The following is a 115,343-nucleotide window of genomic DNA, read 5'->3' on the forward strand; positions in this document are numbered from 1 at the left end:
AGCTCCTACACAGGTGAGCGGTGAGCTTCATATGGCGCTATCGGAGAACTTTTCTGGTGAGATCGGACAGTGTCAGCGCCTGGGTCGGTTGTTAGGCTCAACCCCCACAGCACCTCCAATAAGAATTAAAAGCAATGAAGCTGACTTTTCTCCTGTTGCTGCTTTGTGCCACGGCCCCGACGGCGTGGGGCTGGTCGAACCACACGGTCGGCAGCTATCTGGCGTTGCAGGCACTGCCGGCGCTGCGCGATGCGCCGCCGGTTGCCGTCGAGCCGCTGGAGCGTTTTCTCGCCGAGCAATATCCGGCCGTGGTCGCGCTGCTGGAGCAACAGGAAAGCTTCGCCCGTGAACACTTCACCCAATACCCGCCGCGCCCCGACAACCTGAAGTTGCCCGCCGTATCGAGCGACCATCTGCGCCACGACTTTCTCACCGCGTTGCGGCTCAATCCGCGCATTCATCTGGCGATGGTCATTCAGCCTTTGCCGGGTCAAGACCTGCCCGAGCGTGAACACTTGTCGGCCGATCAGGTGATGGTCGAGCAGACGCTGTCACCGTGGAATCGCCAGCGTTTCATTCGCGTGGCAGAGGGCGAGAAAGTCGCGGCGCTGGCGGTATTGGCGAGTGCTGCCGACGAGCCGGATTACGGTCACGACATCAATCTGTTCAGCGACAACCCCGGCGAGGTCGGCGCGCGGTATGGCTTCGGCCCGCAGCCGTTTGGCGATGATCGTTTCCAGTACAGCTCGCAGGCGCCGTTCCACATGGGCTTCTTCCATGAAAGCGCGGTGGTGTATGCCGCAGCCGGATTTCTTCAGCGCAGTTGGCCGGACTGGCGCGCCTATCAGTACCTGGGGCTGGCGCGTCTGGCGTTCGCCACTGGCCATCCGTACTGGGGCTATCGGTTCTTGGGTTGGGGCGTGCACCACGTGCAGGACTTGACCCAGCCGTATCACGCCAAGCCGTTGCCCGGGGTCGAACTGCCGAGTCTGTTGTTGCTGGAGGGCAAAGCGCTGGCCGGTTTTGCCGATGATAAAAAAGCCTCCATCGAACGGGTCGCTACCCGCCATATGGAAGTCGAGAAGTACCAATCGACCTGGTTGCGCCGGGTACTGCGCGCCGGTCAGGCGCATCCGATGCTCGCGGCCTACTCCGATGTGGCTCAAGACCAACAGTATCCGCCGTACTCGGTGGGCTACTTGCGCGACGTGGTCAGCGCCGAGTCGGTCGAGGACTCGGCGGCGTTCGATGAAGCTATCGGCCAATGGCTGGAGACGGCCCCGGTGACCAGTGATTTCAGCAGCGGCAACCAGTTGCAGCGCGAGCGTTTCGAGCATCCGGCACTCAATCAGCAGCTGTTCAAACTGCTCGGCCATTTCGGCGCGCACAGCCGGATTTATGTCCGTGCGGGACTCACACCGTAGCCATCGCGGTCACGCAAAAAAACAATAAGAACAAGGAGGAACCCATGATCAACACTCGATTGCGCCTCACCGGCGTGGCAATTCCCGGCGTCGGTCTGGCGGGGCTGCTGCAACTCTGTGCGGTGGATGCGCTTCAGGCTGCCGAGTTCAGCGTGCTGGACAATCAAGTCACCGGATCGATCGACACGACCCTGTCCTATGGCCGTTTGTGGCGGGTGCAGGGCCGCGACAAGAACAACGACGACGTCAACACCAACGACGGCAATCGCAACTTCGATACCGGGCTGGTTTCCGAGGTGTACAAGATCACTTCCGAGCTGGAGGCCAACTACCAGAACTACGGGATGTTCCTGCGCGGCACGGCGTTCTACGACACCCAGTTGATGGACAAGCGCAACGATTACTACCGTAACAACAACCCGGCGCAGCCAAGCCAGAGCTACCCGCAGGATGATCGCTTTACCAGCCAGACCCGCGACATCGCCGGCAGCCGGATCGAGATGCTCGACGCCTATGTCTACGGCAACTGGGACGTGGCGCAGATGCCGGTGACCGCGCGAGTCGGGCGTCAGGTGTTCAACTGGGGCGAGGGGATTTTCTATCGCGGCGGGATCAACACCACCAACCCGGTGGACGCCGCCAAGTACCGCTTGCCGGGCGCCGAGGTCAAGGAGGTGCTGATGCCGGTGGAGGCCGTGAGCTTCAACATTGGCCTCAGCGATTCGTTGACCATGGAGAGCTTCTACCAGACCAACTGGAAGGAAACCCGCATCGACCCGGTTGGGACTTTCTATTCGCAGACCGACCTGTTCGCCGATGGCGGCAACACCGGTTACAACAACTTCAGCGGCACCGCGCTTGATACCCCGGTGCCGGGGTTCGGCAACGTTATCGGGCTGTACAGCGCACTGGGCAACAACCCATTGCTCGCCCCGGCGCTGAAAAGCACCGGCCTGTACGCCAACGGCGTGACACCGGCCTACGGCAATACGCTGAAAGTGGCGTCGATCGGCAAGGACTACAACGCACGCAACGACGGCCAGTTCGGCTTCGCCTTCCGCTATATCGCCGAGGCGCTCAACAGCACCGAGTTCGGCCTTTACCTGGTCAACTACCACGCCAAGGAACCGACCATCGCCGCAGATCTGGGTGGCTACAAGGGTATCGACATGAATGCCCTGACCAACATGCTCTCCACCGTCGCCGGCAGTCAGGCCGGGGCGCTGGCCAACGGTCTGGCGACGGCCGATGTGATGGGCAACATTCAGGCGCATCGGCGTTATGCCGAAGACATCCGCATGTACGGTTTCAGCTTCAACACCACGTTGGGCCAGGCTTCGGTGTTCGGCGAGATCGCCTATCGACCGAACCTGCCGATCGGGATTGCCGCGACTAACGACTTGATCGGCGACCTGGCCAACGGTGCCGCTGTGGCGGTGACCGGTAAGCCCGTCAACGTCGGCGGGCAGATGGTCACCCTCGACAGCGAGATCAACAACGCCGAGCGCGTGGAAGCGTTCAACACCTCGCTGGGCAGCATCTACAACTTCGGCCCGACGCTGTCGTTCGACTCGATGTTCGGCATCTTCGAACTGGCCTCCGAACACCTGCGCGGCAGCAGCCTGCAATACACCGCCTACGACGGCAGCACGCGCTATTACGCCGGTACCGGCAACACCTCTTATGTGTCCGGCGGCGATCGCGACGATCAGGTCAATCGCAACTCTTACAGCTACACGGTGATGTTCAACGGCACCTGGAACGATGTGTACGCCGGGGTCAACGTCTCGCCGTACGTCGTCTACAAGGACGACTTCAAGGGCAACAGTTATCAGGCCGGCAACACCATCGACGGGCGCAAGGCTTACACATTGGGGATCAAGGCCAACTACCAGAACAAGCTCGAAGCCGAGGTGCAATACACCAACTTCTGGGGCGGCGGACAGAACAACGGGATTCGCGACCGCGACAACGTCGGGTTCAACCTCAAGTATTTCTTGTGAGTTTCAGACGCAGATCCCGGGACAACTCATCCCCCTGTGGGAGCGGGCTTGCCCGCGATGACGGCAGCACATTCGACATCAATGGTGGCTGACCCACCGCTATCGCTGGCAAGCCAGCTCCCACAGGGTATGCATTCTGGAGAAGAACATGTTTCATATTTCAAGATTGACGAAGACAACGCTGGCGCTCGTGCTGGGTCTCGCTGCGAGCAGCACATTGGCCGCCATCACCCCACAACAAGCCGAACAACTGAAAACCACCCTCACGCCCATGGGCGCCGAGCGTGCCGGCAACGCTGCCGGCACGATTCCGGCCTGGACCGGCGGCATCACCCAGGCGCCAGCCGGCTACAAACCGGGCCAACATCACCCGGATCCGTATGCGGCGGACAAGCCGCTGTTCACCATCACCAAGGCCAATCTGGAGCAGTACAAGGCCCACCTCAGCCCCGGTCAGATTGCGTTGTTCAATAGCTATCCCGACACGTTCCAGATGCCGGTCTATCCGTCGCGCCGTTCCGGTTCGGCGCCGCAATGGCTGTATGACAACACGTTGAAGAATGCGACCTCAGCCAAGCTGCTGGAGGGCGGCAGCGGATTCGCCGATGCCTACGGCGGCGTACCGTTCCCGGTGCCCAAGGACGGTATCGAAGTGCTGTGGAACCACATCACCCGTTATCGCGGGATTTACGTGGTGCGTCGTGCGTCCGAAGCCCCGGTGCAGCGCAACGGCAGCTTTGCCCTGGTCACCTCACAGCAAGAAGCACTGTTCAATTTTTATCGTCCGGGCGGGCAGTACGCCGACCTGAAAAACATCCTGTTCTACTACCTCGCTTTTGTGAAAAGCCCGGCGCGGTTGGCCGGTGGCGCGGCGTTGGTCCACGAGATGCTCGATCAACTCAAGGACCCGCGCCAGGCCTGGGTCTACGACGCCGGCCAACGTCGCGTGCGCCGTGCGCCGAACCTGGCGTATGACACGCCGATCGCCTCATCCGATGGCCTGCGCACCGCCGACGATACCGACCTGTTCAACGGCGCGCCGGACCGCTACGACTGGAAGCTCAAGGGCAAGCAGGAGGTCTACATCCCCTACAACAACTACAAGGTCGGCAGCCCCGACGTGAAGTACGCCCAACTGCTGACCCCGGGCCACCTCAACCCGCAATTCACCCGCTATGAGCTGCACCGTGTGTGGGTGGTCGAAGGCAACCTCAAGCCGGGCGCGCGACATGTCTATTCCAAACGCGTGCTGTTCCTCGACGAGGACAGCTGGGGCGCGGCGCTGGTCGATCAATACGATGGGCGCGGGGAGTTGTGGCGGGTGTCGATGGCCTACCTGAAAAACTTCTACGACCTGCCGACCACTTGGAGCGCACTGGACGTGTTTCACGACCTGCAGGCCCGCCGTTACTACGTGCAGAACCTCGACAACGAAGAAGCCTCCACCGTCGACTTCTCGCAACCGGTGCCGGAAGACGCGTATTTCATGCCGTCGGCGTTGCGCCAACGCGGGACTCGCTAAGGGGCACCGGACTGCTGATCGAACGCAATCCCTGTAGGAGCTGCCGCAGGCTGCGATCTTTTGACTTTGATTTTAAAAACAAGATCAAAAGATCGCAGCCTGCGGCAGCTCCTACAAAGGCTCGATCAAATGGCGTTACAACCTGAAAACGAAGATTCGTAAACCGAGTGGTAGTCTCACTGCTTCGATGGCTGTATCGCTGGAGTACATTGTGGCGAGTTTGACTATCAGCAATCTTGACCTTCAGCTCTATGAAGAACTGCAGTTAGCGGCAGATATTAATAATCGTTCGATTGAAGAGCACGCGCGTGTGATGTTGCAGAAAGCGCTCGAGCAGAATCAATCTGCCGCTGGCTTGGGGACTCGAATTCATAGACGATTTAATAATGTCGGTGACGTTGAATTGGATGTGCCGTCACGCTGAGCCAGTATTTTCTCGGCATCGCCAATTTTCAGTGGCAGTAAATCTGACGCCATCGCGGGCAAGCCCGCTCCCACAGGTTTTTCGGTCGTTCACATATTTTGTGTTCGACTCGTTTCCTGTGGGAGCGGGCTTGCCCGCGATTGGATTTACGCTTTGGCGCTGACTGAAGATCAGACGCGGAAGTGGCTGACCATCTGCTGCAACTGACCGCCCAGGCGCGCCAGTTCAACGCTCGACGCTGCGGTTTCATCACTGGCCGCGGCGGTCTGTTCCGACACGTCGCGCACGTTGATGATGCTGCGGCTGATTTCTTCGGCCACGGCGCTTTGCTGTTCGGCCGCGGCGGCGATCTGCTGGTTCATCGACTGGATGTTCGACACCGTGCGGGTGATGTTTTCCAGAGAGTCGCCAGCCTTGCGGGTCAGGGCCACGCTGCTGTCGGTCAGGGCGCGACTGTTGTTCATCACGGCGGCCACTTGCTGGGTGCCGTTCTGCAGACCGGCGACCAGGCCTTCGATTTCTTCGGTGGATTTCTGCGTGCGTTGCGCCAGGCCACGGACTTCGTCGGCGACCACGGCAAACCCACGGCCGGCTTCACCGGCACGCGCGGCTTCAATCGCTGCGTTGAGTGCCAGCAGGTTGGTCTGTTCGGCCACGGCCTTGATCACGTCCATGACGCTGCCGATCTTGTCGCTTTCCTGTTGCAGCACGCTCATGGCTTCAGTGGAACGCACCACTTCGCTGGCCAGACGTTCGATCTGGGCGATGGCTTCATTCACTACCTTGTCGCCTTCACGGGCTTCGCCGTCAGCGGCCGCTGCGGCTTGCGAAGCTTCTTCGGCGTTGCGCGCGACTTCCTGCACGGTGGCAGTCATCTCGTGCATGGCGGTGGCCACCTGATCGGTCTCGACCTTCTGGCTGTTCACCCCGGCGCTGGTCTGCTCGGTCACGGCCGAGAGTTCTTCGGCGGCGCTGGCGATCTGAGTGACGCCGTCGCGGATCCCGCTGATCAGGTCGCGCAGGGTCACGCCCATACGCGCGATGCCTTGTTGCAGCACGCCGAGTTCGTCGCGGCGGGTCACGATGACGTTCTGGGTCAGGTCGCCGCTGGCAATGCGCTCGACCACGGCCAGCGTATCTTGCAGCGGACGGGTGATCTGACGGGTGATGATCACCGCAGCAATCACACCGACCAGCAGTGCCAGCAGGGTGCTGATCAGCTGGAGCGTACGGGCCTGGGCGCTTTCGATGTCGCGACGGTCGAGCTGGATCTGGTACAGCTGCTCGCTGGTGGTGACGATGGCCGCACCCTGATCGGTCATCTCCTTACGCGCCTGCACCGCTTCGCTGTTGGCGTTCTTGTAGGCCTGCAACGCGCTGCGGTAGTTGGTCAGGGCGGTTTCCAGCTGACGCAGAGCGTCTTGCTGGGTCGCGGCGAAATGCACGTTCAGTTGCTTGAGGCTGTCGATGGCCACGTTCAGTTGGCCGACGGCTTTCTGCTCGGTTTCGGCGTTGGTGGTGGCGGTGTAGCCGCGCACTTCATAGCGCGCGAGGATGAACGCTTCCTTGGCCTGGGTGATGGCCTGGAACTGCTCGAAGCGCTGCTCGCTCATGTCCATTTGCTGCACGCGCTTGCTGATCGCTTCGATCAGGTTGTAAGCGGTGTCGGCGTTGCTGCCCATCACGTCGCGGGCGCTGTTGCCGGTGCGGTAGGCGTTGCGCATCTTGTTCAGCGAAGTCTGGTATTCGGCGATGGTCGCGGCCTGCTCTTTCAGCAGTTTGACGTTTTCCGGGCTCTTGAACTTGTTGATCAGCGCTTGTTGTTGCGCGGCGAAGCTTTCGAGGGTGGTTTGCACATTCTGCGCGGCGGTTTCGTCGCCGTTGGTCAGCATGTATTGCAGGCGCACCACGCGCAGCTTGGTCAGGCCGGCGTTGAGCTGGGTGATGTCGCTCATCCAGTTGCTGCGGTCGATCAGACCGCCGAGGCTGGTCCAGCCAGTCAGGGCGAGGACGCAGGTCAGGGCCAGGACCAGGCCGAAGCCCAGACCCAATTTCATGTTCACGCTGATGTTGCCGAACCAGCTATTCATCACAATTCCTCCAGGAACGTTGAGCTACTTGATCGTCGGTCAGGCTGGAAGATTGTTGTTTTTTTGAGCCAGCAAGGGGGTTAGCAGGTCTGTATCGGCCGCAAACACGAGAGCTGAAAGGATTTTGTCCGACGGAATTTGTAACAAGGGCGTTTCAAGACTTTTTTCACATGCGTTTCACTCGCCACTTACGCCCGCTTCTCTACCCTCGCCGCATCGTATTGACTGTGATGGATGCCGACGAGGCGGCCCGATGTGGAATTGAGACTGAGTCTGTTCGGCGTCAAACGCTCGATTTCCCTGAGTAAGCTGGCCCGCTATCGCAACACGTGGGTGGTGCTCGGTGCGTCGCTGCTGGTGATCCCGCTGACCCTGTGGCTGCTCGCCCCGGCGGCGGTGCCTGACCTGGCCCACGGCAATGTGTCCGGTGCCAAGGCGCTGGCGGCCGGTTGGGCCAAGGGCGAGATGATTGTGCTGGTGCGTCACGTCGAGCGCTGCGATCACTCGCCGGCGCCGTGCCTGAGTGGTGACGACGGCATCACCGACCGCTCGCGCAGTGTCGCGGTCGGTGTCGGCGCACAGTTCGAGCATTTGGGCCTGAATAACGCCGATATCTACAACAGCCCGATGCTGCGCACTGTGCAGACCGCCGGTTACATGTTCAATCGCGCGGCTACCGGCGAAGACTGGCTGATCAGCTGCAAGGGCCACATCCTGCAGGAAGCGCTGGCGCACAAGCTTGCGGGGCGCAATCTGATTCTGGTGACCCACAGCGAATGCATGGCGGAGCTGGAAAAGGATCTGAATTCGCCGGTTTCGGACCCGGGCTATGGCTCCTCGCTGTTTGTTTCCGCTGCGAACAAAGCGGCCCCGCGCGTGCTTGGCTTCATCGAAGCCTCCGACTGGCAGTCAGTGAGCACTCGATGAACTGAGGTGGGCAAAGCGTCGGCCCAAACAAAACCCGCCAGTGACGGCGGGTTTTTTATTGGCTGGCGCGAAGGGCGTCAGTAGCCGACGAAGTAGTACGCCTGGCGCCCGACCATCATGGTCTTCAGCACTTTGAGTGGTGCGGCGGGTTCGCTGTCCGCGGAGATCACCGCGACGTTCGAGGGCGAGGCACTGAGGAAGTCATGCAGTTGCGCGTCGGTGTCCAGTCCCTTGAGCACACGTTGGGTGTAGAACACGCTGGCGCCGCCGACCCGCTCATTGGCCTGGAACAGCGCGACCTGCTGACCGTTGGCTTGCAGGCTCTGAATATGGTCAGTCAGCGGCAGGAACGACAGTTCTTTATCAGCGTTGGGCAAGGCCCACTGGGCCGCGCCGAGGTAGCTGGCGATCACCACCGTGAGCAAACCGGCAGCAATTGCCTGACGATGACGGGCGACTTTTCCGATAAAGCGGTCTGCGTTTTCACGCGCCTGCAAGCGCTCGAACAACACGCGCGCATACTCGGCGGCGATCACCGCCGCAGCCGGGGTCATCGACATCAGGTACACCGTGCGTTTGCTGGAAGCAAGGGTCAGCATGATGAACTGCGCGACGATCCACAGGCTGAAAAACAGCAAGTAACGGTTGGCCTTCAGCTCCTTGCGGAAATGCCACAGGCCCAGATACACCAGAATGTTCCACGGCAGGAACGCTTCCGGCAGTTTGGCCAGATAGTAATAGAACGGCTCGTAATGCCCGGCCTCGACGAACGAGCCGCTGAAGCGCCCGACGCTGTTGGTCAGCAGCACTTCAGCGACGGCGTGCGAGCCACCGCGCTGGTAAAGCACGATGAGCCAGATCAGCAACGGAATCAGGCCCACCGCCGTGAGCAGGCCGGGTCGCAGCCACGCGCCGATCTTCAGGCGTCTGTCGATCAGGTTATCCGCCAGCAGGTAGGCGAAAATCACCACGCCGGGCATCGCCAGTCCAAGTACGCCCTTGCTCAACGTGGCGATAGCGATGCCGACGATAAACAGCAGCGAGTTAGCCGCGTTCGGTGTGCGTTGCGCCTGAAAGAACGCCAGCAACGCCGTGGTTACGCCGAGCGCCAGCAGCGCATCCTCGCCGACGCCGCGCACGTTGCTCCAGTAACTGGCCATGGTCGCCAGCAATATCCCCGCCGTCCAGGCGAGCGCTTTCGGCCGACCGAAGCGGCGCAACATGCCGTACAGCACCATCACACTGAGCAACCCGGCCACCGCCGACGCCAGCCGCACCGCCCACGGCGAAACGCCGAACACGCGCATGGCGCCGGCGTCCAGCCACAGGCTCAGCGGTGGTTTTTCCAGAAACGGTTCGCCGAACAGGCGCGGCGTCACCCAGTCATCGTCCAGGTGCATCTCCATGGCGATCCCGGCGACCCGGGCCTCGGTGGAGCCTTGCAGCTGGTGGTTACCCAAAGCGAAAAAAAACAGCAGGGCGGCGAGTAGAAACAGCGAAGTGGCGGCACGCGGCATGGATTTCAGGCAACCGGAAAGGGCAGGAGCCTTGAGCATACTTCGCCAATGCTTAACAAATTGTGAAACTCACGCCAGTTGTCGTGACCAACGCTTTTCCGGCGCCTCGAACACCGGATTGACCAGCGCCGTCAGCACATGGTCCTGCCAACGCCCGGCGATGTTCAGGTAGGCCTTGGCGTAGCCCTCGCGTTCGAAACCCAGACGCTCCAGCAACCGCGCACTGCGCTCGTTGCCGGGTATGTAGTTGGCCATGATCCGGTGCAGGTTCTGCGTGTCGAACATGTAACCGATGCCGGCCTCCAGGCCTTCCTGCATCAAACCCTGACCCTGATGCGCATGGTCAATGTGATAACCCAGATAACAGGCCTGAAACGCACCGCGAATGATCCCGCTGAAATTGCACGCGCCGATCATCTGCTGGCCGTCCGGCGTCAGCAGGGCGAAATGCATCGCCAGCCCGGCCTCGTAGGCACTGGCCTGAACTTCAAGGCGTCGGCGAATCTGTTCGCTGGAGAAGTATTCGGTGGTGCGGATGGGCGACCAAGGGGCGAGGTGGCGCTGGTTGCGTGCATAGAACGCACTTTCCAGTTCGGCCTGTTCCGGGGCGAGGATGGCGAGCGTCAGGCGTTGGCAGGGCAAGGTCAGCAGCGGCATCGTGCGCTCCGGTGGGCAGGGTCGAGGGACAGGATTGATCATGGGGCGGGAAAAAACAAACCGCGCGGATCGTTACCGCAGCAAACGCCAGGCAAAAAAAAGCCCGCGGGAGAGCGCGGGCGAACCGTAGTTTCTTGAATGAGCGAGCGGACTGTACCGTGTTGATCGAAGTAGGGCAGTGAAGAAAAATTCATCTCGACAGCGAGCGCTCTGCAGCGTGTCAAGGCAAGTGATCCGCTGCAAAATCCGCTTCCGAACGTGCCCGCAGCCGGCCCTTGCGGCAAGCCTGCTGAAAACGTTCGAAGTCGCGTTCGTTCTGCGCGGTGTAACTGCGGGCGTATTTGAACAGGGCGTCGGCCAAGGCATCGCCCTTGCCGATATAGCCGCTGATGACCGCCGCATTGCCCGAGGCTTTGGCGTGGGCGCGGGCCAGTGCGCGACCGCAGACCCGGGCATAGGCGGCGAAGGTTTCGGCGTCGAAGTTTTCCAGCTCGGCGGAGATCTTCATGTCGCGTAATTGCCGCACATAGAAATGCCGACCGTGGGGGCCGGTGGTCCAACCGAGAAACAGATCGCTGGCCGACTGCATCAAGCGCTGCCCCTCGACCACCCGTTGGCCTTCATGACGCGTGCGGGACTTGGCCTTCACATAGTCGGCGAGCACCGAGCGGCGCGCCTCCTTGAACTGCAGAAACAACGGAAATTCCTGATCGTCTGTCAGCAGCGCCACCAGACATCGGGTGCCCACACTGCCGACACCCACCACTTTGAACGCCAGATCCTGTACGTGAAACCGCGAGAGCAATTCTCGCCGGTCAGCCTGCAGCGTGGTGCGATAGTCACGCATGAACGTATCGAACAACGGCCGCCAGTCCGCCAGCCGCAACCAGTCATCGTCGGCGTCGAGCAGCGTGGTGTTCTTGTGCAGGTGGAAAATTTCCGGCAGGTCGTCACGAATGACCAGTCGCCCGTTGGCGTCGCGCTCACTGATTTTCGGCAGCAACTCGGCATGGGTGCGCCGTTCGGCTTTATCGACGGCACGCTGCACATGCTCCAGCGCACTCTTGCGTGCCTGATCGAGCAAGTCTTCGTACTTGATCGATTCGTACCAGGTTTCCAGCGCACTCTGTTCGGCGCACTCCAGCATCGTCGCCTGATAGGCACCGACCATCTGCCGACAGACCTCGTCCTCAACCGACTCGCCATGGCGCAAATCCCGCGCCGCCACCACAAAACTCGCCGCCAGCCGCTTTACGTCCCATTCCCAGGGCCCGGGATGCGCCTCGTCGAAATCATTGACGCTAAACAACAGATTGCGCTCCGGCGTGGCGAACCCGCCGAAGTTCATCAAGTGTGCATCCCCGCAGATCGGCCCGACCAGCCCCATGTTCTGGGTGCTCGACAGATCATGCGCCTGCAGCAGCGCGTTGCCACGGAAGAATGTGAAGGGCGACACCAGCATTCGTCCGTAACGCAACTCCACCAGCGAAGCGACACGGCCCTGACTCGACGCTTTGATCAGCGGAATCGGATCGCGGCTCATTTTTCCAGTGGTGGCGTGGGCGCTGCGCGAGCATTTTTTGCGGGCGTCCTTGCCTTGCTTCATGCGGTCTTGGAGGGTGGTCATGGGGGCTCGTCGTGGCAGTGGGGGCGGTGTGAGTGTAGAAGTGGTTCAGGGGTTTATCCGCCGGCCGTAACGATCCCGGTCATTTCAGAATTCCGTGACCTTGTCCTCGCGTAAAATCCACCCGGCTTCACCCGCCACCAACGTGTACTGAACCTGACGCATCTTCCCCGTACGACCCGCACCCGCGTCGGCGCTGTCATACACCGGGAAGCGTTGCACCAGCCTGTTTTCCACCACGGCAAACGAGTCCTCGCCCTGATAACCCTCGGCGGTTTTCGGGTTGTCACTGACCGGAGGCAAGTAGATTTCGCTCAGGGATTTCTTGTTGTTGGCCGAATAGGCGATCAGTTCGCCCGGCATGCCGCGTCCGGGCGAGCGGGTGAACACATAGAGTTCAGGGGAGCCGTCGTTGTTGAGATCGGCGACTTCGGCGCGTACCACCTCACCGCTGAGGGCCTGAATGATGACTGTATTGTCGATCTCCAGCCCCTTGGGAGCGATGTGCAAAGTGGGTTTGCCATCGACCTGTTCAGTGCTGACGTGAAAGGCAATGCCCTGCAATTCCAGCGTCTGATCGAATGGTGGCTGACGGCTGATGGCATCGCCATTGACCAGCCTCAGCGCCAGCTCGTAGTTGGCCACTTCATTACGTCGTGCGGCGTTGCGCATGAGGTAGACCTGAATCGTGTACTCGCCATCGCTGGGCAATGTGCCGAGGAAGTGATTGCCCATGATCGAGCCATTGAACAGCGCGTAATCGGCCTCCTTGGCAGCGATGTTGAAGTAAGCGGAGGTGTTGGAGGGCGTGAAGTCGACGGTCAGCATCTGGCCGGCCTTGGCGTTGAACCGGTACTCCGCCGTCTGGTCACCCGTGATCGACTGTTTGCGCTGGACGCTGTCGGCACTGGTTGTGAACGCGATCGGTTCGACGCGCACAGTGGGGGCGTCGGCCGCATGGACGGACAAGGAAATCAGCGCGGCCAGCGCTACGGCGATCCAGCTCTTCATCTTCAACTCCATTGCATCTCGATGTTCGCAGCATAGAAGCTGCATCGAGCGACCGCCCAGAGATTGCGCGGATTAAATGTTGCTGGATTTGAGCACGTACCCGAGGCCGTGTTCCCTGACACGAATCAGCTGTTCACATAATTCTCACCTGAGTTTTGCCATGATGCTTGCTGGTATTCCATCGGCCCCAGCGAGTGATCCCGGCATGAATATGAGCGTTCTCTACGCATTGATTGCGGCAGCGCTGTTTGGCGCCAGTACGCCCCTCGCCAAACTGTTGGGGGTACAGATTTCGCCGATTCTGCTCGCCGGGTTGCTCTATCTCGGCAGTGGTCTGGGTTTGACCGTTCTGCGTTTTGCCCGCGATCGTGGCTGGAAACCTTCCGGGCTCGGCACCGGTGAATGGCCATGGCTGCTCGGTGCCATCGGCTTCGGCGGCGTGTTGGCGCCAGTGGCGCTGATGTTCGGTTTGACCCGAACGTCCGGCGCGAGCGCGTCACTGATGCTCAACCTCGAATCCGTGCTCACGGCGCTGCTGGCGTGGGTGGTGTTCAAGGAAAATGCCGACCGCCGAATTGTGATCGGCATGCTCGCCATCGTCGCCGGTGGCGTCGTGCTGTCCTGGCCACAAGAGGCCGTTTCGACGCAGGACTGGACCGGGCCGCTGGCTGTGGCTTTCGCCTGCTTTTGCTGGGCCATCGACAACAACCTGACCCGTAAAGTCTCGGCCTCGGACGCACTGTTCATCGCCGGCAGCAAAGGCCTCGTGGCCGGTCTGGTCAACTGCACACTGGCCCTGTTCATCGGCAGCCAACTACCCGCCGCCGCCTCGCTGTTTCCGATCCTGCTCGTCGGCTTTCTCGGCTACGGCGTCAGCCTGGTAATGTTCGTCCTCGCCCTGCGCGGCCTCGGCAGCGCACGCACCGGCGCCTACTTTTCCACCGCACCGTTTCTCGGCGCAGGCATCTCGATTCTGCTGCTGGGCGAATCGATATCGCTGATGTTCCTGCTCGCAGCAGCGTTAATGGCCGTGGGGGTATGGATTCATCTGATGGAAAACCATGTTCATGAACATCAGCACGAACGGCTTGAGCATGATCATCGGCATACACACGATGAGCATCATCAACATACGCATGGGTTTGAGTGGGATGGGGTGGAGCCGCATAGCCATCCGCATGTGCATACGCCGATGCGGCACAGTCATGCGCATTTTCCGGATGTGCATCATCGGCATGGGCATTGAGTTGGCGTGGGGGGCGACGTTTGGCGGTGAAGCGGGAGTGAAACGCGAGATACGACAAGGCCCGCACTTGGCGGGCCTTGTCGTTGAGGGTTGGTGGGCCGGTGTAATTTGAAACGATTCACTATCTATTTGTTTTTTCTGATTAATAATTTATTGGTCAACTTGCCTGGAATACCAGTTGGGACGCTGCGAGGTCCGGATTCCGATGGACGGTGCTTTTTGAGATCTGCCCAAAAATCGAATCGGAATCGAGTCTATCAAGCAAATGGTCGCGCTGTTGATTGCTGCCCTTGAGCTCGCAGGCCATGGACTCCTAGGCTCCGTACGAAAAGAGGTGTCGCAAAACCGCATGGAACAAGCGAGCGATACCCTAGCTGCATAGCTTTTCGCGAGCTTGTCCAAGCGTGTCACGATCCGGCTGTTCTTTTTCTCCCAGCCAAACATGCTCTCGATGATGTTGTGCTGTCGATACTTGGGTCAGATCAAAGAGTCTGGCTATGCTGCTATTGCCGCCAGTAGTAGCCCGAACACTCATGCAGAAGTGCGTTAGGAAAGTCCTAATTCCTGACCAATAAAGGGCTCAGAACCTTCCATTGCGCAGTCGAGGGTCGATTATGTGGCTCTGCGGGAGGAAGCGCATAAGGTAGGCGGCGCACCCGTTTTGATTTCTTTGTGTCGCTATTGATGGCAAGGCGCAGTACATTTGCAGCACAAATACTGCTGGACTGAGTCATGAAGCGTCCCAAGGATGAAACCCTGTCCATTCGTACCTCTAGAGACATTAAGCAGCTGCTGCGAATTGCAGCGGAAAGAGAGCGGCGCTCCATAGCCTCGATGATTGAGGTGCTAATCCTGAAATATGCTCGGGAGCAGGGTCTGCAGGCAGAAGCACCGTTAGAGGAAGAGACGAAAAAAGGTAAGGGAAACGATGGAGCTCATTGACAATATTACAAGGTTGCTGGGTGATGACCTCAGGGCGACGTTAAAGCCCGGTTCCCGCCTGAATATCGCAGCGTCTTGTTTTTCGATGTACGCATTCGAAGCTTTGAAAGCAGAGCTGGAAAAGATCGACGAGCTGAACTTCATCTTCACCTCGCCGACGTTCGTTGCCAATGAGGTTGCCGACAAAATCCGTAAAGAGCGAAAGGAATTTCACATCCCGAAGCTGGATCGTGAGCGCAGCCTGTACGGTAGCGAGTTCGAGATTCAGTTGCGCAACAAGCTCACGCAGCGAGCGATTGCTAAAGAATGCGCAGAATGGATGCGGCGCAAGGCGACCTTCAAGTCGAACCGCAGCAAGGCCCCGATGCAGCAGTTTGCCTGCGTGCAATCTGCTGAAGCGGACATCTCTTACATGCCATTACATGGATTTACGGCCGTCGATCTCGGTTACCAGCAAGGCAATGCTGTTTCCAACCTCGTCAACAAAATGGATGAGCCAACTTTCACGGCAACTTACCTAAGCCTATTCAATCAGATCTGGAGCGACCCGGAAAAACTGGAAGACGTCACCATGCAGATCTGCGATCACATTGCGGCTGTCTACCAGGAGAACTCGCCCGAGAGCGTCTATTTCCTGATGCTTTACAACATCTTCAACGAGTTCCTGGACGACATCGATGAGGACGTTTTACCCAACGACCGTACCGGCTACCAGGACACGCTCATCTGGAAGAAGCTCTTCAACTACCAGAAGGATGCGGCCACTGGGATCATCAACAAGCTAGAAACCTATAGCGGCTGCATCCTGGCGGACAGCGTTGGCTTGGGGAAAACCTTCACAGCCCTAGCCGTCGTCAAGTATTACGAACTGCGCAACAAGTCGGTGCTGGTGCTCTGCCCCAAAAAACTGGCGGACAACTGGCTCAACTACAACCGTAATCTCAAGACCAACATCTTTGCCCGTGACCGATTCAGCTATGACGTGCTGTGCCATACCGACCTCACTCGCACGAGTGGCGAATCGTTTGGCACTCCGCTCAACCGCATCAACTGGGGAAACTATGACCTCGTCGTCATCGATGAATCGCACAACTTTCGCAACAACGATGCCTTCAAGGATAAGGAGACCCGATACCAGAAGCTGATGAATAAAGTCATCAAAGACGGTGTGAAAACCAAGGTGCTGATGCTTTCAGCTACCCCAGTGAACAACCGCTTCAATGACCTACGCAACCAACTCGCCCTAGCCTACGAAGGCGACTCCGAAAACCTAAGCAAGAAGCTGCGTACTGGCAAAACTGTCGAGGAAATTTTCCGTGGTGCACAGGCCAGTTTTAACGCTTGGTCAAAACTTCCACCTGAGGAACGCACGGCTCGTGCCATCTTGGACTCGCTCGACTTCGATTTCTTCGAGTTGCTCGACAGCGTCACGATCGCACGCTCGCGCAAACACATTCAGACCTTCTACGACACCACGGATATCGGGCAATTCCCTGAGCGGCGCAAGCCCTTGTCGTTTCGTAGCCCACTGGTTGTGGGTGCTGAGCAACGAACGGATGTAATGAGCTTCAACGAGATTTTCGAGCAGCTGTCTCTGCTCAAGCTCGCTGTATATGCCCCCATCAGCTACATCTTGCCTAGCCGCTTGGAGAAGTATGAAGAGATGTACGACACGCAGGTTGAAGGCGGTCGAGGCAAGCTGCGTCAGGTAGACCGGGAAAAAAGCCTGGTTGCACTGATGACAACGAATTTGCTAAAGCGCCTTGAAAGCTCTGTTTATGCATTCCGCAGCACACTTAATTCTTTGAAAGAAAACCACCAGCGCGTTCTCGGGTTGATTAAGGAGTTCGAGAGTCGGGGCGGAGTTACAGAAGTCGCCAGTCTTACGGACTCCATGGACTCAGTTGACGCTGAAGAAGACGGCATCCCTTCATTTCATGACTTGGAAATCGGCAACACTATTCGGATAAAGCTGGCAGATATGGATCTGCCTTCTTGGGAGCATGAACTCCAGGTTGACCTGGAAATCATCTCCGCGTTACTGGCCTCGATGAGCAAAATCATGCCAGCCGAAGACGCCAAGCTGCAGCACCTGAAATCGCTAGTACTCGACAAGATTGCCAATCCCATTAATCCCGGCAATAAAAAAGTACTGATTTTCACGGCTTTCGCTGATACGGCCGATTACCTCTATGACAATCTGGCCACTGAGCTGCTCGCCAATCAGTACTTGCATACAGCGAAAGTCACTGGCAGTAGCGCGCCTCAGTCGACGCTAAAAAACACAGCTCAAAAGAAAAGCTACGACTTCCAGGAGCTGCTCACCCTCTTCTCGCCGTGCTCCAAAGAAAAGGCCATTGTCCTGCCCAACGAACCGGCTGAGGTCGACTTGTTGATTGGCACCGACTGCATCTCCGAGGGCCAGAACCTGCAGGACTGTGACTACCTCATCAACTACGACATCCACTGGAACCCCGTGCGCATCATCCAGCGCTTCGGTCGAGTGGATCGCATCGGATCGCCCAACAGCAGCATCCAACTGGTCAATTACTGGCCCGACATCTCGCTCGACGAGTACATCAACCTCAAGGAACGCGTCGAGAGCCGGATGATGATTGCCGACGTCACCGCCACGGGTGACGACAATGTGCTTAGCGCCCAAGCCAACGATGTGTCCTACCGCAAGGAACAGCTGCGCCGCCTGCAAGAAGAAGTCATCGAGCTGGAAGACCTGAAAACGGGCGTTTCGATCACAGATCTGGGGCTCAACGACTTCCGCATGGACTTGCTCAACTACGTCAAAGCCAATGGCGAGTTGAGCAACGTACCGAGCGGCATGCACGCCGCTGTGTCAGCCAAACCTGAGCTTGGCCTGCGTCCAGGCGTGATATTTACACTGCGGAACCGCAACTCGAGCGTCAGAGTTAGCCAGCATAACCGTCTGCACCCGTATTACCTCGTCTACATCAGTCGTGAGGGTGAGGTCATTCACGATCATACCGAAGTCAAACGCCTGCTCGATCTGGTGCGCAGTTGCTGCAAGGGGCAAGCGCAGCCCATTCCGGAAGCCTGCAGCCTGTTTAACAAGGAAACTGTAGACGGACGCAAGATGCAGGTGTATTCCGACCTGCTTGGCAAGACGATTCGCTCGATGATCGAGGTGAAGGAGGAAAAGGATCTGGACAGCCTGTTCAGCGGCGGCAAAACCACTGCGCTGGTCAACACCATTGCCGGTCTGGACGACTTCGAGCTCATCACCTTCTTGGTAATTCAGGAGGCCGGATGAGTCATATCTCGCCATTGGAGTCGAACGCCGCGTTCATCAGCTACCCGAAGCAGGCCGCTTTTGGCCGCAACCTGCCAAAGAACAAGATCTACGAACACAGCGGAGCCAACACACGGCTGAAAGATTTGTTCGTCGAACAAGTGGAACAGATCTTCTGGCAATACAAGCTGGCTCCGGAAACGATCAACCTGCCCGCTAGACCCAGTGTGCCGGAGCTTCAGATCTTCGCCATTCAGCTCAAGACGTCGGAGCTGAATCTGGATGTGTTGCGCTGCATAGATGGTGCGGTGCAGTTCCCCATCATCTTCGAGCTGAGCTTTGACGGCCGAACGCAGGTAGTCGCCGCGTACAAGCGCCCGAACGAATCAGGCGCGAGCCGTTGGGTGTTGAGCGACTACTTTGCGACGGTGTGGTTACCGAGCGATGTGGAGCGCGCCGCCATGCCGTTGGCGCTCGATTTGGGTGGCTTGTACGAACAGGTGCTTCACCGCCTGATTCCCACACCTGCGCGCCAGCAAGAAGGCCTTGGTGACTTGGTCGCTCGTGTCGAACAGCTTGCGGCGAAGCAGCGTGAGGTCGAGAAGGCCGCCAGCAAGCTTGCCAAAGAAAAGCAATTCAACCGCAAGGTGGAGATCAACGCGCTCTTGCGACAGCTAAGAAACGAACTTGAACAGTTGACTGGTAGGGAGAGCCCATGACGCAGAGCCTGAATGACGAATCGAAGAGACACATCGAGCAGGTCGCAGGCGAGGCGTTAGCGCAACTCGAAAGCATCGCCGAAGCCTCCAAGAGCAAGCTTCTTGATGGACGAACACTGGGATCCGATGCCCTGGCAAGCATCAATACGATGACGTCCAGTTCGGCTATCCAAAGACTGGATCAGATCAGCCAGGCGAACCGTGAAAGCTACCGGGTATTGGTGGCAGAGCCCGCCATTGCTCGCGTTGTGGTGATTGATGAAGAGGGCGAAGAGAAAACCTACTACATCTGCCGCACTACGCCGGTATCGGGATTTCCCAATTTGGCCAGCTACCGGGCCCCTGTTGGACGATTGGCCTCATTGGCGATTGGTGCAGAGTTCACGCTTCCCAATGGAACCGTTGTTGAGGTTCTTGAGCGAGCTCAACTCCGTCCAAGTGCACTCGCCGATGGGTGGGACTCTCGCGACACCGTGGTTGAAGCCGAGCATTTCGGGCCTCTCACCATCGAGTCGCTGCGAGCGCTGCTGACTGAGGTTGCCGGGGAAGAGGTCACAGAGGACATCCTGGGCCAATTGCTGGCCGAGGAGACCGTCAAGGCCAACATCATCGACGGCGTTCGCCGCAGCGTCATCACCAAGATGGGGTTGCGGGATCAGCCCGTACTCGATCAATACCAGGACGAGATTTTCCGTCTTCCTCTCGACAAGCGCCTGCTGATCTTGGGTCCACCCGGTACCGGCAAAACGACGACCCTGATCCGGCGCCTCGGCCAAAAGCTCGACACCGCTTTTCTGGAAGAAGGCGAGCAACGCCTGGTTGAGACAGTTGCTGCAGTGCAAGGCGTTGCGCATTCCAACAGCTGGCTGATGTTCACGCCTACCGAACTGCTCAAGCAGTACCTCAAAGAGGCTTTTGCCCGAGAAGGCGTTCCTGCCTCTGATCTGCGCATTAGAACTTGGCAGGACTATCGGCGCGAGTTGGCCAGAAACGCTTTTGGCGTTCTTAGGACTGCTTCTGGCGGCGGCACCTTCGTTCTGAAAGAGAGCTTGCCTAGCCTTAGCGAAGCTGCACTCGACCGGCCTATCCAATGGTTTGACGATTTCGATGCATGGCAACGCAGCGTCTACGTCCAGGAGCTGCATGAAGCAGCGGCTCTACTCCATGATGCCAAGGCCCCTGACGTCAAAAGCTTGGGCGCACGCTTGCAAGACATCTTAGCGCGTGCCGATGATGGCACTCTGGCCACCACATTCGGATCATTGGCCGCAGAACTCCCCAAGGTGCAAGCGCTTGTCACCAGCCTTAAGGACGCCTCCGACGGCAAGATCAAAGCTGCGCTCAATCTGCAGCTCAACCGCAACCGGGCATTTTTAGATGAGTTAGCTCGTGTCATCGACAGTTTGCAGCAGGCGCAGGCAACTGAGGCCGACGAGCAAGACGATTTCGATGCCGACGAAGAAGAAGACACCACAACATCGCGCACGGGCCGCGCGGCTGCTCTCAATACCTACATGCAAGCCGTGCGTGCCCAGGCTCGGTCAGCAGCCTCCAAGCGTATGCTGAGCAAGACTTCTCGCAACGGCAAAATCATTGAGTGGCTGGCCGATCGTGGCCTGGCAGAGACCGACCGTGCAGATGTGGGCGCGAGCCTTCTGGTGCAGACTAATGCCCGGCGCTTCGTGAACCCGGTCAAACGCTACCTCGACGGCATTCCAAAACACTACCGTGCGTTCCGGCGTGAACGCCAACATACCGGGAACTGGTATCGCAGGGAGGGCTTCGAGGCTCGCGACATCCATCCGCTCGAACTCGATATTGTACTGCTGGCCATCTTGCGCGCCGCAGGCGACCTGATCAGCCGGCCCAGCGTCCTGCGCGATATTGACAGCCCCGCTTGGTCATCGCTTCAGCCCATTCTGGAGCACTACCGCAACCAAGTATTGGTGGACGAGGCGACTGATTTTTCGCCCATTCAGCTGGCCTGCATGGCAGCACTGGCTCACCCTCAACTGCGCTCGTTCTTTGCGTGCGGCGACTTCAACCAGCGCCTGACTACTTGGGGCGCGCGTTCCGCTGACGACTTAAAGTGGGTTTTTGCCGACTTCGACATCAAGGAGATCACCGTCTCCTACCGTCAGAGCAAGCAACTGAGCGACTTGGCCCGAGGCATGATCCGCGCCGTCGCTGGTACGGAGCAAAACGTCAGCTTACCCGCGAACATGGATAGCTCGGGTGTGGCCCCTGCCTTGTTGGAGCATGCTTGCGATACGTCGGTCGTTGTCAGCTGGCTCGCAGATCGCATTCGTGAGATTGAGCGCTTTGTAGGCCAATTGCCGTCCACGGCTATCTTTGTGAATACCGAAAACGACGTGGCCCCGGTGGCGGATGCACTGAATGCCGCCCTGTCCGAGCACAACATTCAGGTCATTGCTTGTCGCGAGGGGCAGGCCGTCGGGCAAGAAAGCAATGTGCGTGTGTTCGATATCCAGCACATCAAGGGCCTGGAGTTCGAAGCTGTTTTCTTTATTGGCATTGACCAGCTTGCCGAGCTACATCCTGCGCTCTTCGACAAGTACTTGTACGTGGGCACCACTCGTGCGGCCACTTATCTGGGCGTGACCTGTGAGGGCACCTTGCCATCGGCTATCGAGAGTCTGCGGGTGCACCTTTGCCAGGACTGGCAATAGACGACTGAATTTATCAAAACGAACTTGAACAATTGAGCCGCTGAGCTTCTTTTACGGAAGCACGGCTGCTAGAGGAAAAGAACATGGAAAACCTAAAAATGCACTCGCTCAATATCACACAGGACAACATCTCCCGCATTCGTGATCTGTTCCCGGGGTGCGTCACTGAGGCCAAGGGTGAAGACGGTGGCGTGAAGCTGGCGGTGGACTTTGATCAGCTACGACAAGAGTTGGCTGATTCAATCGTCGAAGGTCCGCAAGAGCGCTATAACCTGAACTGGCCGGGTAAGCGCGAGGCGATGCTGACGGCCAATGCCCCTATTGCCAAAACATTGCGCCCTTGCCAGCACGAAAGTGTGGACTTTGATAACACGAAGAATCTGTTCATTGAGGGAGATAACCTCGACGCGCTAAAGCTACTGCAGGAAACATACCTCGGCAAGGTCAAGATGATCTACATCGACCCTCCGTACAACACAGGCAACGACTTTATTTATGAGGACGATTTCGCGGAGGAGACTGAAGGCTATCTGCAACGTTCAAATCAAAAAGACGATGAGGGGAATAAACTAGTAGCAAACACTGCATCGAACGGGCGCTTCCATTCTGACTGGTGTTCCATGATGTATTCGCGCCTTCGTCTCGCAAGAAATCTTCTTAGTGAAAACGGTGTCATCTTTATTTCGCTTGACGATGGTGAGCTTGCAAATCTTCGCAAGATTTGTGATGAGATCTTCGGTGAAGACAAGCTTATTGCGACGTTTATTTGGAAGAGCAGGCAAAACAAAGATAACCGCTCAAAGAACGGAGCGTCCGTCGATCACGAGTATGTGCTTGCTTATGGTAAGTCAATTCGGGGGTCGGACAGAGATCTGACTGCGTATTCGAATCCAGACGGCGATTCGAGGGGGGACTGGACTAGCGCAAATATGGTTGGCCTTGCTACTGCAGATCGTCGACCGAACCTTCATTACGATTTAATCGACCCGGCAACCGGTATTAACTACGGACGTCCGCCAATGGGGTGGCGTTATGACCGAAACACAATGGCTAAGTTGATTGCAGAGAATAAAATTCTCTGGCCCGCTGCGTCGGATGGAAGACCTAGGAAAAAAGCGTTTGTTCAAGAGTTAGGTTCTGAACAGACTGGATACTCTTCAATAATTGGCAAAGACATTTACACTAGGGAAACTCTGAAAAAGACTTTCTGATTTGGCAAAATACCGCGACCCCACCCACCGAGTTTCCCGATGAAGCAGATGACCTTCGCCGACGCCGAGTACGCTGGCAAGCGCAAGCAAACCCGCAAGGAGTTGTTCCTGATCGAGATGGATCGGGTGGTGCCGTGGAAGGGCTTGATTGCTTTGATCGAGCCACATTATCCGAAAGGTGAAGGTGGCCGTCCGGCCTACCCGTTGATGGCGATGCTGCGTGTGCATCTGCTGCAGAACTGGTTCGGCTACAGCGATCCAGCGATGGAGGAAGCGCTGTACGAAACCACGATCCTGCGCCAGTTTGCCGGGCTGAACCTGGAGCGCATCCCCGACGAAACCACCATTCTCAACTTCCGCCGCTTGCTGGAGAAACACGAGCTGGCGGCCGGCATCCTCGCTGTCATCAATGGCTATCTGGGCGACCGCGGCCTGTCGCTGCGCCAGGGCACCATCGTCGATGCAACGCTGATCAATGCGCCCAGTTCGACCAAGAACAAGGACGGCAAGCGCGACCCGGAAATGCACCAGACCAAGAAGGGAAACCAGTATTATTTTGGCATGAAGGCCCACATCGGCGCCGATGACGAATCGGGTCTGGTGCACAGCGTAGTGGGCACGGCGGCCAATGTGGCGGATGTCACCCAGGTGGACAAATTGCTGCATGGCGACGAAAACGTGGTCTGCGCCGATGCAGGCTACACCGGTGTCGAAAAGCGGCCCGAGCATGAAGGACGTGAAGTTATCTGGCAGGTGGCGGCACGCCGCAGCACCTACAAAAAACTCGATAAGCGCAGCGTGCTGTACAAAGCCAAGCGCAAGATTGAAAAGGCCAAGGCTCAGGTGCGCGCCAAGGTCGAGCATCCGTTCCGGGTAATCAAGCGCCAGTTCGGTTACACCAAGGTGCGCTTTCGCGGCTTGGCCAAAAACACGGCGCAACTGGTGACACTGTTCGCTCTGTCGAACCTGTGGATGGCGCGCCGACATTTACTGACGAATGCAGGAGAGGTGCGCCTGTAATGCGGGAAATGGCCACCGGAGTGGGGTCCGGGTGGCGAAAACGTAAGAAATACTCGTCGAATTGATTGTTTTTTGATCATTTGGCGAGTTTAAAAGTTGCGCTAGGTGGTATGCCGGGGAAATACATGGCTACTTCAGACCATCCCTAGGAACGGTACGTCTGATATTGAGGCGCTTTTTGGAAGTCGCGTGATGGATTTTCCAAAGCCAGTGTCTCTGCTAGAAGAACTGATCAAACAGGCAAATGTAGACTCAGCCGAAATCGTACTGGACTTTTTTTCAGGTTCAGCGACAACCGCGCACGCAGTTTTAAAGCTGAATGCAGCCGATGGAAAAAATCGAAGATTTGTGATGGTTCAGCTCCCTCAACACTGCGATGACACATCTGAAGCCTCCAAAGCTGGATATGGAACCATTGCTGATATGTCGAAAGAGCGAATCCGACGCGCAGGGCAATCAGTTATTGATGCGGTGAAAGTTCACGAAAACTGGAACAAAGATGTGGGTTTCCGCGCCTTTAAGATAGATACATCTAACATGGCCGACGTCTACTACGCACCAGATGCGATGGACAAAGCAAAGTTTGATCTGTTCGTTGACAACATTAAATTGGATCGCACGCCAGCAGACCTGCTGTTTCAGGTGATGCTGGACTGGGGCATCGATCTGGCCCTGCCCATTACTAACCAGCCCATTCAAGGTAAAGACGTGTTTTTTGTCGATGGCAATGTGCTTGCCGCCTGCTTCGACGCCAGCGGCAGCATCGATGAAGCCTTTGTGAAGGAACTGGCCAAGCAGCAGCCCCTTCGTGTGGTGTTCCGCGATGCAGGCTATAGGGACAGCTCGGTCAAGATCAACGTCGAGCAGATTTTTAAGCTCTTGTCGCCCGCCACCGAAGTCAAATGCATTTGAGGGGCGAGCGATGAAACTCAAATTCAAGACACAGTCCTATCAGACGGCAGCGGTACAAGCCGTGGTTGACTGCTTCAAGGGGCAACCACCTGTATCAGTGGAGGCCATTAGCTATCGCATCGACCCGGGCAGGGCCAAGAAAGGAATTGAGGACCTGTTTGCAGAGGGCGGATTCAAGAACGCCGATCTGAAGCTGACTGACCTTGCCGTGTTGGAAAACATCACCCAGGTGCAGCATCAGCAAAACCTGCCGCAGTCCACCGAGTTGGTGAAGACTAAGGTCAGCAAAGTCAATCTCGACATCGAGATGGAAACCGGGACCGGCAAGACCTATTGCTACATCAAGACGATTTTTGAGCTGAACAAGCAGTACGGCTGGAGCAAGTTCATCATCGTGGTGCCCAGCATTGCCATTCGTGAAGGCGTGGCCAAGTCATTGGAGATTACCGCAGAGCATTTCCTGGAGACGTACCACAAGAAGGCGCGCTTCTTCATCTACAACTCCAAGCAGTTGCACCATCTGGAGAGCTTTTCGTCGGATGCGGGGATCAACGTGATGGTAATCAACGTGCAGGCGTTTGCTGCCCGTGGCGCTGACAACCGGCGCATCTATGACGAGCTCGATGATTTTCAGTCGCGCCGCCCGATTGATGTAATCAGCGCCAATCGACCGATTCTGATTCTGGACGAGCCACAAAAAATGGAGGGTGCGGCAACCCTGAAGTCCTTGGAGGAATTCAAGGCGCTTATGGTGTTGCGCTACTCGGCCACTCACAAAACCACGCACAACAAGATCCATCGGCTGGACGCGTTGGACGCTTACAACCAGAAGCTGGTGAAGAAAATCGCAGTACGCGGCATATCAGTGAAGGGGCTGGCGGGCTCCAATGCTTATCTGTACTTGCAGTCCATCGAGATTTCGAGCAAGGCACCTGTGGCCCGGGTTGAGTTCGAGCAGAAGCTGAAAAGCGGCGAGATCAAGCGTGTAGTGCGCAAGCTCTCCAAGGGCGACAATCTCTTTTCTAATGGCTTTTCAAACGAGCTGGATCAGTACCGTGGCTATGTGGTCGCGGACATCAACGCCAACACGGATACCCTGACTTTCACGAACGGCGTTGAGCTCTTTGTTGGTGAGGCCACCGGGGATGTCAACGAAGAAGCGCTGCGCCGCATCCAGATTCGGGAAGCCATCAAGGCACACTTCGATAAAGAGCTAGCTTTATTCCAACAAGGCATCAAGGTGTTGACCTTGTTCTTCATCGATGAAGTAGCCAAGTACCGCGATTACTCGACAGCGGACGAGAAAGGCGACTACGCACGTATCTTTGAAGAGGAGTACCGCCAGTACCTGAACGAGGTGCTGGACCTGGATGAAACGCCGTATATCAAGTACCTGAAGGGTATTGATGCAGGCAGGACGCACGGCGGCTACTTCTCCATCGACAGAAAAACCAAGCGACTGGCCGATCCCGATGTGGAGAAACGCGGAGAAAACGTAGGGCTGTCCAATGATGTGGACGCCTACGACCTGATCCTAAAGGACAAGGAGCGCTTGTTGTCATTCGACGAGCCGGTGCGTTTTATCTTTTCGCACTCCGCTTTGCGTGAAGGCTGGGACAATCCTAACGTGTTCGTTATTTGTGCGCTCAAGCACAGCGACAACACCATCTCGCGGCGGCAGGAGGTAGGTCGTGGTTTACGCTTGTCCGTTAACCAGAGCGGTGACCGAATGGATCACCCCGCTATCGTCCATGACGTAAACGTGCTAACCGTGGTGGCAAGTGAGAGCTATAAGGACTTCGTATCTGCGCTGCAGAAAGACATCAGCGAATCTTTGTCAGCACGTCCTAAGGTCGCTGACGAAGCCTATTTCACTGGTAAGGTACTCAAGACCCCAACTGGCGATATTGAAGTCACGCCGCAATTGGCCAAGCAGATCTACAAATACCTGCTCAAGAACGACTACAGCGACGATGCTGACCGCATTACAGGCGCGTACCACGACGCCAAGAAGGAAGGTACCCTGGCTCCGCTGCCCCCGGAACTGCAGGCTCATGCCGAGCAGGTGTACCAGCTGATCGACAGCGTCTTCAGCGACAGTCAGATGTTTGAGATCAGCGACGACCGTAGGCCAAAGCAGAATCCGCTCAACAGTAACTTCGACAAACAGGAATTCAAGGAGCTGTGGAATCGTATCAATCGCAAGGCCGCCTACAGTGTTGACTTTGATTCGGCGGAATTGGTCAAGAAAGCGGCAGAGGAGCTGGACAAGAGCCTACGAGTGACGCCCTTGCAGTACACGATCCAGAAAGGTGAGCAGATTGATCAGGTAACTGCCGATGCGTTGAAAAGCGGTGATGGTTTCAAGGTTTCTGAAACGACCGTTGAGTACGACAAGCAGTCAATTCATTCAACGGTTAAGTACGACCTCATTGGTAAGGTTACCGAGGGTACGCAACTGACGCGACGCACGACGGCGGATATCCTTAAAGGCATCAGTGTTGCGATATTTACGCAGTTTCGTACCAATCCTGAAAGCTTCATCGCCGAAGCAATTCGACTGATCAATGAGCAGAAGGCGACGATGATCATTGAGCACTTGGCCTACGACCCCGTTGAGGACAAGTTTGATTTGGACATCTTTACCTCTGGTCAGACCAAGCAGGACTTCAGTAAGGCCGGTGACAAGCTCAGCCGTCACATCTACGACTACGTAATCACCGACTCCGGCATCGAACGCGACTTTGTGAAAAAGCTGGACACCTGTACAGACGTGGTCGTGTACGCCAAATTACCGCGCGGCTTCCTGATCCCCACGCCGGTTGGCGATTACAATCCCGACTGGGCAATTTCGTTCAAGGAAGGAGCAATCAAGCATGTGTACTTTGTGGCTGAAACCAAGGGCTCAATGTCATCAATGGATTTACGCCCGATTGAGGCTACAAAAATCGAATGTGCACGGAAGTTCTTCGACGAGATCAATAGGAAGTATGCCCCCGAGAACGTCAAGTACGATGTGGTAAACAGCTTCGGGAAGCTGATGGAGCTGGTGAAGTAAGCAGAGTCAACGCCCAGACAGATCAAACTCAAAAATGATCTGTTGTTTATCTAGGTATTCCTGACAAAAGAAAAAGTCCCGCATTGAGCCGCTAAACGGTTGCTCAGGCGGGACTTTTTTATCCAATGCGTTTTCCGACAATATTCTGCCGTAAGCTGAAGATCCAGCGGGCCAGCAGTACCGGCGGAAAACGCACCATCTGATCACCAATAGCAGTGCCGTCACGCAGCCTGCGAGTATGCTGGCGAACACGAGTAGCGCGGTCAACATTCTAATCAATCAGCGAAGCTAGTCGTCCTCAGGGCTCTTATTGCGGCAGATAGCCCATCGGCTGGTCGTCTCTGTCGTAGCAGAGGATGGTTTCACGCTGACCTCTTAGCTGGTCGGCATTCGACATCGCTGATGTCCGGTAACCATTTACCCGTTCTGCTACTTGCACCTTCTTGTTTTTGACATAGCAGTCGTCATCCATGCGCGGATTGCACCAGGCGGTTTTTGACTTCTGGCCATTCGGACTGGGGAGCGGCGGGGGAATTAGTCGTTGTTTATGCAGGCCCGTTTTTCTCCTAATTTCACGCGGCCCAGTCGCCGACGTAGCGCTTGTCGAAGATCGAACCTAGTTCGTTGTCTGGGACGCCTAGATCCAGATAGAGCTGCGTCAAAGGACTGCTAGCTTCAACGTCCGACGTTTGACAAATAGCGTCGGTGCCGTAGGTGACTGGCTTGCCATCGGTGCTACTGCCTATGCGATACCAGATCGTGGGTCGGAATGGAGTGTTTTCCTTCCAGTGCCCTACCTTCGTGCCTTGGATTTGGCAGTTGCCACGCTGACACATGCCATTGACCTTGTTGGTGATACGGACGTTTTGGTGGCACTGAGCGTCCCAGATATCTATGTAGCACGACAGGCGGCTCTGATCTTGAATTCAGTAAGACCAATAGCTTGAGCGTACATTGGTATTCCATGAGACGTTTTGGTATCCCAAAAATTTGCATCTGAAGCCTTGGAATACCATTTGGAATACTAAATGACATAAATCTTGCTGGACGCTCGCAGACACGAATGGCGCTGCAACCCCCCGCATTTACTGGATTCCAGGCACAAAAAAAGACGTCCGAGGACGTCTTTTTCGTTGAGTTTGGTGGAGCCGGGGTCGTTTGAACCTGGTTCATAACTTTCTGTATTTAAAGCATTTTATTAATTGAGTATTTGGAAAGGATACATGTGGGGATACACGGCGCTTTCTGCTAGGTGGTTTTTGACGGTTTCTTCATCCTTCAGAAGATGCCAAAAATTAACCATAGAGTGAGCCGGCCGCTCCGACGAATGGCATCACATCAGCGGCTCTGCACTTAGTTGCGGCCCCTTACTTCGAAGCGGAGCGGTGCTCAGTCTTGATCGGAGTTTATTTGCTCGATTGATCGACGAGAGGTTGCCCGTCTTTACCCAGGCTTCGTAGCTATCGATGTCGACCAGCACCATCCCATCTGGGCCTTCCGCCAGACGCAATCTTTCCTCCAAGTGCCGTCAGCAATCTTTGATCGGATAGCTGCTTCTGTGTATCCCGACTCGCTGGAAAATTTCCTGAAGTGAAGTAGCGCATTTCTGCACCGTGCTTTCGACAACTTTATCTTCTGGCGAGTTGCTCGGTTCACTGACCTTCTCGGCCTTATTTTTGCTGCAAACCACCACTTTAAGTGATTCTTACCATCACAATCTGAGCACTGGGTATTATCGCTTCGACTCAGGGCGAGGAAAGCTACTCCTTCTCACCCTCATCCTCATCTTCTTCGGCCAAACTCAGCCAATCGCTTGAGTTGTAATGTGTGAAATCCTCCGCGTCTAACATTGTGAAATCTTGTAGCGGAGTTATTAAACATTCATCAATGTCGAGGCCTTCGATCTCACTAGCGTCCAAGTTCGTTGCCTCTTGGAGCTTGGCGTTTAGCTCGTCTAGTTGAGCGGCGTGTTTAGGCTTTATTAGTAGTCTAAAAGCGATGGTGTAGGGTGTGGCGTCGACCAATTCTTCTTTAGGGTAGAATGATATCCATGCGCCTTTTAGTAGATGGGCGTTCTCGCTAAGAAAGCTGTCTATTGCTACTCCTAGTCCGGTATAGATGTTTTCGCCATTCCTAAACTTTAGACGTTCAACAAGCTTGTCTGGTATCGCAATTCTGTTATAGCTGTGTGAGAGCCAGTAGCTTAATGTTTGAATCATTTCGCTATCGAGTTTTTGATCCTCATTCCTCTTTAAACTCTGCAGTACTGATCTTGGTGTCCAAATTCGTCTCTCGATTTTAGCCTCGAAAATCAATCTCTCGTCGAGTTGTAACTGAAGAATTCTAGGGTTGTTGGAATTTAAATAAGCGCCCAGAGGCTTCTTCTTCATTATTTTCAGAGCTATCCACTCGACCATGGGAGCTTGGTCGTATGCTCGAGCGTGAATAGAACATGAATGGGAGATTAGAACCCAGTGGGAAGGCAGCTTACCTCCCAGAACGCCATCCACGGCCGCTTGGGGGATGTGATCCGCGAGGTCAGCTCCATTAACTATATCTCCTTGTAACCAGCCCATTTCCCGGATCGTTGTGACAGCAGCTTCTTTTTCATCCTGAGCATTCGCCGTCATTCTACTAACCTACCTGGGATGGATTGAATTTCTCCAAGCGAGAGATGGTTTTTCTGTCTCGTGACCTAAGTTGTGCTGCTTTTTCTGCCAGTTCCAGAGTTACTCGACGAACATCCTGGGGACCAAGGTTTTTCCAGTTTGATTCGCTCAAAACGTCCTGCATTAATAGGCCATCATTAGTTGGGTAGAATAGCGAGCGCTTCAGGTAGGGCACATCCTCAGCATTAACCTCTGCTAAGACATTCGCTAAAGCTTTGATTCGTTCTGGTGTGTCGGCGACGGTTTTTTTAGTGCGCCAGTTGTAGACCGTCTGACGAGAAACTCCAAAAAGCTCAGAGATTGAGTTGTCAGACAGGCCGAAGTTTTTTCGAAAGCTCTCGATGAGTGCAGGAACTACGTCAACTTCTTCCGCTTCTTCCGATACGGCAATCCACACAGAACGAGTGGGATTTACGAGGTGCTGGGTTGTCGAGCTGATAGGCAAGACTTCTGCTTGTCTCAGCTCTAAAGTGCCGTTTGGGATGATAGTCACTAGAGCGGTCGCAAGATGAGGTAGCCATGTGCTTACACTTGAAGTCGCATTTCTCGAATTGCGCTCAGGCCGCTCCCACAGCCCCATAAATGTGGCGCTCGTTTCCCTCTGCTCTGATGGGTAAAGGCTTAAAGCTCCAATGCTCATTTTTTCATGCTCCATGCCTGAAAAGCATAATCGGTAGCCACGCTTCTGAAGGCAGTATTGGCCATAGAGTGCAGACCTTCAAGTCGCCCAACGATCTCACTCGTCTGCAAGCGCGCTGTGGGCGCAAATGGCAAATATGCGTCTGTGTCCAACAGTGCGCCGACAGCGCTTGTTGGCTGGAAAACCGAGGCTATTGTCTGGCCCATTCTTTGGGATGTGTGCGAATGGCGAGTCTGTCGAGCTATTTCGAAGACCATTGCCAGTTCCATCACGTCTTCAGGTACCCACATACCTTCCTGTCGCCAGCACCTGATATGGAGAAACTCAGGGTCAAAGTGATAGGTAGTGGTGGAGACTCCCGCGGGCTTGGTGACCTTGCCAGCTTTCATGTTCGGGATTTGTGCATTCTCTAAAGGCAAAAGCTCAACGGGTAAATATTCTGATAAGCGTTCTCCCTCTAAGGGCTCAATTTTGTCGACGTAACGCATGCCTATACCGAGAACATCGAGATCTCCGGCGTATCCGACTACGGCGTCTAAACACCGCTTAAAAAGCTCGCGGTGTTGGTCGAAATGCAGGTACGAAATGCTCTGCAGTACCAAATGGTCTTGGCTCAACACGCAAGCGTATTTCAACTCTCGATCAAGAAACGCCCAAGAGTTTGGCTCCATGCTAGGACTGGGTGAAATTGACCGGGCCATCTGGAAGTACTCCGGAAGGCAATCTCTCAGCTTGTGCTGGATTTCTGGAATCAGTTTCGGAAGCAGGAGCAAGGGCGAGAATCTAACAACGCTCAAGGTGTAGATCAGGGGCGCATTAGCTAGCACGCCAGCACGATCAGCCATTGGTCTCTCCTTAGAAGGGTAGGTGAGGACGCGCACTCTATCCCATTTGACAATTCGTTTGACAGGTTCTGTATAGCATAAATTCGGTAAACCGAAGCTTTCTCGACCGTCGGTACGTGAGTATCCTGAAAAATTACATCGGATCTCTCATTTGGGGGGCTAATGGAGAAAAGTGGAGGAGTTCAGGCGCTTGGCGCATGGGAGTTGCTGCATCGCCACAGTGACATTGCTGCCGGTCTGTCTCTAGGATTTCCGTAGATCTTCAGCATCACTGACTCGGGCTCAGATCGAACATCCATTTAGCGATTGCTGACTGGCGCCAAGCCACCGAGTTGGGCCCTATCCTGATCTGTTTGGGGAAGGTACCTTCCCTGATGCGGCGATAAACAGTGTTTTTCCCCAGGCCGGTAATGTGTAGCACTTCGTCGAGGCGTAGGAAGCGATCGATGCCCTCTGTCATCTTCGGATATCTCTCAGCGTTGGCGGTGTCTGCCGTGGTCGACCAACCTTCGGCGCCTTGTTCTCGCCGTCCCTGCAGGCGCGCAGGAACTCCCAAACATCCGCCTTCAGCCAGCAGTGTCTGGCGCCCATCTTGAAGCTCTTTGGCAGCCAGTCCACGCCCCGGCGCATTCCCTCTCTGACCGAAGCCTCAGTTCGGCCAAGCATCTTGCCTAGGCCTGCTACGAACACCACCTCGCAGTCGTCGTCCATATGCGCTCCTGACTCGGGTTCGCTTACTGCGCCCCTTGTGCTTTTAGTCGGGCTAAACCTTGATGGATGTGCCCGGCGTTGTCGCCGATCGTCTCCAGAGTAGTCCGGATATTGTCGCCGGCCGCGGCATGCCCTTGGCTTTCGACTAGCAGGGTCAGCTCCATCAGCGCGGCCTCCAAAGCGAGTTGGTTGCGATACATGCGCTCTAGGACATCAGGGAGAGAGTATTCGGGGGAGGGCATCGCTTCGACTCCATTCGAGAAAAATGAAAGCGTAGCAGCGATGGTTCGATCTAGGCATGAAACAAACTGCTCCTGCTCCTGCTCCTGCTCCTGCTCACTGCTCACTGCTCACTGCTCCTGCTCATTCGCCGACGAGCGTTTCGAGAGGTGGAAGTGCTCGATGCCTGGGGGGTTGTGTATAGCCATTGTTTAAGCGATGCCCTGGGGGTTGTGTATAGCCGGCTTAGGAGGCGTGAGGAGGTGCCGATGGACCGACTTCACGGCGACGCGAAAGTGTGGTCACAGTGCCACACAGTGGCGTTGTCACCACTCTATTTTGAGGGCGCGGGCGGCGCGTGTAGGGATCTACATAGTGTGTTGTTTTCAACACGCAGTAACCTGATAAAACCTGACATTGGAGCGGATGTCGCGGGTCATTCATGGGGTGTTTCCGCAAAGGGGGCATTCGATCTAAATCAGCTCCATCCATAGGTTTATTTTGAAAACCTAAGTTTGGCCATTGAAAAACAAAGCAATACCGTGGAAACCTCAGTGGAAACCAGCGACCGGCAACAGCTTGTATTGGTAATTTTTGCGGTAACCAGCGTGGTAACCACTGGCCGGCTTCGCCTAAAAGGGTGCGAACCAGAAGTGCGAACCTGTTGCCGGCATGCATGGCGAGTGCGTACCAATTGTGCGTACCTGGCTGCGTACTCCGGCCAAAACGGCCATGTATTTAGGCAGAGCTCGAGTGCGTGACAGCACTGCGTGAAGGGTTGCGTGAAAATGGCTTTGCGCACTGGCCAGTGCGCGACGGACGTGCGCGAAAACACGCCGATAGAGACTTGACGTGAGCCTTCCATGGGGTTGGTTTCCCAATTAGGTATTCCAATCCTCAGTGACCGGGAAAGTGGTCAGCGGGAACGGTCATTACCTAGGGTATCCGCGGCGCAACAACCTCAAATCGTGGGAACCAGAATGGATACCGGGCCGACTGGTCAGTGCCAGCGACTGAGCGCGCACCAAGACTTAACAAAACTTAACCTTGTAAAGCACTATGGTAGTAGCCGCTTGAGGTGTCTCGGCCTGGCTGTAGGTTTACAGGCTCAACCTACAGCGGAATTCTGATCCCCGTCAGACGCCATGCAATCACATCTCGCCTAAGGATAAATTGTGACGGGGCGCCGCCATTCTTATCAGGGACTTCAATCACGAATTTGCTAAAGCCGTCGTAGCGCATGTGGGCGTCCTCGAACAGTTTGTTATCCCGAGGCGTAACAGTCCTATTTGTGCCTCCCCCCGATATCAGCTTGCCTGGCTTTTCACCCTTCATGAGTTCAACGAGGCCAGATGGCGTGACAAGAGTAGAAATCATTTTCTCTGCTATGCCACTTGCAAACGCCGTTGCTAGTGATGCGAACGGATTATCCTTAAGCTCTGTTTTGGCTTTGGACATGATTGAAGCATTAACTTGCTCTTTTAGATCCTCCCTTACGCGAGGGAAATCAATGTGCTCCGCCAGAGAATCAGCATCTTGGGCTTGAGCTGCTTGGCGAATTTGATAGACCGCCACATAGGGAGCAGATGCAAAACCTGCTATTGCGACTGCTGCTATGCCTGCCATGATCCATAATATTTTTCTCTGTCTGAGCGAAATGCGTTCAGACGAGGCTGACAGCTGATCGGCGCCACTCTCGTTTCGCTGTTTTGCTGACAGAGCCTTGTTGTAATCCACTCCGCACTCCGAGCATCTCAAGGGATCACCGACATCGGATTTTGGAGCTTCATGGTTACATACGGGGCATTGCATAAGGTTCCTTCCTAAATGGGACACTTGAATAGACTGTAGCACGCAGTTTCAGTTTCTAGATCGCGTCTAATGGTGAATAAATAAATCGTTAGGGGCTGCCGAACTCACCTTGCATGACTCTGCTAGATACACACTGATGATTAAGCAGTTGCGGTCTACTCATACCTACCTTCAAATTTGTCTACGCTCGGCCGATAAGGAGTAGCCGGTGAAACGGAATTCATGATTGATTTGAAGTGAGAGCGATGAAATGGCAAGAGACAATTTTTCCCCTGCAACAAAGAGCGCACTGGCTCGGAATGTCCATTTCCGATGCGTGTACCCGGGATGCCCGGCAGTTACTCATGCCTCCACCCCGCATGGAGATAGCGTTAATTTGGGCCACGCTGCGCATATTTCAGCCGCTGCTCAAGGAGGGCCTCGGTTTGACGACGAATTGACTCCCGAGCAACGCAAAGCCTACGAGAACGGTGCCTGGCTCTGCGCCAGTCACGCAAAGCTGGTAGACGATGATCCGTTAACTTTCCCTTGTGAAACCATAAGGGGATGGCAACGTAAAATGGAAGAGCGCGCGCGAGCCGCGGTTTATGGGACGCCGATGAATGCCAACTTCGACTTCTCTGAAATATGCAGCAAGTTGGAGTTATTCCTTAAGGCTTGTAGGAAAGCAATATTCGCCATTTATTACGAGCCGAAACACATCCAAGTGCCCCGAGAGTGTGTAACCGCGATGCAGGAGCTGATCTGGCAATGCCCAAATGAGCATTGGAGGCCGGTGCATCAGTGGCATTCATTGCATCCAATCACACACGCTATTCAAGTACGAGCCGTGAATGCGGTTCGGCGGATATACCTCGAGGTGACCGATTACAACAAATGGTACAACGATGGCTACACCTACGTGATCTTAGGCGCAGCGAGCATTTGGAGCCTCACTCCTGCTGAGGAAGTCGCACGCGTAAATCAAACAGCTCAGATCGTTCGTGATGCGCTATTAGAGTTCACAGAATGCATTACTCATCTCAACGAGTATGCTGCTGGCAGGCGGCATCCAGGACACATCATGTAGTTTCGGCCGTGAATGCCGACCGCCAAAGCATTGCACTTTGGCGGCATATTTTATCGGCGCTATCATCCCCTCGGGTAGACGGCGCTTGGAGAACCAGGCATTAACAGGCTACGTGACGGATCAAAACCTTGCGTCCCGGTTCGCGGCCTAGCGGCTTCCTTTGCTTGGTGGGTCGTTACTGACTCGGCAATCTTCTTGCCATCCAAGTGGATTGGCTGAGTCAGCTGCACCGTTAGGGATTGCTTGGCAGGAACAGGAGCCACCAGTGGTTGCGTGTTCGTTGCGGTGAGGGTCGGGAGGATTGCCCACGGTGCTGCTGAGGCGGCGATCGCAGGCTGGACAGGCTTCCCTCGAATGTCATCAGCAAACGTCGTCTTCGATATCTGCATTGATGCAGGAAGAACAAGGTTCACCCCGGCAATCAGCGTGTTGAACACTGTCTGCCAGCCGGTCAGGAACGCCAGCGCGAACGACTTGAACGCGCCGATGATGTCGCCCTGAAACAGCTTGATGAACATCGTCTTCATGTCGCCCCAGACGAGCTTCAGCGATGAGCTGATCTCTTTCCAGTTGTTCCAGAGAAAGAACCCGACAGCGGCTATCCCTGCAATCGTAAGGCCGATTGGATTCATCAGCAGCGCTGAACCAAGAATCTGGAAGCCGCGCCCAGCGGCAATGATCATGTTGACCAAACCGCCCCCGATGAGAAAGCCGGAAAGCCCTAAGAGTGCGTACCCGAAGGATTTGACCGACTCTCTGTTCTTATCAACCCATAGAGCCATTGATGAGATCATAGGGTTCAGTTTCTCAAGTGCACGAATTGCCAGTGGCATAACCGAAATACCGAGGTTCACCAGTAAGCCGTTCCATCTCGCGTTCAGGTTGGCGAATTTGCTGTTGGAGTCATCCTTGTAGGCCTGGATGGTCTGGTTGTAGCCCATCGCGTTTTTTGAAAGGGTTGAGTCGCGGAGAATCTGCAACTGCTGGGTCGTCATGATCGAACCTTGGCTCGATGCAGTTCTGTTTGATATCAGGTCGTTCGTTGCCTTTAATACATCAGATTCTTTTGTGATCCCGTGTCTTGCCAGGGCCGGCAGAAATACGCTTCTCATCCATTCTGGAGGGTTAGCCTGCAGTAGCGCCGAGTCTTTGATATTGGTCATGACGAGCGACTTAAGCGGCTTGCCACCGACGGCGCCATGAGTTTCCATTTTCAATTGGCCAAGGCCAAATTCTTGGAGCATTCCCATCGTTTTTTTCGGTGTCCGCCCTGCAACGAGGTTTTGATAAAGGGACATGAAAGAGGTACCTGCTCTGGCACCGCCTTGTTCTTGTAGCAACAGGGACATATTGAATATCCCTTCATCTGAAAGTCCTCTGAAAGCTGTGCCGCCCATTTGCGAGAACTGGTCAAGATCTTTGAATTTGATGAAACCACCAGACCCCGTGACCATCTTCTGAGCTAAATCGAGGTTTCGTAGGAATGTTGACTCATCATGCGTTCCGCCGCGGCGGTCGATGAACTTCATCAGAGCGCGCGTAGAGCCCTCATCAATTTGGCCAACTTTTCCCGCAAAGATTGCGCTGTTCGCAGCGTTGAGACCTGCAATTTGCGGAGCGAGTTTTTTCGCCAGATTGAAGTCACCAAAAAGACCGACAGATTCTGAAAGCGAGCTCATCAGATCCTTTGCCGATACTCCCAACACGTTGGCGCTTCTTGCAAAGCTATCAGCCTCCCGATTGATCGACGCACCGAGATTCATAGTTTTGAATTTAGTGAATGAAAGCTCGTATTGCCTGGCAGCATCCAGTGGTGTCTTGAACATCGCAGCGATGCCAAGGCCGCCGGTCAGCATGATCCCCCCGATAGCGCCCTGCTTGCCGATCGACGCTAGCTTAGAGTTCAGCTTATCGACATCTTGGCCGGCAGTGACCAGGCTTTTGCTGATCATAGCCATCCCAGAGCTCACGTGATTGATGAGCGAGAGCTTTACAGCAACTGAGTACGCTTCAAATGCCATGTTTAGTTACCTCTCTAAAGGCGGGGACGAACCGATTTCGAAACCCCGAACAACTGGGGCGATATAGCGGGGAGCTATTCGCGTTTTGCGGATGCCATTTATTCATGTGTTCACCTTTTGTTTATCGGGCGTGTACCCGGTCGTGTTGCTCAATTTCGCGACGCGATTGATAAAAGCGAAACGTGCCGCGTTATGGTCATTTCTAATTCATAGCCTCGCTCCTAATTGGTAGCCTCCATGGGGGTGGTGTCGTAGCTGGTGCGCAGGCGGGCGCCAGTCGTGCAATGGCGCCCCGTGGGCGCATAGCAGGAACGGCAAACCATGACGTGGTTGAGGTATCGGTCGCGAGCTTGGCGCCACTCCGGTGTGGCAGTGGCGGCGTTTGCGTGCGGGCCGGTCAGGAAGTGAGTAGAGCGCTCGGCGCGGGTGGCCAACACTTGGCTCTGGCGAGGTTCTGGGCGACTCCGCAAAGTTGTGGAGTTGGTACCGGTGATAACTGGCGGCATGTGATCGAGCAGGCTGGAAAGGAGGCTCACGGCTTTACCTCGCCCGATTTGCACCATTGCCCAAATGTGTCTGTGAAAAAAAAACGGGGGAACGGGGGAACAGTGGGAACACCCAATGATTCCGGGGCTTTCAGAGAGGGATTCTGTACCCCACGTTTTTTTGTGGGGAACAGTGATAACCAAACATCAGGAAAGCGCTGTTCGCATATATTCAAAAACATGTTTGTGTTCCCCCTGTTCCCCAAACACCAAATAAGGGGGAACGGCTACGGCCCGCGTCTTTGCTGGCTGTTCCCCCGTTCCCCCTGTTCTCCAAATTTGTAGGTTCCTGTGAAGTCGGACATTCGTCTTTGGTGTTGATGGAGGTCATGCGGCACCGCCTTCGCTGTCCAGAGCTTCCGGGTCGATGACGTACAGCCGAGCAGATCCGCCGGCGGGGATTCGGTACTTTTTGGTCTTGCGGCTATCCCGATCGGTGTCGCGCTTGGCCAAGGCTCCGCCAACCTCCAGTGCCTTGATGACGCGGGTGAGGCCGAACCCGTGGGCGGCTTCGATGAGAGCTGACTTGTGGAACAGGAACAGTCGCTTGCTGGCGACAACCTCCCAGTACCCGGCGCGGTTGAACACCTTGGCGTCCGCCTCGGGAGCGTCCACGTCGGAGAAGCGGCTACTGCCGTGCTTGTCGATAAAGTCGATGATGCCGGCCAAGATCTGGCGATCTTCGGCATTGCCTCCCCCGACACGGGAAAGCCATTCGCTATAGAGCAGGCGGCAGTCGGCGAGAGCGGTACCGGGCTCCCACGGGAGCAGTCCGTAGGCGATGGCCATTTCGCCCGCTAGCGCGATGACGGCGAACCGATCAGCCACACGGCCGGCCTGGGCGTTGTCCTCGACGAACTGAGCGCGGATACCATCGAAGTCACTAAGCAAGCCGGGCTTGTCGTCAGCTGCGACCAGACGCTCGACAAAGGCCGGGCCAAGATGTCCATGGTGGGCGCCTACCGCGACGGTGAGCTGCCGGTGGAAATCCGCGCCCTCAAGCCCGTGCAGTTCGTCAAAGGCTCGATGCGTGCGTGTGCCTGCGTTCACGTCGACCATGCGCAACTCGGCCCCAGCATGGGCTGCGTTGCCGGAGATGGCGGCGTGCTCGGACAGCGAACGCTCGCCGCTGGAGAGCGTCAGCAGACGCCAGCTCAATTTGGCGCGACCTTCACGCTCTCGGGTCATGGTGCCTTTGCCCTGTCCGTTGGCGAGGGAGTAGGCCATTTCCTGAACTCGCTTAGGGTCTGCGCGCTTGATCTCATCCAGTGGCAGGATGGTGTCGTTACGACTCGACGCCTCGATCTCAAGACCGCCCTTGGTCATGTCCCAACTAGCGGCAAATACGCCCGGGTCACCCCACACCGACGATCCGATCAGTTGGGCCAGAGATTTGCCGCTCGAGCTGTCACCCACAAGATGAACCCCGCCACCTAGCACGCCGACCAAACTCAGCAGCGGGCCGGCCAGAGAGCAGCCGATCGCCAGAGTCAGTACCGGATTACCCGCGCACTTGGCTGCTACCTGCGACTGCCATAGCGCTAACTCGCCGCGCTGACTGAACAGCACCTGAGCCTTGTTGCTCGCTTGGTATCGCACGTTTGCGGCACCGATCGTTCGCCCGGGCAGAACGAACGCGCCCGACTCGTGCCAGCCCGGCCGGTTAGTTGTGGCGAATACTTCGGCGGGGTGCTGGTCGAGCAGGTATTCCATGAACGTGCCGCGCTTCTTCAAAGCGATGATGACCCCCATACCGAACAACGCGCGCCGGGCGTCCTCGCCGCTGCCGCCGAAAACTTCCATGGCGATGATCCATTCTTTGATGCCGCCCTCTGTGACTAGGCGGAGCAGTCGGCCCTCGCTGCCGTCGTCACTGTTGGTTGTTCTGGCCACTACCGTGACAGGAGTGGAGATCCACTCATCAGTGATCGGGTGATCGGCGGCGTTCTCCGCATCATCCTGATCTGCCGCGGGGCGCTTGAAGCTGTGCCAGTACACGCCCGGGCGAAGCTTGCGGCCGTTCTCGTTGATCACCCAGTGCTCGTATACCGCCCAACAAGGTCGAGTAGGTGAGATGATCGCGGCCTCTGGCCGAAGGTTGATCACGTTGGTATCAGGCTTGGCCATTGGCGAGCTTCCAGTTTGCGAGGTCGTTGAAGTCGGTAAGGTCATCGGGCGAGCCTTCTGGCCATTCGGGGAAAGCCACTTGAGCGCCTACTGCCGCCGCTGCTGCGTTCGCTGCTGTGCGTCCCGGGTTTCCGTCAGTGAGTCGGTCGTCGTCGCCAGCAATAACAAATGGCTGGTCCGGGTAGCGCGAACGAAGCCCCATCGCCGCCGGGAACAGGTTTCCCGCGTTCATGGCAGCGGCAACGGCATAGCCACCGTGTTGGTGAAGGCTGGCGCCTGTCGCCCATCCTTCGCATATGCAGAGCAAGGAGCCGGGTTCGATGATGCCTAGAGGCGAGTACGTGCCTTTCACGCGCCCACCGGGCAAGAAGCGCTTGGCGCCGTCTGGGGCGATTCGCTGCAGATTGACTAGGCAGCCATCGAGGTACAGCGGTACGAGCAGATCAGCGCCGCGCTGGCGCAGACCGTGGGAGCGAACTCCTTTGGCGGTGAGGTATGGGTGATCAGGCGAAGCGCGCCGAGCATTGCGCCACCAATGATTAGCCTTCTCTGCGGCTTGCTTCTGGCGCCGTTGTTGTTCGGCCTCGCGCTGGCGCCGAGCCTGATCAATTCGCTCGCGGATTTGTGCGGCTTCGCGAGCGTCTACCGGTTCGCGGCTGCACCAAGTGCTGGCAGCTCCGGACTTCCAACTGCCAAAAGCACCAGAGGCGATACCGTCCAGATAGAGGACATACCAACCATTGAGAGTGCCGGGCTTGTCGTCTGGAACGCGGAACCGGTGAATGCTGCCGTCGGGCACAGGTAGCCAATCAAGCTGTCCATAGGTCGCCTGGAGCGCATCACGGAACAAGATCGCTGCGTCATCCATGACTGGCGCTCCCAGCGAATACCCGGCAAACCCGTCCATTGTTCACGGCGTGCCAGTGCGTGATGTCGTCGATTGACTCCACGAGGCAGGCAGTCACTTGAGCATCGGCGCTGCGCATAACTACGCGCCCGCACTCGGCGTCAGACTCCGTCAGGAACGGGCCAAGCAACGCCTTCAGCGCTTTCGGATGGGTCACATAGAACAGCTCTGTGGCTTTTCTCGGGCAAGCCGATCCCGTTGGCGCTGACGCGCCATTTTGAATTTTCATGTTCTTAGGCCTTTATCGAATCAGCAATTCACGGGAGTCAGCGATGCTGTGCGCTGGCGAGAATCGGGCCACGGCCCCTCAGGCAACCGAAGCTGCGTCGCTAAGTGGCGAACTCGTGATTGTCCAAACAGCATCTGGTTAACCTGTGCCGATTTGTCAGACCACCGCTCATGATCCGGGCCGTTACCAATACAATTAGTCAGAACCCAATCCGGTAGCTGCCTACGTGCCCGCATTTCGCTGAGCATGGTCCACCATGTCAGATAGCGGGTGCGCTCCATCTCCATCAGATCAATGAGCCGCTGACATTCGTAGGTGCGTGGCTCTAGGTCGTCTGACGGTTCGATCTTGTCGACGCCAAACAGAGCCTGATTGACGTCGCTTCTCGCGATCAGCGCTTTCTGATAGTCGGTATCGCTACCAATGTCTTTGGCGCGAACCCAATCCGGCAACTCGTTGGAAAGGCGCAACTGATTGAGAGCACCCCACCACTGATATGCGTGTTCTCGTTCGGCGTTGATCGCAGTTGAAAGTAGGCTGCTCATTGGGCACCCCCTTGCGCAGCGATCAAGTCGTCGAGAAGTTCCGCCCAGGCCATAGCAGTGTGCTGAGCGAAAACTGCAGTAACTCGTGCCACGAGTATGTTGATCGAAGGTGAGGCGATCAGGGCAAAGGAAAGCGCGAGCAGCTTCAGAATTTCCTGAACGTCCCGCATGTCCTCAACGCTGATTTCGGCTGAGAGAGCTGGGGTTTTCATTTAGCACCGCCTTGGCGATTGCCGAACTGGATAGGAGCGGTGGAAGAGTCAACCAAGGCCTTGGCTGCGGCCATCAAAAGCCTGATTCCAAATACCTCATCGACACCAAGGCCGCTATCCATGAATTTCGTCAGCATTGCATCGCCCGCCGCGAGGAAGCAGCTCGCTTCGTGCAGCGCATCGGCGACAGGAATGCCGGCTGAGACGGAAAAGAATGATCGCGTGCCTGCGTTGTGAAACTCCGAGGAGTTCGTAAGCAGCGAAGTATCCTCCTGCTCTGTAGGAGTGTTCATTGCACACCCCCTTTGGCTTCTAGGGTGCGGGCGATTGCCATATTGGCGTTGTAGCGGGCGAGTCGATTGGACAGGGAGGAGTTTGCGCGGAGAGCGCTCAGTGCTATGCAGCGATGAGCAAAAGCGCGGATTGCGGACGGAGTGATGGCGTGTTTCATGGGTGTAGCTCCTAACGTTGAGGAGCTGCCACTTTTCGCGGCCAAGCGAAGATGGGTGGCAGCTGTACGCGGGTTGGCCGACCGGGACGTTAGGAACCCGGCACACCCGAAGGTGTCCCACGCACAGCCGCCATAACACGATTGTGCGGACGCAAAAAAAGCGCCAGCAATCGGATGGTGGGCGCTTGTGCGCCTAACGATACTCGACCGGCCAAGGTCGGTCACGGGATTTACCGCGACCCTTGAACCATAGCGCTGACGCCCCATCCGAGCAAGCGAAGTTTGCGACCGACTATCGCTTGGCATGAGCATAGTCATCATACGGAAACCCCAGCAGGCGGATTAGTGCTGAGGTAGTACAGAGCCATGCGGCCGTGACTCCGACCTTGATCGTCGGTCAGGCTCACGCGATGGGTGAGGATCTTGTGGCCGAGCGCGCGCAGCTCGTTGATGCGAGCTCCAGGGCGAACGATGTTCAGCTCGCGAATAGCGGTAAACGTATCGATTGGGCCGGCTTTCAGGCGCTCCAAAAGTCGAGCGCGTTGAGCAGTTCCGCTGGTATTCTCTACGTGAGTGTTTTCGTGGCTGGCCTGTTGGTCGGCCATTTTTTTGTCTGTCATTTATGCGGCCTCCCCGCGCAATGCGATGCGCTGGCGAACCCAGGCCTGTACTTCAGCCAAAACAAAGCCAACCGGCGAGCCGCGCGACTTGCTGTTACTCAGGGGTACTGGGCGCGGGAACGTCGGATCATCTTTGAGGCGTTTGTACACCGTGGGGCGGGCGAGGCCGGTGATCGCTTCCAGGTCCGGCATGCGAATCAGGGTGATCGCCGGGTCGAAGTTCTGCGCGGTGGGGGCAGAGGGGTGGTGCGGTGTATGGATGGTGTGCATTTTGCGTTTCCCGATACTGATGTAGACGGGAAACAGGATGATTGCGCAACGGTGCTCTCGACAGACCAGCATGCCCGGAGACTGTACCGTTAGCGCGTATACCGTACTGTATGCGCGCAGATGGTAGACGTCAGTCAGTTTTTTGAACGCACGTGTGCCGTGATCCACCCATAAAGCGTTCTCTCGGTAACTCCGTATTCTCTGTGTTTATTCCGGGCGAAGGCTGTTCGGCTGCTGAACTTTGACCCGGTGGCATCCCAACACAGCAGAGCTGCTGACCTGCTCTCGCTTGTTTCTTTATGTCGAGCAGTTGCTGCGAGACTTGCTGCGAGAGAAACCCTTTGCCTCACTAGCTCATCAACCTGCTCTGGGATTCTTCTTTCATTGTCATGTAAGAAAAACTCGATTCTCTTACGCATTTCGTGTTCGTCCTGACGCTGCTCCGCTCTACAAATAACCTCCATGATATCTACCGCATTGTTGGCAATCGAGCTAAGGCGCACCATAGGGAGGTCTTCTTTCAGGACGGGTGGCCACCATTCATCGTCCTGAAACGAAAGGATCGCCTCCCCAATGAGCACCAATGCTAAAACGGCAAAGTATTCATAGGGTTTTGCATCTGGGAAATTCTCATCGTCAAGGTCGACCCCTTTTAAACTTTCCTCCAGTGCCTCAAGACGGCTAGTGTTCTCTTCATTCGGAAAATCGAACTCATCGGAAATGATGTCAGGGTTGTGATCGACCAGCTCCCATAGCCCATCTTCTGTCCGTTTTTCGTCGGGGAGATAACGGAGTATCGGCCCATCGTTTTTTATTTGATGAGCAATCCAGGATTCTTTCTCTTTGTAAAAATACTCGCTGGTGAGCCACTCGATAGTTGAGGCGGCCACTCGGATCTCATGTTCTGAGCGGTTCTCAAGCACCAGCTTTGCGCGTGCTTGCATGCCGCGCAGCCGCCATATGGGTTCGAACGGCACCTCGTCTGTAAAGGCATCAAACTCTTTATCCGTTTCCATGATCAACTCTTCTCCCGACATTTTGTAAAGTCGGCCGGCCGGTCGGATGGGGGCCGACTTCTCCCCCCGTATGGCTAGGCGTGCCAACATATTGTGTCTGTCTGATCACCAGCGATTGAACAGCGTTAGATTTAAGTCTATATGCGTCTCTGAGAGCCTTGGAAGGCCGGTTCAGGCCCTTTTCCCGAAGTTGCCTTGCACAACTGCGCCGTCGGCCAGTCCATCAAGGTAGTTCGCATACCATTGCATCATCGTCGTGCGCTGCGGCAGATAGATCGCCTTGTTGTAGACGCCCGCAATTCCGTCCTTCACGTGCGATAGCTGAGCCTCAATGTGGTTTTCATCAAAGCCGTGCTCGTTAAGGATGGTCGAGGCGATATGGCGGAAACCGTGTCCGGTCTGGCGGCCTTCATACCCGAGTCGACGCAATGCCATCAGGAACACCGTATTGGAGCGGGCCTTGGTTGTATCGCTTCGGCCAGGGAACAGCATCGGGTAAGCGCCAGTAAGCACGTGCAAATTGCGCAACAACTCGACCGCTTGGGTTGGCAGTGGCACCAGATGTTCCCGTCGGCGTTTCATGCGCTCGGCTGGAATCGACCATAAAGCTTTGTCTAAGTCGAACTCGGACCAGCGAGCTTCGCGTAGCTCCGAGGGGCGACAGGCGAGCATTGAGAGCAGGTGAAGGCCGATGCGAACGTCGTTGGCGCTCGGATAGGCACGTATCGCCCTTAGCAGAGGTGGCAACTCATCAGGGGGCACATGTGCGTAGTTCTCAGCTGCTTTGGTCTGGAGGAACTTGTGCAGCCCCTCGAGAGGATTGTGTGTTGCGCGGCCGGTGACGCGTGCCAGATCGTAGATCTCACGGCACATACCGCGGACACGACTGGTCTGCTCGATGATCCCTTTCTGCTCCATGCCCCGAAGAAACTCCATCCATTCCATAGGAAGGATTTCGCGGTAGATGCGCTTACCAAAAACCGGGAACACGTGAAGCTCTAGAGCTCCGATAGTCCGTACCGCGGTGCCATCGGTCCAGCTCTTGCGCTTCACCGCATACCACTCCCGCGCTAGCGACTCAAACGTGTGGCCGGCAGCTTCGTTTTCAGCTGCCTTCCTCGCCCGTTTGGTCGCAAGCGGGTTACTACCCTGAGCGGCATCTGCTCGCAACTCGGCGGCCTTCTTACGCGCCATCGCGCCACTGACCGCGGGATAGCTACCTAGTCCCAGCCATGACCATTTGCCGTCAGCTTTCTTGTAACGCAGTTGCCATGATTTGTTTCCATCTGGACGGACGCGCAGATACAGGCTGTCCCCGTCGTGTTCTCTGTATTCCTTTGCCTCCGCCTCAAGGGTGGACAGCACTGTGTCGGCTAGAGGGCGGCGTTTGATTTCGGTGCGCTTCATTCCTTGTACCCCCTAGTTTCAATTTTCACAGAAGATACACGGCAGGATACACGGGAGCTAGATACAGGGGTAGATGGGGAGAGATACCCAGAAACAAGAAAGCCCGCACGAGGCGGGCTTCTTGAGGTGTTTCTTAGACTGTCCGAGACAGGTCTAAACAGCTATTTGGTGGAGCCGGGGGGATTTGAACCCCCGTCCGCCAGTGCTCCGCTGTCGGTACTACATGCGTAGCCGTGTCTATTAAGTTAACCCTCAGCGACCCGACGGGCAGGGTGCTTTGGGCGAGTTGTGTAAGTTTTAGCCGCTTCGTCCACAACGTACTGCACGGCGATTCTGTTCTATATGACAATCATTTCGGGTTTACAGACATCCCCTGATGATTGCTGGGCCCGAAGGCACCAGGAGTGCATGTCAGCTGCAATTAAGCAGCGAGAGCAGCACCGTATTGGTCGTCATTGGCAACTATAAGAAGTTGCAACAGTGGATTTACGACTTCTGTTACCAAGTCGGCATGCACCTAAAGTTTCGTCACCGGCGTCGAATCCTAATCGGCCCCGAACTCATTGCCTCGTACATCAGGTGAGGCAACAAGCCTGTGCAGTGTACGCCAAACGGCCGGCAAGGCCAACCCGAAGGTTGGCCGAGGCCTTGAATCAGTTGTTGGTGCCGGTGGATTTACGCAGTTCTATGATGGTTTGCGAGGTTTCCGCTACGCAGTCATCAATCTTGCCTTGGGCTTTCAGCGCCTGTGCCTTGCTCACACTGGCTTCGGCACGCTGACTGAGTTCCGGGTTCGCTGACAACTGCCCCTTGGCATTGTTGATGGTCTGGATATTGGCATCGCACAGGTCGGCGGGTTTGTCGGCGGCGAACGAGGTGGAGGCCATCATCGAGGCAGTAACGAACAGACCTAACAGTACAGAACGTTTCATGTGTATCTCCTTGAACTGAGGGATCCAGACTGCGCTGGCCGTCAGGACGGGCAACCGATGGGAGGAAAAGCCCCGTTTTCCGGGGCCTGTTCTGTGGACTACGGTCGCACGCAAGGGTTCTATTTTTCTTCAGCAGGCCTTGGTTTGGGTCACCCGATCCACCAGATAGACCAGTCCGTGATAGTCGATGCCGCCGTGTTGCGTCAGGCCGATTTCACAGGTGCGACTGGTGGAAATCCCCTCGCTGCAATGCTGCACCGCGTCCTTGAGGGTGCGCAGTGAATGGCTGTTCAACTCCGGGGTGGTGAAGCCCTTGTCGCCGGCAAACCCGCAACAATGGATGCCTTCAGGAATCACCACGTTTTTGCTGCATTTGCGCGCCAGATCGATCAGCGCCTGGCTCTCGCCCAGATGCTGGGTGCTGCAGGTCACGTGAACCGCAATCGGTGCCTCTTGCGGGGTGAACTCCAGTCGATCGAGAAGGTGCGTACGAATGAAGCGCACCGGGTCGTACAGATCCAGGCGAACATTTCCCACGTCCTGCACCAGGCGCAAGGTGCACGGGCTGGTGTCGCAATAGATCGGATCGAGCCCGCCACGACTGGCATGGAGGAGGGCGCTGATCAGTTCTTGGCGTTTGTGTTCGGCCTGCTCGGCGTAGCCCTTGGAGGCAAACGGCTGACCGCAGCAGAGGTTGTCCTGATTGTCCGGGAACACCACTTGGTAACCGGCCTTTTCCAGCAGGCCACGGGTTTTGTCGTACAGCGACATTTGCTCCTTGTCGCCGGCTGCCGGGCCCATCACCCGCGATACGCACGCCGCCAGATACACCACCCGCGGGCGCTCATCCGACACACTCGGGTTGAAGCGAATGGCTTTTTCCGGTTGCGGCATCGCGTTGGTCCACAGCGGCACCTGGCCCTTGGACAAGCGCGTCAGGGTTGCCGACAGCTTCGCCAGACGCGGTGCACCGAGCAGCATCCGTGCGCCGTTGGCCACATGCAGGGTGAAACGTGCGCCTTGCAGAGTCTTGGCGAAATTTCCTTCGATCCAGTCAGCGGTTTTCTGATGCGTCGCGTGTCGGCCGCGAAGCTTTTTCACCAGTTCGCCGGTATTGATGCCCACAGGGCAACGCTGAGCGCACAAACCGGTCGCGGCGCAGGTCTCGATGCCTTGGTACTCATAGGCCTTTTCCAGCTCGGTGGTGTCAACGCCGGCGCGCTTCTTCGCTTGAATGTCACGCCAGATTACGATGCGCTGGCGGGGGCTGAGGGTCAGGCCTTTCGACGGGCATACCGGTTCGCAGAAGCCGCATTCGATGCATTTATCGACAATCTCGTCAGCCGCCGGCAGCGGTTTCAGGTGCTTGAGGTGGATCTGCGGATCTTCGCTGAGCACCACGTCCGGGTTGAGGATGCCGTTGGGGTCGAGCAGACGTTTAAGCTGCCACATCAACTGATAGGCATCGCTGCCCCATTCCAGCTCAACGAACGGCGCCATGTTGCGCCCGGTACCGTGTTCGGCCTTCAGTGAACCGCCGAACTCCACCGCCACAAGTTGCGCCACGTCGTCCATGAACGCCTGATAGCGTGCGACTTCTTCCGGACTGTTGAAGCCTTGGGTGAAGACGAAGTGCAGATTGCCTTCCAGTGCGTGTCCGAAAAGGATCGCTTCGTCGTAGGCATGTTTGTCGAACAGCGCGATCAGGCGATTGACGCCGATGGCCAGTTGCTCGACCGGGAAGGTCACGTCTTCGATGATCACCGTGGTGCCGGTTTTGCGCACGGCGCCGACGGCGGGGAAGGTGTCCTTGCGGATCGCCCAGAGCTTGGCGTTCTCGACCGGGTCTTCGGTGAAATCGACCTGTTTTTCCACCGGGAAACGGGTCAGCGAAGCCATGATCTGCGCCAGTTGTTCCTGCAGCAAAGAGGAAGAGGCGGCGCGAGATTCGATCAGCAGCGCGCAGGCATTGTTCGACAGGTGTTGTACGAAATCCGGCATGCCGGGTTTGTCCTGCACCGAACGCAGACTGCGTCGGTCCAGCAGTTCCACCGCCGACACTGGTTGGCTTTTCAGCACGGTGACCGCGTTGCAGCAGGTTTCCACATCCGGGAACACAATCAGTGCCGAGGCCTTGTTCGGGTGGTCGATCACCGTGTCGTAGGTCACCGCACTGATGAAGCCGAGCGTGCCTTCGGAGCCGACCAGCAGGTGGCTCAAGATATCCACAGGCTCGTCGAAATCCACCAGGGCGTTGAGCGACAGGCCGGTGGTATTTTTCAGACGGTATTTGTGGCGGATTCTCGCCGCCAGTTCGGCATTGGCGCGGGTCTCGCGGCCCAACGTCGCCAGGCGCTCCAGCAGTTCGCCATGGCTTTCGCGAAACGCGGCGACACTGGCGGCGTCTTCGGTATCGAGACGCGTGCCGTCGGCAAGAACCAGACGAATCCCGGCCAGGGTGTGATAGGTATTTTGCGCGGTGCCGCAGCACATGCCGCTGGCGTTGTTGGCGACGATGCCGCCGATTTTGCAGGCGTTGATCGATGCCGGATCCGGGCCGATCTTGCGCCCGAACGGTGCCAGCCACGCGTTGGCCTGCGCGCCGATCACCCCGGGTTGCAGGCGAATCTGCATGCCTTGGCCGCGAATTTCGCGAGCGTTCCAGTTATCCCCCAGCACAATCAGCACCGAATCGCTGATCGCTTGCCCGGACAAACTGGTGCCGGCGGCGCGGAAGGTCACCGGGACTTGATCGCGCTGGGCCAGTTTCAGCAGCGCTACCACTTCATCTTCGGACTCGACGCGGATCACCAGTTTGGGAATCAGCCGATAAAAACTGGCGTCGGTGCCGAAGGCCAAGGTCGACAGCGGATCGTCGAAACGGCGATCCGCAGGAATCAGTTGCTGCGCATCACGCAGGAAATTCACCGGAAGCGTCATTGGTCCTCCAGGATCAGTACCACCAAGTCTTTCGGGCCGTGAGCACCGTAGGCCAGCACTTGCTCGATGTCGGCGGTTTTCGACGGGCCGGATACCAGCAGCGCGTTGGTCGGCATGCCTTGGGCCCACTCGAACTCCTGTTGCACCTGATAGAAGTTGTCGCGGATTTCGCTGGCCTTGAGCAGGGCGAAATGCACCGGCGGCACCAGGCTCATCAATCGCGGCTCTTCACGAGTGGGCCAGAGAATCAGGCTGCCGGTGGCGGCGATGGCGCCGAGGGTGCCGGTCAGGCTGGCCGGGGTGTCGTTGAACAGCTCGGCTTTCCACTCCTCCATCGGGCGGTTGTAGGACTTCAGCGTCGGCAGGTCAGGGTTGTTCGCCCAGTGTTGTGAGATGCGCTGCCCGTGAGGCGTCGTCGGTGCGATCAGCAGGCTTGGCAGTTGACGGTCACGCAGCAATTGCGCGAGCAGCGCCGGCCAGTCTGCGCCGGTGGTCAGATGGATTTCGGTGTGTACCGCTTCCATCAGTTTGCGCAGTTGCGGGATGCGTTGCTCGGCGCTGTAGGTGTAAGGCTGGGTCACCAGATCGACGTCGAAGTCGTCGGCAATCGGTGTGGCGCCGGTCAGACTTTTCCGTAGCTTGGCGAGGATATTTTGCTTGGCGCTCATCAGCGGTCTCCCTGTTTGGCCAGATGCTCGCGGGCCATGTCGTGCAGTGAGCGGGCGGCGGGTTTCGGTGCGCTGTGGTTTTGCGTCCACGGGCCGACATTGCTCGGGGTCAGGGCGCGCAGGCGCGTGGCGAAGAAACCAAACAACCGATACAGCGTCGGCGAGCTGTTGAGTTTCGCCCAGGCGTTCCAGATGAAACGTTCCTTGCGCGAATACTTGCTGCCCTGGCCGCGCATCACTTGGTGTGGAGCGTCCGGGGCTTTGACGTTTTCTTCGCGCAATCGGCGCAGAATTGCCGGGATCGGAATTTTCACCGGGCACACTTCACCGCAGGCACCGCACAACGACGAAGCGCTCGGGTGATCCGGGACTTTCGCCAGACCGACCATGTGCGGGGTGATGATTTTGCCGATCGGTCCCGGGTACACCTCGCCATAGGTGTGACCACCGACGCGGGTGTAAACCGGGCAATGGTTCATGCACGCGCCACAGCGGATGCAGTTCAGGGTCTGGCGCAGTTCGCTGTCGGCGAAGGCCTGGCTGCGACCGTTGTCGAGCAGCACCAGATGCACTTCCTGCGGGCCGTCGAGTTCAAGTTCCTTGCGCGGGCCGGAGACCATGTTGACGTAAGTGGTGATCGGAATGCCCAGCGCCGAGCGGGTCAGCAGCGATAGCAGCGGCACCACGTCGCGCAGGTTTTCCACAACTTTTTCGATGCCGGTGACGGCGATGTGCACCGGCGGCACGGTGGTGGTCATGCGCCCGTTGCCTTCGTTTTCCACCAGCAGCAGGGTGCCGGTTTCGGCCACGGCGAAGTTGACGCCGGAAACGCCGATGTCCGCTTCGAAGAATTTCTGCCGCAGGACTCTGCGACCGATCTGAATGAGTTGGTCAACGTCCTTGGTGTACTCCACGCCAAGTTTGTCGTGGAACAAGGACGCGACCTGACCGGCATTCTTGTGGATCGCCGGCATAATGATGTGTGAAGGCTTCTCGTGGTCGAGTTGGACGATGTATTCCCCCATGTCGGACTCCAGGCATTCAACACCTTGAGCCTCGAGGAAATGGTTCATCTCCATCTCTTCGCTGACCATCGATTTGCCCTTGATCACTTGCCGCGCCTCGTGAGCGCGGATGATCGAAAGGACGATGCCATTGGCTTCGTCCACCGTTTCCGCCCAGTGCACTGTCACACCGTTGCGGGTCAGGTTCTGTTCCAGTTGCTCGAGCAGGTCGGGCAACTTGGAGAGCGCACGCGCCCTGATCGAGTTGCCCAAGGCGCGCAAGTGTTCTCTTTCATGGGCATCGCTGAACGCCGCGGCCCGTTTGGTCATCAATGAATCCATCGCAGTGCGGAAGTTGTTCCGTAACTGCTGATCACCCAAGGCGTTGTGCGCCCGGGTGCGGAAATCTTCTTCTACGGCAACCGTAGGAATAATCGTCGAGGTGCTCATTGCGCACCTCCGGTTCGTTGCCACAGAAAGCTGGCGAGATGTTGCCCACGCAGCGCTTCTTTTTGTTTCTCCAATGCGCCGTTGATGTTCATCAAACAGCCACAGTCGGCGCTCAACACTTTGTGCGCGCCGGAATCCTTCAACGCTTTGGTCTTGTCGGCCACCATCGCGCCGGAAATGTCTGGCATACGGACGCTGAATGTCCCACCGAAGCCACAGCATTCGCTTTCGTGGTCATGGTTGACCCGTTCCACGTTGCTCAACTGCGCCAACAGCTCGCGGCCGTGCAGGTGGGTATTCATTTCGCGACGTGCCGAACACGAAGTGTGCAGCGCCACTTTGACCGGTTCGCCGCTGTCCTTGAGCTGCACCTTGCAGACGAACAGCAGAAACTCGGCCAGTTCATAGGTGCGGGCCGCGAGGGCCTGTACCTGTTTCAACGTTTGCGGCTCGTCCTTGAACAAGTCCGCGTAATGCTCGCGCAGCATGCCCGCGCAGGAACCCGACGGCACCACCACCGGATAATCCCCGGCAAACAACGCCAGTTGCGCGCGCGCGACTGTCCGCGCCTGCTCGGTGTAACCCGAGGTGTAGGCCGGTTGCCCGCAGCAGCTTTGCCCTTGCGGGTACTCGACACGGATCCCTTCGCGCTCCAGCAAGTGGATCGCGTCCATCCCGGCTTCGGGATAGAACAGGTCGACCACACACGTGCCGAACAGATAGACCCGCGACGGTTTCTCGCTGGGGTATTGCCGAGGTTCGGGCAGTGGCGGTGCGACGCGAGTGGCGTTGGGCACTGCGTTGTAAAAAAGCTCGCTCATCAGGCGTGTCTCCGGGTGGGCCCGGTTATCCGTCTGTGGCGGCTGCTGAATATAAAGCGCCTTGCTTTCAGCAGCCTTACAGACCGGGTGGTGAATTGCTGACGCCGGAATCACCAGCCGGCGTCGGTTATTTCCGTTTTGTTTATAGGTTTAGTGCACCAGCATGCCGGTGAACCAGTAGGCCTGGGCCAGAGTGATCAGGCCGACAATCGTGGCAAAGAATAGGCTGTGCTTGAGGGTGAAGCGGAACAGATCCGATTCCTTGCCCACCAACCCGGTCGCAGCGCAGGCCACGGCGATGGATTGTGGCGAGATCATTTTGCCGGTCACGCCGCCGCTGGTATTGGCGGCGACCAACAGGGTGTCATTGACGCCGATCTGGTGTGCGGTGGTCGCCTGCAGCGAACTGAACAGGGCGTTGGACGAGGTATCCGAGCCGGTGAGGAACACGCCCAGCCAGCCGAGGAACGGCGAGAAGAACGGGAAGGCTGCGCCGGTCGCGGCCAAGACCAGGGCCATGGTCGAAGACATCCCGGAGTAGTTGGTGACGAAGGCGAACGCCAACACCATGCCGATCGACAGAATCGGCCAGCGCAGTTCGTAGAAGGTCTCCTTCAAAGTGGTCAGACCAGTTTTGAAATTGATCTTCAGTACCAGCATCGAGATCAGCGCCGAGAAGAAAATCGCCGTGCCGGTCGCCGAGATCGGGTCGAGTTTGAATACGGCCGGGATGGCGGTCGGGGTAGCGACGATCGGGGCAGTCTTGATCACCAGTTGATCCAGGTGCGGGATGGCAAAGTTGAACACCCAGGCGTACATCGAACCGCCGGCGGCGAACATGGCTTTGAAGGGTTTTAGCGTCCAGATGGTTACCAGCACGGTGAGAATCAGGAACGGCGACCAGGCGATGAAAATTTCCCAGAGGCTGTAAGGCGACGCCACGGTGCTGCGTTTCTGGCCGAAACCGCCGGCGCTGGCGGTTACCACCGAGGCCGACACGGCGCCGGCGATGTGCTGACCGGCGGCGCGTTTTGGCTGCCAGACCTTGAGAAACAGGGTCAGGGAAATCAGGCTGGCCAGAGCCGAGGTGATGTCCGGCAGCTCCGGGCCGATGAAGTTCGAAGTGAAGTACTGGGTCACGGCGAAGCTCAGGCCTGCAACCAGCGCTGCCGGCCAGGTCTCACGCACGCCGCGCAGGCCGTCCATCATGAACACCAGCCAGAACGGCACGAACAGCGACAGCAGCGGTAGCTGGCGACCGGTCATGGCGCCGATCTTGAACGCGTCGATGCCAGTGACCTGGCCGGCCACGATGATCGGAATCCCAAGGGCGCCGAAGGCGACCGGCGCGGTGTTGGCAATCAGGCACAGGCCGGCGGCGTACAGCGGATTGAACCCGAGGCCGACCAGCAGCGCGGCGGTAATGGCCACTGGCGCGCCGAAACCGGCGGCACCTTCCAGAAACGCCCCGAAGCAGAAACCGATCAGCAGCACCTGCAGACGCTGGTCGTCGGTGATCGACAGCACCGAACTGCGAATGACCTCGAACTGACCACTCTTGACCGTCAGTTTGTAGAGGAACACCGCCGCGACGATGATCCAGGCAATCGGCCACAGACCATAGGCAAAGCCGTATCCGGCAGCGGCGAAAGCCATGTCGACCGGCATGTGGAAGGCGAAAATCGCCACGGCAATCGACAGGGCGAGCGTGATGCTGCCGGCCACATGACCCTTGAGGCGGAACACCGCCAGAGCCAGGAAGAAGAAAACGATGGGTATGACGGCCGCGAGTGCGGAGACGCCGAGACTGCCGAGCGGGGTATAGAGCTGTTGCCAGGTTTGCATATGGGGTGGCCCCTAATTGTTGTTGGTCAGGCACTGTCAGCGTTCTTGGTTAATTGGTAATACCAATTTACAATCGCTGTTGGCTAGGGTAAAAGCCTTGATATCGGTGTGTCAATTTGTCGCCCTGAAACTTTTGTCGAATAAGCGGTGCAGAAGGCATCTGATCCGGTCGGGCAAATGTGCTCTGACAGGTGTCGGCGGGGCGCCGATAGGCCAGAATAGAGAGCCCGGCGAGCGGTCGGGATCGTGGAGAAATGAGTTATGGGGTTTGATCAGATTCGTCAGCGCCGTTTGTCTGACGATATTGTCGAGCGCCTCGAGGGGATGATCCTCGAGGGCACGCTGAAGTCCGGCGAGCGGCTTCCGGCTGAGCGCACCTTGGCCGAGCAGTTCGGTGTGTCGCGTCCGTCGTTGCGTGAAGCGATCCAGAAACTGGCGGCCAAGGGTTTGCTGGTCAGTCGCCAGGGCGGCGGCAATTACGTGGTGGAAACTCTCGGATCGACCTTCAGCGACCCCCTGCTATTGCTGCTGGAGAGCAACCCCGAAGCACAGCGCGATTTGCTGGAGTTTCGGCACACACTGGAGGCATCGTGTGCCTATTACGCAGCATTGCGCGCCACGGATGTGGATCGTGAGCGCCTGACCGCAGCGTTCAACGAGCTGCAGGATTGCTACACGCGGCATGACGAAGTGAGCCGGGTGGAAGAGGGCGCGGCGGATGCGAAGTTTCATTTGGCGATTGCCGAAGCCAGCCACAACGCGGTGCTGCTGCACACCATTCGCGGGCTTTTCGATTTGCTCAAGCGCAACGTGGTGACCAACATCGGCGGTATGTACAAACAACGCACGGAAACCCGCGACATGCTGATCTCTCAGCACCGGGAGCTGTATCTGGCGATTATCGAAGGGCGTGCGGAGCAGGCGCGGGAGGTTTCCAGTCGGCACATTCTGTATGTGCAGGAAGTGCTGGAAGAGGTGCGGCAGGAAGTTCAGCGCATGGCTCGGGCGGAGCGGCGCAAGGGAATGTAGCTTTTAGAAGCAAAAAGATCGCAGCCTTCGGCAGCTCCTACACAGGAATGTGTCTTTCGCTGTAGGAGCTGCCGCAGGCTGCGATCTTTTAAAGCAGGAAAATTATTCTTCCTTGCCCTTGTTGCGCACAGCGCGCTGCAGCTCTCGACCGGCGTCGCGTTCGCGCTCGGTGTCACGCTTGTCGTATTCCTTCTTGCCCTTGCCCAGAGCGATCTCGCACTTGACCATGTGCTTGCTCCAGTAGAAGGACAGACACACGCAGGCGTAGCCTTTCTGTTGCACGGCAGCGGCGAGTTTTTCCAGCTCGCGCTTGTTCAGCAGCAGTTTGCGGGTGCGGGTCGGATCGGCGATGACGTGGGTGCTGGCGGTCATCAACGGCGTGATGTGACTGCCGAGAAGCCAGGCTTCGCCGTCCTTGAGCAGCACGTAACTGTCGACCAGTTGCAGCTTGCTTGCCCGCAGACTTTTTACTTCCCAGCCGGCCAGGACCAGACCAGCCTCGAAACGATGTTCGATGAAGTAATCGTGTCGCGCCTTTTTGTTCTGCGCGATGGTCCCTGTTGGGTGTTTCTTCTGTTTAGCCATAGGGGCGGCATTATATGGAGATAAATGATCCTCGGCTACGGTGATGCTGCGTGCTTGAGCAGGTTGAGTGAATCCCGGACAATGCGGCCTCTTTTTCTAACGCTTGGGCGTGATATTCAATGTCGACAGACAAGGTTTCTGTCCACGGCAGTTGGGCTAGCCGCTGGGTTTTCATATTCGCCGCGACCGGTTCGGCCGTGGGACTGGGCAGCATCTGGAAATTCCCCTACATGGTCGGGGTCTACGGCGGCGGCGCCTTCGTGCTGATGTTTCTGGCCTGCATCGCCCTGATCGGGATCCCGGTCATGCTGGCTGAAACCCTGATCGGCCGCCGCGCACGGCAGAGTCCGGCGAACGCCCTGAAGGTGCTGGCGCTGGAAGCCGGGCATTCGGGCAAGTGGTCGTGGGGCGCGTTTGCCGGGATGATCACGGCGCTGCTGATCTTGTCTTTCTATAGTGTGGTCGGCGGCTGGTCGCTGGATTACATCATCGACATGGGGCGCGGCGACTTCCAGGGCGCTACGGCGGAGCAGGTCGGCGCTTATTTCGGCAATGTCATCTCCGATCCCTGGCGCCTGACACTTTGGCACACAGTTTTCATGCTGTTGTCGGCCGTAGTGATCGCCAAAGGCGTGGTTGCCGGGCTGGAGCGCAGCCTGCGGATCATGATGCCGCTGCTGTTCGTCATGGTGTTGGTATTGCTGGGTTACAGCATGACTACCGGGCATTTCATGGAAGGCGTGCATTTCATGTTCGACTTCCATCCGGAAAAAGTCCTCGACGGCTTGCTGCCCGCCATGGGGCACGCATTCTTTTCCCTGAGCGTGGGCGTCGGTTCGATCATGATCTACGGCGCGTACATGACCAAGGAAGCCTCGTTGTCCGGCACCGTGGTCGGTGTGGCACTGCTCGACACCTTCGTGTCGCTGGTGGCCGGTCTGGCATTGTTTCCGATTGTGTTTGCTGGCGGCTTGAACCCTAGCGAAGGCCCGGGCCTGATGTTCGTCAGTCTGCCATTTGCCTTCGGTAACGTGGTTTTCGGCCAGTTGATGGGCGTGGTGTTCTTTGTGCTGGTGGCGATTGCCGCCTGGAGCTCGGCGATTTCCTTGCTTGAACCGATGGTTGCCTATCTGGTTGAACGCACGAAAATCAGCCGTGGCTGGGTGACTTTCTGGCTGGCGTTCATCTGCTGGTTCGTCGGTCTGGGTACGGTTTTCTCTTTCAATATCTGGAAGGAAGCCAAATTTTTCGTGAACGAAGGCGGGCTGTTCCATCTCTACCAATGGGGTGCGGCGGGCGGTCTGGACTTCTTCGGCGTGATCGATTTCTTCACCTCGCGGATCATGTTGCCGCTCGGTGGCCTGTGCTTCGTGCTGTTTGCCGGTTGGGTGATGGGGCGTGATGCGGTGCGGGAGGAGTTGTCGATTCGTAACCCGGCGCTGTTTGCCCTGTCCTTGTTCTTGATGCGCTACGTGGCGCCTATCGGCATTCTTGTAGTGTTTGCCGCTCAGCTCTGGAAGTAACGCTTACATGACGACACATATTCAACGTTCGGCGTTGCTGCCCTACCCGGCGCAATTCCTCTACGACCTGGTCAACGACGTCGCGCGTTACCCGGAATTCTTGCCATGGTGCTCGTCCGCCGAAGTGCTGGAAAGCTCGCCCGAGCACATGCGCGCCAGCGTTGGCGTGGCCAAGGGCGGTCTCAGTCAGCACTTCGTCACGCGCAATACACTGGTGCCGGGGCAATCGATCGAGATGAACCTGGAAGAAGGCCCGTTCAACCAGCTGCATGGTGTCTGGGTCTTCAAGGCATTGAACGAGAAGGCCTGCAAGATCAGTCTTGACCTGTCTTTTGACTACGCCGGCCCGCTGGTGCGCGCGACGCTCGGCCCGCTATTCAATCAGGCGGCGAATACGTTGGTGGATGCGTTCTGTCAGCGTGCCAAGCAGATGCATGGTTGATCCGGTGATCGAGATTGAAGTGGTGTATGCCGCCGTGGATCGTCAGCTTCTGCGCACTTTGCGCGTCCCGGAAGGGACGACAGTGCGAGAGGCGGTGCTCAAGTCAGGTATTGGCGATGAATTCCCGGAACTGGATCTGAGTGATTGTCCGCTGGGGATCTTCGGCAAGGTGGTGGCTGATCCACGGGCTCGCTTGATTCAGGCGGGGGAGCGCATCGAGATCTACCGGCCGTTGCTGGCGGATCCGAAAGAAGTTCGACGCCTGCGGGCGGCCAAGGCTGCCGAGGCGAAAGCGCGAAATCAGTAGTCTGCCCAGATCGCAGGCAATAAAAAACCCGGAAAATCCGGGTTTTTTATTGCCTCGCGCATTACTGCGGGGAGGTGTCCAGCGGCTCAGGCGTCGGAACCGGAACGGTTTCAACACCGTCCACGTCCTTCTGGATCGAATCCAGCAGAGAACCTGGTTTCGCAGGTTGCTCCGGCTTCGGCTTCTCGGCGTTTTCAGCAGGGGCGGTCACGCTAGTGCCACTGTCCTTGCCGAGAATGGCTTCGTCACGGCTTACGCCCGGCATGAAGTCACCGGACAGGCTGACAAGCTGGTCGTTGGAGTTGAAGTTGACACTCACGCGCTCCTGCTGGCGTTCACCGCCACCAGGTTGCAGGCTGTACAGATAATCCCAGCGATCGGCATGGAACGTGTCGGTCAGCAGAGGGTTACCCATGATAAACCGTACTTGCCGACGGGTCATTCCCGGGCGTAACTGGTCTATCATGTCCTGCGTGACGACATTGCCCTGCTGGATGTCGATTTTGTAAACCCCGGGGAATGAACAACCGGCGAGTGCGAGCAGTCCCACAAAGGTGAAACTGGTTAGCAAGAGCTTGGTGTTTTGCATCGGTGGGCGACTTCCACTATCTTGGCTGGGACAACGTAAACGCCGATCATACCCGCATTAAGAGAAGCTGCGAAGCAGCATCGCGAGAAAGCTGACCATGGTTGAAAATAGCGAACTACGCAAAGCCGGCCTCAAAGTGACCCTGCCACGGGTCAAGATCCTGCAAATGCTCGACTCTACCGAGCAGCGTCACATGAGTGCCGAGGACGTCTACAAGGCGTTGATGGAAGCGGGCGAGGACGTCGGTCTGGCCACGGTTTACCGTGTTCTGACCCAGTTCGAAGCTGCTGGCCTCGTGGTCCGTCACAACTTCGACGGTGGCCACGCGGTATTCGAATTGGCCGACGGTGGCCACCACGACCATATGGTCAACGTGGAAACCGGTGAAGTCGTCGAATTCGTCAGTCCGGAAATCGAAAAGCTCCAGAAGGCAATTGCCGAGGAGCACGGTGTTGATCTGGTAGATCACAATCTGGTGCTGTACGTACGCAAGAAAAAGTAAGCATGTCGCGCGAATTTCAGGTTCGCGAAACGAACGAAGGCGACCCAAGGGTCGCCTTCGTGCTTTCTGCCGTTCTTAAACTTTTGCCGTGACCACCATTTTTTTCGCGTGAGCCAAGGACTCTTTGGTCAAGTCGATGCCGCCCAGCATTCGCGCTACTTCCTCTATCCGGTCGTTCTTGCTCAGTTTGGACACGGCGGTGTGGGTAGCCTGTTCACCGCGAACCTTGTGCACAAATAAATGCTGATGACCCTGCGCCGCCACTTGCGGCAAGTGCGTCACGGTCAGTACCTGCCCACGATCGCCAAGACGTCGCAACAATTGGCCGACAATCTCCGCTGTCGGCCCGCCGATCCCCACGTCCACTTCGTCGAATACCAGGGTTGGTACCCGTGAAGTCTGCGCGGTAATCACCTGAATCGCCAGACTGATCCGCGACAGCTCGCCGCCGGAGGCTACTTTGGCCAGCGCTTTGAGCGGCTGGCCGGGGTTGGCGCTGACCAGCAGTTCGACTTGTTCCAGGCCGTTAGGCTGTAGTTCGTCGCTGGTGTTGGCGCGCAGCTCGATGGTGAAGCGTCCGCCCGGCATGCCCAGACGCTGGATCTCTTGCTCCACGGCGCTGGCGAGGCTGCTGGCGGCTTGATGGCGCAAGTCGCTCAGCTCCCGGGCCTTCTCTTGATAATGGCGGGCATAAGAGGCCAGTTCATCACCCAGGCGTTCGATGGATTCGTCGTTGGCATTCAATGTCTCGATTTCATCGAGCAACTTCTGCTGCATCTCGGCGACTTCGGTTGGCTGGATCCGGTGTTTGCGGGCCAGGGTGTAAATCGCGTCGAGGCGCTCTTCCAGATATTGCAGGCGCGCCGGATCGGCATCGAAGTTGTCGAGGAAGCGATTGAGCTCGCCGACGGCTTCTTCGACCTGGATCTGCGCGCTGGTCAGCAAGCTGCTGGCTTCGCCCAGTGCACCAACCGAGTTGTTCACGCTCGACAGGCGGTTGAGGCTGGCGGTCAGTGCATTCAGTACGTTGCCGGAATCGCTTTCGCTGCACTGCTCGACCACCTGTCGGCAGATGCCGAGCAGGGTTTCGGCATTGGTCAGATTCTTGTGTTCCTGCTCCAGCTGTTCCAGCTCGTTGTCGCCGAGGCCGAGGTTTTCCAGTTCTTCAAGCTGGTAGCTGAGCAATTGGTGACGCGCGCGTTGCTCGTCACCCGAGTTGGAGAGGCGCTCCAGTTCCTGGCGGGTCTGGCGCCAGCGCTGCGCGGCGAGTTGCACCTGACGGGCCAGATCGGTAGCGCCGGCATATTCGTCGAGCAGGCGCCGGTGAGTGTCGGTTTTCAGCAGGGACTGGTGTTCGTGCTGGCTGTGGATATCGATCAGCAGTTCGCCGAGGGCCTTGAGATCACCGAGCGGGCAGGGTGTGCCATTGATATAGCCGCGCGAACGGCCTTCGGCGGTGATCACCCGACGCAGGATGCACGGGCCGTCATTTTCCAGGTCGCGTTCGGCCAGCCAGGCATGGGCTTCAGGGATGTCGACCAGATCGAAGGTGGCCAGAATGTCGGCCTTGTCGGCGCCCGGGCGGACCACACCGCTGTCGGCGCGATCGCCCAGGGTCAGGCCCAATGCGTCGAGCATGATCGACTTGCCGGCGCCGGTTTCCCCTGTGATCACGCTCATCCCGCGATCGAGTTCGAGATCGAGATGTTCAACGATGGCGTAGTTATGTACGGACAGGTGCACCAGCATAAAGGCCGCTCCCAGGCTTTAGGTCTGGTTATTTATACAGTGTTTTGTTTCAGGCTGACAATGCCCTCGCTTAGCTCGATTTGCTTGATCCGATCAAATGCTTAGTCCGAGCGGGAATGACAATGCAGCACTTTTTTGTAGGGTTAATCATTGCAGGCCCTTGAAGCCTGATTTTGCGGCCCCATATATCGGGGCAGAAGCGCGAGTACAGCTCGCGGACGTAATTGAAAGGAGAATTCTATGGCTGACGAACAGACAGTAGATACGCAAAATCCAGAAGCCAATCAGGCGCCCGAAACTTCGGGTGACGACCTGGCGACCCGTGTACAAGTGCTCGAAGAGCAGTTGGCCGCCGCGCAGGATCAGTCGCTGCGCGTAGCTGCCGATCTGCAGAACGTCCGCCGTCGTGCCGAGCAGGATGTCGAGAAGGCGCACAAGTTTGCGCTGGAAAAATTCGCCGGTGACTTGCTGCCGATCGTCGACAGCCTGGAGCGCGGCCTCGAGTTGTCGAGCCCGGACGACGAAAGCATCCGTCCGATGCGCGAAGGCATCGAGCTGACCCTGAAAATGTTCCACGACACCCTCAAGCGTTATCAGCTTGAAGCGATCGATCCGCATGGCGAACCGTTCAACGCCGTTCATCACCAGGCGATGGCCATGCAGGAAAGCGCCGACGTCGAACCGAACAGCGTTCTGAAGGTGTTCCAGAAGGGCTACCAGCTCAACGGTCGCCTGTTGCGTCCGGCCATGGTTGTGGTCAGCAAGGCGCCGGCGCCAATTTCGCCTTCGATTGACGAGAAGGCTTGAAATTAGCCGCAAGGCCCCCATTTAGAAGTCAAGCGTTTAAGTATTACCGCAGTTAGCCACCACTGCTGCGGCAACAAAATCCAAAGTTTCGGGAGAGTGAACATGGGCAAAATTATCGGTATCGACCTGGGGACTACCAACTCCTGCGTCTCCGTGCTGGAAAACGGCGTAGCCAAAGTTATCGAAAACGCCGAAGGCGCGCGTACCACGCCGTCGATCATCGCTTACGCCAACGATGGTGAAATCCTCGTTGGTCAGTCGGCCAAGCGTCAGGCAGTGACCAACCCGCACAACACCCTGTACGCGGTGAAACGTCTGATCGGTCGCAAGTTCGACGAAGAAGTCGTACAGAAAGACATCAAGATGGTCCCGTACAAAATCGCCAAGGCTGACAACGGCGACGCCTGGGTTGAAGTGAACGGCCAGAAAATGGCGCCGCCACAAATCTCGGCTGAAATCCTGAAGAAGATGAAGAAGACCGCCGAAGACTACCTCGGCGAGCCTGTGACCGAAGCGGTGATCACCGTTCCGGCCTACTTCAACGACAGCCAGCGTCAGGCGACCAAAGACGCCGGCCGCATCGCCGGTCTGGACGTTAAACGTATCATCAACGAACCAACCGCGGCTGCTCTGGCTTACGGTATGGACAAGGCCAAGGGCGATCACACCGTGATCGTTTATGACCTGGGTGGCGGTACTTTCGACGTTTCCGTGATCGAGATCGCTGAAGTTGACGGCGAGCACCAGTTTGAAGTGTTGGCCACCAACGGTGACACCTTCCTCGGCGGTGAAGACTTCGACATTCGTCTGATCGACTACCTCGTTGACGAATTCAAGAAAGAAAGCGGCATGAACCTCAAAGGTGACCCGCTGGCCATGCAGCGCCTGAAAGAAGCCGCTGAGAAAGCCAAGATCGAGCTGTCGTCCGCGCAGTCGACCGACGTCAACCTGCCGTACATCACTGCAGACGCCACCGGTCCTAAGCACCTGAACGTGAAGATTTCGCGTGCCAAGCTCGAAGCACTGGTTGAAGACCTGGTTCAGCGCACCATCGAACCTTGCCGCATCGCCATGAAAGACGCCGGTATCGACGTTGGCGCGATCAACGACGTGATTCTGGTCGGCGGTCAGACCCGTATGCCGCTGGTACAGAAGCTGGTGACCGATTTCTTCGGTAAAGAAGCACGTAAAGACGTGAACCCGGACGAAGCGGTTGCCATGGGTGCTGCGATTCAGGGCGCCGTTCTGGCCGGTGACGTGAAAGACGTTCTGCTGCTCGACGTCAGCCCGCTGACCCTGGGTATCGAAACCATGGGGGGCGTGATGACCGCGCTGATCGAGAAAAACACCACGATTCCTACCAAGAAATCGCAAGTGTTCTCGACTGCCGACGACAACCAGGGCGCCGTGACCATTCACGTCCTGCAAGGTGAGCGTAAGCAAGCTGCGCAGAACAAGTCGCTGGGCAAATTCGACCTGGCCGACATACCACCAGCTCCACGTGGCGTGCCGCAGATCGAAGTGACCTTCGACATCGACGCAAACGGCATCCTGCACGTTGGCGCGAAAGACAAGGCGACCGGTAAAGAGCAGAAGATCACCATCAAGGCCAACTCCGGTCTGTCGGATGAAGAAATTCAGAAGATGGTTCGCGACGCCGAGCTGAACGCCGAGGAAGACCGCAAGTTCGCTGAACTGGCTGAATCCCGTAACAAGGGTGATGCACTGGTTCACTCGACTCGCAAAATGGTCACCGAAGCGGGCGACAAGGTCAGCGCTGAAGAGAAGACCGCGATCGAAGCTGCCGTGGTTGCACTGGAAGCCGCTGTGAAAGGCGACGACAAGGCTGCCATCGAAGCGAAGATCGAAGAGCTGTCGAAAGTCTCGGCTCCGGTTGCCCAGAAGATGTACGCCGAACAGGCTCAGCCTGCTGAAGGCGCGGCACCGCACGACGAGAAAGCTGAAAAGGCTGACGATGTTGTCGATGCCGAGTTCGAAGAAGTCAAAGACCACAAGTAAGTTGTTGGTCGGCCGGTTGACTGCCTTGCGGCGGTGACTGGTAGGATGTCGCCGCGCGGGAGCTTGCTCCCGCGTTGGCGTATCTGGAATACGTGAATTTTTACAGCATGCGACAAGCCTTGCGTGCTGTTGGTATGGCCGGGAATGCTCCTGCTTTTCGTGCCGCAAGTACCACAAGAAACAAAGACCAGGATCGTTGAATTGACGTGAGTTGGGTCCGGGCCTGTATTGGGGCTCAACGAGTTTGGCCATCCTCAGGAGGGGTTTGCCGAACGTCCTCAAGAGTGCAAAGACTTATGGCAAAGCGTGACTATTACGAAGTATTGGGTGTAGAGCGTGGTTCAAGCGATGCAGACCTGAAAAAGGCCTATCGTCGCCTGGCGATGAAGCACCACCCGGACCGTAATCCCGATGACAAAGCGTCGGAAGAACTGTTCAAAGAGGCCAACGAGGCCTACGAAGTATTGTCCGATTCGAGCAAGCGCGCGGCCTACGACCAGTACGGTCATGCTGGCGTCGATCCAAGCATGGGTGGCGGTGGTGCCGGTTTCGGCGGGCAGAATTTCTCTGACATCTTTGGTGATGTTTTCAGTGACTTCTTCGGTGGCGGTCGCGGCGGTTCCCGTGGCGGCGCCCAGCGCGGTAGCGATTTGCGCTACACCCTGGAGCTGAATCTGGAAGAAGCGGTACGCGGCACTACCGTGAATATCCGCGTTCCGACGCTGGTCAATTGCAAGCCATGCGATGGTTCCGGCGCGAAGAAAGGCTCGTCGCCATCGACCTGTCCGACCTGCGGCGGCATCGGTCAGGTGCGCATGCAGCAGGGCTTCTTCTCGGTGCAGCAGACCTGCCCGCGCTGCCATGGCCAGGGCAAGATCATTTCCGATCCGTGCGATTCCTGCCACGGCGACGGTCGCGTCGAAGAGTACAAAACACTGTCGGTCAAAGTGCCGGCGGGTGTTGATACCGGCGACCGCATTCGTCTGTCCGGCGAAGGCGAGGCAGGCACCCAGGGCGGCCCGACTGGCGACCTGTACGTGGTGATCAACGTGCGCGAGCACGACATCTTCCAGCGCGATGGCAAACACCTGTTCTGCGAAGTGCCGATCAGCTTTGTTGATGCGGCGCTCGGCGGCGAACTGGAAATCCCGACCCTCGACGGTCGCGTCAAACTGAAAATCCCTGAAGGTACACAGACCGGCAAGCAGTTCCGCGTGCGTGGCAAAGGCGTGGCGCCGGTGCGGGGCGGTGGTGCGGGCGACTTGATGTGTCGCGTAGCGGTCGAGACCCCGGTCAATCTGAATCGTCGTCAGCGCGAATTGCTCGAAGAATTCCGCAGCTCGCTGGCGGATGACAACAGTCACTCGCCAAAAACCACCGGTTGGTTCGATGGCGTGAAGCGCTTCTTCGGCGATCTGTAAGGAGTCGGCATGCGACGTATAGCTGTGATGGGCGCCGCCGGGCGCATGGGCAAGATTCTGGTCGAGGCCGTGCAACAGCGCGCGCCGCTGACCGGCCTGACCGCGGCGATCGTTCGTCCCGGCAGTACGCTGATCGGGGTGGATGCCGGTGAGCTGGCTTCGCTGGGTCGCATCGGTGTGCCGTTGTCCGGCAATCTCGAATCGGTGGCTGAAGAGTTCGATGTGCTGATCGACTTCACCCTGCCGGAAGTGATGTTGAAAAACCTCGCGTTCTGTCGCAAGGCCGGAAAGGCCATGGTCATCGGCACCACCGGGCTCGACGCTGCGCAGAAGCAACTGCTGGCCGAGGCGGGCAAGGATATTCCGATCGTGTTTGCGGCCAACTTCAGCGTCGGGGTCAACCTGTCGCTGAAGCTGCTCGAAATGACCGCTCGGGTGTTGGGCGACGATGCCGACATCGAAATCATCGAAGCGCATCACCGGCACAAGATTGACGCGCCTTCGGGCACGGCGCTGCGCATGGGTGAAGTGATTGCCGGTGCGCTGGATCGTGATCTGCAGAAAGTCGCGGTCTATGGTCGTGAAGGTCACACCGGTGCGCGCGAGCGGGAAACCATTGGTTTCGCCACCGTTCGCGGTGGTGATGTGGTCGGCGATCACACCGTGCTGTTTGCCTGCGAAGGCGAGCGCCTGGAGATTACGCACAAGGCTTCCAGTCGCATGACCTTCGCCAAGGGTGCGGTGCGTGCGGCGTTGTGGCTGGATGGCCGCGAGCCGGGTCTGTACGACATGCAGGACGTGCTCGACCTGCATTGATTGACGGTTTTACCCAGCGCAGACGCCCGGTTTGCGCTGGTTTTCTGCATCGCGCGACGCCCTGTCGCATTCTCCGGCCTTTTAGGCTCTTTAGCGGTGGACCAAAAAAGCCTTTTTCTGTAAGCTACAGCTTTAGTGTGTCCACTAAAAGCGCGCAGAATAATTCAGTGAAGAAGCGGGGTGACGTGTCCATACGTCACTCCGCTTTTTTACAACCTGCGATTGCCCTTTCATGCTTTATTTACGGGAGGTCTTCTTGACTAAGCCAGCCATACTCGCCCTTGCTGATGGCAGCATTTTTCGCGGCGAAGCCATTGGAGCCGACGGTCAAACCGTTGGTGAGGTGGTGTTCAACACCGCAATGACCGGCTATCAGGAAATCCTTACCGATCCTTCCTACGCCCAACAGATCGTTACCCTGACTTACCCGCACATCGGCAACACTGGCACCACGCCGGAAGATGCCGAGTCCGACCGCGTATGGTCCGCTGGTCTGGTTATCCGTGACCTGCCGCTGGTAGCGAGCAACTGGCGTAACACGATGTCCCTGTCCGACTACCTGAAAGCCAACAACGTTGTGGCAATCGCCGGTATCGACACCCGCCGCCTGACCCGCATCCTGCGTGAAAAAGGCGCACAGAACGGCTGCATCATGGCCGGCGACAACATCTCCGAAGAAGCTGCAATTGCCGCCGCGCAGGGTTTCCCGGGCCTGAAGGGCATGGATCTGGCGAAAGTCGTCAGCACCAAGGAAAAGTACGAATGGCGCTCCACTGTCTGGGATCTGAAGACCGACAGCCACGCGACCATCGAGGCGTCCGAGCTGCCGTACCACGTGGTTGCCTACGACTATGGCGTCAAACTGAACATCCTGCGCATGCTGGTCGAGCGCGGCTGCCGCGTGACCGTGGTGCCGGCGCAAACCCCGGCAGCCGACGTGCTGGCACTCAAGCCGGACGGCGTGTTCCTGTCCAACGGCCCTGGTGATCCGGAGCCATGCGACTACGCGATCAAGGCGATCAAGGAAGTGCTGGTAACCGAAATTCCGGTCTTCGGTATCTGCCTCGGTCACCAGCTGCTGGCTCTGGCCTCCGGCGCCAAGACCCTGAAAATGGGCCATGGCCACCACGGTGCCAACCACCCGGTACAGGATCTGGACACTGGCGTCGTGATGATCACCAGCCAGAACCACGGTTTCGCGGTTGACGAAGCGACCCTGCCGGCCAACGTGCGTGCGATCCACAAATCGCTGTTCGACGGCACCCTGCAAGGCATCGAGCGCACCGACAAGAGCGCGTTCAGCTTCCAGGGCCACCCTGAAGCGAGCCCGGGCCCGAACGATGTGGCGCCCCTGTTCGACCGCTTCATCAACGAGATGGCCAAGCGACGCTAAGCGTTCGCCTTGAGACTGTAGCGAGAAGCCCTCGAGGGCGGCCCCGACCCCGGTGGCGCCCCTCAGGGCTTCAGAAATCGATCAAGACGGCTTGCCGACTGACCTGCGGATTTGAGTGACAAACCCATGCCAAAACGTACAGACATTAAAAGCATCCTGATTCTCGGCGCTGGCCCGATCGTTATCGGCCAGGCCTGCGAATTCGACTACTCCGGCGCCCAGGCCTGCAAAGCCCTGCGCGAAGAGGGTTACCGCGTCATCCTGGTGAACTCCAACCCGGCCACCATCATGACCGACCCGGACATGGCCGACGCCACGTACATCGAGCCGATCAAGTGGCAGACCGTGGCCAAGATCATCGAAAAAGAGCGCCCGGACGCGGTGCTGCCAACCATGGGCGGCCAGACTGCACTGAACTGCGCCCTGGATCTGGAGCGCGAAGGCGTTCTGGAAAAGTTCGGCGTGGAAATGATCGGTGCCAACGCCGACACCATCGACAAGGCTGAAGACCGTTCGCGTTTCGACAAGGCCATGAAATCCATCGGTCTGGAATGCCCGCGTTCCGGTATCGCCCACAGCATGGAAGAAGCCAACGCCGTCCTCGAGCGTCTGGGCTTCCCGTGCATCATCCGTCCGTCCTTCACCATGGGTGGCACCGGTGGCGGTATCGCCTACAACCGTGAAGAGTTCGAAGAAATCTGCGCCCGCGGTCTGGACCTGTCGCCGACCAAAGAGCTGCTGATCGACGAATCGCTGATCGGCTGGAAAGAATATGAAATGGAAGTTGTCCGCGACAAAAAGGACAACTGCATCATCGTCTGCTCGATCGAGAACTTCGACCCGATGGGCGTGCATACCGGTGACTCGATTACCGTTGCTCCGGCACAGACCCTGACCGACAAGGAATACCAGATCCTGCGTAACGCCTCGCTGGCGGTACTGCGCGAGATCGGCGTCGAGACCGGCGGCTCCAACGTGCAATTCGGTATCTGCCCGGACACTGGCCGCATGGTCGTGATCGAGATGAACCCGCGCGTATCGCGTTCCTCGGCACTGGCTTCGAAAGCCACCGGTTTCCCGATTGCCAAAGTCGCGGCCAAACTGGCTGTGGGCTACACCCTCGACGAACTGTCCAACGACATCACCGGCGGCAAGACCCCGGCGTCCTTCGAACCGTCGATCGACTACGTTGTGACCAAGCTGCCACGTTTCGCCTTCGAGAAATTCGCCAAGGCTGACGCGCGCCTGACCACGCAAATGAAGTCGGTCGGTGAAGTCATGGCCATCGGCCGCACCTTCCAGGAATCCCTGCAGAAAGCCCTGCGCGGTCTGGAAGTCGGTGTTTGCGGGCTGGACGAGAAGCTAGACCTGAGCAACCCGGAAAGCATGAGCATCCTCAAGCGCGAGCTGACCGTGCCGGGCGCCGAGCGTATCTGGTACGTAGCGGACGCATTCCGCGCCGGCATGACCGTCGAAGACATTTTCGGCATGAACATGATCGACCCGTGGTTCCTGGTGCAGATCGAAGATCTGATCAAGGAAGAAGAGAAGGTCAAGACCCTCGGTCTGTCCGCTATCGACCGCGACCTGATGTTCAAGCTCAAGCGCAAAGGCTTCTCCGATCAGCGTCTGGCCAAACTGCTGGGTGTGACCGAGAAGAACCTGCGTACGCACCGTCAAAAACTGGAAGTGTTCCCGGTCTACAAGCGCGTTGACACCTGTGCCGCCGAGTTCGCCACCGACACCGCTTACCTCTACTCGACGTACGAGGAAGAGTGCGAAGCCGCGCCGTCCGGTCGCGACAAGATCATGATTCTGGGTGGTGGTCCGAACCGTATCGGCCAGGGCATCGAGTTCGACTATTGCTGCGTACACGCCGCCCTCGCACTGCGCGAAGACGGCTATGAAACCATCATGGTCAACTGCAACCCGGAAACCGTTTCCACCGACTACGACACGTCCGACCGTCTGTACTTCGAGCCGGTAACCCTGGAAGACGTACTGGAAATCTGCCGCGTCGAGAAGCCGAAAGGCGTGATCGTCCAGTACGGCGGCCAGACGCCACTGAAGCTGGCGCGTGCCCTGGAAGCCGCTGGCGTGCCGATCATCGGTACCAGCCCTGACGCCATCGACCGTGCCGAAGACCGTGAGCGCTTCCAGCAAATGGTTGAGCGCCTGAACCTGCGTCAGCCGCCAAACGCCACCGTGCGCAGCGAAGACGAAGCCGTTCGCGCTGCCGCGAAAATCGGTTATCCGCTGGTGGTGCGCCCGTCCTACGTACTGGGCGGCCGCGCGATGGAAATCGTGTACAAGGAAGACGAGCTCAAGCGTTACCTGCGTGACGCGGTGCAAGTGTCCAACGACAGCCCGGTGCTGCTCGATCACTTCCTCAACTGCGCCATCGAGATGGACGTGGATGCGGTCTGCGACGGCAAAGACGTGGTGATCGGCGCGATCATGCAGCACATCGAACAGGCGGGCGTTCACTCCGGTGACTCCGCGTGCTCGCTGCCGCCTTACTCGCTGCCGGCGCACATTCAGGACGAGATGCGCGAACAGGTCAAGAAAATGGCCCTGGAACTGGGCGTTGTCGGCCTGATGAACGTGCAACTGGCGCTGCAGGGCGAAGACATCTACGTCATCGAAGTCAACCCGCGCGCTTCGCGTACCGTGCCGTTCGTGTCCAAGTGCATCGGTGTCTCCCTGGCAATGATCGCGGCTCGCGTCATGGCCGGTAAGACTCTGAAAGAAATCGGCTTCACCAAGGAAATCATCCCGAACTTCTACAGCGTGAAAGAGGCGGTGTTCCCGTTCGCCAAATTCCCTGGTGTTGACCCGATCCTCGGCCCAGAGATGAAGTCCACCGGTGAAGTGATGGGCGTCGGCGACACCTTCGGTGAAGCATTCGCCAAGGCCCAGATGGGCGCCAGCGAAGTGCTGCCGACCGGCGGTACCGCGTTCATCAGCGTGCGTGACGATGACAAGCCGCTGGTTGCAGGCGTGGCCCGTGATCTGATCAACTTGGGCTTCGAAGTGGTCGCCACTGCCGGTACTGCCAAGCTGATCGAAGCCGCAGGCCTGAAAGTGCGCCGCGTGAACAAGGTGACCGAGGGTCGTCCGCACGTGGTCGACATGATCAAGAATGACGAAGTCACCCTGATCATCAACACCACCGAAGGTCGTCAGTCGATCGCTGATTCCTACTCCATTCGTCGCAATGCCCTGCAGCACAAGATCTACTGCACCACCACCATTGCTGCGGGCGAGGCTATCTGTGAAGCGCTGAAGTTCGGTCCCGAGAAGACCGTACGCCGCTTGCAGGATCTACACGCAGGATTGAAGGCATGATCAAGTACCCAATGACCGTCCAGGGTGCAAAAGCCCTGGAAGAAGAACACGCTCACCTGACCAAGGTCGTTCGTCCGAAGCTCAGCCAGGACATCGGCACGGCTCGCGAGCTGGGTGATCTGAAGGAAAACGCCGAATACCATGCCGCCCGCGAACAGCAGGGCATGGTCGAGGCGCGGATCCGCGATATCGAAGGCCGGATCCAGAATCAGGTCATCATTGATGTCACGACCATTCCGCACACCGGCAAAGTGATCTTCGGTACCACCGTCGAAATCGCCAACGTCGAGACGGATGAAAGCGTCGCTTACCACATCGTGGGTGAGGATGAGGCTGACTTCAAACTCGGTAAGATTTCGGTCGGCTCGCCCTTGGCCCGTGCCTTGATCGGCAAGGAAGAGGGTGACGTGGTTGCCGTGAAAACGCCGAGTGGTGTTATCGAGTACGAGATTGTCGAAGTCCGTCACATCTGAAGGCAGGCGCCCGTTACGTGCGGGCGCCATGCTTTGGCAGCTGACCCAGATGTTGTGGGTCGGCGGCTTTTGGCTGATTCATCTCGGTTTGCGACCGGTGCTGGGCAAGATTGGTCTGGCACCGTTGCTGATCGATGAGATTGCCGATGCGTTCGAAGTGTCGCTGGTGATTTTTGCCGCTGCCTGCGTGATTTTTCAGGCTTTGGTGCTGGTACGGGCCGAGGGCCTTGCCAGTCTGTGGCGGGATTTTCGCGGGCAGGTGCTGCTGATGGCACTGTATGCGTGTGCGATGTTTGTCGCCGTGCATGTCGGCTGGCCGCAAGCGCAGCGCTGGCAGGCATTCAGTTTTCTGCTGTTAGGCTTCTCTGGACTGGTGCTGGTGTTGCAGCCGCTGCCGGGATGGAGTGGCAGGGTGCGCGAAGCACACCCTTGACCCTTGTCATCACTTGAAGCGATGAACGTTCGACAGCTGCTTGTTGACGCTGAAGTTCTTGCGATAAACCAGCGCCATCTTGCCGATGACCTGTACCAGATCAGCCTTGCCGACCTTGCACAACTCTGCAATGTGCGCCAGGCGCGACTCGCGGTCGAGGATGTTGAGCTTGATCTTGATCAACTCGTGATCCGCCAAGGCGCGTTCAAGTTCGGCTAATACACCCTCAGTCAGACCGTTGTCCGCCACCGTCAAAACCGGTTTCAGGTGGTGACCAATGGATTTGTACTGTTTCTTCTGCTCTGGAGTGAGCGGCATAATCTGACCCTTTCGTCTGGATTCTGTAAAATGGCGGCCATTTTACCCGAGGGTTCGTGGATCCGCCCAATTAATCACGACCCTTATTATCGAGGTGCCCAATGGCGCGTTCCAAGACAAGCCTTGGTTGGCTGAAACGACATGTCAACGATCCTTATGTGAAGCAGGCGCAGAAGGATGGCTACCGCTCGCGTGCGAGTTACAAGCTTCTGGAGATCCAGGAGAAATACAAGCTGATCCGCTCCGGCATGAGCGTTGTCGACCTGGGCGCGGCGCCTGGCGGCTGGTCACAGGTCACCAGCCGGCTGATCGGTGGTCAGGGGCGACTGATCGCTTCGGACATCCTGGAAATGGACAGCATTCCGGACGTGACCTTCATTCAAGGTGACTTCACCGAGGACGAAGTGCTCGCGCGAATCCTTGAAGCCGTGGGTAATTCACAGGTGGACCTTGTGATTTCCGATATGGCCCCCAATATGAGTGGTACGCCTGAAGTGGACATGCCCAAAGCCATGTTCCTTTGCGAGCTGGCGCTTGATCTGGCAGAGCGGATACTCAAGCCGGGTGGTAATTTCGTGATCAAGATTTTTCAGGGCGAAGGTTTTGATGTCTACCTGAAGGATGCTCGGAAAAAGTTCGACAAGATCCAGATGATCAAGCCGGACTCTTCCCGTGGCAGCTCCCGCGAGCAATACATGCTGGCTTGGGGCTACCGCGGAGGTAATGAGTAAAACGAGGTTTTTTGGCAGGGTGATAGGTTTTTCGTATTTTGCCCCGCGTGCATAAGCGAATATTGTGTAGAAAGTGTTTCACAAAGGGTTACAGACGGCGCCTGCAAGAGTTGTAGGTAATGTAGTAAGTTAGGCCGGTGAATATCATGCGAAGCGCGCGCCAGTAGCGGAGCTTGCTTCAGAGGGTAGTTAATTGAACGATATGGCAAAGAATCTGATCCTGTGGTTGATCATCGCGGCAGTCCTCGTGACGGTGATGAACAACTTCTCCAGCCCTAACGAGCCGCAGACCCTCAACTATTCCGACTTCATCCAGCAGGTCAAGGATGGCAAGGTCGAGCGCGTAGCCGTTGACGGCTATGTGATTACCGGCAAGCGCAACGATGGCGACAGCTTCAAGACCATTCGTCCGGCGATCCAGGACAATGGCCTGATCGGCGATCTGGTCGACAATCACGTTGTGGTTGAAGGCAAGCAGCCTGAGCAGCAAAGCATCTGGACCCAACTTCTGGTGGCCAGCTTCCCGATCCTGGTGATCATCGCGGTGTTCATGTTCTTCATGCGCCAGATGCAGGGTGGTGCCGGCGGCAAGGGTGGACCGATGAGCTTTGGCAAGAGCAAGGCACGCCTGCTCTCCGAAGATCAGGTGAAGACCACGCTGGCTGACGTTGCTGGTTGCGACGAAGCCAAGGAAGAAGTTGGTGAGCTGGTTGAGTTCCTGCGTGATCCGGGCAAGTTCCAGCGCCTCGGCGGTCGTATTCCTCGCGGCGTGTTGATGGTCGGCCCTCCGGGTACCGGTAAAACCTTGCTGGCCAAGGCGATTGCCGGCGAAGCGAAAGTGCCGTTCTTCACTATCTCCGGTTCCGACTTCGTTGAAATGTTTGTGGGTGTCGGTGCAAGCCGCGTTCGCGACATGTTCGAGCAGGCCAAGAAGCACGCGCCGTGCATCATCTTCATTGACGAAATCGACGCCGTCGGTCGCCACCGTGGCGCCGGCATGGGCGGCGGTCACGACGAGCGTGAGCAGACCCTCAACCAGTTGCTGGTAGAGATGGACGGCTTCGAAATGAATGACGGCATCATTGTGATTGCAGCGACCAACCGTCCCGACGTGCTCGACCCTGCGCTGCTGCGTCCGGGCCGTTTCGACCGTCAGGTCGTTGTCGGTTTGCCGGATATCCGCGGTCGCGAGCAGATCCTCAAGGTTCACATGCGTAAAGTGCCAATGGGTGATGATGTGGCTCCGGCCGTTATCGCGCGCGGTACCCCGGGCTTCTCCGGTGCGGATCTGGCTAACCTGGTCAACGAAGCGTCGCTGTTCGCTGCACGTAGCGGCAAGCGCATCGTCGAAATGAAAGAATTCGAGCTGGCCAAAGACAAGATCATGATGGGCGCCGAGCGCAAATCCATGGTCATGTCCGAGAAAGAGAAACAGAACACCGCTTATCACGAAGCGGGCCATGCGATCGTTGGGCGCGTTGTGCCTGAGCATGATCCTGTCTACAAGGTTTCGATCATTCCACGTGGTCGTGCGCTGGGTGTGACCATGTTCCTGCCGGAAGAGGATCGCTACAGCCTGTCCAAGCGTGCGCTGATCAGCCAGATCTGCTCGCTGTACGGTGGGCGTATCGCCGAAGAAATGACTCTTGGTTTCGACGGTGTGACCACCGGCGCGTCCAACGACATCATGCGTGCCAGTCAGATTGCGCGGAACATGGTGACCAAGTGGGGGCTGTCGGAAAAACTCGGTCCGCTGATGTACGCCGAAGAAGAGGGAGAGGTGTTCCTCGGTCGCGGTGGTGGCGGTCAGAATGCCAGCTTCTCCGGTGAGACAGCCAAACTTATCGACTCTGAAGTGCGCAGCATCATTGATCAGTGCTACGGCACGGCCAAGCAGATCCTCACGGACAACCGTGACAAGCTGGATGCCATGGCTGATGCGCTGATGAAGTACGAAACTATTGATGCCGAGCAGATCGACGACATCATGGCGGGTCGTACGCCACGTGAACCGCGTGACTGGACAGGTGGCACGGGTACGCCTCCGCCTCCGGTGATTCAGGATGAGCGTCCGGAAACACCGATCGGCGGTCCGGCTGCTGACGTTTAAGGTTTGAAATGACTTCTGTACAGTCCCTGACCCGGTTGCCTTGCGGCAACCGGGTTCTTGATTTGGCCCAGACGCATGTCATGGGCATTCTCAATGTCACTCCCGATTCCTTCTCCGATGGCGGCCGGTACAATCAGCTCGACGTGGCCTTGCGTCACGCCGCAGCCATGGTGGCTGCTGGGGCGACGCTGATCGATGTCGGCGGTGAATCGACCCGGCCTGGCGCGCGCGCGGTTTCGCCGCTGGAAGAGCTGGAGCGCGTGGCCCCAATCGTGGAGCTGATCAATCGCGAGCTGGATGTGATCATCTCGGTCGATACTTCGACACCTGCCGTGATGCGTGAAACCGCGCGCCTGGGCGCCGGGTTGATCAATGATGTGCGTTCGCTGCGCCGCGATGGCGCGCTGGATGCAGCAGCGGCGACCGGATTGCCGGTCTGCCTGATGCATATGCTCGGCGAGCCGGGTGACATGCAAGACAATCCGCACTATCAGGACGTCACTCGGGAGGTGGGAGAGTTTCTGGCAGAGCGCATGGCTCAATGTGCGGCGGTGGGCATTCCTGCAGAGCGGATCATTCTTGATCCCGGTTTCGGTTTCGCGAAAACCCTCCAGCACAATCTAAGCTTGTTCAAGCATATGGAAGCCCTGCATGCGCTGGGGCGTCCGCTATTGGTTGGTGTCTCGCGCAAAAGCATGATTGGCCAGGCGCTGAATCGCCCCGTGGGCGAGCGTCTGCATGGCGGTCTGGCCCTCGCGGCACTGGCGTCGGTGAAAGGTGCGCGTATCCTGCGCGTCCATGATGTGGCGGAAACGGTAGACGTGGTGCGCATGCTCGCGGCCGTGGAATCAGCCGAATAAGAATGATGGAGCACTTATGAGCAAGAAATACTTTGGTACTGACGGTATTCGTGGCCGTGTCGGTGAATATCCGATCACTCCGGACTTCATGCTCAAGCTCGGCTGGGCGGCCGGTATGGCCTTTCGCAAGATGGGCGCGTGCAAGGTGCTGGTTGGCAAGGACACGCGAATCTCCGGCTACATGTTCGAATCGGCGCTTGAGGCAGGTCTGACGTCGGCGGGCGCCGATGTGATGCTGCTTGGTCCGATGCCGACGCCCGCAATTGCCTATCTGTCGCGCACGTTTCAAGCCGAAGCCGGGATCGTGATCAGTGCTTCACATAACCCGCATGACGATAACGGCATCAAGTTCTTCTCGGGTAAAGGCACCAAGCTGCCTGACGAGTTGGAGCTGATGATCGAAGAATTGCTCGATACCCCGATGACCGTGGTTGAGTCGAGCAAAATTGGCAAGGTGTCGCGTATCAACGACGCCTCGGGTCGCTACATCGAATTCTGTAAAAGCAGTGTGCCTACCGGTACCAGCTTTTCCGGTTTGAAAATTGTGATCGACTGCGCACACGGAGCGACCTACAAAGTTGCTCCTAGTGTCTTTCGTGAGTTGGGCGCTGAAGTGGTCGTGCTGTCGGCTCAGCCCAATGGCCTGAACATCAATGACAATTGCGGTTCGACCCATATGGGGCCGCTGCAGGCCGCTGTTCTCGCCGAGCACGCTGATCTGGGGATCGCCTTTGATGGTGACGGTGACCGGGTGTTGATGGTCGATCACACGGGCGCCATTGTCGATGGCGACGAGCTGCTGTTCATCATTGCGCGTGATCTGCACGAGCGTGGCAAGTTGCAGGGTGGCGTAGTCGGTACCCTGATGAGCAATCTGGGGCTTGAGCTCGCACTGGCAGATCTTTCGATACCGTTCATTCGAGCCAATGTCGGTGACCGTTATGTGATCGCCGAGTTGCTGGAGCGTAACTGGCTGGTTGGTGGTGAGAACTCGGGACATGTCGTTTGTTTCAATCACACCACTACAGGTGATGCAATCATTGCTGCGTTGCAAGTGCTGATGGCACTGAAAACCCGCAATGAAGGTCTTGCGCAAACGCGTCAGGCTTTGCGCAAGTGCCCTCAGGTACTGATCAATGTGCGCTTCGGTGGTGGCGAAAGTCCGCTTGAACACCCGGCTGTCAAGGAAGCCAGTGCGCGTGTAACCCAGGCAATGGCGGGTCGTGGCCGGGTGCTTCTGCGCAAGTCGGGCACAGAGCCATTGGTACGTGTGATGGTCGAAGGCGAGGATGAAACTCAGGTTCGCAGCTACGCCGAAGAACTGGCAAAACTGGTAACTGAAGTTTCTGCCTGATTCGGCTTGCCAGCCATGATTGTGTTGGGTAACATCTGCGCCCACTTTGACCGACGAGGTACAGCATGCGTCGCCCTATGGTAGCTGGTAACTGGAAGATGCACGGTACCCGCGCCAGCGTCGCTGAGCTGATCAACGGCCTTCGTCATCTGGCCTTGCCAAGCGGTGTTGATGTCGCGGTATTCCCGCCTTGCTTGCATATCAATCAAGTGATTGATGGCTTGAAAGGTAAATCGATTTCGGTCGGTGCGCAGAATTCTGCGGTGGAATCCATGCAAGGTGCGTTGACTGGCGAGATTGCTCCTAGTCAGTTGGTGGATGCAGGTTGTTCCCTGGTGCTTGTCGGGCACTCCGAGCGCCGCCAGATAATGGGCGAGCGAGATGGGATGCTGAATCGCAAGTTCGCAGCGGCACAGGCATGTGGCTTGATTCCGGTGTTGTGTGTAGGGGAGACCCTCGAACAGCGCGAAGCCGGAAAAACTCTTGAGGTTGTCGGGCGTCAGCTGGGCAGCATCATCGAGGAGCTGGGTGTTGGTGCCTTTGCCAAGGCAGTCATTGCTTACGAGCCTGTCTGGGCCATTGGTACCGGACTGACTGCAACGCCGCAACAGGCTCAGGATGTGCATAAGGCCATTCGAGAGCAGTTGGCGGCAGAGAATTCTGAAGTCGCGCGAGGTGTGCGGCTTCTATACGGCGGCAGCGTGAAGGCGGCCAATGCGGTCGAACTGTTCGGCATGCCGGATATCGATGGGGGGCTCATTGGTGGAGCTTCCCTGAATGCAGATGAGTTCGGTGCGATTTGTCGCGCCGCGGGAAACTGAAAAAATGCTGGAAACAGTCGTAGTCGTTTTTCATCTGCTGGGTGCATTGGGCGTAGTTGCTCTGGTTTTGCTGCAGCAGGGTAAAGGTGCGGACGCTGGCGCGTCTTTCGGAGCAGGTGCTTCAAATACTGTGTTCGGAAGCCAAGGTTCCTCTACCTTTCTTAGTAAGTTTACTGCTATACTTGCCGCCGGTTTCTTCATAACCAGCTTGGGGTTAGGTTACTTTGCTAAAGAGAAGGCTCATCAGCTGACTCAAGCAGGTTTGCCAGATCCAGCAGTGTTGGAAGTACCTAAGCAACAACAACCGGCTTCTGATGATGTCCCGGTGCTTCAAGAGCAAAAGTCGGCTACTCCAGCGACTGACGTACCTCCAGCTCAAGAGCAGAAGTAAGAAGAGTTTCAAACGTAGTTTTGCCGAGGTGGTGGAATTGGTAGACACGCAACCTTGAGGTGGTTGTGCCCATAGGGTGTAGGGGTTCGAGTCCCCTTCTCGGTACCAATTAGTCAGGAGAGCCCGCTGTTGCGGGCTTTCTTGCAGGTGGAAGGTTACATTGACCCTATAAGGGATCGGTCGTATACTTCCGCCCCAGCTTTGTCGCGGGGTGGAGCAGTCTGGTAGCTCGTCGGGCTCATAACCCGAAGGTCGTCGGTTCAAATCCGGCCCCCGCAACCAGTTTAAGGAGCCCCTTTTCAGGGGCTTTTTGTTAGCTGGATACTTTCTGCGCCGCTGTTCGACGGCGTTTCAAGGATGGGCGTTTCGCCCATTTTTTTATTTTGCAGCGCATGCATTTACATGCACGAGGGGGTTCAGGTGTCGAGCAAGCTAGAAGAGTTGCAGGCCTTGTTGGCCCCGGTGGTCGTGGCCCTAGGCTATGAATGCTGGGGTATCGAGTTTTCGGCTCAGGGTCGTCACTCGATGTTGCGTGTTTATATCGATAAAGAGGGTGGCGTGCTGGTGGACGATTGCGCCATTGTCAGCCGTCAGATCAGCGGTGTCCTGGATGTTGAAGATCCGATCTCCGTTGAATACACCCTCGAAGTTTCCTCGCCTGGCATGGAACGCCCACTGTTCACTCTTGAGCAGTTTGCAAAATTTGCCGGTGAACAAGTGAAGATCAAGCTGCGCTCGCCTTTTGAAGGTCGACGCAACTTTCAGGGCCTTCTGCGCGGTGTAGAAGAACAGGACGTCGTGGTGCAGGTAGAAGACCATGAGTTCCTGTTGCCGATCGATATGATCGACAAGGCCAACATTATTCCCAGTTTTGACTGAGACGCGGATCCCGCGGATCCAATGGCTTGCGAAAGGCGAGGCGTACGATGAGCAAAGAAGTACTGCTGGTTGTTGAGTCGGTATCCAATGAAAAGGGTGTACCGGCAAGCGTGATTTTTGAAGCGCTGGAGCTGGCTCTGGCCACTGCTACCAAAAAGCGTTTTGAAGACGAAGTTGACCTGCGTGTGGAAATTAACCGCCACACCGGTTCCTACGAGACTTTCCGTCGCTGGACAGTCGTCGAAGAGAATGATCTCGACGATCCTGCGATCGAAACCTGGCCAAGCAAGGTTGCCGAAACGCATCCGGGCGCCAAGGTCGGCGACGTCGTCGAAGAAAAGATCGAATCCATCGAGTTCGGCCGCATTGCAGCACAGACCGCCAAACAGGTCATCGTGCAGAAAGTCCGTGAAGCCGAGCGCGCTCAAGTGGTCGACGCCTATCGCGAGCGCCTGGGAGAAATCATCTCCGGCACCGTGAAGAAAGTCACCCGTGACAACGTGATCGTCGATCTGGGCAACAACGCCGAAGCGTTGCTGGCCCGTGAAGACATCATTTCTCGCGAAACCTTCCGTGTCGGTGTGCGCCTGCGCGCACTGCTCAAGGAAATCCGCACCGAGAACCGCGGCCCGCAGTTGATCCTGTCGCGTACCGCGCCGGAAATGCTGATCGAGTTGTTCCGCATCGAAGTGCCGGAAATCGCCGAAGGCCTGATTGAAGTCATGGCGGCGTCCCGTGATCCGGGTTCGCGTGCCAAGATCGCTGTCCGTTCTAAGGACAAACGCATCGACCCGCAGGGCGCGTGCATCGGTATGCGCGGTTCGCGCGTCCAGGCCGTGTCGGGCGAGTTGGGTGGCGAGCGTGTCGATATCGTCCTGTGGGACGATAACCCGGCGCAGTTCGTGATCAATGCCATGTCGCCGGCAGAAGTGGCGGCCATTATCGTTGACGAGGATGCCCATGCAATGGACATCGCCGTTGGCGCAGACAACCTGGCTCAGGCCATCGGTCGAGGTGGTCAGAACGTGCGTCTGGCGAGCCAGTTGACTGGCTGGACCCTGAACGTGATGACCGAATCGGACATCCAGGCTAAGCAACAAGCAGAAACCGGCGACATCCTGCGCAACTTCATCGACGAGCTGGAAGTCGACGAAGAGCTGGCTCAGGTGCTGGTAGATGAAGGCTTCACCAGCCTGGAAGAGATTGCCTACGTACCGTTGGAAGAAATGCTCAACATCGACGGCTTTGACGAAGACATCGTCAACGAGCTTCGCGCTCGTGCCAAGGATCGTTTGTTGACCAAAGCCATCGCTACTGAGGAAAAGCTGGCAGACGCCCATCCGGCCGAAGACCTGCTCTCGCTTGAGGGTATGGACAAGGATTTGGCGATGGAACTGGCGGTGCGCGGCGTAATTACCCGCGAAGACCTGGCCGAGCAGTCTATTGACGACCTGCTCGACATCGACGGCATTGACGATGATCGTGCCGGCAAGTTGATCATGGCCGCCCGAGCCCACTGGTTCGAGTAATTAGGCGCGGCCTGAGGAGAGAAGTGCATGACGCAAGTCACGGTGAAACAACTGGCCGATGAGGTCAAAACACCGGTAGAGCGCCTGTTGCAGCAGATGCGTGAGGCAGGTCTGCCGCACACCGCCGCCGAAGAACATGTGACTGACAGTGAGAAGCAATCCCTGCTGACTCACTTGAAAAGCAGCCACAAGGCGAAAGTGGAAGAACCACGCAAAATCACGCTGCAGCGTAAAACCACCAGCACCCTGCGTGTGGCTGGTAGCAAGAGCATCAGCGTAGAAGTTCGCAAGAAGAAGGTTTTCGTACAGCGTAGCCCGGAAGAAATCGAAGCCGAGCGCCAGCGTGAACTGGAAGAGCGTCGCGCAGTAGAAAATGCTGCCCGTCAGAAGGCTGAAGAAGAAGCCAAGCAGCGCGCTGAAGAAGAAGCGCGTCGCCAGCCTGCTGCTGCGCCGAGCGCTCCTGCCGAAGCTGTTGCAGCACCTGCGCCAGTCGCTGAACCTGTGCGCGAAGCCGCACCAGTTGTCGCTGCTGCGCCAGCTGCCGACACGCGCAAGCGTGACGAACAGCGCCGTCCGGACAAACCACGTGCCGACGATAACAGTCGTCGTGGCGGCGGCGATGGCGAGCGCAAAAACGCTCCGCATCGCGCATCGGTCAAAGAAAAAGCGCCGGCTCCACGAGTGGCGCCACGCACTACCGACGAAGAAAGCGATGGCTTCCGTCGTGGTGGTCGCGGCAAGGCCAAGCTGAAGAAGCGCAACGCTCACGGTTTCCAGAACCCTACCGGTCCTGTCGTGCGTGAAGTGAAGATCGGCGAGACCATCACTGTTGGCGATCTTGCCCAGCAGATGTCGGTCAAGGCTGCTGAAATCATCAAGTTCATGTTCAAACTGGGCACTCCAGCGACCATCAACCAGGTACTCGATCAGGAAACTGCTCAACTGGTAGCTGAAGAGCTGGGCCACAAAGTGACCCTGGTCAGCGACACCGCCCTGGAAGATTCCCTGGCCGAGTCCCTGAAGTTTGAAGGCGAGGCAGTTTCCCGTGCGCCAGTCGTGACCGTAATGGGCCACGTTGACCACGGTAAGACTTCCCTGCTCGACTACATCCGTCGTGCCAAGGTAGCTGCAGGCGAAGCCGGCGGCATTACCCAGCACATCGGTGCGTACCACGTTGAAACCGACCGCGGCATGGTGACGTTCCTCGACACTCCGGGTCACGCTGCGTTTACCGCCATGCGTGCCCGTGGTGCCAAGGCGACCGACATCGTGATCCTGGTCGTTGCGGCGGACGACGGCGTGATGCCGCAAACCATCGAGGCTGTTCAGCACGCTCAGGCGGCTGGCGTTCCTCTGGTGGTTGCGGTGAACAAGATCGACAAGCCAGGTGCCGACCTCGATCGCATCCGCAGCGAACTGTCGGTTCACGGCGTGACTTCCGAAGACTGGGGCGGCGACACGCCATTCGTACCGGTTTCGGCGAAAATGGGTACCGGCGTTGACGAACTGCTCGAAGCCGTTCTGCTGCAGGCCGAAGTGCTCGAACTGACCGCCACCCCATCGGCTCCTGGCCGTGGTGTTGTCGTCGAATCGCGTCTGGACAAGGGCCGTGGCCCGGTAGCCACTGTTCTGGTTCAGGACGGTACGCTGCGTCAAGGCGACATGGTGCTGGTCGGCTCGAACTATGGCCGCGTGCGCGCCATGCTCGACGAGAACGGCAAGCCAATCAAGGAAGCCGGTCCGGCCATTCCGGTCGAAATCCTGGGTCTTGACGGTACGCCGGACGCTGGCGACGAGATGAGCGTGGTTGCCGACGAGAAGAAAGCCCGTGAAGTGGCTCTGTTCCGTCAAGGCAAGTTCCGCGAAGTCAAACTGGCTCGCGCTCACGCCGGCAAGCTGGAAAACATCTTCGAAAACATGGGCCAGGAAGAGAAGAAGACGCTCAACATCGTCCTCAAATCCGACGTCCGTGGTTCGCTGGAAGCTTTGCAGGGCGCTCTGAACGGCCTGGGCAACGACGAAGTGCAAGTGCGCGTGGTCGGTGGCGGTGTCGGTGGTATCACCGAGTCCGACGCCAACCTGGCACTGGCTTCCAACGCTGTACTGTTCGGCTTCAACGTGCGTGCCGATGCTGGCGCACGGAAGATCGTCGAGCAGGAAGGTCTGGACATGCGTTACTACAACGTGATCTACGACATCATCGAAGACGTCAAGAAAGCCCTGACCGGCATGCTCGGCAGCGATGTTCGCGAGAACATCCTGGGTGTGGCCGAAGTTCGTGACGTGTTCCGTTCGCCGAAGTTTGGCGCGATCGCCGGTTGCATGGTGATCGAAGGTGTTGTGCACCGTAACCGTCCGATCCGTGTACTGCGTGAAGACATCGTTATCTTCGAAGGCGAGCTGGAATCCCTGCGCCGCTTCAAGGATGACGCTTCCGAAGTACGTGCCGGCATGGAATGCGGTATCGGCGTGAAGAGCTACAACGACGTCAAAGTCGGTGACAAGATCGAAGTCTTCGAGAAGGTTCAGGTTGCTCGCAGCCTCTGACTCGCGCACTTCAAGGGCCACGCCGAGCCGCCGCATGCAGATGCGCGCCACGGCGTCAGGACTCTAAACGCAACGCCCGGTCTGGCTTTTGTCAGGCCGGGCGTTTGCCGCTTTCAGACCTTGCGGGTTTCACCGTAGGGCAGTAACAGGTAACAAAATCATGGCAAAAGAATACAGCCGTACCCAACGTATCGGCGATCAGATGCAGCGTGAGCTGGCCCAGCTGATCCGTCGTGAAGTCAAAGACCCGCGCGTCGGCCTGGTCACCATTACTGCTGTGGAAGTCAGCCGTGACGTCGGTCACGCGAAGATCTTCATCACCGTGATGGGGCAGGACAACGCCGAAGACATCGCGCAAAGCATCAAGGTGCTCAACGCTGCCGCAGGTTTCCTGCGCATGCAGCTGGCCCGTGAAATGAAGCTGCGCAGCGTGCCGCAATTGCATTTCCACTACGACGAAAGCGTCGTGCGTGGCGCGCACCTGTCGGCCCTGATCGAGCGCGCCGTGGCTGAGGACAATCAGCACGTGGCTGCTGCACCTGAAGACACCAAGGAGTAATTCGGTGGCTCAGGTCAAACGTATCCGTCGTAACGTCAGCGGTATCATCCTGCTCGACAAGCCGCTGGGGTTCACCTCCAACGCCGCGTTGCAGAAGGTTCGCTGGTTGCTCAACGCCGAGAAGGCCGGTCACACCGGCAGCCTCGACCCGTTGGCCACCGGTGTATTGCCGCTGTGCTTTGGCGAAGCAACCAAGTTCTCGCAATACCTGCTCGATTCCGACAAGGGTTACGAAACCCTCGCGCAACTGGGCAAGACCACCACCACGGCGGACGCTGAGGGTGAGGTTTTGCAGGAGCGCCCGGTGACCGTTGGTCGCGCCGATGTCGAAGCGGTTCTGCCGAAATTTCGCGGGCAAATCAGTCAGATACCGCCGATGTACTCGGCACTCAAGCGTGATGGTCAGCCGCTGTACAAGCTGGCCCGTGCAGGCGAAGTAGTGGAGCGCGAACCGCGTTCTGTTACTATTGCGCGCTTGGAATTGCTGGCCTTCGAAGGCGATACTGCGCGTCTTGCGGTGGATTGCAGCAAGGGCACCTATATTCGCACTTTGGTGGAGGATATCGGTGAGCAACTCGGTTGTGGTGCGTACGTCGCTGAACTGCGTCGTACCCAGGCCGGGCCTTTCACCCTGGCGCAGACCGTGACCCTCGAAGAGCTGGAAGCAGTACATGCCGAAGGCGGCAACGAAGCGGTCGACCGCTTCCTGATGCCATCGGACAGCGGCCTGCAGGATTGGCCGCTGCTGCACTTCTCCGAAGCGAGTGCGTTCTACTGGCTCAACGGCCAGCCAGTACGTGCCCCGGATGCGCCGAAGTTCGGCATGGTACGGGTACAGGATCACAACGGTCGCTTCATCGGTATCGGTGAAGTGAGCGAAGACGGGCGCATCGCGCCACGTCGACTGATTCGGTCAGAATGACCGGAAACCGGTCTGTGTAACAGCAGGCCGGCGAGTGTGGCTGTCAACAGGCACGGTCACTACTCATTTATAGATACAGGGATTTGTCCCTGGCCTGTTGAAACTGTTATTGAAACAGTTTCCTGATAAAAGGATTGCCTCATGGCTCTCGACGTTCAAGAAAAAGCTCAAATCGTTGCCGACTACCAGCAAGCTGTTGGTGATACTGGTTCGCCAGAAGTGCAAGTTGCACTGCTGACCGCCAACATCAACAAACTGCAAGGTCACTTCAAGGCCAACGGTAAAGACCACCACTCCCGTCGTGGTCTGATCCGCATGGTAAACCAGCGTCGCAAGCTGCTGGACTACCTGAAAGGCAAGGATCTGAGCCGTTACAGCGCTCTGATCGGCCGCCTGGGTCTGCGTCGCTAATCAGCGATTGCGCTATGAGGTTGGTTGTCTGTCAGGCATCGGCGGTTTTCCGCTGGTGGCTGGCAGGCTCCCAGCCTCAAGTTTTATCTGCACTACCGTTTTACCCGGACAGTCAGCGGGCCGATTCCCGACATTGCCCAAGAATTTCGCAAGAAACCAGTTCCCCCAAGAGCCACAAAGAAGGTAGGACACCGTGAACCCGGTAATCAAAAAATTCCAGTTCGGTCAGTCGACCGTTACCCTCGAGACTGGCCGTATCGCCCGTCAGGCCTCCGGCGCAGTATTGGTCACCGTTGACGACGACGTCAGCGTATTGGTGACCGTAGTCGGTGCCAAGCAAGCCGATCCAGGCAAGGGTTTCTTCCCTCTGTCCGTTCACTACCAGGAAAAAACTTACGCTGCCGGTAAGATCCCTGGCGGTTTCTTCAAGCGTGAAGGCCGTCCTTCCGAGAAAGAAACCCTGACTTCCCGACTGATCGACCGTCCGATCCGTCCGCTGTTCCCAGAAGGTTTCATGAACGAAGTGCAGGTTGTCTGCACCGTCGTTTCCACTAGCAAGAAGACCGATCCGGACATCGCTGCGATGATCGGTACCTCGGCTGCCCTGGCCATCTCCGGTATTCCGTTCGACGGCCCGATCGGCGCCGCTCGCGTCGCTTTCCACGAAAGCACCGGCTACCTGCTGAACCCGACCTACGAGCAGCAAGCTGCTTCGAGCCTGGACATGGTCGTTGCCGGCACCTCCGACGCCGTACTGATGGTTGAATCGGAAGCCAAAGAGCTGACCGAAGACCAGATGCTGGGCGCGGTACTGTTTGCTCACGACGAGTTCCAGGTGGTGATCAACGCCGTCAAGGAACTGGCCGCTGAAGCTGCCAAGCCAACCTGGACCTGGGCGCCTGCTCCAGAAGCCACCGAACTGCTGGGCGCGATCCGTGCCGAGTTCGGCGAAGCGATCTCCCAGGCTTACACCATCACCGTCAAGGCTGACCGCTACGCACGTCTGGGCGAGCTGAAAGACCAGGTCGTTGCCAAGCTGTCCGGCGAAGAAGGCCAGCCTTCTGCTGCTGACGTCAAAGCCGCTTTCGGCGAAATCGAATACCGCACCGTTCGCGAAAACATCGTTAACGGCAAGCCACGTATCGACGGCCGCGACACCCGCACCGTACGTCCGCTGAACATCGAAGTCGGCGTTCTGCCTAAGACTCACGGTTCGGCGCTGTTCACCCGTGGCGAAACCCAGGCTCTGGTAGTCGCGACGCTGGGTACTGCCCGTGACGCACAGCTGCTGGACACCCTGGAAGGCGAGAAAAAAGACCCGTTCATGCTGCACTACAACTTCCCTCCGTTCTCGGTGGGCGAGTGTGGTCGCATGGGTGGCGCTGGTCGTCGTGAAATCGGTCACGGCCGTCTGGCCCGTCGTTCGGTTTCGGCCATGCTGCCAGCCGCTGACGTGTTCCCGTACACCATCCGTGTGGTTTCGGAAATCACCGAATCCAACGGTTCGAGCTCGATGGCTTCCGTTTGCGGCGCTTCCCTGGCCCTGATGGACGCTGGTGTGCCAATGAAGGCGCCGGTTGCCGGTATCGCCATGGGTCTGGTCAAAGAAGGCGAGAAGTTCGCCGTCCTGACCGACATCCTGGGTGACGAAGACCACCTGGGCGACATGGACTTCAAAGTAGCCGGTACCGCCAAAGGCGTTACTGCGCTGCAGATGGACATCAAGATCAAGGGCATCACCGAAGAGATCATGGAAATCGCTCTGGGCCAGGCCCTGGAAGCGCGCCTGAACATCCTCGGCCAGATGAACCAGATCATCGGTCAGTCGCGTACCGAGCTGTCGGCCAACGCGCCGACCATGATCGCGATGAAGATCGACACAGACAAGATCCGTGACGTTATCGGTAAAGGTGGCGCGACCATCCGTGCGATCTGCGAAGAAACCAAGGCTTCGATCGATATCGAAGACGACGGTTCGATCAAGATCTTCGGCGAAACCAAGGATGCCGCAGAAGCTGCTCGCCAGCGCGTTCTGAGCATCACTGCAGAAGCCGAGATCGGCAAGATCTACGTCGGCAAGGTTGAGCGCATCGTCGACTTCGGCGCATTCGTCAACATCCTGCCGGGCAAGGACGGTCTGGTGCACATCTCGATGCTGAGCGACGCTCGCGTAGAGAAAGTCACCGACATCCTGAAAGAAGGCCAGGAAGTGGAAGTGCTGGTACTGGACGTGGACAACCGCGGCCGTATCAAGCTGTCCATCAAAGACGTGGCAGCGGCCAAGGCTTCGGGTGTTTAATCAGCCCCCAGCTTTAGCGCAATGAAAATGCCCCGCCGTGAAAACGGCGGGGCATTTTTTTGTCTGCCATAAACGCATTTGTGGCGAGGGAGCTTGCTCCCGCCCGGTTGCGCAGCAGTCGTAAAAAACATCAGCCTCAGAAAGGTTGGGGTCGCTGCGCAACCCAGCGGGAGCAAGCTCCCTCGCCACAAGTGATAATCAGCAGAAACACGCTCAAATTTGCCGCAGCCCGAGACCGGTGCTAGGTTTAGCCCACCGCCCGTGTAGCTCAGCCGGTAGAGCAGCGCACTCGTAACGCGAAGGTCGCAGGTTCGATTCCTGTCTCGGGCACCACTTCCCTTATTTCACCTTGCGGCTCAGATCCTCGACGGTTCGTTTGAGTTGTTCCATGGCGCGATCCTGATCGTTGATTTTCTGCTTCAGGCTGGAAATCTCGCTGCTGGCGGAATTCGAGCTCGAGCCGCTGTTGCGCTTGAGGTCTTCGACCTGGCGTCCGAGGGTATCCAGTTGCCGGTCCTGATCCTTGACCTTGCTCTTCAGGTCATCGATTTCCTTGCTGCTGGAGTTCGAACTCGAACCGCTGCTGCGTTTGAGTTCTTCAATCTGGCGTGACTGATCGCGGACGGTATCGCGGATCTTTTGCAGTTCATCAATGCTGATATCGCTTTTGATGACAACATCCTTGCCGTAGTCATTGTGAATCAGCGAAACCTTGTCGCCATAGGATGAGCTGCTGTTGCTCAATTCAAGCGCCATGGCGCTGGCCGGCAACAGCATGGCGGCGAGCAGGGCACTGGCAGACACAACGGAACAAATCTTCGAAAAGCTGCGCATCACTGGTTTTCCTTGTGAACAGCAAGAGTGAGTGCCGAAGTGGCACATCGCTATGACTCAAAATCCGGATTTATGTTCCGCAGGTCAAGTTTTTGTGCAAGAGATGTAAAGAGCCGTGTAATTCGTCATGCAAACGTCCTATATTCGGTGCCTGCATGAGCATCGCTTAGCAGTTTTCAGATGATCCCGAATGGTTCCGAAGGCCGGACAATCCGCGTCAGAGAGATCCTTGATGATCCAGATCCATCCTCCATTCTTACGATCAGCGAGAACGCCATGACCGAATTAACTCAAGAGCAACGTCACGAACAAGCGCTGGAGAAATACAAGCTCGACGCGCCCCAACTGCTGGAAGAGATCAAGGACCTGAGTCCTGATGATCAGAAAGACCAGATCCAGTGGGCATTCGAGGACGAAGCCGAATCTCAGGGCTTGCAGCCGTGGGAGTTGACGCTCAAGTACACCAGCACCCCTGAAGAGTTTGAGGCCAAGCGTCTGGAACTGCACAAGGAGGCGGCCGAAGTGTTGGGCGTCGATTGGGAAGAGTACTGCGAGATGAACAATCTGGTGGTCTGAAACAAAAACGCCAGCCTTAACCGGGCTGGCGTTTTTTATGGCTTGAGGGCCTCAGAGGCTCAGACGCATCGACAGGTCCACTGCCTTCACATCCTTGGTCATCGCACCGATCGAGATGTAATCCACCCCGGTCTCGGCAATCGGCAGCAGCGTGCTTTCGTTGATGCCGCCGCTGGCCTCCAGTTTGGCCTTGCCGCCGTTCAGGCGCACGGCTTCGCGCATGTCATCCAGGCTCAGCTCGTCGAGCATGATGATGTCGGCGCCGGCTGTCAGCGCTTCTTTCAGCTCTTCCAGACTTTCCACTTCGACTTCCACCGGTTTGCCCGGCGCGATCTTGTGCGCGGCGGCGATGGCCTGCGCAATGCCGCCGCTGGCGGCGATGTGGTTTTCCTTGATCAGGAACGCGTCGTAGAGGCCGATGCGGTGGTTGTGGCAGCCGCCGCAGGTCACTGCGTATTTCTGCGCCAGACGCAGGCCTGGCAGGGTCTTGCGGGTATCCAGCAGCTTGACCTGGGTCTGGGCCACGAAGTCCGCCAGGTACTGCGCACGCGTTGCCACGCCGGACAGCAGTTGCAGGAAGTTCAGCGCGCTGCGCTCGCCCGTCAGCAACGAACGCGCCGGGCCTTCCAGGTGAAATAGCGGCTGATTGGGTTTGACCCGTTCGCCATCCCGCACCTGCCAATGCACTGCGACGCGCGGATCGAGCTGGCGAAACACCGTGTCAACCCACGCCGTGCCGCAGATGACGGCGTCGTCACGAGTAATGATGGTGGCTTTGGCCAGACGTTCGGCCGGGATCAGTTGCGCGGTGATGTCGCCGCTGCCGACGTCTTCGAGCAACGCGCGGCGCACGTTGGCTTCGATTTCGGCGGTCAGATCGGCGAGACGTAGATTCGGCATAACGGGCTCCACAAACTAAGTGCGCCGATTATAGGGGCATGGCGAGAGCCAACCCAAGGCGAGAACGCGCGTGGCAGACTGCAACTGGTCGATTTTCTGTGAGCAAAGCAGCGCTTCTCGTGGTCACTGGAAGGTGTTGCAGGCATAGGGGAAACCCTGACGGCTATAGCGCCCGCGACAAGTTTTGCAAGATAATCCGCCTTGCATTTGACGTCATGGCTTTGACGCTGATGTGAGAGCAAGCCCGCTCCCACAGGGAATTGCGCGGTAACTGCCCAGTGGAATCACCGTTTCAGGAGGCTTGGATGCACAACGACGGGAATGTAGTGCCTTTGCACAAGGCCGCTACCGATCAGGCGAATCACTCGCCGCTCGCCCGCCTGCCTGTGATTCTGCTTCAGGTCCGCGACAAGGCGGCCCAGCAACTGCGCCACGGTTTGCAGGAGTTGTTCGATAACGCCGACGACACCCTGTTCGAAATGGCCGACCGAGCGCGCAACGATGTCGAACAGAACATCTTTTTCGAAGCCATGCGCGACCTGCGCCTCAAGCGCAAAAACATCGAGCGCGGGTTTCTCGAACAATTTTTCGAAGCCTTCGTCGCTCTCATCCAGTACGACCCCGTTCAGCACACGTTGCCCGATTCGTTGATGTTCGAAGAGTCGGCACCGCGCACCGACGACATGGAGCGCAACGTGGCGGTCGAGACCATGGTCGGCCGGGTGCTCAAGCGTGACGGCTTTGCCCTCGATCAACTGACCGCGCGGCTCAACGTGTTGCTGGGCAAGAATTTCGACAACCAGCACAACCCGCTCGGCCCGACGATGCTCTGCGAGTTTTTTCTGCAAGCCGGGCGCAACCTGGGGGTGGAGATCAAGGTCAAGCTGATCTTGCTCAAACTGTTCGAACGCTACGTACTGGCCGACACCGAGCCGTTGTACGCCGAAGCCAATCAATTGCTGGTCGCCACTGGCGTGCTGCCCGAGTTGAAACCGGCACCTGCGCGTCGCGCGATCGAGCGTGCGGCAGCGAGCATCAGCAGCGAAGAAAGCGACGAGCCGGCTCCCGCCGACGAAGGCGTACAGGAAGTTTTCGCCGCGTTGCAGGAGTTGCTCCGGCACGTGCGCGGCAGCGTCGCGCCGACCCTGGAGCCGAGCGTCGCGACGCAGCCGATCAGTACCCGCGATCTGCTGCGCCTGCTCTCGCATCTGCAGCAATACGTCCCGGCGCTGGCGGCGCAGGATGACTTCGACCTGCGCAACCAGCTCGAACAATTGCTGACACGGGTCAGCGTCAGGAGCGGCAAATCGCGCATCGTCGACGGTGCGGATGAAGACGTGATCAATCTGATTGCGATGGTCTTCGACTGCATCCTCGAAGACCCTAACCTGCCGGATTCGCTCAAGGCGTTGATCGCCCGTCTGCAGATTCCGATGCTCAAAGTGGCGGTGCTCGACAAAAGCTTCTTCAGTCGCGGCAGCCACCCGGCGCGACGCCTGCTCAATGAGATCGCCGATGCCGCCATGGGCTGGGGCGATTGCAGCGGCGAGGCGCGTGACAGCCTGTATCTGCGCATCGAACAAGTGGTGCAGCGCCTGCTCACCGAGTTCGTTGACGACCCGGCGATCTTCTCCGAATTGCTCGCAGACTTCCTCGCCTTCACCAGCGATGAGCGGCGGCGCAGCGAATTGCTTGAGCAGCGTTTGCGCGACGCCGAGGAAGGGCGAGCGAAAACCGAGTTGGCCCGGCAGCGGGTCGAGCAGGTGTTGAATCTGGCGCTGCTGGGGAAAGTCCTGCCGCCTTCGGTGGTAATGTTCGTGCGTGATGCGTGGAGCAAAGTGCTGCTGCTGACGTGCCTCAAGCATGGCGACCAGTCGGCTGAATGGCAGGCCGATGTCCAGACCATGGAACAATTGATCTGGAGCGTGCAACGTCATGACGAGGCGGACGCCGGTCTGCGATTGCTGGCGCTGGTGCCCGGTTTGCTCAAATCATTGCGTGATGGCCTGAGCAGTTCGGCGTTCGATCCGTTCGCCACCAGCGAATTTTTCAGCGAGCTGGAAGCGTTGCATGTGCGGGTGCTTGAGCCCTCATCCGAGCCGCCGCCGGCCGATGCGCCGGCGCTGGTCGAAGTGTCGCAGCACATTACCCTGCGCAGCGCTGAAGAGGGCGCGATCGGCCTGAATGCCAGCGGCCTGGCGCATGACGACCCCGGCCTGCGTCAGGTGGAGCAATTGCGTCTGGGCAGTTGGGTCGCCTTCCAGGAAGACGACGAGCACAGCCTGCGCTGCAAGCTCGCGGCGGTCATCGAAGCCACCGGCAAATACGTGTTTGTTGATCGTACCGGGATGAAAGTGCTGGAGCGCAGCCGCATTGACCTGGCCCTTGAATTCCGCCGGGGCGCGGTGCGTGCGCTGGATGACACCTTGCTGTTTGATCGGGCGCTGGAGTCGGTGCTCGGCAATCTGCGGCGCCTCAATCGCGGCAAGTGATCGCGCGCCGGGGGCCGATCACGGCATACTGGGCGCCAACACAGTCGGCGTTGAAGGAATCGGTATGCAGTTGGATCCCGCTAGCGGGTGGTGTCACGGGGTGCAGGTCTGCCCATCGCCCAACTTCAATGAACGCCCTGCGGGCGAAATCTCCCTGTTGGTGATCCACAACATCAGCCTGCCGCCGGCGCAGTTCGCCACCGGCAAGGTGCAGGAATTTTTCCAGAATCGTCTGGATGTCACCGAGCATCCCTATTTTGCAGGGATTGCCGACTTGCGCGTCTCGGCGCATTTTCTGATCGAACGTGACGGCCGCGTCACCCAGTTTGTCTCCTGTCTGGAGCGGGCGTGGCATGCGGGCGTGTCGAAGTTCGAAGGCCGGGAAACCTGTAACGATTTTTCCGTGGGCATCGAGCTCGAAGGCACCGATGATCTGCCCTTTACCGATGCGCAGTATCAGGCGCTGATCACGCTGACGCGTCAGCTGCAAACCGCATTTCCGGCCATCACCGACGCCCGTATCTGCGGGCACAGCGACATCGCACCCGGGCGCAAGACCGATCCTGGCCCGGCATTCGACTGGGCGCGTTACCGCGCAGCCCTGGCACAAGAGGAAGGACAATGAGTTTTCTGGTGTTACTGCTGGCGGTCTGGATCGAGAAGTTCTCGGCCTTGCGCCATCGGGTTCAACGCGATGGCGGATGGATCCGCGAGCTGCACAAACTCGAAAGCAGCCCACGATTATCGAATCGACCGTGGCTGGTGCTGACCATTCTGGTGTTGCTGCCGGTGGCGCTGCTCGGCTTGTTGCTGCTGGTACTGGAACCCGTCGCGTACGGCTTGTTGGCCTTGCCGGTGCATTTGGTGGTGGTGATTTACGCCTTGGGCCGCGGTGATCTGCTCGGAGGGCTCGGGCCGTTCCGTGACGCCTGGCGGCGTGAAGACCTGCAAGCGGCCGCGCATGTGGCCAAGCGTGATCTGGATATCTGTGCCGACAGCGGTGAGCAATTGCTGGAACAGGTCCAGAGTCACTTGCTGTGGCAGGCCTATCAGAGCTTCTTCGCGGTGATTTTCTGGTACTTCGTGCTCGGTCCGGTCGCGGCGCTGGCTTATCGCTTACTGGCATTGGCGGAAGAAAACAGCCAGAACCCGGCGCTCGCCGAACGTGCCGGCCAGTTACGTCACGCCTTTGACTGGTTGCCGGTGCGCCTGCTGGCTGCCAGCCTTGCACTGGTCGGCAACTTCGTCGCGGTCAGCCGGGTGATGTTGCACGAGCTGTTGAACTGGAACATCAGCGCCGCGCATCTGATCAACAAGGTCGGCCTGGCAGCAGGCGAGATCCCGCCGCCGGTGGTCGGCCCTGAAGGTATCAATACCCTCGATTGCCTGTGGGAACTGCTGCTGCGCGCGGCGGTGCTGTGGTATGCCGGGTTTGCCTTGTGGACAGTCTTGATTCACTGATACTCGCCGGTGAAATTCATTGTGGTGAGGGGATTTATCCCCGATGGGGCGCGCAGCGGCCCCAATATCTTAATGGGGCTGCTGCGCAGCCCATCGGGGATAAATCCCCTCGCCACAGGTCAGTGACCGGCGCAGCGTAGTCGTTAACCTTAAGTTACAAAACCTCTCTCCGATTTGAGCTATACAGAGACAGCGCCCGATAGTGGCTATCTGCTGTCGCCCTGCGCCTGCCAATAAAAACAAGAAAAGCCAAGGGAGACTTCCAGTGAAGAGCTTGCTCTATCCCGCCGTCTCGCTGATGAACCGTCTGAGCTTCGGCATGAAGTTCAGCCTGATCAGCGTGCTGTTCCTGGTGCCGATGCTGGTGACCAATTTCTATCTGGTGCGCGATTCCTACCGCGAATTCCAGGGCACCCGGGTCGAATTGCAGAGCCTCGATCTGCTGGGCAGCAGCCTGAGCCTGCGCCGGGATCTGGAAACGCTGAACAATCTGGTGCAGATCAACGTTGTCCTCGGGCAGTCCGGCAAGGCCGACAACCTCGAGGCGCAGATCAGCAGCCTGGAGCAAGCCGTGCTGGCGCGCTTGCAAGGTCTGCAGGCGATGACAGACGATCCCGAGCAGGTCAAACTGTTCGACGGCAAACGCGATGAAATGATCAACGCGTTCAAGGCGCAACAGGCGGAAAGCTCCCTGCAAAGCAAAAGCGCGATGATCGGCAAATTGCTTGGTAATGCGCAGATATTCAGCCAGATCATCGCCAGTCAGGCCGGGCTGAGCCGCGACAATCAGAGCGACATCCGTCAGCTCAGCGAATTGCTCACCAACGTTACCCCGGGCGTCACCCAAACCCTCGGCGAAGGCCGGGCCATCGGCTCGTATTCGTTGGGGCAGGGCTTTCTCAACAGCTCGTCGAGTACCCGCTTCGACGAGTTGCTGGCGCAGATCGAAAAGCTCCAGGCCGAATACGCACTGAAATTGCAGGATGCCCTCGATTCCAGCAAAGCCGCGCGCGCCAGCCTCAGCGCGCCGTCCGACAGCAGCAAGACCTCGCTCAAACAGGCCAGTGAACTGTTTGAAGCGAAAGTCGTGGTGGCCGAGACCCTCGATACTCCGTGGCAGGCGTTCTACGACCAAGTCACCGGGCTGATGGCGCAGACCTACCAGCTCAATGACGCGACCTTGAAATTTCTCGATACCCAACTGCAGCAGCGCCTGGCGCAAAACCGCACGCACATGGTGTTGCAGGCGGTGGCGTTGTCGGTGGTGTTCGTGCTGATTTTCTATCTCTACGCGGGTTTCTACGCCTCGACCCGCACCACGCTCAAGCGTTTGGGCGCGATGATGGACAAGGTCGCGGCCGGTGACATGACGGTCAATTTCAAGGCCAGCAGCCGCGATGAACTCGGCGAGCTGGGCGAGGTGTTCAACGGCACCGTAAGGAAGATCCACGACTTGATCGAACGGGTCGGCCATACCGTGGCCGAGGTCGAGCGCCAGGCCGGGCAGGTGGAAAACGTCTCCGCGCAAAGCAATCAGGCGGTGGCCGGGCAGCGCACGCAGATCGAGCAAGTCGCGACCGCGATGAATCAGATGTCGGCGACCTCGCTGGAAGTTGCACGCAGCGCAGCGGCAGCGGTGAGCAGTGCGCACAGCGTCAACGATGAAACCGTCAGTGGCCGCACACTGGTGGAGTCGCAGCAGGGCAGCATTGCCGCGTTGGCCAGCGAGATCGACCAATCGGTGCTGGTGATCAATCAGTTGGCCAGCGACAGCCAGTCGATCAGCCGCGTGCTGGAAGTGATCAAGAGCATTGCCGAGCAGACCAATCTGCTGGCGCTTAACGCGGCCATCGAAGCGGCCCGTGCCGGCGAGCAGGGCCGTGGCTTTGCCGTGGTGGCAGATGAAGTGCGTACGTTGGCCAAACGCACTCAGCAATCGACCGAAGAAATCGAGCAGATGATCGCCAAACTGCATGGCGGCGTCGGTGCGGCGGTGAAAGCCATGGGCGTCAGCCATCAGATGGCCAACGGCACGGTCGGGCAGTCGGAAAAGGTCCAGCAGGCGTTGGAAAACATCCTGGGGGCGGTAGGCATGATCGTCGATCAGAATCAGCAGATCGCCGCTGCCGTGGAGCAGCAGACCGCCGTCGCGCATGACATCGATCAGAACATCGTCGAGATCAACCGCGCCGGTGAACGCACGGCCCAAGGTGCGCATCAGACCGAGGATGCCAGCCGGGCACTGTCGGCGCAGGTGGTGGAACTCAAACAGCTGATCAGCGCGTTCCGCGTCTGAATCCTGCCATTCCACCCCTTGTCAGAAACCTGTGGTGAGGGGATTTATCCCCGATGGGACGCGAAGCGTCCCCAATACCCAGTCAGTGATGAGGGACTGCTGCGCAGTCCATCGGGGATGAATCCCCTCACTACATGCTCGTTCCAACAGGGGGAGCAGGGCAGATGTCAGAACATTTTGTAATGCATTGATACTTACGCGTGTAAGCCAATTCCTGTTTTCTTCCGACGGCTGGCTTTTCGTCATTAATGAGCCAGTATCCGTGTTCCGCTGATTGCGTCGAGGAGGCCGCTCATGTCCGTTGCAACCCTGGGAGTCCAGGGCCGTTGTGCTCATTGCCAGACCACGCAGTTACTCAAGCCATGGCAGCTCAACGCCATCGCAATCAACGAACCGTTCACTTGCGCGCACTGCCAGAAAACGCTGGAGTTGCGTTGCCCGAAACAGATCAAACGCTTCAAGTCCCTCGATTCGCTGGGATTGCTGCGCTTCAGCGCCTCGGTAACCGTGTGTACCGCGCTGCTGGTGGCGCTGGTCATGGAATGGATCGGGCTGCTCAGCGTGACTGAACAGTTGAATGCGTCACTGATCGTGCTTTTCGCGTACTTCGCGCTGCTGCGTTTTTTTCACCACCGTCAGCACATGACCCTGATCCTCGACGCAGCCAGAGCTCATGCGAACCGACTGTAGGAGCTGCCGAGTGAAACGAGGCTGCGATCTTTTGATCTTGTTTTAAGGGCGAGGAGCAAAAGATCGCAGTGCCGCAGCTCCTGCAGAAGGCGTGTTACCAACCGAATACTTCGCAGCTGTTGGCAGTGCTGGCAGCGGCCAGTTGTTCCGGACTGATGTTCATCAACTCGGCGAGCGCCGCACAGATCGCCGGCAAGTGTGCCGGTGTATTGCGTATGCCGGGAAACATCGCCGGGGCCATGTCTGGCGAGTCGGTCTCGAGCACGATCGAATCCAGTGGCAACTCCGCCAGCACCCGATGCATGCGCAGCGCCTGCGGCCAGGTTGGCGCGCCGCCCAAACCCAATTTGAAACCGAGCTTGATGTATTCGCGTGCTTCTTCGCGGCTGCCGGCGAAGGCGTGGATGATCCCGGCGCGTTTGAGCTTGAAGCGCTTGAGCGTGGCGATTACGGCTGCGTGGCTGCGGCGGACGTGGATCAGCGCCGGCAAATCGAAGTCTGCCGCCAGTTGCAGTTGCGCGTCGAACAGCGCTTGCTGGCGTTCGCGGTCGAGGGTTTCGATGAAGTAATCCAGACCGATCTCGCCCACCGCACACAGTTGCCGATGGCCGCGCAGCCGCGTCAGCCAGTCGCCGAGTGCGCGCAGGTCTTCGGGTCGATGCTGATCGAGGTACACCGGATGCAGACCGAACGCTGCATACAAGTCGGCATCGCTCTGCACCAGATCCCACAGCCGTTGCCAATTGCCCTGATAAACCCCCAGCACCACCATCCGCCGCACGCCGAGAGCGCGGCTTTCGGCGAGCAACGCCGCGCGATCGGCGTCGAAGTCGGGGAAGTCGAGGTGGGTGTGGCTGTCGATCAGCTCCACGGCTCAGTCCCGGTGAATACGCTGCTTGAAGGTCCGCGCGATGGCCTGCACGCCAGGCTTGTATTCGGCTTGCTCAACCGCAGCCAACGCCAGCTCCAGCGCCTTGTCGGCGATCAACTGGTGCTGCTGGGCCATGGCGTTGACCGGCAATGGCAGGAAGTCGAGCAACTGCGTGTCACCGAAGGTGCCCAGGCGCAGCGGACGGGATTTGAGCGGGAAGTCATGCAGCGCATCGAACACGCCCTGCAGCAGCACGTAGGAAGTGGTCACCAGCGCATCCGGCAAATGCCCCAGACGTTGCAGGAGTTCTTCCATCAGTTGCTTGCCGCATTCGCGGCTGAAGGACTCGGCGTGCTCGATCAGCACTTCGCCTTTGAAGTCGAGCAGTGCCTGCTTGAAGCCGGCCGCACGTTCCTGACTGATGCTCAGCTCCGGACGTGCGCCGAGCAGCACGATCTGTTTTGGCTGCGGGGTGAGCAGGCTGTGAGTCAGGTGCAGGCTGGCTTCGCGGTCGTCACTGATCACCGAGCAGAAGTGCTCGGGTTCCATGACCCGGTCGATGGCGATGATCGGCAGACCCTTGGCCTGCAACTGGCGATAGCTGTCGTCACCGGCCGGCAGGCAACTGGCGACGATCAGCGCATCGCAGCGGCGCGCCTTGAACAGTTGCAGCAACTGGCGCTCGCTGTCCGGCGCATCGTCGGAGCTGGCGATCAGCAACTGATAACCCCGCGCCCGCGCGCCTTGCTCGAGCAGTTTAGCGATCCGCGCGTAACTGGGGTTTTCCAGATCCGGCAGAATAAAGCCCAACGTGCGCGTGTGCCGACTGCGCAACCCGGCCGCTTGTGGATTGGGGGTGAAGCCGTGCTGTTCGACGACCGCACGCACCCGCTCGACCGTGGCGTTGCTGATGCGTTGCTGTTCGGCCTTGCCGTTGATGACGTAGCTGGCGGTGGTCACGGACACTCCGGCCAACCGCGCGATATCACTGAGTTTCAACCCGGTATTTCCTTGTTTTTTCGAGCTTGCCGCGACATTTTCGCCAATCCTACCCGATTCAGGCAGACGACTATTGTCGCAGCGCATCCGACAAGTTGGACTTCAAGGATGAGACATTATCGAGTAACGTGCCGATCAATCTAGATTAAACGTTTCAGCAAGCGTATTTTCTACGTTTTAGACGCCTTTGGCCGGTTCTGCCGTGAAACCGCCAAAACGGCCGCTGAAAAGCAGGCTGACCAGCGCCTAAGCTGTGACCATTCAAAACAATATCCTGGCGCATCCATGTGCCAAAAAGGAGATCGCATGCTCGAGCTCACTATAGAGCAGATATCCATGGGCCAATCGGCTGTGGATAAACCCGCCGCCCTGCAATTGCTCGCCAATCATCTGGTGGCCGATGGTCTGGTCGCCGACGGTTACCTCGCCGGCTTGCAGGCCCGGGAAGCCCAGGGCTCGACCTTTCTCGGCCAGGGTATTGCCATCCCCCACGGTACGCCCGAGACCCGCGATCAGGTGTTCGCCACCGGCGTGCGGCTGATGCAGTTTCCCGAGGGCGTGGACTGGGGCGACGGCCAGATCGTTTATCTGGCGATCGGCATCGCCGCCAAATCCGACGAACACCTGCGTCTGCTGCAACTGCTGACCCGCGCCCTCGGCGAGACCGATCTGGGTCAGGCCCTGCGTCGCGCCAGCTCGCCGGAAGCGCTGCTGAAACTGCTGCAAGGCGCGCCGCAGGAGTTGGCGCTGGATGCGCAGATGATCGGCCTCGGCGTTTCGGCTGACGATTTCGAAGAACTGGTCTGGCGTGGCGCGCGTCTGTTGCGTCAGGCCGATTGTGTGAGCAATGGTTTTGCCGGCGTGTTGCAGCAAGTCGAAGCGCTACCGCTGGGCGATGGCCTGTGGTGGCTGCACAGCGAGCAAACCGTGAAACGTCCGGGCCTGGCGTTCGTCACCCCGGACAAACCGATGCGTTACCTCGGGCAGCCGCTCAGCGGTCTGTTCTGTCTGGCCAGTCTGGGTGAGGCGCATCAGGCGCTGCTCGAACGTCTGTGTGCGCTGCTCATCGAAGGGCGCGGCCATGAACTGGGCCGCGCCACCAGCAGTCGCAAAGTCCTCGAAGTGCTCGGTGGCGAACTGCCCGCCGACTGGCCCAGCGCGCGTATTGCCCTGGCCAACGCCCACGGTCTGCACGCACGCCCGGCGAAGATTCTGGCGCAACTGGCGAAGAGTTTCGACGGCGAAATCCGCGTGCGCATCGTCGACAGCGCGGACAGCGCCGTGTCGGTAAAAAGCCTGAGTAAACTGCTGAGCCTCGGCGCCCGTCGTGGTCAGGTGCTGGAGTTGATCGCCGAACCGAGCATCGCCGCCGATGCCCTGCCGGCGCTGCTGGCCGCTATCGAAGAAGGCCTCGGCGAAGAAGTCGAACCGCTGCCGGCCGTGAGCCAGCAACGCGAAGCCATCGCCGATATCGCCGAAGTGCTGATCGCCCCGGCGTCCGGCGCGCAGTTGCAGGCGATCCCGGCGGCACCGGGCATCGCCATTGGGCCTGCGCACATTCAGGTGCAGCAGGCTATCGATTACCCGTTGCGCGGCGAGTCCGCCGCCATCGAGCGCGAGCGCCTCAAGCAAGCGCTGAGCGATGTGCGCCGTGACATTCAGGGTCTGATCGAACGCAGCAAGGCCAAGGCGATTCGCGAGATTTTTATCACCCACCAGGAAATGCTCGACGACCCGGAACTGACCGACGAAGTCGACACCCGTCTCAAGCAAGGCGAAAGCGCCGAAGCGGCGTGGATGGCGGTGATTGAAGCAGCGGCCAAACAACAGGAATCGCTGCAGGACGCGTTGCTCGCCGAGCGGGCGGCGGACCTGCGGGACATCGGGCGCCGGGTGCTGGCGCAACTTTGCGGTGTGCAGACGCCGAACGAGCCGGAGCAGCCATACATTCTGGTGATGGACGAAGTCGGCCCATCCGACGTGGCGCGGCTCGATCCGGCCCGAGTTGCAGGGATTCTCACCGCGCGCGGCGGCGCCACCGCGCACAGTGCAATCGTCGCCCGTGCTCTCGGGATTCCTGCGCTGGTCGGAGCTGGCGCTGCGGTGTTGCTGCTGGAACCGGGCACGCCGTTGCTGCTCGACGGCCAGCGCGGTCGCCTGCACGTCGACGCCGATGCCGCGACCCTGCAACGTGCCGCCGAAGAACGCGACACCCGCGAGCAGCGTCTCAAGGCTGCCGCCGAACAACGCCATCAACCGGCGCACACCACTGACGGTCACGCCGTGGAAGTGTTCGCCAACATCGGTGAAAGCGCCGGCGTTACCGCTGCGGTCGAGCAGGGCGCCGAAGGTATTGGCCTGCTGCGCACCGAACTGATTTTCATGGCCCACCCGCAGGCGCCGGACGAAGCCACTCAGGAAGCCGAATACCGGCGCGTCCTCGATGGCCTCGCCGGGCGGCCGCTGGTGGTGCGCACCCTTGATGTTGGCGGCGACAAGCCGCTGCCGTATTGGCCGATCGCCAAGGAAGAAAACCCGTTCCTCGGCGTGCGCGGCATTCGCCTGACCTTGCAGCGTCCACAGGTCATGGAAGCGCAATTGCGCGCCTTGCTGCGTTCGGCGGATAACCGGCCGCTGCGGATCATGTTCCCGATGGTCGGCAGCGTCGAAGAATGGCGTCAGGCCCGCGACATGACCGAGCGCTTGCGCCTGGAAATCCCGGTCGCTGATCTGCAACTGGGGATCATGATCGAAGTACCGTCAGCGGCCTTGCTGGCGCCGGTATTGGCCAAGGAAGTCGACTTCTTCAGCGTCGGTACCAACGACCTCACGCAATACACCCTGGCCATCGACCGTGGTCATCCGACCCTCTCGGCCCAGGCTGACGGCTTGCACCCGGCGGTGCTGCAACTGATCGACATCACCGTGCGCGCTGCGCATGCCCATGGCAAATGGGTCGGTGTCTGCGGCGAACTGGCGGCGGATCCGCTGGCGGTGCCGGTGCTGGTCGGCCTTGGCGTCGATGAGCTGAGCGTGTCCGGGCGCAGCATCGCCGAGGTCAAGGCGCGCATCCGCGAACTCAGCCTGACCCAGGCGCAAACCCTTGCTCAACAAGCCCTCACCGTGGGCAGCGCGAACGAAGTGCGTGCATTAGTGGAGGCCCTGTAATGGCCAAGATTCTCACCCTGACCCTCAACCCGGCGCTGGACCTCACGGTTGAGCTGCCACGCCTGGAGGCCGGTCAGGTCAACCGCAGCGACGAGATGCACACCCACGCCGCCGGCAAAGGCGTGAACGTCGCCCAGGTACTCGCAGACCTCGGGCATCAACTGACGGTCAGCGGCTTTCTCGGCGAAGACAATCTGCAAGCCTTCGAGACTTTGTTCGCCAAGCGCGGCTTTGTCGATGCGTTCATTCGCGTGCCGGGGGAGACGCGCAGCAACATCAAGGTCGCCGAGCACGACGGGCGCATCACCGACATCAACGGCCCGGGGCCGGTGGTCGACGCGACGGCGCAGCAGGCGTTGCTTGAGCGTCTGCTGCAGATCGCTCCGGGGCATGACGCGGTGGTGGTCGCCGGCAGTCTGCCGCGTGGCGTCAGCGCGCAGTGGTTGCGTGAGTTGATCGAACGCCTGAACGGCCTCGGCCTGAACGTCGCCCTCGACAGCAGCGGCGAAGCCTTGCGCGCGGCCATTGAAGCGCGCCCGTGGCTGATCAAACCGAACACCGAAGAACTCGCCGATGCGCTCGATTGCGATGTGGTCTCCCACGCCGCCGAAGCCCAGGCAGCGGCGTGCCTGCATGCCAAAGGCATCGAGCACGTGGTGATCTCCCACGGTGCCGACGGTGTGAACTGGTTCAGTGTCGGCTCGGCACTGCATGCCACGCCGCCGAAGGTTACGGTTGCCAGCACGGTAGGGGCCGGCGATTCGCTGCTGGCCGGCATGCTCCACGGTCTGCTCAGTGCCGACACGCCCGAGCAGACTCTGCGCACCGCCACGGCGATTGCCGCGATGGCGGTGACGCAGATCGGTTTCGGCATCAACGATGCGGCGCAACTGGCGCGGCTCGAACAGGGCGTGCGCGTGCGTCCCCTGACAGAACAATAAGAGGGTTTGTCATGAAATTAGCCATTGTCACGGCCTGCCCGAACGGCATGGTCACCAGTGTGCTGTGCGCCCGTCTGCTGGACGCGGCGGCCCAGCGTCAGGGCTGGAGCACCAGCGTTGAAGTGGTCGATGCGGCGCACCCGGAACGTGAATTGTCGGCCGCCACCATTGAGGCGGCGGAGTGGGTGTTGCTGGTCGCCACCGGTGATGTCGACATGCGCCGTTTCGTCGGCAAGCGCGTGTTCCGCATCGCCCCGGCGCAAGCGCTGCAGGATGTCGAAGCGGTGCTGCGCCGTGGTGCGCAAGAGGCCGAAGTTTACCTCGCCAGCGAAGCCGTCCCGGTTGCCGCTGCGCCACGTGCGCCGCGCATCGTCGCCATCACCGCCTGCCCGACGGGTGTTGCCCACACCTTCATGGCGGCCGAGGCGTTGCAGCAGACGGCCAAGCGTCTGGGCTATGAACTGCACGTCGAAACCCAAGGCTCGGTCGGCGCGAAAACCCCGCTCAGCGCAACGGCGATTGCCGAGGCTGACGTGGTGTTGCTGGCGGCCGACATCGAAGTCGCCACCGAGCGTTTCGCCGGCAAGAAAATCTACCGTTGCGGCACCGGCATTGCCCTCAAGCAATCCGAAGCGACGCTGAAAAAAGCCCTCGCCGAAGCTCAGGTGGAGAGCGCTGCGAGCGACGGCAAGGCGCCGGCCAAGCAAGAGAAAACCGGCGTTTACAAACACCTGCTGACCGGTGTTTCGTTCATGCTGCCGATGGTGGTGGCCGGTGGTCTGATGATCGCCTTGTCGTTCGTCTTCGGCATCACCGCGTTCAAGGAAGAGGGCACGCTGGCGGCGGCGCTGATGCAGATCGGCGGCGAGACCGCGTTCAAGCTGATGGTGCCGCTGCTCGCCGGGTACATCGCTTACTCGATCGCCGACCGTCCGGGCCTGGCGCCGGGGATGATTGGTGGTTTGCTTGCCAGCACATTGGGCGCCGGTTTCATCGGCGGGATCGTCGCCGGTTTCATCGCTGGTTATGCGGCCAAGGCCATCAGTCGTTATGTGGCGTTGCCGCAGAGTCTGGAAGCGCTGAAACCGATTCTGATCATCCCGTTGTTCGCCAGCCTGTTCACCGGTCTGGTGATGATCTACGTGGTCGGTAAACCGGTCGCCGGGATGCTCGCGGCGCTGACGCATTTCCTCGACAGCATGGGCACCACCAACGCGATCCTGCTCGGAGTGTTGCTCGGCGGCATGATGTGCGTCGACCTTGGTGGACCGATCAACAAAGCCGCGTATGCGTTCTCGGTGGGGCTGCTGGCATCGCAGAGTTATGCGCCGATGGCCGCGACCATGGCTGCCGGCATGGTGCCGCCCATCGGGCTGGGCATTGCCACCTTCATCGCCCGCCGCAAGTTCGCCCAGACCGAACGCGAGGCCGGTAAAGCGGCGCTGGTGCTGGGGCTGTGCTTTATTTCCGAAGGCGCAATTCCGTTTGCTGCCAAAGACCCGTTGCGGGTGATTCCGGCGAGCATCGCCGGCGGTGCTTTGACCGGCGCGCTGTCGATGTACTTCGGCTGCAAACTGATGGCGCCGCATGGTGGCTTGTTTGTGCTGGCGATTCCGAATGCGATCAATCATGCGCTGTTGTATCTGCTGGCGATTGTCGCGGGGAGTTTGTTGACGGCTGTTGTCTATGCGACGGTCAAGCGTCCGGAAGCCGTTGAGTTGGCGCTGGAACCCGCGAAGGCTTGACGGGCAACGCAAATTTCCCTGTGGGAGCGAGCCTGCTCGCGAATGCAATCTGCCAGCGACATGTATGTTGACTGGCACACCGCTTTCGCGAGCAGGCTCGCTCCCACAATGGTTAGTGGTGTCATGGCGAGTTCATATAGCCGTGCTTAAGTTTTCCTTTTTTCAGGGAGAACACGCATGAGCGATTTCAACATTGGTCGCCGACGGGTCATGCAGGTTGTCGGTGCCGGGCTGCTGATGCCGGGGCTGGCGCCGGCAGTGATCGCGTCGGTCAAGGATCGGCCGCAACTCACCGACGGCGTGCAGTCCGGCGACCTGCAAGGCGACCGCGCGATGATCTGGAGCCGCAGCGATCGCCCGGCACGGATGGTGGTCGAGTGGGACACCCGCAGCCAGTTTCGCCACCCGCGCCGTGTCGTCTCGACGCTGGCCGATGCGCGCACCGACTTTACTGCCCGTGTCGAACTGACCGGGCTGCCCGCCGATCAGGCGATTTTCTATCGGGTGTATTTCAAGGACGCGCAATCCGGCGTCGCCAGCGAGCCGTGGCTCGGCCATTTGCGCAGCGCACCGAAGGCGCGACGCAACATCCGTTTCGTCTGGAGCGGTGACACCGTCGGCCAGGGTTTTGGCATCAACCCGGACATCGGTGGCATGCGCATCTACGAATCCATGCGCCTGCGCCTGCCGGACTTCTTTATCCACAGCGGCGACACCATCTACGCCGACGGCCCGGTGCCGGCGCAAGTGACCACCGAAGGCGGGCGGATCTGGCGCAACCTCACTACCGAAGCCAAGAGCAAAGTGGCGCAGACCCTCGACGACTATCGCGGCAATTACCGCTACAACCTGATGGATGAAAACATCCGCCGCTTCAACGCCGAAGTACCGCAGATCTGGCAGTGGGACGACCACGAAGTGGTCAACAACTGGTCGCCGGGCAAGCAGCTCGACGAGCGTTATCAAGAGAAAGATATCCACACCCTGGTCGGCCGTGCGCGCAAGGCCTGGCTGGAATATTCGCCGATGCGTTTGCAGGCGGCCGATGGTGGCGGGCGGATTTATCGCAAGCTCAGTTACGGGCCGATGCTCGACGTGTTCGTGCTCGACATGCGCAGCTATCGCGGGGCCAACGACGACAACCTTGGCGCGGCCAAACCGTTCCTCGGGCGCGAACAACTGGACTGGCTCAAGCGTGGCTTGAAGCACTCCAAGGCGCAGTGGAAGGTGATCGCCGCCGACATGCCGATCGGCCTCGGCGTGCCCGACGGCGAGGTCAGCCCGGGCGTCGCACGCTGGGAAGCGGTGGCCAACGGTGATCCCGGCCCGGCGCAAGGGCGTGAACTGGAAGTCGCCGAACTGCTCGGTTTTCTGCGGGCGCAGCACGTGCGCAATTTCGTGTTTCTGACCGCGGACGTGCATTACTGCGCGGCGCATCATTACCACCCGGATCGCGCGGCGTTTCAGGATTTCGAACCGTTCTGGGAGTTTGTCGCCGGGCCGCTGAATGCCGGCAGTTTCGGGCCCAATCCGCTGGACAAGACCTTCGGCCCGGAGGTGGTGTTCCAGAAAGCACCACCGACGCAGAACGCTTCACCGTTTGCCGGGTTTCAGTTTTTTGGCGAGGTGAATATCGAAGGGCAGAGCGGGGAGATGAGTGTGGTGTTGCGGGATCTGAATGGGGTCGCGGTTTTCGAACAAAAACTGCAGCCGGTGTAATGGCTTCTGTAGATACCGTCTTGCCCCTCACCGGGCAAGTGCCAATTTCGGGTCAAATGGTTGGCCCGATTTGAGCACTCCGTAGACGAAGTGCAACAACTTGCGCATGGCTGCACAGATGATCTGTTTGGGGGCTTTGCCATTGGCCTTCAAGCGTTCCTTCATGGCGATGATCGCCTCGTTGTGCCTCAGCGCTACCAGGCCTGGCATGTACAGACCCGCCCGAACGCGAGCCGAGCCGACCCTCGAAATAATTGTTCTGCCTTTGAGTTTTCCTGACTCCTGCAGCTTAGGGTTCAACCCTGCAGCAGCGACCAGTTTGCGAGGGTCGTCGTATTTGCGCAGGTCGCCCAGCTCGGCCAGCAGCCGCTCAAGGGTTTTCTGCCCGATACCGTCGATGGTCACGATCAAGTCGCGCATCTGGCGCATGTCCGGATCATCATCGATGTGTTTCTTGATCGCTTTGTGCGTTTCAGCGATCTCTTTTTCGATGTGGCGCAGAACGGAGTTGATCGAGTCTTTGACCTTTTCGTCGGACACATCCAGACGATTGAGCTCCATCTGCTCCATTTCCTGAAGATCATCCAATCGACGCACCATCGCCTTCAGTTGGCGGTATTTCAGTGGCTCCGGAGCCCAAAGCTGAAGCTTTTCAGCCTTTTCCCGAGCAAAATCAGCGAGCAGTTTGGCGTCGCTTTTATCGGTTTTGATCCGGCGCAATTCGCTATCGGCGTAAGCATGGGTCGTGGCCGGATTGACGACACAGACCCGGTAACCCTTGTTGTAGACGAACTCGGCAAGTTCCAGGTGATAGACGCTGGTAGCTTCCATCACGATCAAGGCTGTGGGCTCGACCTGCTTGTTCAACCAAGCTTCAAACTCTTTGAAACCCTTCGCGTCATTAGGCAGCTTGGCCTTGGTTTTGTGCTTACCGTTTGGCAAGTGCGTGGCGATATCAAAGGTGTTTTTAGCGATATCGACACCGACGAAACTGGACATGAGTGTCTCTCCATTGATCTGTTTTCGATCATCACTGCACTCTGTCCAACCTTGCGAATGCGAGCTCTCGCCAGAGACGGGCCCAAGATACCGTTCGAACTATATGAGTGAGTGTGGAGGGCTGGAGCACGATCTACATCACAGGCAAAAAGCCTAAGGAGCTGCACGGCTTCCAAGTCCCTCCCTCGATGATCAGTCGAGAACTATCGCTCCTGACGGAGCGATAGTCGAGATACAAGGAGCTGCCGCAGGCTGCGATCTTTTGATCTTGCTCTTAAAAACAAAATCAAAAGATCGCAGCCTGCGGCAGCTCCTACAGGAGTCGGTCAGTACACGTCGCGGCGGTAGCGGCCCTGTTCGATAAGACGTTCGACTTCGACGCTGCCGAGGATGTCGTTGAGTGCCTGATCGACGCCAGCGGCCATGCCCTGAAGGCTGCCGCAGATATAGATCACCGCACCGTCGGCCAGCCACTTCTTCAGCTCATCAGCGGATTCGCGCAGGCGATCCTGGACGTAAATCTTCTGCGCCTGATCCCGTGAAAACGCCAGATCGAGTCGCGCCAGATCGCCATTGATCAACCACTCTTCCAGCTCCGCGCGGCAGAGGAAATCGTGCTCGCGATTGCGCTCGCCGAACAGCAGCCAGTGACGCTGCTGACCGTCGGCGATGCGTGCCTTGAGCAGGCTGCGCAGCCCGGCGAGGCCGGTGCCGTTGCCCAGCAGAATCATCGGCACCGGTTCGTTTGGCAGGTGGAAGCCACTGTTGCGACGTACACGCAGGCTGATGCTGCCGCCGACCGGGGCATGCTCGGTCAGCCAACCGGAACCGATGCCCAGGCTGCCATCGCTGTGTTGTTCCTGGCGCACGATCAACTCCAGCACACCGTCAGCGGCAATCGAGGCAATCGAGTACTCGCGCATCGCCAGCGGCACCATTGCGTCCACCAGCGCTTGCGCATGCAGGCCGACCAGATGCGCGCGATGCTCGGGCAGTTGGCGCGAGGCGAGGGCGACTTCCAGCGGCTCTTCCAGGCCGTTGATCGTCACGCGGGTTTCGCCGCGAATGCCGAGGCCGTCGAGGAAATGTTCGACCGCCCACGCGCAATTGCGTGGCAGCACCTCTACCAGATCCCCGGCCAGCCAGCTGCTGGTACTCGGCGCCTTCAGGCCCAACAGGTAAACCGGCGCGCCGCTGCTGTCGGGATTCATCAGTTCGCGGCTGACCAGCGTCCAGTTGTCGTAGCTCGGCGCTTGCCAGGTGTCGACCGGCGCTTGCCCGGTGATCAGGCCGAGCTGCGTCTGCCAGTGACGCAGGGCGTACGGGTCGCCGCTGTCGACTTCGACCGGAGCGAACAGGGTCTTGCCGCCGTGATCGCCGAGCCACTGATGCAGGCGTCGGGCGAAGCCGCAGAAGTGTGGGTACTGGCGATCGCCGAGGCCCAGCACCGCATAGTTCAAGCCGTCGAAGCTGGCAGCGGTGCGCAGCACTTTGCGTTCGAAACCGCGTGCGCTGTCCGGTGCTTCGCCGTCGCCGAACGTGCTGACCACGAACAACGCATTGCTCGATTCACGCAGATCCTCGGCGCTGACGTCCGCCAGCGGCTGCACCTTCACCGGCAACCCGGCGGCCTGTAATTGCCCGGCGGTCTGCCATGCCAGTTGTTCGGCAAAACCACTCTGAGTGGCGAAACCTACCAGCCATGCCGGTGCATCGCCGGCTGTTGCCTGAAGACCTTTGCGTGCGTCCTGAATCTGCTTTTTCTTGCGCCGGCGATCCAGATACAGCAGCCATCCGGTGATGAAAAACAGCGGCATGCACACGGCGGCGAGGGTGACGATGATCCGTCCGACCAGACCGAAATAGCTGCCGACGTGCAGCGCGTAAATGCTGGTCAACAGCTGCGCCTTGAAGCTCTTGTCGGCGTAGCGGTCGACACGTTTGACGATGCCGGTGGCCGGGTCGAGGGTGATCTGGTTCAGCGCGCGATCATGCGGCGAGCTGTCGAGCAGGTAGAACACGGTCGCCGGTTGCCCGGCCACTGGCGGCATGCGGATGTTGTAGGCCGACAGGCCCGGGCCGGCAGCGCTGTAGATGCTGCTCCACATCGCCGCGTAGTCGGCGGTGGGTGCCGGGCCTTCCGGCGTCGGGCCACGACCGCCGCGCATGCGCTCGTTTTGCGGCGCGTCGGAAAGCAGTCTGGTCAGGCCTTTGTTGTACCACTCGTACGACCAGGACAGCCCGGTCAACGCCAGCAGCAGATACACCAGCAGACACCAGGTGCCGGCCACCGAGTGCAGATCCCAGTTGAAGCTGCGGCCCTTTTTCTGCCAGTCGAGGGTCAGCCACACGCGCCAGCTGTTCCACTGGCGCGGCCAGCGCAGGTACAGCCCGGAGAGGCAGAAGAACAGCAGGATCAGGGTGCAGGCGCCGGTGATGTTGCGGCCGGTATCGCCCATGGCGAGGAAGCGGTGCAGTTGCAACATCAGACCGAAGAAGTCCTGACCCACCGCGTCGCCCATGAACTCGCCGGTGTACGGATCGAAGTAGCGCATCTCGCCGCGACGTTCGCCTTTGGGCGGGGTGAAGTAGACACGTGCGGCGTTGCCGCTGTCGGTTTCGACCCAGAGCATGCCGACTTTCTTGCCGGAGCTTGCTTCGATGTGTTCCACCAGCTCGACCGGGGGCAGGACGCCAGCGACCTGTTTTTCCACTTGCAACACCGACGGGTTCAGTGCCCGCAGGATTTCGTCCTGGAACGAGTAGGCGGCACCGGTAATGCCCATCAGGGCCAGCACCAGCCCGGCAGTGATGCCGAAAAACCAGTGCAACTGGAACAGGGTTTTCTTCAACACGTCGCTCGCCTTGTCCGTTCAAAATTGTCATCACGGCGCGCATTATGCCGTGGGTTATCGAGAGCTTCTTTGATTACGCACAAAGGCCCCGTTCAGTCGATGAACGGGGCCAAGCCTTGCGGAGCAGACCTTGTGGGAGCGAGCCTGCTCGCGAAGACGTCGTGTCAGTCAGCCTCTACTTGACTGACCCACCGCTTTCGCGAGCAGGCTCGCTCCCACAGGTTTCCACATCGGTCAGAAGTGGAAGTTGGTGCTCAACAGCGCCGTGCGGCCCGCCGCCTGATTGGCGAAGTGGGTCGAGAAGGCTTTGTCGTAGTAGACCTCGTTGGTCAGGTTCTGCACGTTGAGTTGCAGGTCGACGTTCTTGCTCAGCTTGTAGGCGGCCATCGCGTCGTAACGGACATAGGAATCGACCATCGTGGTGTTGGCCACGCTGCCGTAGACGTCGTCGACGTAGAACGCGCCGCCACCGAGGGTCAGCTTCGGCGTGACCTGATAAGTGGTCCACAGGCTGGCGCTGTTTTTCGGCGTGTTGGGCAACTCGTTACCGTTGTTGGCCTTGTTGGCCGGCAGGTCACCACCGTCCACCTGTTCGCTGTCCATGTAGGCGTAACCGGCGAACACTTGCCACTTGTCGGTGATCTTGCCGCTGGCCGACAGCTCGATACCTTGCACGCGGGTCTTGCCGGCGTTTTCGTACGAGGTGGTATCGACTTGTACACGAGCGTTTTCTTTCTCGGTGCGGAAGATGTCAGCGGTCAGCGACAGGCGATCATTCAGCAGATCCCACTTGGTACCGATTTCGTAGTTCTTGGTGGTTTCCGGCTCCATGTCGCTCTTGAGCAGGTTGCCATTGCGGTCCGGAGTGCCGCCCAGCGGGTTGCCTTCCTGGCCTTCGCCGAGGGTGTTGCCCGGTGGCGTCGCGGAGGTTGCGTAGGAGGCGTAGATGCTGCCGTTCGGTGCCGGTTTGTAGACCACGCCGAACTGACCAGTGACGAATTCGCTGGTGTCATCACCTTTGGCGGTGGTGGTGCCGGCGTTGTTGTAGGTCTTGTAGTCGGTGTCGAAGTGGTCATAACGCAGCCCCATGTTCACCAGCCACTGCTCGGACAGCTCCAGGGTGTCGAACGCATACAGCGCGTAAGTGTTGGCCTTGGTGTCGGTGCCAGCGTAGTTGCGTGAGATCGCGCCGTTCCACGGATCGTTCGGGTTCGGGTTCGACAGCGAGGTGCAGTTGTAGCCGCTCGATGCGCCAATCATCGACGGGGTGCAATTGGTGGTCGCGGCGCTGGTGCGCGGCGTGGTGTCAGTGTTGACGTTGTACGAGGACTTCTGGCCTTCCTCGCGGGTGTATTCGACACCGGTGGAGAAGCTGTTCTTGAAACCGGCGACGTAGAAATTGCCGAACAGATCAGTCTGGTTGGTGGTGGTCTCGGTGTTGCTGACCCGCGTGTTGGCACGGCGCCAGACGCTGCCATTGTTGACGTTGCCCTTGCTGTCGTCCGGCTGAGTCAGGATGTAATCCTGCATGCTGGTGCCGTGGCGCAGGGTGTTCTTGATGGTCAGCGAATCGCTCAGGTCATGCTCGATGGCGAAAGTCGCGGTGTCGGTGCGGCCCTTGCGGAAGTCGCGATCCAGACCGTAGAAGTTGCTGTGATCGCCACCGGCGTACGGCTTGTCCGGGTTGGACTTGGTACGTGCCGCCGAACCACCGGCCGGAATGGTGTAAGGAATGCCCGAGTCCGGGGTGTCGTTGCTTTCCAGATGGTAGTAGTCCAGGTTGACCCGGGTGTCGGTGCCCAGGCCAAACGCCAGGGACGGCGCGATGCCCCAACGGTCGTAGTCGACCTTGTCGCGACCGGCGACATTGCTCTCGTGGCTCATCAGGTTCAGGCGGCCGGCAGCGGTGTCACTGAACTGGTAGTTGCCATCCAGCGTGTAACGCTGGGTCTGGTCGGAACCCCAAGTGAAACCACCGTCGAACGAGTTGCCCAAGTGTGCTTTTTTGCTCACCAGGTTGATGCTGCCACCGGCCGCGCCGCGACCGCCGATGGCCGAATTCGGGCCTTTGCTGACTTCAATGTTTTCCACAGCGAAGATTTCGCGGCTCTGCGAACCGGTGTCGCGCACGCCGTCGAGGTAGGTGTCGCCTTGGGCGTCGAAACCACGAATGAACGGACGATCACCCTGCGGGTTGCCACCTTCACCGGCACCGAAGGTGATGCCCGGCACGGTGCGCAGCGCGTCCTGCATGTTCAGGGCGCCGGTGTCTTTGAGCACTTGTTGCGGGATGACGGTGACCGAACGCGGGGTATCGACCAGCGGCGCGGTGTACTTGGGCGAGGAGGCTTTTTCGACCTGGTAGGACGTCGAGTCCTGCGCTTCGCCGGTGATGGCGGTAGCGTCCAGGGCGATGGCATTGCCGGAGGCTTTGCTGTCGGTCTTTTCTGCGGCGAAGACCATGTGGCCAGCGGAACCGGCGGTGATGGCGACACCAATGGCCGAAGCGAGCAAACGTGGTGAACTGACCGGCAATTGTGCGTGTTGACGTGACATTTTTATTCCCCTCCCCAAGGATTTGAGGTCGCGGAATATAGGGTAAACGGGTATTCGTATCAATTGCGAAACATTGTTATTCGCGACGAATTTACATTCTTTACAATTTAACCCTACGGTTTTTGCCGATTCATCCGTCATGCGGGTTTTACACGGCCAATAAGAATCAATACCATTGGCACCCCTTTACCATCAGGTACGATCGCCATGCTGCTGCACATCCCCGGCCTGTTCGGCAAAGAAGAAGTGCAGCGCATTCGCGAGGCGCTGGAGCAGGCGGATTGGGCCGATGGCAAGATCACCGCCGGCTATCAGTCGGCCAAGGCCAAACACAATCTGCAACTGCCGGAAGGCCATCCGCTGGCCAAGGAAATCGGCACAGCGATGCTCGAGCGGCTGTGGAAAAATCCGCAGTTCATGTCCGCTGCGCTGCCGCACAAAGTATTCCCGCCGTTACTCAACTGCTACACGGCGGGCGGCAGTTTCGACTTTCACATCGACAACGCCGTGCGTCAGCCCAAAGGCAGCATCGAGCGGGTGCGCACCGATCTGTCGGCCACGCTGTTTTTCAGTGAACCCGAGGACTACGACGGCGGCGAACTGGAGATTCAGGACACCTTCGGCACGCAGCGGGTGAAACTGCCCGCCGGCGACATGGTGCTGTACCCCGGCATTAGCCTGCACAAGGTCAACGCCGTCACCCGTGGCGCGCGTTATGCGTCGTTCTTCTGGACGCAGAGTCTGGTGCGCGAAGACAGCCAGCGCGCCTTGCTGTTCGAGTTGGACGGGGCGATCCAGCAGCTCACTCAGGACATGCCTGATCACCCGTCGCTGATTCGCCTGACCGGCGCCTATCACAACCTGCTGCGGCGCTGGGTTGACGTATGAGTTTTCAACTGCGGCGGGAGGAAGTGCTCGACGTTGCGCAGCTCAGCGCGATGCTCGAAGAAAGTCCGGCGCGTGCGGCGCAGGCGATTCTGCTCGCCGCCGGCCAGGGCATTGTTGAAGCACAGGCGTTGCTCGGGCAGATCCTGCTCGATGGCCGTGGCATTGCTCAGGATCAAACGTTGGCACTGCGCTGGTTCGCCATCGCCGCCGGGCAAGGGCACTGGATGGCGCGCAACATGCTGGGCCGTTGTCATGAGCATGGCTGGGGATGCGTCGCGAATGCCGCGATTGCCGCGCAGCATTATCGAATCGCCGCTGACGCGGGGCTGGATTGGGCGATGTACAACCTCGCCAACCTGCTGGCGACCGGGCGCGGTGTCATGGTCGATCAGCGTCAGGCATTGGCGTTGTATCGGCGCGCCGCTGAAGCGGGCCATGCGAAGTCAATGAACCTGCTGGGACGGTATCTGGAGGAAGGGCGAGCAGGCCCGATGGATCGGCCAGCGGCGCACGACTGGTATCGACGCTCCGCGGAGGGTGGGGATTTTCGCGGGCAGTTCAGTCACGCCGCGATCCTGGCGCAAGCGGGGCGAATCGAAGAGGCACTGCAATGGCTGCGCAAGGCTTTGCTGCTCGGCAATGTGAAGTTCTTGCGCGTCAGCGGCGAATCGTTGCTGGCATCCGTGCATCCGCAGATACGCGCCATGGGCGCCGAGTACCGTCAGCGTCTGGCGGCCCTTGACGCCGAGACGCCTGCTCTCCATCAGTAATCGAGGGCAGGCGCCTTCGATCACCCGCGTAACCAGCGTCCCTGCAGCGGGATCAGGTAATTGCGCAGGGACTGGCTGTGTTCCAGCACTCGTTCGCCACGCCGCAGAACGTCTTCATTCGGCGCAGCGGTGACCGCACCGAGAAACGCGGACAACGCAGCCGTCAGTTTGCCGGTCTC

Annotated in this window: 96 protein-coding genes, 3 tRNA genes, 1 other RNA gene and 2 pseudogenes (1 of these 102 running past the window's edge); 56 read left to right on the forward strand and 46 right to left on the reverse strand. The window is 58.4% G+C overall.

From position 1 onward, the window contains the following. Window positions 1–134: 134 nt before the first annotated feature. The 4 genes from ACYZUM_RS00005 (at window position 135) to ACYZUM_RS00020 (ending at window position 5,373) form a co-directional block, all read left to right on the forward strand. The gene (locus ACYZUM_RS00005; RefSeq protein ID WP_108181617.1) at window positions 135–1,424 is read left to right on the forward strand and encodes a phospholipase C/P1 nuclease family protein; all 1,290 of its coding nucleotides are present in this window, start codon (window positions 135–137) and stop codon (window positions 1,422–1,424) included. Between the two features lie 44 nt (window positions 1,425–1,468). Then, the gene (locus ACYZUM_RS00010; RefSeq protein ID WP_108181618.1) at window positions 1,469–3,427 is read left to right on the forward strand and encodes a DUF1302 domain-containing protein; all 1,959 of its coding nucleotides are present in this window, start codon (window positions 1,469–1,471) and stop codon (window positions 3,425–3,427) included. A gap of 148 nt (window positions 3,428–3,575) precedes the next feature. Continuing rightward, a complete protein-coding gene (locus tag ACYZUM_RS00015; protein WP_108181619.1) occupies window positions 3,576–4,949 on the forward strand; it encodes a DUF1329 domain-containing protein in 1,374 nt (457 codons plus the stop codon). 211 nt (window positions 4,950–5,160) lie between these two features. After that, entirely contained in the window at window positions 5,161–5,373 is a 213-nt protein-coding gene (locus tag ACYZUM_RS00020) for a FitA-like ribbon-helix-helix domain-containing protein (RefSeq protein WP_041066888.1), read from the forward strand. Between the two features lie 170 nt (window positions 5,374–5,543). Here the strand turns inward: ACYZUM_RS00020 and ACYZUM_RS00025 are convergent, their stop codons facing one another. Both ACYZUM_RS00025 and ACYZUM_RS00030 read right to left on the reverse strand, forming a co-directional pair. Next, entirely contained in the window at window positions 5,544–6,407 is an 864-nt protein-coding gene (locus ACYZUM_RS00025) for a methyl-accepting chemotaxis protein (RefSeq protein ID WP_371260362.1), read from the reverse strand. A gap of 42 nt (window positions 6,408–6,449) precedes the next feature. Further along, a pseudogene (locus ACYZUM_RS00030) lies at window positions 6,450–7,463 on the reverse strand (methyl-accepting chemotaxis protein); the annotation flags it as partial. A 255-nt stretch (window positions 7,464–7,718) separates the two neighbouring features. Between ACYZUM_RS00030 and pmrG the strand changes: the two are divergent. Further along, window positions 7,719–8,390 (forward strand): lipopolysaccharide core heptose(II)-phosphate phosphatase PmrG, encoded by a 672-nt coding sequence (gene pmrG, locus ACYZUM_RS00035; protein ID WP_108181621.1) that lies wholly within the window; start codon window positions 7,719–7,721, stop codon window positions 8,388–8,390. A gap of 77 nt (window positions 8,391–8,467) precedes the next feature. Here pmrG and ACYZUM_RS00040 read toward each other — a convergent pair whose 3' ends face one another. From ACYZUM_RS00040 to ACYZUM_RS00055, 4 genes are all read right to left on the reverse strand, one after another. Continuing rightward, entirely contained in the window at window positions 8,468–9,946 is a 1,479-nt protein-coding gene (locus tag ACYZUM_RS00040; protein WP_108181622.1) for an ArnT family glycosyltransferase, read from the reverse strand. 30 nt (window positions 9,947–9,976) lie between these two features. Next, the gene (rimJ, locus tag ACYZUM_RS00045; RefSeq protein WP_108181623.1) at window positions 9,977–10,564 is read right to left on the reverse strand and encodes a ribosomal protein S5-alanine N-acetyltransferase; all 588 of its coding nucleotides are present in this window, start codon (window positions 10,562–10,564) and stop codon (window positions 9,977–9,979) included. Window positions 10,565–10,784: 220 nt separating this feature from the next. Next, window positions 10,785–12,191: a DUF2252 domain-containing protein gene (locus tag ACYZUM_RS00050; RefSeq protein ID WP_108181624.1), complete on the reverse strand. Its 1,407-nt coding sequence runs from the start codon at window positions 12,189–12,191 to the stop codon at window positions 10,785–10,787. An 84-nt stretch (window positions 12,192–12,275) separates the two neighbouring features. Further along, window positions 12,276–13,199 carry a PliI family lysozyme inhibitor of I-type lysozyme gene (locus ACYZUM_RS00055; protein WP_108181625.1) on the reverse strand — a complete coding sequence of 308 codons (924 nt, stop codon included), beginning with the start codon at window positions 13,197–13,199 and terminating at the stop codon, window positions 12,276–12,278. 205 nt (window positions 13,200–13,404) lie between these two features. Here ACYZUM_RS00055 and ACYZUM_RS00060 point away from each other — a divergent pair, with 205 nt between their 5' ends. Continuing rightward, window positions 13,405–14,445: a DMT family transporter gene (locus tag ACYZUM_RS00060; protein WP_108181626.1), complete on the forward strand. Its 1,041-nt coding sequence runs from the start codon at window positions 13,405–13,407 to the stop codon at window positions 14,443–14,445. A gap of 313 nt (window positions 14,446–14,758) precedes the next feature. Here ACYZUM_RS00060 and ACYZUM_RS00065 read toward each other — a convergent pair. Further along, window positions 14,759–14,922, reverse strand: a pseudogene (locus tag ACYZUM_RS00065) (IS5/IS1182 family transposase); the annotation flags it as partial. A 255-nt stretch (window positions 14,923–15,177) separates the two neighbouring features. Between ACYZUM_RS00065 and ACYZUM_RS00070 the strand changes: the two are divergent. From ACYZUM_RS00070 to ACYZUM_RS00105, 8 genes are all read left to right on the forward strand, one after another. Beyond that, complete coding sequence (locus ACYZUM_RS00070) at window positions 15,178–15,387, forward strand: hypothetical protein (protein WP_108181627.1); 210 nt, start codon at window positions 15,178–15,180, stop codon at window positions 15,385–15,387. Next, entirely contained in the window at window positions 15,374–18,673 is a 3,300-nt protein-coding gene (locus ACYZUM_RS00075) for a helicase-related protein (protein ID WP_142580043.1), read from the forward strand. The genes ACYZUM_RS00070 and ACYZUM_RS00075 overlap by 14 nt, the downstream gene beginning before the upstream one ends. Continuing rightward, the gene (locus ACYZUM_RS00080; protein WP_108181629.1) at window positions 18,670–19,371 is read left to right on the forward strand and encodes a DUF4391 domain-containing protein; all 702 of its coding nucleotides are present in this window, start codon (window positions 18,670–18,672) and stop codon (window positions 19,369–19,371) included. Before ACYZUM_RS00075 ends, ACYZUM_RS00080 begins: the two co-directional genes overlap by 4 nt. Beyond that, window positions 19,368–22,061 carry an ATP-binding domain-containing protein gene (locus ACYZUM_RS00085; protein ID WP_108181630.1) on the forward strand — a complete coding sequence of 898 codons (2,694 nt, stop codon included), beginning with the start codon at window positions 19,368–19,370 and terminating at the stop codon, window positions 22,059–22,061. The genes ACYZUM_RS00080 and ACYZUM_RS00085 overlap by 4 nt, the downstream gene beginning before the upstream one ends. 83 nt (window positions 22,062–22,144) lie before the next feature. Then, on the forward strand, window positions 22,145–23,272 hold the full coding sequence (locus ACYZUM_RS00090; protein WP_473061220.1) for a site-specific DNA-methyltransferase: 1,128 nt from the start codon (window positions 22,145–22,147) through the stop codon (window positions 23,270–23,272). Window positions 23,273–23,311: 39 nt separating this feature from the next. Then, complete coding sequence (locus tag ACYZUM_RS00095; protein ID WP_010466230.1) at window positions 23,312–24,292, forward strand: IS5-like element IS1384 family transposase; 981 nt, start codon at window positions 23,312–23,314, stop codon at window positions 24,290–24,292. 105 nt (window positions 24,293–24,397) lie between these two features. Further along, the gene (locus ACYZUM_RS00100) at window positions 24,398–25,204 is read left to right on the forward strand and encodes a DNA methyltransferase (RefSeq protein ID WP_473061221.1); all 807 of its coding nucleotides are present in this window, start codon (window positions 24,398–24,400) and stop codon (window positions 25,202–25,204) included. 10 nt (window positions 25,205–25,214) lie between these two features. Further along, window positions 25,215–28,262 carry a type III restriction-modification system endonuclease gene (locus ACYZUM_RS00105; protein WP_108181632.1) on the forward strand — a complete coding sequence of 1,016 codons (3,048 nt, stop codon included), beginning with the start codon at window positions 25,215–25,217 and terminating at the stop codon, window positions 28,260–28,262. A 307-nt stretch (window positions 28,263–28,569) separates the two neighbouring features. On the opposite strand, the gene ACYZUM_RS00110 is transcribed toward ACYZUM_RS00105, so the two are convergent. The 8 genes from ACYZUM_RS00110 to ACYZUM_RS00145 form a co-directional block, all read right to left on the reverse strand. Further along, window positions 28,570–28,734: a hypothetical protein gene (locus ACYZUM_RS00110; protein WP_473061222.1), complete on the reverse strand. Its 165-nt coding sequence runs from the start codon at window positions 28,732–28,734 to the stop codon at window positions 28,570–28,572. A gap of 1,288 nt (window positions 28,735–30,022) precedes the next feature. Then, entirely contained in the window at window positions 30,023–30,892 is an 870-nt protein-coding gene (locus tag ACYZUM_RS00115; RefSeq protein ID WP_142580110.1) for a hypothetical protein, read from the reverse strand. 4 nt (window positions 30,893–30,896) lie between these two features. Beyond that, window positions 30,897–31,571, reverse strand: coding sequence for a helix-turn-helix domain-containing protein (locus ACYZUM_RS00120; RefSeq protein WP_142580111.1), 675 nt, complete (start codon window positions 31,569–31,571; stop codon window positions 30,897–30,899). Then, window positions 31,568–32,416: a TIGR04255 family protein gene (locus ACYZUM_RS00125; RefSeq protein ID WP_142580112.1), complete on the reverse strand. Its 849-nt coding sequence runs from the start codon at window positions 32,414–32,416 to the stop codon at window positions 31,568–31,570. Before ACYZUM_RS00125 ends, ACYZUM_RS00120 begins: the two co-directional genes overlap by 4 nt. A gap of 268 nt (window positions 32,417–32,684) precedes the next feature. Then, entirely contained in the window at window positions 32,685–32,876 is a 192-nt protein-coding gene (locus ACYZUM_RS00130) for a helix-turn-helix transcriptional regulator (RefSeq protein ID WP_142580113.1), read from the reverse strand. Then, entirely contained in the window at window positions 32,873–33,127 is a 255-nt protein-coding gene (locus ACYZUM_RS00135) for a hypothetical protein (RefSeq protein ID WP_142580114.1), read from the reverse strand. Before ACYZUM_RS00135 ends, ACYZUM_RS00130 begins: the two co-directional genes overlap by 4 nt. A gap of 23 nt (window positions 33,128–33,150) precedes the next feature. After that, window positions 33,151–33,369: a hypothetical protein gene (locus ACYZUM_RS00140; protein ID WP_142580116.1), complete on the reverse strand. Its 219-nt coding sequence runs from the start codon at window positions 33,367–33,369 to the stop codon at window positions 33,151–33,153. A gap of 1,090 nt (window positions 33,370–34,459) precedes the next feature. Further along, entirely contained in the window at window positions 34,460–35,083 is a 624-nt protein-coding gene (locus ACYZUM_RS00145; protein WP_473061223.1) for a DUF2939 domain-containing protein, read from the reverse strand. Between the two features lie 451 nt (window positions 35,084–35,534). Here ACYZUM_RS00145 and ACYZUM_RS00150 point away from each other — a divergent pair, with 451 nt between their 5' ends. Next, window positions 35,535–36,227 carry a hypothetical protein gene (locus tag ACYZUM_RS00150; RefSeq protein ID WP_142580056.1) on the forward strand — a complete coding sequence of 231 codons (693 nt, stop codon included), beginning with the start codon at window positions 35,535–35,537 and terminating at the stop codon, window positions 36,225–36,227. Window positions 36,228–36,289: 62 nt separating this feature from the next. Here the strand turns inward: ACYZUM_RS00150 and ACYZUM_RS00155 are convergent, their stop codons facing one another. From ACYZUM_RS00155 to ACYZUM_RS00245, 19 genes are all read right to left on the reverse strand, one after another. After that, entirely contained in the window at window positions 36,290–38,248 is a 1,959-nt protein-coding gene (locus ACYZUM_RS00155; RefSeq protein ID WP_142580055.1) for a hypothetical protein, read from the reverse strand. Between the two features lie 872 nt (window positions 38,249–39,120). Further along, window positions 39,121–40,920: a DUF927 domain-containing protein gene (locus ACYZUM_RS00160; protein ID WP_142580053.1), complete on the reverse strand. Its 1,800-nt coding sequence runs from the start codon at window positions 40,918–40,920 to the stop codon at window positions 39,121–39,123. Next, entirely contained in the window at window positions 40,907–41,788 is an 882-nt protein-coding gene (locus ACYZUM_RS00165; RefSeq protein ID WP_142580052.1) for a toprim domain-containing protein, read from the reverse strand. The genes ACYZUM_RS00160 and ACYZUM_RS00165 overlap by 14 nt, the downstream gene beginning before the upstream one ends. Beyond that, on the reverse strand, window positions 41,781–42,056 hold the full coding sequence (locus ACYZUM_RS00170) for a hypothetical protein (protein ID WP_142580051.1): 276 nt from the start codon (window positions 42,054–42,056) through the stop codon (window positions 41,781–41,783). Before ACYZUM_RS00170 ends, ACYZUM_RS00165 begins: the two co-directional genes overlap by 8 nt. A 20-nt stretch (window positions 42,057–42,076) precedes the next feature. After that, entirely contained in the window at window positions 42,077–42,601 is a 525-nt protein-coding gene (locus ACYZUM_RS00175; RefSeq protein WP_142580050.1) for a hypothetical protein, read from the reverse strand. Then, window positions 42,598–42,813: a hypothetical protein gene (locus ACYZUM_RS00180; RefSeq protein ID WP_142580049.1), complete on the reverse strand. Its 216-nt coding sequence runs from the start codon at window positions 42,811–42,813 to the stop codon at window positions 42,598–42,600. Before ACYZUM_RS00180 ends, ACYZUM_RS00175 begins: the two co-directional genes overlap by 4 nt. Beyond that, window positions 42,810–43,106 carry a hypothetical protein gene (locus tag ACYZUM_RS00185; RefSeq protein ID WP_142580048.1) on the reverse strand — a complete coding sequence of 99 codons (297 nt, stop codon included), beginning with the start codon at window positions 43,104–43,106 and terminating at the stop codon, window positions 42,810–42,812. The genes ACYZUM_RS00180 and ACYZUM_RS00185 overlap by 4 nt, the downstream gene beginning before the upstream one ends. Continuing rightward, complete coding sequence (locus ACYZUM_RS00190; protein ID WP_473061224.1) at window positions 43,103–43,264, reverse strand: hypothetical protein; 162 nt, start codon at window positions 43,262–43,264, stop codon at window positions 43,103–43,105. Before ACYZUM_RS00190 ends, ACYZUM_RS00185 begins: the two co-directional genes overlap by 4 nt. A 317-nt stretch (window positions 43,265–43,581) precedes the next feature. Beyond that, window positions 43,582–43,884, reverse strand: coding sequence for a helix-turn-helix domain-containing protein (locus ACYZUM_RS00195; protein ID WP_142580047.1), 303 nt, complete (start codon window positions 43,882–43,884; stop codon window positions 43,582–43,584). Then, window positions 43,885–44,154, reverse strand: coding sequence for an AlpA family phage regulatory protein (locus ACYZUM_RS00200; RefSeq protein ID WP_142580046.1), 270 nt, complete (start codon window positions 44,152–44,154; stop codon window positions 43,885–43,887). 134 nt (window positions 44,155–44,288) lie between these two features. Then, window positions 44,289–45,170 (reverse strand): hypothetical protein, encoded by an 882-nt coding sequence (locus tag ACYZUM_RS00205; protein WP_142580045.1) that lies wholly within the window; start codon window positions 45,168–45,170, stop codon window positions 44,289–44,291. A gap of 171 nt (window positions 45,171–45,341) precedes the next feature. After that, the gene (locus ACYZUM_RS00210; RefSeq protein WP_142580044.1) at window positions 45,342–46,577 is read right to left on the reverse strand and encodes a phage integrase central domain-containing protein; all 1,236 of its coding nucleotides are present in this window, start codon (window positions 46,575–46,577) and stop codon (window positions 45,342–45,344) included. 166 nt (window positions 46,578–46,743) lie between these two features. Further along, window positions 46,744–47,133: a transfer-messenger RNA gene (gene ssrA, locus ACYZUM_RS00215) on the reverse strand. Window positions 47,134–47,230: 97 nt separating this feature from the next. Continuing rightward, window positions 47,231–47,509, reverse strand: coding sequence for a hypothetical protein (locus ACYZUM_RS00220; protein ID WP_007961392.1), 279 nt, complete (start codon window positions 47,507–47,509; stop codon window positions 47,231–47,233). Window positions 47,510–47,638: 129 nt separating this feature from the next. Further along, window positions 47,639–50,449 (reverse strand): FAD-binding and (Fe-S)-binding domain-containing protein, encoded by a 2,811-nt coding sequence (locus tag ACYZUM_RS00225; protein WP_108181635.1) that lies wholly within the window; start codon window positions 50,447–50,449, stop codon window positions 47,639–47,641. Continuing rightward, window positions 50,446–51,117: a LutC/YkgG family protein gene (locus ACYZUM_RS00230; protein ID WP_086793694.1), complete on the reverse strand. Its 672-nt coding sequence runs from the start codon at window positions 51,115–51,117 to the stop codon at window positions 50,446–50,448. The genes ACYZUM_RS00225 and ACYZUM_RS00230 overlap by 4 nt, the downstream gene beginning before the upstream one ends. Then, window positions 51,117–52,571, reverse strand: coding sequence for a LutB/LldF family L-lactate oxidation iron-sulfur protein (locus tag ACYZUM_RS00235; RefSeq protein WP_108181636.1), 1,455 nt, complete (start codon window positions 52,569–52,571; stop codon window positions 51,117–51,119). The genes ACYZUM_RS00230 and ACYZUM_RS00235 overlap by 1 nt, the downstream gene beginning before the upstream one ends. Then, window positions 52,568–53,392 (reverse strand): (Fe-S)-binding protein, encoded by an 825-nt coding sequence (locus ACYZUM_RS00240; RefSeq protein ID WP_047291147.1) that lies wholly within the window; start codon window positions 53,390–53,392, stop codon window positions 52,568–52,570. Before ACYZUM_RS00240 ends, ACYZUM_RS00235 begins: the two co-directional genes overlap by 4 nt. 150 nt (window positions 53,393–53,542) lie before the next feature. Next, the gene (locus ACYZUM_RS00245; RefSeq protein ID WP_027610771.1) at window positions 53,543–55,237 is read right to left on the reverse strand and encodes a lactate permease LctP family transporter; all 1,695 of its coding nucleotides are present in this window, start codon (window positions 55,235–55,237) and stop codon (window positions 53,543–53,545) included. 261 nt (window positions 55,238–55,498) lie between these two features. On the opposite strand from ACYZUM_RS00245, the gene ACYZUM_RS00250 reads away from it, so the two are divergent. Then, window positions 55,499–56,266 carry an FCD domain-containing protein gene (locus tag ACYZUM_RS00250; RefSeq protein WP_041066759.1) on the forward strand — a complete coding sequence of 256 codons (768 nt, stop codon included), beginning with the start codon at window positions 55,499–55,501 and terminating at the stop codon, window positions 56,264–56,266. A gap of 102 nt (window positions 56,267–56,368) precedes the next feature. Here ACYZUM_RS00250 and smpB read toward each other — a convergent pair whose 3' ends face one another. After that, on the reverse strand, window positions 56,369–56,851 hold the full coding sequence (gene smpB, locus ACYZUM_RS00255; RefSeq protein ID WP_003221505.1) for an SsrA-binding protein SmpB: 483 nt from the start codon (window positions 56,849–56,851) through the stop codon (window positions 56,369–56,371). A gap of 119 nt (window positions 56,852–56,970) precedes the next feature. On the opposite strand from smpB, the gene ACYZUM_RS00260 reads away from it, so the two are divergent. From ACYZUM_RS00260 to ACYZUM_RS00270, 3 genes are read left to right on the forward strand one after another with little or no spacing between them, the layout of a single operon-like run. Continuing rightward, the gene (locus tag ACYZUM_RS00260) at window positions 56,971–58,374 is read left to right on the forward strand and encodes a sodium-dependent transporter (protein ID WP_108181637.1); all 1,404 of its coding nucleotides are present in this window, start codon (window positions 56,971–56,973) and stop codon (window positions 58,372–58,374) included. Window positions 58,375–58,381: 7 nt separating this feature from the next. Further along, the gene (locus tag ACYZUM_RS00265; protein WP_003221509.1) at window positions 58,382–58,816 is read left to right on the forward strand and encodes a type II toxin-antitoxin system RatA family toxin; all 435 of its coding nucleotides are present in this window, start codon (window positions 58,382–58,384) and stop codon (window positions 58,814–58,816) included. Further along, window positions 58,809–59,123 (forward strand): RnfH family protein, encoded by a 315-nt coding sequence (locus ACYZUM_RS00270; RefSeq protein ID WP_108181638.1) that lies wholly within the window; start codon window positions 58,809–58,811, stop codon window positions 59,121–59,123. Before ACYZUM_RS00265 ends, ACYZUM_RS00270 begins: the two co-directional genes overlap by 8 nt. A 61-nt stretch (window positions 59,124–59,184) precedes the next feature. Here ACYZUM_RS00270 and ACYZUM_RS00275 read toward each other — a convergent pair whose 3' ends face one another. Then, the gene (locus ACYZUM_RS00275; RefSeq protein ID WP_027610774.1) at window positions 59,185–59,712 is read right to left on the reverse strand and encodes an outer membrane protein assembly factor BamE; all 528 of its coding nucleotides are present in this window, start codon (window positions 59,710–59,712) and stop codon (window positions 59,185–59,187) included. A 97-nt stretch (window positions 59,713–59,809) separates the two neighbouring features. Between ACYZUM_RS00275 and fur the strand changes: the two genes are divergently transcribed. Beyond that, window positions 59,810–60,214: a ferric iron uptake transcriptional regulator gene (gene fur / locus ACYZUM_RS00280; protein ID WP_003221515.1), complete on the forward strand. Its 405-nt coding sequence runs from the start codon at window positions 59,810–59,812 to the stop codon at window positions 60,212–60,214. Between the two features lie 75 nt (window positions 60,215–60,289). On the opposite strand, the gene recN is transcribed toward fur, so the two are convergent. Beyond that, window positions 60,290–61,963 carry a DNA repair protein RecN gene (gene recN / locus ACYZUM_RS00285; RefSeq protein WP_108181639.1) on the reverse strand — a complete coding sequence of 558 codons (1,674 nt, stop codon included), beginning with the start codon at window positions 61,961–61,963 and terminating at the stop codon, window positions 60,290–60,292. Window positions 61,964–62,203: 240 nt separating this feature from the next. On the opposite strand from recN, the gene grpE reads away from it, so the two are divergent. The 8 genes from grpE (at window position 62,204) to ACYZUM_RS00325 (ending at window position 72,673) form a co-directional block, all read left to right on the forward strand. Then, entirely contained in the window at window positions 62,204–62,770 is a 567-nt protein-coding gene (gene grpE, locus ACYZUM_RS00290; protein ID WP_007961425.1) for a nucleotide exchange factor GrpE, read from the forward strand. A 102-nt stretch (window positions 62,771–62,872) separates the two neighbouring features. Then, the gene (gene dnaK / locus ACYZUM_RS00295; protein WP_003221521.1) at window positions 62,873–64,789 is read left to right on the forward strand and encodes a molecular chaperone DnaK; all 1,917 of its coding nucleotides are present in this window, start codon (window positions 62,873–62,875) and stop codon (window positions 64,787–64,789) included. A gap of 296 nt (window positions 64,790–65,085) precedes the next feature. Continuing rightward, complete coding sequence (gene dnaJ / locus ACYZUM_RS00300) at window positions 65,086–66,210, forward strand: molecular chaperone DnaJ (RefSeq protein ID WP_003221522.1); 1,125 nt, start codon at window positions 65,086–65,088, stop codon at window positions 66,208–66,210. 9 nt (window positions 66,211–66,219) lie between these two features. Next, the gene (gene dapB, locus ACYZUM_RS00305) at window positions 66,220–67,026 is read left to right on the forward strand and encodes a 4-hydroxy-tetrahydrodipicolinate reductase (RefSeq protein WP_108181640.1); all 807 of its coding nucleotides are present in this window, start codon (window positions 66,220–66,222) and stop codon (window positions 67,024–67,026) included. Window positions 67,027–67,282: 256 nt separating this feature from the next. Then, entirely contained in the window at window positions 67,283–68,419 is a 1,137-nt protein-coding gene (gene carA, locus ACYZUM_RS00310) for a glutamine-hydrolyzing carbamoyl-phosphate synthase small subunit (RefSeq protein ID WP_108181641.1), read from the forward strand. A 126-nt stretch (window positions 68,420–68,545) separates the two neighbouring features. Further along, on the forward strand, window positions 68,546–71,767 hold the full coding sequence (gene carB / locus ACYZUM_RS00315) for a carbamoyl-phosphate synthase large subunit (protein WP_047291165.1): 3,222 nt from the start codon (window positions 68,546–68,548) through the stop codon (window positions 71,765–71,767). Further along, complete coding sequence (greA, locus tag ACYZUM_RS00320) at window positions 71,764–72,240, forward strand: transcription elongation factor GreA (RefSeq protein ID WP_041066788.1); 477 nt, start codon at window positions 71,764–71,766, stop codon at window positions 72,238–72,240. Before carB ends, greA begins: the two co-directional genes overlap by 4 nt. 28 nt (window positions 72,241–72,268) lie before the next feature. Then, window positions 72,269–72,673: an MFS transporter gene (locus ACYZUM_RS00325; RefSeq protein ID WP_095667564.1), complete on the forward strand. Its 405-nt coding sequence runs from the start codon at window positions 72,269–72,271 to the stop codon at window positions 72,671–72,673. A gap of 9 nt (window positions 72,674–72,682) precedes the next feature. On the opposite strand, the gene ACYZUM_RS00330 is transcribed toward ACYZUM_RS00325, so the two are convergent. Continuing rightward, entirely contained in the window at window positions 72,683–72,991 is a 309-nt protein-coding gene (locus ACYZUM_RS00330; protein ID WP_003221534.1) for a YhbY family RNA-binding protein, read from the reverse strand. Window positions 72,992–73,092: 101 nt separating this feature from the next. Here ACYZUM_RS00330 and rlmE point away from each other — a divergent pair, with 101 nt between their 5' ends. The 16 genes from rlmE (at window position 73,093) to ACYZUM_RS00410 (ending at window position 88,737) form a co-directional block, all read left to right on the forward strand. Beyond that, the gene (rlmE, locus tag ACYZUM_RS00335) at window positions 73,093–73,722 is read left to right on the forward strand and encodes a 23S rRNA (uridine(2552)-2'-O)-methyltransferase RlmE (protein ID WP_003221536.1); all 630 of its coding nucleotides are present in this window, start codon (window positions 73,093–73,095) and stop codon (window positions 73,720–73,722) included. A 202-nt stretch (window positions 73,723–73,924) separates the two neighbouring features. Next, window positions 73,925–75,832 carry an ATP-dependent zinc metalloprotease FtsH gene (ftsH, locus tag ACYZUM_RS00340; protein WP_027610779.1) on the forward strand — a complete coding sequence of 636 codons (1,908 nt, stop codon included), beginning with the start codon at window positions 73,925–73,927 and terminating at the stop codon, window positions 75,830–75,832. Between the two features lie 8 nt (window positions 75,833–75,840). Beyond that, window positions 75,841–76,692, forward strand: a complete 852-nt coding sequence (gene folP, locus ACYZUM_RS00345; RefSeq protein WP_108181642.1) for a dihydropteroate synthase — start codon at window positions 75,841–75,843, stop codon at window positions 76,690–76,692. 16 nt (window positions 76,693–76,708) lie between these two features. Continuing rightward, window positions 76,709–78,046: a phosphoglucosamine mutase gene (gene glmM, locus ACYZUM_RS00350; RefSeq protein ID WP_108181643.1), complete on the forward strand. Its 1,338-nt coding sequence runs from the start codon at window positions 76,709–76,711 to the stop codon at window positions 78,044–78,046. A 65-nt stretch (window positions 78,047–78,111) separates the two neighbouring features. After that, window positions 78,112–78,867, forward strand: coding sequence for a triose-phosphate isomerase (tpiA, locus tag ACYZUM_RS00355; RefSeq protein WP_008088336.1), 756 nt, complete (start codon window positions 78,112–78,114; stop codon window positions 78,865–78,867). 4 nt (window positions 78,868–78,871) lie between these two features. Continuing rightward, the gene (secG, locus tag ACYZUM_RS00360) at window positions 78,872–79,258 is read left to right on the forward strand and encodes a preprotein translocase subunit SecG (protein ID WP_027610782.1); all 387 of its coding nucleotides are present in this window, start codon (window positions 78,872–78,874) and stop codon (window positions 79,256–79,258) included. A gap of 22 nt (window positions 79,259–79,280) precedes the next feature. Further along, window positions 79,281–79,366 (forward strand) — tRNA-Leu (locus tag ACYZUM_RS00365). A gap of 97 nt (window positions 79,367–79,463) precedes the next feature. Next, window positions 79,464–79,540 (forward strand) — tRNA-Met (locus ACYZUM_RS00370). Window positions 79,541–79,678: 138 nt separating this feature from the next. Beyond that, window positions 79,679–80,137 (forward strand): ribosome maturation factor RimP, encoded by a 459-nt coding sequence (gene rimP, locus ACYZUM_RS00375; RefSeq protein WP_007973115.1) that lies wholly within the window; start codon window positions 79,679–79,681, stop codon window positions 80,135–80,137. Between the two features lie 47 nt (window positions 80,138–80,184). After that, window positions 80,185–81,666, forward strand: coding sequence for a transcription termination factor NusA (gene nusA / locus ACYZUM_RS00380; RefSeq protein WP_003221546.1), 1,482 nt, complete (start codon window positions 80,185–80,187; stop codon window positions 81,664–81,666). Between the two features lie 27 nt (window positions 81,667–81,693). After that, window positions 81,694–84,213 (forward strand): translation initiation factor IF-2, encoded by a 2,520-nt coding sequence (gene infB / locus ACYZUM_RS00385; RefSeq protein ID WP_041066807.1) that lies wholly within the window; start codon window positions 81,694–81,696, stop codon window positions 84,211–84,213. Window positions 84,214–84,373: 160 nt separating this feature from the next. Beyond that, the gene (gene rbfA / locus ACYZUM_RS00390) at window positions 84,374–84,772 is read left to right on the forward strand and encodes a 30S ribosome-binding factor RbfA (RefSeq protein WP_007961438.1); all 399 of its coding nucleotides are present in this window, start codon (window positions 84,374–84,376) and stop codon (window positions 84,770–84,772) included. A gap of 4 nt (window positions 84,773–84,776) precedes the next feature. Then, entirely contained in the window at window positions 84,777–85,694 is a 918-nt protein-coding gene (gene truB, locus ACYZUM_RS00395; protein ID WP_024011571.1) for a tRNA pseudouridine(55) synthase TruB, read from the forward strand. 141 nt (window positions 85,695–85,835) lie between these two features. Then, window positions 85,836–86,105 carry a 30S ribosomal protein S15 gene (gene rpsO, locus ACYZUM_RS00400; RefSeq protein WP_003221553.1) on the forward strand — a complete coding sequence of 90 codons (270 nt, stop codon included), beginning with the start codon at window positions 85,836–85,838 and terminating at the stop codon, window positions 86,103–86,105. Window positions 86,106–86,298: 193 nt separating this feature from the next. Continuing rightward, window positions 86,299–88,404 carry a polyribonucleotide nucleotidyltransferase gene (gene pnp / locus ACYZUM_RS00405; protein ID WP_007961443.1) on the forward strand — a complete coding sequence of 702 codons (2,106 nt, stop codon included), beginning with the start codon at window positions 86,299–86,301 and terminating at the stop codon, window positions 88,402–88,404. Window positions 88,405–88,661: 257 nt separating this feature from the next. After that, window positions 88,662–88,737, forward strand: a tRNA-Thr gene (locus ACYZUM_RS00410). A gap of 6 nt (window positions 88,738–88,743) precedes the next feature. Here the strand turns inward: ACYZUM_RS00410 and ACYZUM_RS00415 are convergent. After that, window positions 88,744–89,238 carry a hypothetical protein gene (locus ACYZUM_RS00415; protein ID WP_041066814.1) on the reverse strand — a complete coding sequence of 165 codons (495 nt, stop codon included), beginning with the start codon at window positions 89,236–89,238 and terminating at the stop codon, window positions 88,744–88,746. Between the two features lie 276 nt (window positions 89,239–89,514). Here ACYZUM_RS00415 and ACYZUM_RS00420 point away from each other — a divergent pair, with 276 nt between their 5' ends. After that, window positions 89,515–89,814, forward strand: a complete 300-nt coding sequence (locus ACYZUM_RS00420) for a DUF6388 family protein (RefSeq protein WP_108181644.1) — start codon at window positions 89,515–89,517, stop codon at window positions 89,812–89,814. Window positions 89,815–89,865: 51 nt separating this feature from the next. On the opposite strand, the gene nadC is transcribed toward ACYZUM_RS00420, so the two are convergent. Further along, window positions 89,866–90,714 (reverse strand): carboxylating nicotinate-nucleotide diphosphorylase, encoded by an 849-nt coding sequence (gene nadC / locus ACYZUM_RS00425; RefSeq protein WP_095139818.1) that lies wholly within the window; start codon window positions 90,712–90,714, stop codon window positions 89,866–89,868. 305 nt (window positions 90,715–91,019) lie between these two features. Here nadC and ACYZUM_RS00430 point away from each other — a divergent pair, with 305 nt between their 5' ends. The 5 genes from ACYZUM_RS00430 to ACYZUM_RS00450 all read left to right on the forward strand — a co-directional run bounded on the left by ACYZUM_RS00430 (window position 91,020) and on the right by ACYZUM_RS00450 (window position 97,653). Continuing rightward, entirely contained in the window at window positions 91,020–93,206 is a 2,187-nt protein-coding gene (locus tag ACYZUM_RS00430; protein ID WP_108181645.1) for a DUF1631 domain-containing protein, read from the forward strand. A gap of 64 nt (window positions 93,207–93,270) precedes the next feature. Next, complete coding sequence (ampD, locus tag ACYZUM_RS00435; protein ID WP_108181646.1) at window positions 93,271–93,831, forward strand: 1,6-anhydro-N-acetylmuramyl-L-alanine amidase AmpD; 561 nt, start codon at window positions 93,271–93,273, stop codon at window positions 93,829–93,831. Next, complete coding sequence (ampE, locus tag ACYZUM_RS00440; protein WP_041066826.1) at window positions 93,828–94,667, forward strand: regulatory signaling modulator protein AmpE; 840 nt, start codon at window positions 93,828–93,830, stop codon at window positions 94,665–94,667. Before ampD ends, ampE begins: the two co-directional genes overlap by 4 nt. 265 nt (window positions 94,668–94,932) lie before the next feature. Further along, a complete protein-coding gene (locus ACYZUM_RS00445) occupies window positions 94,933–96,963 on the forward strand; it encodes a methyl-accepting chemotaxis protein (protein ID WP_108181647.1) in 2,031 nt (676 codons plus the stop codon). Between the two features lie 294 nt (window positions 96,964–97,257). Beyond that, window positions 97,258–97,653: a hypothetical protein gene (locus ACYZUM_RS00450; protein ID WP_047291192.1), complete on the forward strand. Its 396-nt coding sequence runs from the start codon at window positions 97,258–97,260 to the stop codon at window positions 97,651–97,653. A gap of 94 nt (window positions 97,654–97,747) precedes the next feature. Here the strand turns inward: ACYZUM_RS00450 and ACYZUM_RS00455 are convergent, their stop codons facing one another. After that, window positions 97,748–98,524 carry a TatD family hydrolase gene (locus ACYZUM_RS00455; protein ID WP_108181648.1) on the reverse strand — a complete coding sequence of 259 codons (777 nt, stop codon included), beginning with the start codon at window positions 98,522–98,524 and terminating at the stop codon, window positions 97,748–97,750. 3 nt (window positions 98,525–98,527) lie between these two features. Further along, a complete protein-coding gene (gene cra / locus ACYZUM_RS00460) occupies window positions 98,528–99,523 on the reverse strand; it encodes a catabolite repressor/activator (protein WP_108181649.1) in 996 nt (331 codons plus the stop codon). A 306-nt stretch (window positions 99,524–99,829) separates the two neighbouring features. Between cra and ptsP the strand changes: the two genes are divergently transcribed. The 4 genes from ptsP to ACYZUM_RS00480 all read left to right on the forward strand — a co-directional run bounded on the left by ptsP (window position 99,830) and on the right by ACYZUM_RS00480 (window position 107,096). Next, window positions 99,830–102,691 (forward strand): phosphoenolpyruvate--protein phosphotransferase, encoded by a 2,862-nt coding sequence (ptsP, locus tag ACYZUM_RS00465; RefSeq protein ID WP_108181650.1) that lies wholly within the window; start codon window positions 99,830–99,832, stop codon window positions 102,689–102,691. Then, window positions 102,691–103,632 (forward strand): 1-phosphofructokinase, encoded by a 942-nt coding sequence (pfkB, locus tag ACYZUM_RS00470; RefSeq protein WP_108181651.1) that lies wholly within the window; start codon window positions 102,691–102,693, stop codon window positions 103,630–103,632. Before ptsP ends, pfkB begins: the two co-directional genes overlap by 1 nt. 11 nt (window positions 103,633–103,643) lie before the next feature. Beyond that, window positions 103,644–105,377, forward strand: a complete 1,734-nt coding sequence (locus tag ACYZUM_RS00475) for a PTS fructose-like transporter subunit IIB (protein ID WP_096795323.1) — start codon at window positions 103,644–103,646, stop codon at window positions 105,375–105,377. Between the two features lie 177 nt (window positions 105,378–105,554). After that, window positions 105,555–107,096, forward strand: coding sequence for an alkaline phosphatase D family protein (locus ACYZUM_RS00480; RefSeq protein WP_108181652.1), 1,542 nt, complete (start codon window positions 105,555–105,557; stop codon window positions 107,094–107,096). 27 nt (window positions 107,097–107,123) lie between these two features. Here the strand turns inward: ACYZUM_RS00480 and ACYZUM_RS00485 are convergent, their stop codons facing one another. From ACYZUM_RS00485 to ACYZUM_RS00495, 3 genes are all read right to left on the reverse strand, one after another. Then, window positions 107,124–108,095, reverse strand: coding sequence for an IS110 family RNA-guided transposase (locus ACYZUM_RS00485; protein ID WP_108181694.1), 972 nt, complete (start codon window positions 108,093–108,095; stop codon window positions 107,124–107,126). A 326-nt stretch (window positions 108,096–108,421) separates the two neighbouring features. Then, the gene (locus ACYZUM_RS00490) at window positions 108,422–110,950 is read right to left on the reverse strand and encodes a PepSY domain-containing protein (protein WP_108181654.1); all 2,529 of its coding nucleotides are present in this window, start codon (window positions 110,948–110,950) and stop codon (window positions 108,422–108,424) included. A gap of 234 nt (window positions 110,951–111,184) precedes the next feature. Then, window positions 111,185–113,506, reverse strand: coding sequence for a TonB-dependent receptor (locus ACYZUM_RS00495; protein ID WP_086793725.1), 2,322 nt, complete (start codon window positions 113,504–113,506; stop codon window positions 111,185–111,187). A gap of 207 nt (window positions 113,507–113,713) precedes the next feature. On the opposite strand from ACYZUM_RS00495, the gene ACYZUM_RS00500 reads away from it, so the two are divergent. Continuing rightward, a complete protein-coding gene (locus ACYZUM_RS00500; RefSeq protein WP_108181655.1) occupies window positions 113,714–114,394 on the forward strand; it encodes a Fe2+-dependent dioxygenase in 681 nt (226 codons plus the stop codon). Continuing rightward, entirely contained in the window at window positions 114,391–115,164 is a 774-nt protein-coding gene (locus ACYZUM_RS00505; protein WP_108181656.1) for a tetratricopeptide repeat protein, read from the forward strand. The genes ACYZUM_RS00500 and ACYZUM_RS00505 overlap by 4 nt, the downstream gene beginning before the upstream one ends. A 20-nt stretch (window positions 115,165–115,184) precedes the next feature. Here the strand turns inward: ACYZUM_RS00505 and ACYZUM_RS00510 are convergent, their stop codons facing one another. Continuing rightward, window positions 115,185–115,343: the final stretch of an alpha-xenorhabdolysin family binary toxin subunit B gene (locus ACYZUM_RS00510; RefSeq protein WP_108181657.1), read on the reverse strand. Its footprint extends 843 nt past the window's final position; the window shows 159 of its 1,002 coding nt (coding positions 844–1,002); its start codon lies beyond the right edge, outside the window — the gene reads right to left on this strand; it ends in the stop codon at window positions 115,185–115,187.

The organism is Pseudomonas sp. m6p, from assembly GCF_055760375.1.

What these genes read in the sequence shown, in the direction of transcription:
- ACYZUM_RS00005 (WP_108181617.1), top strand. Translation starts at nt 135, where the DNA reads ATGAAGCTGACTTTTCTCCTGTTGCTGCTTTGTGCCACGGCCCCGACG.
- ACYZUM_RS00010 (WP_108181618.1), top strand. Translation starts at nt 1,469, where the DNA reads ATGATCAACACTCGATTGCGCCTCACCGGCGTGGCAATTCCCGGCGTC.
- ACYZUM_RS00015 (WP_108181619.1), top strand. Translation starts at nt 3,576, where the DNA reads ATGTTTCATATTTCAAGATTGACGAAGACAACGCTGGCGCTCGTGCTG.
- ACYZUM_RS00025 (WP_371260362.1), bottom strand. Translation starts at nt 6,407, where the DNA reads ATGGGCGTGACCCTGCGCGACCTGATCAGCGGGATCCGCGACGGCGTC.
- ACYZUM_RS00040 (WP_108181622.1), bottom strand. Translation starts at nt 9,946, where the DNA reads ATGCTCAAGGCTCCTGCCCTTTCCGGTTGCCTGAAATCCATGCCGCGT.
- rimJ (WP_108181623.1), bottom strand. Translation starts at nt 10,564, where the DNA reads ATGCCGCTGCTGACCTTGCCCTGCCAACGCCTGACGCTCGCCATCCTC.
- ACYZUM_RS00050 (WP_108181624.1), bottom strand. Translation starts at nt 12,191, where the DNA reads ATGACCACCCTCCAAGACCGCATGAAGCAAGGCAAGGACGCCCGCAAA.
- ACYZUM_RS00055 (WP_108181625.1), bottom strand. Translation starts at nt 13,199, where the DNA reads ATGAAGAGCTGGATCGCCGTAGCGCTGGCCGCGCTGATTTCCTTGTCC.
- ACYZUM_RS00060 (WP_108181626.1), top strand. Translation starts at nt 13,405, where the DNA reads ATGAATATGAGCGTTCTCTACGCATTGATTGCGGCAGCGCTGTTTGGC.
- ACYZUM_RS00070 (WP_108181627.1), top strand. Translation starts at nt 15,178, where the DNA reads ATGAAGCGTCCCAAGGATGAAACCCTGTCCATTCGTACCTCTAGAGAC.
- ACYZUM_RS00075 (WP_142580043.1), top strand. Translation starts at nt 15,374, where the DNA reads ATGGAGCTCATTGACAATATTACAAGGTTGCTGGGTGATGACCTCAGG.
- ACYZUM_RS00080 (WP_108181629.1), top strand. Translation starts at nt 18,670, where the DNA reads ATGAGTCATATCTCGCCATTGGAGTCGAACGCCGCGTTCATCAGCTAC.
- ACYZUM_RS00085 (WP_108181630.1), top strand. Translation starts at nt 19,368, where the DNA reads ATGACGCAGAGCCTGAATGACGAATCGAAGAGACACATCGAGCAGGTC.
- ACYZUM_RS00090 (WP_473061220.1), top strand. Translation starts at nt 22,145, where the DNA reads ATGGAAAACCTAAAAATGCACTCGCTCAATATCACACAGGACAACATC.
- ACYZUM_RS00095 (WP_010466230.1), top strand. Translation starts at nt 23,312, where the DNA reads ATGAAGCAGATGACCTTCGCCGACGCCGAGTACGCTGGCAAGCGCAAG.
- ACYZUM_RS00105 (WP_108181632.1), top strand. Translation starts at nt 25,215, where the DNA reads ATGAAACTCAAATTCAAGACACAGTCCTATCAGACGGCAGCGGTACAA.
- ACYZUM_RS00110 (WP_473061222.1), bottom strand. Translation starts at nt 28,734, where the DNA reads ATGGATGACGACTGCTATGTCAAAAACAAGAAGGTGCAAGTAGCAGAA.
- ACYZUM_RS00115 (WP_142580110.1), bottom strand. Translation starts at nt 30,892, where the DNA reads ATGACGGCGAATGCTCAGGATGAAAAAGAAGCTGCTGTCACAACGATC.
- ACYZUM_RS00120 (WP_142580111.1), bottom strand. Translation starts at nt 31,571, where the DNA reads ATGAGCATTGGAGCTTTAAGCCTTTACCCATCAGAGCAGAGGGAAACG.
- ACYZUM_RS00125 (WP_142580112.1), bottom strand. Translation starts at nt 32,416, where the DNA reads ATGGCTGATCGTGCTGGCGTGCTAGCTAATGCGCCCCTGATCTACACC.
- ACYZUM_RS00130 (WP_142580113.1), bottom strand. Translation starts at nt 32,876, where the DNA reads ATGACAGAGGGCATCGATCGCTTCCTACGCCTCGACGAAGTGCTACAC.
- ACYZUM_RS00135 (WP_142580114.1), bottom strand. Translation starts at nt 33,127, where the DNA reads ATGGACGACGACTGCGAGGTGGTGTTCGTAGCAGGCCTAGGCAAGATG.
- ACYZUM_RS00140 (WP_142580116.1), bottom strand. Translation starts at nt 33,369, where the DNA reads ATGCCCTCCCCCGAATACTCTCTCCCTGATGTCCTAGAGCGCATGTAT.
- ACYZUM_RS00155 (WP_142580055.1), bottom strand. Translation starts at nt 38,248, where the DNA reads ATGGCATTTGAAGCGTACTCAGTTGCTGTAAAGCTCTCGCTCATCAAT.
- ACYZUM_RS00160 (WP_142580053.1), bottom strand. Translation starts at nt 40,920, where the DNA reads ATGGCCAAGCCTGATACCAACGTGATCAACCTTCGGCCAGAGGCCGCG.
- ACYZUM_RS00165 (WP_142580052.1), bottom strand. Translation starts at nt 41,788, where the DNA reads ATGGATGACGCAGCGATCTTGTTCCGTGATGCGCTCCAGGCGACCTAT.
- ACYZUM_RS00170 (WP_142580051.1), bottom strand. Translation starts at nt 42,056, where the DNA reads ATGAAAATTCAAAATGGCGCGTCAGCGCCAACGGGATCGGCTTGCCCG.
- ACYZUM_RS00175 (WP_142580050.1), bottom strand. Translation starts at nt 42,601, where the DNA reads ATGAGCAGCCTACTTTCAACTGCGATCAACGCCGAACGAGAACACGCA.
- ACYZUM_RS00180 (WP_142580049.1), bottom strand. Translation starts at nt 42,813, where the DNA reads ATGAAAACCCCAGCTCTCTCAGCCGAAATCAGCGTTGAGGACATGCGG.
- ACYZUM_RS00185 (WP_142580048.1), bottom strand. Translation starts at nt 43,106, where the DNA reads ATGAACACTCCTACAGAGCAGGAGGATACTTCGCTGCTTACGAACTCC.
- ACYZUM_RS00190 (WP_473061224.1), bottom strand. Translation starts at nt 43,264, where the DNA reads ATGAAACACGCCATCACTCCGTCCGCAATCCGCGCTTTTGCTCATCGC.
- ACYZUM_RS00195 (WP_142580047.1), bottom strand. Translation starts at nt 43,884, where the DNA reads ATGACAGACAAAAAAATGGCCGACCAACAGGCCAGCCACGAAAACACT.
- ACYZUM_RS00200 (WP_142580046.1), bottom strand. Translation starts at nt 44,154, where the DNA reads ATGCACACCATCCATACACCGCACCACCCCTCTGCCCCCACCGCGCAG.
- ACYZUM_RS00205 (WP_142580045.1), bottom strand. Translation starts at nt 45,170, where the DNA reads ATGGAAACGGATAAAGAGTTTGATGCCTTTACAGACGAGGTGCCGTTC.
- ACYZUM_RS00210 (WP_142580044.1), bottom strand. Translation starts at nt 46,577, where the DNA reads ATGAAGCGCACCGAAATCAAACGCCGCCCTCTAGCCGACACAGTGCTG.
- ACYZUM_RS00220 (WP_007961392.1), bottom strand. Translation starts at nt 47,509, where the DNA reads ATGAAACGTTCTGTACTGTTAGGTCTGTTCGTTACTGCCTCGATGATG.
- ACYZUM_RS00225 (WP_108181635.1), bottom strand. Translation starts at nt 50,449, where the DNA reads ATGACGCTTCCGGTGAATTTCCTGCGTGATGCGCAGCAACTGATTCCT.
- ACYZUM_RS00230 (WP_086793694.1), bottom strand. Translation starts at nt 51,117, where the DNA reads ATGAGCGCCAAGCAAAATATCCTCGCCAAGCTACGGAAAAGTCTGACC.
- ACYZUM_RS00235 (WP_108181636.1), bottom strand. Translation starts at nt 52,571, where the DNA reads ATGAGCACCTCGACGATTATTCCTACGGTTGCCGTAGAAGAAGATTTC.
- ACYZUM_RS00240 (WP_047291147.1), bottom strand. Translation starts at nt 53,392, where the DNA reads ATGAGCGAGCTTTTTTACAACGCAGTGCCCAACGCCACTCGCGTCGCA.
- ACYZUM_RS00245 (WP_027610771.1), bottom strand. Translation starts at nt 55,237, where the DNA reads ATGCAAACCTGGCAACAGCTCTATACCCCGCTCGGCAGTCTCGGCGTC.
- ACYZUM_RS00250 (WP_041066759.1), top strand. Translation starts at nt 55,499, where the DNA reads ATGGGGTTTGATCAGATTCGTCAGCGCCGTTTGTCTGACGATATTGTC.
- smpB (WP_003221505.1), bottom strand. Translation starts at nt 56,851, where the DNA reads ATGGCTAAACAGAAGAAACACCCAACAGGGACCATCGCGCAGAACAAA.
- ACYZUM_RS00260 (WP_108181637.1), top strand. Translation starts at nt 56,971, where the DNA reads ATGTCGACAGACAAGGTTTCTGTCCACGGCAGTTGGGCTAGCCGCTGG.
- ACYZUM_RS00265 (WP_003221509.1), top strand. Translation starts at nt 58,382, where the DNA reads ATGACGACACATATTCAACGTTCGGCGTTGCTGCCCTACCCGGCGCAA.
- ACYZUM_RS00270 (WP_108181638.1), top strand. Translation starts at nt 58,809, where the DNA reads ATGGTTGATCCGGTGATCGAGATTGAAGTGGTGTATGCCGCCGTGGAT.
- ACYZUM_RS00275 (WP_027610774.1), bottom strand. Translation starts at nt 59,712, where the DNA reads ATGCAAAACACCAAGCTCTTGCTAACCAGTTTCACCTTTGTGGGACTG.
- fur (WP_003221515.1), top strand. Translation starts at nt 59,810, where the DNA reads ATGGTTGAAAATAGCGAACTACGCAAAGCCGGCCTCAAAGTGACCCTG.
- recN (WP_108181639.1), bottom strand. Translation starts at nt 61,963, where the DNA reads ATGCTGGTGCACCTGTCCGTACATAACTACGCCATCGTTGAACATCTC.
- grpE (WP_007961425.1), top strand. Translation starts at nt 62,204, where the DNA reads ATGGCTGACGAACAGACAGTAGATACGCAAAATCCAGAAGCCAATCAG.
- dnaK (WP_003221521.1), top strand. Translation starts at nt 62,873, where the DNA reads ATGGGCAAAATTATCGGTATCGACCTGGGGACTACCAACTCCTGCGTC.
- dnaJ (WP_003221522.1), top strand. Translation starts at nt 65,086, where the DNA reads ATGGCAAAGCGTGACTATTACGAAGTATTGGGTGTAGAGCGTGGTTCA.
- dapB (WP_108181640.1), top strand. Translation starts at nt 66,220, where the DNA reads ATGCGACGTATAGCTGTGATGGGCGCCGCCGGGCGCATGGGCAAGATT.
- carB (WP_047291165.1), top strand. Translation starts at nt 68,546, where the DNA reads ATGCCAAAACGTACAGACATTAAAAGCATCCTGATTCTCGGCGCTGGC.
- greA (WP_041066788.1), top strand. Translation starts at nt 71,764, where the DNA reads ATGATCAAGTACCCAATGACCGTCCAGGGTGCAAAAGCCCTGGAAGAA.
- ACYZUM_RS00325 (WP_095667564.1), top strand. Translation starts at nt 72,269, where the DNA reads ATGCTTTGGCAGCTGACCCAGATGTTGTGGGTCGGCGGCTTTTGGCTG.
- ACYZUM_RS00330 (WP_003221534.1), bottom strand. Translation starts at nt 72,991, where the DNA reads ATGCCGCTCACTCCAGAGCAGAAGAAACAGTACAAATCCATTGGTCAC.
- rlmE (WP_003221536.1), top strand. Translation starts at nt 73,093, where the DNA reads ATGGCGCGTTCCAAGACAAGCCTTGGTTGGCTGAAACGACATGTCAAC.
- ftsH (WP_027610779.1), top strand. Translation starts at nt 73,925, where the DNA reads ATGGCAAAGAATCTGATCCTGTGGTTGATCATCGCGGCAGTCCTCGTG.
- folP (WP_108181642.1), top strand. Translation starts at nt 75,841, where the DNA reads ATGACTTCTGTACAGTCCCTGACCCGGTTGCCTTGCGGCAACCGGGTT.
- glmM (WP_108181643.1), top strand. Translation starts at nt 76,709, where the DNA reads ATGAGCAAGAAATACTTTGGTACTGACGGTATTCGTGGCCGTGTCGGT.
- tpiA (WP_008088336.1), top strand. Translation starts at nt 78,112, where the DNA reads ATGCGTCGCCCTATGGTAGCTGGTAACTGGAAGATGCACGGTACCCGC.
- secG (WP_027610782.1), top strand. Translation starts at nt 78,872, where the DNA reads ATGCTGGAAACAGTCGTAGTCGTTTTTCATCTGCTGGGTGCATTGGGC.
- nusA (WP_003221546.1), top strand. Translation starts at nt 80,185, where the DNA reads ATGAGCAAAGAAGTACTGCTGGTTGTTGAGTCGGTATCCAATGAAAAG.
- infB (WP_041066807.1), top strand. Translation starts at nt 81,694, where the DNA reads ATGACGCAAGTCACGGTGAAACAACTGGCCGATGAGGTCAAAACACCG.
- rbfA (WP_007961438.1), top strand. Translation starts at nt 84,374, where the DNA reads ATGGCAAAAGAATACAGCCGTACCCAACGTATCGGCGATCAGATGCAG.
- rpsO (WP_003221553.1), top strand. Translation starts at nt 85,836, where the DNA reads ATGGCTCTCGACGTTCAAGAAAAAGCTCAAATCGTTGCCGACTACCAG.
- ACYZUM_RS00415 (WP_041066814.1), bottom strand. Translation starts at nt 89,238, where the DNA reads ATGCGCAGCTTTTCGAAGATTTGTTCCGTTGTGTCTGCCAGTGCCCTG.
- ACYZUM_RS00420 (WP_108181644.1), top strand. Translation starts at nt 89,515, where the DNA reads ATGACCGAATTAACTCAAGAGCAACGTCACGAACAAGCGCTGGAGAAA.
- nadC (WP_095139818.1), bottom strand. Translation starts at nt 90,714, where the DNA reads ATGCCGAATCTACGTCTCGCCGATCTGACCGCCGAAATCGAAGCCAAC.
- ACYZUM_RS00430 (WP_108181645.1), top strand. Translation starts at nt 91,020, where the DNA reads ATGCACAACGACGGGAATGTAGTGCCTTTGCACAAGGCCGCTACCGAT.
- ampD (WP_108181646.1), top strand. Translation starts at nt 93,271, where the DNA reads ATGCAGTTGGATCCCGCTAGCGGGTGGTGTCACGGGGTGCAGGTCTGC.
- ampE (WP_041066826.1), top strand. Translation starts at nt 93,828, where the DNA reads ATGAGTTTTCTGGTGTTACTGCTGGCGGTCTGGATCGAGAAGTTCTCG.
- ACYZUM_RS00450 (WP_047291192.1), top strand. Translation starts at nt 97,258, where the DNA reads ATGTCCGTTGCAACCCTGGGAGTCCAGGGCCGTTGTGCTCATTGCCAG.
- ptsP (WP_108181650.1), top strand. Translation starts at nt 99,830, where the DNA reads ATGCTCGAGCTCACTATAGAGCAGATATCCATGGGCCAATCGGCTGTG.
- pfkB (WP_108181651.1), top strand. Translation starts at nt 102,691, where the DNA reads ATGGCCAAGATTCTCACCCTGACCCTCAACCCGGCGCTGGACCTCACG.
- ACYZUM_RS00475 (WP_096795323.1), top strand. Translation starts at nt 103,644, where the DNA reads ATGAAATTAGCCATTGTCACGGCCTGCCCGAACGGCATGGTCACCAGT.
- ACYZUM_RS00480 (WP_108181652.1), top strand. Translation starts at nt 105,555, where the DNA reads ATGAGCGATTTCAACATTGGTCGCCGACGGGTCATGCAGGTTGTCGGT.
- ACYZUM_RS00485 (WP_108181694.1), bottom strand. Translation starts at nt 108,095, where the DNA reads ATGTCCAGTTTCGTCGGTGTCGATATCGCTAAAAACACCTTTGATATC.
- ACYZUM_RS00495 (WP_086793725.1), bottom strand. Translation starts at nt 113,506, where the DNA reads ATGTCACGTCAACACGCACAATTGCCGGTCAGTTCACCACGTTTGCTC.
- ACYZUM_RS00500 (WP_108181655.1), top strand. Translation starts at nt 113,714, where the DNA reads ATGCTGCTGCACATCCCCGGCCTGTTCGGCAAAGAAGAAGTGCAGCGC.
- ACYZUM_RS00505 (WP_108181656.1), top strand. Translation starts at nt 114,391, where the DNA reads ATGAGTTTTCAACTGCGGCGGGAGGAAGTGCTCGACGTTGCGCAGCTC.